The 113067-nt window shown below is 68.9% G+C and carries 115 protein-coding genes and 3 pseudogenes (1 of these 118 cut by a window edge); 74 read left to right on the plus strand and 44 right to left on the minus strand.

The window, feature by feature from the left end; genetic code table 11:
* Positions 1-326: 326 nt before the first annotated feature.
* Genes rpsP through trmD form a run of 4 tightly spaced genes read left to right on the plus strand, consistent with a single transcriptional unit; the run spans position 327 to position 2395 of the window.
* The gene (gene rpsP, locus ACZYVJ_RS22205; RefSeq protein ID WP_463833333.1) at positions 327-884 is read left to right on the plus strand and encodes a 30S ribosomal protein S16; all 558 of its coding nucleotides are present in this window, start codon (positions 327-329) and stop codon (positions 882-884) included.
* Between the two features lie 8 nt (positions 885-892).
* The gene (locus tag ACZYVJ_RS22210) at positions 893-1135 is read left to right on the plus strand and encodes an RNA-binding protein (RefSeq protein ID WP_003878715.1); all 243 of its coding nucleotides are present in this window, start codon (positions 893-895) and stop codon (positions 1133-1135) included.
* A gap of 24 nt (positions 1136-1159) precedes the next feature.
* Positions 1160-1687: a ribosome maturation factor RimM gene (gene rimM / locus ACZYVJ_RS22215; RefSeq protein WP_463833334.1), complete on the plus strand. Its 528-nt coding sequence runs from the start codon at positions 1160-1162 to the stop codon at positions 1685-1687.
* Between the two features lie 9 nt (positions 1688-1696).
* Positions 1697-2395, plus strand: a complete 699-nt coding sequence (gene trmD / locus ACZYVJ_RS22220; RefSeq protein ID WP_463833335.1) for a tRNA (guanosine(37)-N1)-methyltransferase TrmD — start codon at positions 1697-1699, stop codon at positions 2393-2395.
* Positions 2396-2400: 5 nt separating this feature from the next.
* Here trmD and ACZYVJ_RS22225 read toward each other — a convergent pair whose 3' ends face one another.
* Complete coding sequence (locus ACZYVJ_RS22225) at positions 2401-3378, minus strand: serine hydrolase (RefSeq protein ID WP_463833336.1); 978 nt, start codon at positions 3376-3378, stop codon at positions 2401-2403.
* 343 nt (positions 3379-3721) lie between these two features.
* Between ACZYVJ_RS22225 and rplS the strand changes: the two genes are divergently transcribed.
* From rplS to ACZYVJ_RS22245, 4 genes and pseudogenes are all read left to right on the plus strand, one after another.
* Positions 3722-4063, plus strand: a complete 342-nt coding sequence (gene rplS / locus ACZYVJ_RS22230; RefSeq protein WP_064877853.1) for a 50S ribosomal protein L19 — start codon at positions 3722-3724, stop codon at positions 4061-4063.
* A 94-nt stretch (positions 4064-4157) separates the two neighbouring features.
* Positions 4158-5063, plus strand: a complete 906-nt coding sequence (lepB, locus tag ACZYVJ_RS22235; RefSeq protein WP_463833337.1) for a signal peptidase I — start codon at positions 4158-4160, stop codon at positions 5061-5063.
* A gap of 2 nt (positions 5064-5065) precedes the next feature.
* Positions 5066-5813: pseudogene (locus tag ACZYVJ_RS22240) on the plus strand (ribonuclease HII); the annotation flags it as partial.
* Between the two features lie 63 nt (positions 5814-5876).
* On the plus strand, positions 5877-6182 hold the full coding sequence (locus ACZYVJ_RS22245) for a DUF2469 domain-containing protein (RefSeq protein ID WP_003875077.1): 306 nt from the start codon (positions 5877-5879) through the stop codon (positions 6180-6182).
* Positions 6183-6188: 6 nt separating this feature from the next.
* Here the strand turns inward: ACZYVJ_RS22245 and ACZYVJ_RS22250 are convergent, their stop codons facing one another.
* A complete protein-coding gene (locus ACZYVJ_RS22250; protein ID WP_463833338.1) occupies positions 6189-6959 on the minus strand; it encodes a GAF and ANTAR domain-containing protein in 771 nt (256 codons plus the stop codon).
* Between the two features lie 301 nt (positions 6960-7260).
* Here ACZYVJ_RS22250 and ACZYVJ_RS22255 point away from each other — a divergent pair, with 301 nt between their 5' ends.
* The 4 genes from ACZYVJ_RS22255 to ACZYVJ_RS22270 all read left to right on the plus strand — a co-directional run bounded on the left by ACZYVJ_RS22255 (position 7261) and on the right by ACZYVJ_RS22270 (position 11163).
* Positions 7261-8241 (plus strand): NAD-dependent epimerase/dehydratase family protein, encoded by a 981-nt coding sequence (locus tag ACZYVJ_RS22255; protein WP_463833339.1) that lies wholly within the window; start codon positions 7261-7263, stop codon positions 8239-8241.
* 97 nt (positions 8242-8338) lie between these two features.
* Positions 8339-9160, plus strand: coding sequence for a formate dehydrogenase accessory sulfurtransferase FdhD (gene fdhD, locus ACZYVJ_RS22260; protein ID WP_463833340.1), 822 nt, complete (start codon positions 8339-8341; stop codon positions 9158-9160).
* Between the two features lie 114 nt (positions 9161-9274).
* Positions 9275-9652, plus strand: a complete 378-nt coding sequence (locus ACZYVJ_RS22265) for a YraN family protein (RefSeq protein ID WP_463833341.1) — start codon at positions 9275-9277, stop codon at positions 9650-9652.
* Positions 9652-11163: a YifB family Mg chelatase-like AAA ATPase gene (locus ACZYVJ_RS22270; RefSeq protein ID WP_463833342.1), complete on the plus strand. Its 1512-nt coding sequence runs from the start codon at positions 9652-9654 to the stop codon at positions 11161-11163. Before ACZYVJ_RS22265 ends, ACZYVJ_RS22270 begins: the two co-directional genes overlap by 1 nt.
* A 26-nt stretch (positions 11164-11189) precedes the next feature.
* Here ACZYVJ_RS22270 and ACZYVJ_RS22275 read toward each other — a convergent pair whose 3' ends face one another.
* Positions 11190-11465 carry a DUF4190 domain-containing protein gene (locus ACZYVJ_RS22275; RefSeq protein WP_463833343.1) on the minus strand — a complete coding sequence of 92 codons (276 nt, stop codon included), beginning with the start codon at positions 11463-11465 and terminating at the stop codon, positions 11190-11192.
* 110 nt (positions 11466-11575) lie between these two features.
* Here ACZYVJ_RS22275 and dprA point away from each other — a divergent pair, with 110 nt between their 5' ends.
* From dprA to ACZYVJ_RS22295, 4 genes are read left to right on the plus strand one after another with little or no spacing between them, the layout of a single operon-like run.
* Positions 11576-12754: a DNA-processing protein DprA gene (gene dprA / locus ACZYVJ_RS22280; RefSeq protein WP_463833344.1), complete on the plus strand. Its 1179-nt coding sequence runs from the start codon at positions 11576-11578 to the stop codon at positions 12752-12754.
* 34 nt (positions 12755-12788) lie between these two features.
* Positions 12789-13646 (plus strand): siderophore-interacting protein, encoded by an 858-nt coding sequence (locus ACZYVJ_RS22285; RefSeq protein ID WP_463833345.1) that lies wholly within the window; start codon positions 12789-12791, stop codon positions 13644-13646.
* Positions 13647-13670: 24 nt separating this feature from the next.
* The gene (locus ACZYVJ_RS22290) at positions 13671-14831 is read left to right on the plus strand and encodes a lactate 2-monooxygenase (RefSeq protein WP_463833346.1); all 1161 of its coding nucleotides are present in this window, start codon (positions 13671-13673) and stop codon (positions 14829-14831) included.
* Positions 14832-14864: 33 nt separating this feature from the next.
* Positions 14865-15761: a tyrosine recombinase XerC gene (locus ACZYVJ_RS22295; RefSeq protein ID WP_463833347.1), complete on the plus strand. Its 897-nt coding sequence runs from the start codon at positions 14865-14867 to the stop codon at positions 15759-15761.
* A 12-nt stretch (positions 15762-15773) separates the two neighbouring features.
* Here the strand turns inward: ACZYVJ_RS22295 and ACZYVJ_RS22300 are convergent.
* A pseudogene (locus ACZYVJ_RS22300) lies at positions 15774-16259 on the minus strand (M23 family metallopeptidase); the annotation flags it as partial.
* A gap of 295 nt (positions 16260-16554) precedes the next feature.
* Between ACZYVJ_RS22300 and rpsB the strand changes: the two are divergent.
* The 3 genes from rpsB to ACZYVJ_RS22315 all read left to right on the plus strand — a co-directional run bounded on the left by rpsB (position 16555) and on the right by ACZYVJ_RS22315 (position 19728).
* Positions 16555-17388 (plus strand): 30S ribosomal protein S2, encoded by an 834-nt coding sequence (rpsB, locus tag ACZYVJ_RS22305; protein ID WP_463833348.1) that lies wholly within the window; start codon positions 16555-16557, stop codon positions 17386-17388.
* A gap of 12 nt (positions 17389-17400) precedes the next feature.
* Positions 17401-18228 carry a translation elongation factor Ts gene (gene tsf / locus ACZYVJ_RS22310; protein WP_463833349.1) on the plus strand — a complete coding sequence of 276 codons (828 nt, stop codon included), beginning with the start codon at positions 17401-17403 and terminating at the stop codon, positions 18226-18228.
* Positions 18229-18321: 93 nt separating this feature from the next.
* Positions 18322-19728: an amidase gene (locus tag ACZYVJ_RS22315; protein WP_463833350.1), complete on the plus strand. Its 1407-nt coding sequence runs from the start codon at positions 18322-18324 to the stop codon at positions 19726-19728.
* A gap of 37 nt (positions 19729-19765) precedes the next feature.
* Here ACZYVJ_RS22315 and ACZYVJ_RS22320 read toward each other — a convergent pair whose 3' ends face one another.
* The gene (locus ACZYVJ_RS22320) at positions 19766-20185 is read right to left on the minus strand and encodes a MarR family winged helix-turn-helix transcriptional regulator (protein ID WP_463833351.1); all 420 of its coding nucleotides are present in this window, start codon (positions 20183-20185) and stop codon (positions 19766-19768) included.
* Between the two features lie 122 nt (positions 20186-20307).
* Between ACZYVJ_RS22320 and ACZYVJ_RS22325 the strand changes: the two genes are divergently transcribed.
* On the plus strand, positions 20308-20721 hold the full coding sequence (locus ACZYVJ_RS22325; RefSeq protein ID WP_463833352.1) for a ChaB family protein: 414 nt from the start codon (positions 20308-20310) through the stop codon (positions 20719-20721).
* A gap of 138 nt (positions 20722-20859) precedes the next feature.
* Here the strand turns inward: ACZYVJ_RS22325 and ACZYVJ_RS22330 are convergent, their stop codons facing one another.
* A complete protein-coding gene (locus tag ACZYVJ_RS22330; protein ID WP_463833353.1) occupies positions 20860-21699 on the minus strand; it encodes an SDR family oxidoreductase in 840 nt (279 codons plus the stop codon).
* A gap of 480 nt (positions 21700-22179) precedes the next feature.
* Between ACZYVJ_RS22330 and ACZYVJ_RS22335 the strand changes: the two genes are divergently transcribed.
* Positions 22180-22728 (plus strand): MPT63 family protein, encoded by a 549-nt coding sequence (locus ACZYVJ_RS22335; RefSeq protein ID WP_463833354.1) that lies wholly within the window; start codon positions 22180-22182, stop codon positions 22726-22728.
* A 95-nt stretch (positions 22729-22823) separates the two neighbouring features.
* Entirely contained in the window at positions 22824-23762 is a 939-nt protein-coding gene (locus tag ACZYVJ_RS22340) for a lysophospholipid acyltransferase family protein (RefSeq protein WP_463833355.1), read from the plus strand.
* Between the two features lie 31 nt (positions 23763-23793).
* On the opposite strand, the gene ACZYVJ_RS22345 is transcribed toward ACZYVJ_RS22340, so the two are convergent.
* On the minus strand, positions 23794-24546 hold the full coding sequence (locus ACZYVJ_RS22345; RefSeq protein ID WP_463833356.1) for a winged helix-turn-helix domain-containing protein: 753 nt from the start codon (positions 24544-24546) through the stop codon (positions 23794-23796).
* 225 nt (positions 24547-24771) lie between these two features.
* Complete coding sequence (gene mbp1 / locus ACZYVJ_RS22350) at positions 24772-25011, minus strand: microaggregate-binding protein 1 (RefSeq protein WP_463833357.1); 240 nt, start codon at positions 25009-25011, stop codon at positions 24772-24774.
* 343 nt (positions 25012-25354) lie between these two features.
* Here mbp1 and pyrH point away from each other — a divergent pair, with 343 nt between their 5' ends.
* The 6 genes from pyrH to ACZYVJ_RS22380 all read left to right on the plus strand — a co-directional run bounded on the left by pyrH (position 25355) and on the right by ACZYVJ_RS22380 (position 30304).
* Entirely contained in the window at positions 25355-26158 is an 804-nt protein-coding gene (gene pyrH, locus ACZYVJ_RS22355) for a UMP kinase (protein ID WP_463833358.1), read from the plus strand.
* A 65-nt stretch (positions 26159-26223) separates the two neighbouring features.
* Positions 26224-26781, plus strand: a complete 558-nt coding sequence (frr, locus tag ACZYVJ_RS22360; protein WP_007775283.1) for a ribosome recycling factor — start codon at positions 26224-26226, stop codon at positions 26779-26781.
* Positions 26782-26810: 29 nt separating this feature from the next.
* Positions 26811-27740 (plus strand): phosphatidate cytidylyltransferase, encoded by a 930-nt coding sequence (locus ACZYVJ_RS22365; protein WP_463833359.1) that lies wholly within the window; start codon positions 26811-26813, stop codon positions 27738-27740.
* Between the two features lie 33 nt (positions 27741-27773).
* Positions 27774-28868, plus strand: a complete 1095-nt coding sequence (gene rlmN, locus ACZYVJ_RS22370; RefSeq protein WP_463833360.1) for a dual-specificity RNA methyltransferase RlmN — start codon at positions 27774-27776, stop codon at positions 28866-28868.
* Between the two features lie 67 nt (positions 28869-28935).
* Complete coding sequence (locus ACZYVJ_RS22375; protein ID WP_463833361.1) at positions 28936-29442, plus strand: protein disulfide oxidoreductase; 507 nt, start codon at positions 28936-28938, stop codon at positions 29440-29442.
* A gap of 1 nt (position 29443) precedes the next feature.
* The gene (locus tag ACZYVJ_RS22380; RefSeq protein WP_463833362.1) at positions 29444-30304 is read left to right on the plus strand and encodes a cytochrome c biogenesis CcdA family protein; all 861 of its coding nucleotides are present in this window, start codon (positions 29444-29446) and stop codon (positions 30302-30304) included.
* Between the two features lie 17 nt (positions 30305-30321).
* Here ACZYVJ_RS22380 and ACZYVJ_RS22385 read toward each other — a convergent pair whose 3' ends face one another.
* A complete protein-coding gene (locus ACZYVJ_RS22385; RefSeq protein WP_007775274.1) occupies positions 30322-30576 on the minus strand; it encodes a DUF2631 domain-containing protein in 255 nt (84 codons plus the stop codon).
* Between the two features lie 109 nt (positions 30577-30685).
* Here ACZYVJ_RS22385 and dxr point away from each other — a divergent pair, with 109 nt between their 5' ends.
* The 13 genes from dxr to ACZYVJ_RS22450 all read left to right on the plus strand — a co-directional run bounded on the left by dxr (position 30686) and on the right by ACZYVJ_RS22450 (position 45250).
* Positions 30686-31897: a 1-deoxy-D-xylulose-5-phosphate reductoisomerase gene (dxr, locus tag ACZYVJ_RS22390; RefSeq protein ID WP_463833363.1), complete on the plus strand. Its 1212-nt coding sequence runs from the start codon at positions 30686-30688 to the stop codon at positions 31895-31897.
* 19 nt (positions 31898-31916) lie between these two features.
* Positions 31917-33131, plus strand: a complete 1215-nt coding sequence (locus ACZYVJ_RS22395) for a M50 family metallopeptidase (protein WP_463833364.1) — start codon at positions 31917-31919, stop codon at positions 33129-33131.
* 23 nt (positions 33132-33154) lie between these two features.
* The gene (gene ispG / locus ACZYVJ_RS22400; RefSeq protein ID WP_463833365.1) at positions 33155-34321 is read left to right on the plus strand and encodes a flavodoxin-dependent (E)-4-hydroxy-3-methylbut-2-enyl-diphosphate synthase; all 1167 of its coding nucleotides are present in this window, start codon (positions 33155-33157) and stop codon (positions 34319-34321) included.
* A gap of 48 nt (positions 34322-34369) precedes the next feature.
* Positions 34370-35224: a GNAT family N-acetyltransferase gene (locus ACZYVJ_RS22405; RefSeq protein ID WP_463833366.1), complete on the plus strand. Its 855-nt coding sequence runs from the start codon at positions 34370-34372 to the stop codon at positions 35222-35224.
* A 164-nt stretch (positions 35225-35388) separates the two neighbouring features.
* Positions 35389-37203 carry a penicillin-binding transpeptidase domain-containing protein gene (locus ACZYVJ_RS22410; RefSeq protein ID WP_463833367.1) on the plus strand — a complete coding sequence of 605 codons (1815 nt, stop codon included), beginning with the start codon at positions 35389-35391 and terminating at the stop codon, positions 37201-37203.
* Positions 37204-37279: 76 nt separating this feature from the next.
* Entirely contained in the window at positions 37280-37864 is a 585-nt protein-coding gene (locus ACZYVJ_RS22415; RefSeq protein WP_463833368.1) for a DUF1707 SHOCT-like domain-containing protein, read from the plus strand.
* Between the two features lie 32 nt (positions 37865-37896).
* Positions 37897-38754, plus strand: coding sequence for a type I methionyl aminopeptidase (gene map / locus ACZYVJ_RS22420; protein ID WP_463833369.1), 858 nt, complete (start codon positions 37897-37899; stop codon positions 38752-38754).
* Positions 38755-38764: 10 nt separating this feature from the next.
* Positions 38765-40270 (plus strand): cobyric acid synthase, encoded by a 1506-nt coding sequence (locus ACZYVJ_RS22425; protein WP_463833370.1) that lies wholly within the window; start codon positions 38765-38767, stop codon positions 40268-40270.
* 130 nt (positions 40271-40400) lie between these two features.
* A complete protein-coding gene (locus ACZYVJ_RS22430) occupies positions 40401-40952 on the plus strand; it encodes an alpha/beta hydrolase (protein WP_463833829.1) in 552 nt (183 codons plus the stop codon).
* A 20-nt stretch (positions 40953-40972) separates the two neighbouring features.
* A complete protein-coding gene (locus ACZYVJ_RS22435) occupies positions 40973-42367 on the plus strand; it encodes a glutamine synthetase family protein (RefSeq protein WP_463833371.1) in 1395 nt (464 codons plus the stop codon).
* Positions 42348-43106: a gamma-glutamyl-gamma-aminobutyrate hydrolase family protein gene (locus ACZYVJ_RS22440; protein WP_463833372.1), complete on the plus strand. Its 759-nt coding sequence runs from the start codon at positions 42348-42350 to the stop codon at positions 43104-43106. The genes ACZYVJ_RS22435 and ACZYVJ_RS22440 overlap by 20 nt, the downstream gene beginning before the upstream one ends.
* On the plus strand, positions 43103-44467 hold the full coding sequence (locus tag ACZYVJ_RS22445) for an aldehyde dehydrogenase family protein (RefSeq protein WP_463833373.1): 1365 nt from the start codon (positions 43103-43105) through the stop codon (positions 44465-44467). The genes ACZYVJ_RS22440 and ACZYVJ_RS22445 overlap by 4 nt, the downstream gene beginning before the upstream one ends.
* A gap of 3 nt (positions 44468-44470) precedes the next feature.
* The gene (locus ACZYVJ_RS22450; protein ID WP_463833374.1) at positions 44471-45250 is read left to right on the plus strand and encodes a 3-oxoacyl-ACP reductase; all 780 of its coding nucleotides are present in this window, start codon (positions 44471-44473) and stop codon (positions 45248-45250) included.
* Here ACZYVJ_RS22450 and ACZYVJ_RS22455 read toward each other — a convergent pair.
* The 23 genes from ACZYVJ_RS22455 to nicT all read right to left on the minus strand — a co-directional run bounded on the left by ACZYVJ_RS22455 (position 45247) and on the right by nicT (position 66043).
* Complete coding sequence (locus tag ACZYVJ_RS22455; RefSeq protein WP_463833375.1) at positions 45247-46203, minus strand: PPE family protein; 957 nt, start codon at positions 46201-46203, stop codon at positions 45247-45249. The genes ACZYVJ_RS22450 and ACZYVJ_RS22455 overlap by 4 nt on opposite strands.
* A 142-nt stretch (positions 46204-46345) precedes the next feature.
* Positions 46346-46804, minus strand: a complete 459-nt coding sequence (locus tag ACZYVJ_RS22460; RefSeq protein WP_463833376.1) for a hypothetical protein — start codon at positions 46802-46804, stop codon at positions 46346-46348.
* 109 nt (positions 46805-46913) lie between these two features.
* The gene (locus ACZYVJ_RS22465) at positions 46914-47762 is read right to left on the minus strand and encodes an isocitrate lyase/PEP mutase family protein (protein WP_463833377.1); all 849 of its coding nucleotides are present in this window, start codon (positions 47760-47762) and stop codon (positions 46914-46916) included.
* 57 nt (positions 47763-47819) lie between these two features.
* Positions 47820-48953: an alkaline phosphatase family protein gene (locus ACZYVJ_RS22470; protein ID WP_463833378.1), complete on the minus strand. Its 1134-nt coding sequence runs from the start codon at positions 48951-48953 to the stop codon at positions 47820-47822.
* 21 nt (positions 48954-48974) lie between these two features.
* Positions 48975-49709 (minus strand): DUF6390 family protein, encoded by a 735-nt coding sequence (locus ACZYVJ_RS22475; protein ID WP_463833379.1) that lies wholly within the window; start codon positions 49707-49709, stop codon positions 48975-48977.
* Positions 49706-50836, minus strand: a complete 1131-nt coding sequence (hypD, locus tag ACZYVJ_RS22480; protein WP_463833380.1) for a hydrogenase formation protein HypD — start codon at positions 50834-50836, stop codon at positions 49706-49708. Before hypD ends, ACZYVJ_RS22475 begins: the two co-directional genes overlap by 4 nt.
* A 14-nt stretch (positions 50837-50850) precedes the next feature.
* Complete coding sequence (locus tag ACZYVJ_RS22485) at positions 50851-51123, minus strand: HypC/HybG/HupF family hydrogenase formation chaperone (RefSeq protein WP_463833830.1); 273 nt, start codon at positions 51121-51123, stop codon at positions 50851-50853.
* A gap of 21 nt (positions 51124-51144) precedes the next feature.
* Positions 51145-52257: a hydrogenase expression/formation protein HypE gene (gene hypE / locus ACZYVJ_RS22490; RefSeq protein WP_463833831.1), complete on the minus strand. Its 1113-nt coding sequence runs from the start codon at positions 52255-52257 to the stop codon at positions 51145-51147.
* Complete coding sequence (locus ACZYVJ_RS22495; RefSeq protein ID WP_463833381.1) at positions 52257-52931, minus strand: D-sedoheptulose-7-phosphate isomerase; 675 nt, start codon at positions 52929-52931, stop codon at positions 52257-52259. Before ACZYVJ_RS22495 ends, hypE begins: the two co-directional genes overlap by 1 nt.
* Positions 52928-53647 (minus strand): HypC/HybG/HupF family hydrogenase formation chaperone, encoded by a 720-nt coding sequence (locus ACZYVJ_RS22500; protein WP_463833382.1) that lies wholly within the window; start codon positions 53645-53647, stop codon positions 52928-52930. Before ACZYVJ_RS22500 ends, ACZYVJ_RS22495 begins: the two co-directional genes overlap by 4 nt.
* Entirely contained in the window at positions 53644-56013 is a 2370-nt protein-coding gene (gene hypF, locus ACZYVJ_RS22505; RefSeq protein WP_463833383.1) for a carbamoyltransferase HypF, read from the minus strand. Before hypF ends, ACZYVJ_RS22500 begins: the two co-directional genes overlap by 4 nt.
* A 1-nt stretch (position 56014) precedes the next feature.
* On the minus strand, positions 56015-56281 hold the full coding sequence (locus tag ACZYVJ_RS22510; RefSeq protein ID WP_463833384.1) for a HypC/HybG/HupF family hydrogenase formation chaperone: 267 nt from the start codon (positions 56279-56281) through the stop codon (positions 56015-56017).
* 3 nt (positions 56282-56284) lie between these two features.
* Complete coding sequence (locus ACZYVJ_RS22515) at positions 56285-56782, minus strand: hydrogenase maturation protease (protein WP_463833385.1); 498 nt, start codon at positions 56780-56782, stop codon at positions 56285-56287.
* A 17-nt stretch (positions 56783-56799) separates the two neighbouring features.
* The gene (locus tag ACZYVJ_RS22520; protein WP_463833386.1) at positions 56800-56919 is read right to left on the minus strand and encodes a DUF6893 family small protein; all 120 of its coding nucleotides are present in this window, start codon (positions 56917-56919) and stop codon (positions 56800-56802) included.
* Between the two features lie 12 nt (positions 56920-56931).
* Complete coding sequence (locus ACZYVJ_RS22525) at positions 56932-58272, minus strand: hypothetical protein (RefSeq protein ID WP_463833387.1); 1341 nt, start codon at positions 58270-58272, stop codon at positions 56932-56934.
* The gene (locus ACZYVJ_RS22530; protein ID WP_463833388.1) at positions 58269-58928 is read right to left on the minus strand and encodes a DUF6084 family protein; all 660 of its coding nucleotides are present in this window, start codon (positions 58926-58928) and stop codon (positions 58269-58271) included. Before ACZYVJ_RS22530 ends, ACZYVJ_RS22525 begins: the two co-directional genes overlap by 4 nt.
* Entirely contained in the window at positions 58925-59569 is a 645-nt protein-coding gene (locus ACZYVJ_RS22535; RefSeq protein WP_463833389.1) for a DUF5947 family protein, read from the minus strand. Before ACZYVJ_RS22535 ends, ACZYVJ_RS22530 begins: the two co-directional genes overlap by 4 nt.
* Positions 59566-60480, minus strand: a complete 915-nt coding sequence (locus ACZYVJ_RS22540) for a NifU family protein (protein WP_463833390.1) — start codon at positions 60478-60480, stop codon at positions 59566-59568. The genes ACZYVJ_RS22535 and ACZYVJ_RS22540 overlap by 4 nt, the downstream gene beginning before the upstream one ends.
* Before the next feature lie 3 nt (positions 60481-60483).
* Positions 60484-62283 carry a nickel-dependent hydrogenase large subunit gene (locus tag ACZYVJ_RS22545; RefSeq protein WP_463833391.1) on the minus strand — a complete coding sequence of 600 codons (1800 nt, stop codon included), beginning with the start codon at positions 62281-62283 and terminating at the stop codon, positions 60484-60486.
* A 103-nt stretch (positions 62284-62386) separates the two neighbouring features.
* Positions 62387-63442, minus strand: coding sequence for an NADH-quinone oxidoreductase subunit B family protein (locus tag ACZYVJ_RS22550; protein WP_463833392.1), 1056 nt, complete (start codon positions 63440-63442; stop codon positions 62387-62389).
* A gap of 258 nt (positions 63443-63700) precedes the next feature.
* A complete protein-coding gene (hypB, locus tag ACZYVJ_RS22555; RefSeq protein ID WP_463833393.1) occupies positions 63701-64480 on the minus strand; it encodes a hydrogenase nickel incorporation protein HypB in 780 nt (259 codons plus the stop codon).
* 12 nt (positions 64481-64492) lie between these two features.
* A complete protein-coding gene (locus ACZYVJ_RS22560) occupies positions 64493-64828 on the minus strand; it encodes a hydrogenase maturation nickel metallochaperone HypA (RefSeq protein ID WP_463833394.1) in 336 nt (111 codons plus the stop codon).
* 102 nt (positions 64829-64930) lie between these two features.
* Positions 64931-66043 carry a Nickel transporter NicT gene (gene nicT, locus ACZYVJ_RS22565; protein ID WP_463833395.1) on the minus strand — a complete coding sequence of 371 codons (1113 nt, stop codon included), beginning with the start codon at positions 66041-66043 and terminating at the stop codon, positions 64931-64933.
* Between the two features lie 159 nt (positions 66044-66202).
* Between nicT and ACZYVJ_RS22570 the strand changes: the two genes are divergently transcribed.
* Positions 66203-66694, plus strand: coding sequence for a Fur family transcriptional regulator (locus ACZYVJ_RS22570; RefSeq protein WP_463833396.1), 492 nt, complete (start codon positions 66203-66205; stop codon positions 66692-66694).
* Positions 66695-66696: 2 nt separating this feature from the next.
* Here the strand turns inward: ACZYVJ_RS22570 and mtr are convergent, their stop codons facing one another.
* Both mtr and ACZYVJ_RS22580 read right to left on the minus strand, forming a co-directional pair.
* Positions 66697-68076 (minus strand): mycothione reductase, encoded by a 1380-nt coding sequence (gene mtr, locus ACZYVJ_RS22575; RefSeq protein ID WP_463833397.1) that lies wholly within the window; start codon positions 68074-68076, stop codon positions 66697-66699.
* A gap of 4 nt (positions 68077-68080) precedes the next feature.
* On the minus strand, positions 68081-69097 hold the full coding sequence (locus ACZYVJ_RS22580; RefSeq protein WP_463833832.1) for an alpha/beta hydrolase: 1017 nt from the start codon (positions 69095-69097) through the stop codon (positions 68081-68083).
* 147 nt (positions 69098-69244) lie between these two features.
* Between ACZYVJ_RS22580 and mqo the strand changes: the two genes are divergently transcribed.
* From mqo to ACZYVJ_RS22620, 8 genes are all read left to right on the plus strand, one after another.
* Positions 69245-70747 carry a malate dehydrogenase (quinone) gene (gene mqo, locus ACZYVJ_RS22585; RefSeq protein WP_463833398.1) on the plus strand — a complete coding sequence of 501 codons (1503 nt, stop codon included), beginning with the start codon at positions 69245-69247 and terminating at the stop codon, positions 70745-70747.
* The gene (locus ACZYVJ_RS22590) at positions 70744-71214 is read left to right on the plus strand and encodes a GNAT family N-acetyltransferase (protein WP_248606634.1); all 471 of its coding nucleotides are present in this window, start codon (positions 70744-70746) and stop codon (positions 71212-71214) included. Before mqo ends, ACZYVJ_RS22590 begins: the two co-directional genes overlap by 4 nt.
* A complete protein-coding gene (locus ACZYVJ_RS22595) occupies positions 71211-73052 on the plus strand; it encodes a magnesium chelatase subunit D family protein (protein ID WP_463833399.1) in 1842 nt (613 codons plus the stop codon). The genes ACZYVJ_RS22590 and ACZYVJ_RS22595 overlap by 4 nt, the downstream gene beginning before the upstream one ends.
* 19 nt (positions 73053-73071) lie before the next feature.
* On the plus strand, positions 73072-73686 hold the full coding sequence (cobO, locus tag ACZYVJ_RS22600) for a cob(I)yrinic acid a,c-diamide adenosyltransferase (RefSeq protein WP_463833400.1): 615 nt from the start codon (positions 73072-73074) through the stop codon (positions 73684-73686).
* On the plus strand, positions 73683-75107 hold the full coding sequence (locus ACZYVJ_RS22605; protein ID WP_463833401.1) for a cobyrinate a,c-diamide synthase: 1425 nt from the start codon (positions 73683-73685) through the stop codon (positions 75105-75107). Before cobO ends, ACZYVJ_RS22605 begins: the two co-directional genes overlap by 4 nt.
* A 64-nt stretch (positions 75108-75171) precedes the next feature.
* Positions 75172-76377, plus strand: coding sequence for a uroporphyrinogen-III C-methyltransferase (cobA, locus tag ACZYVJ_RS22610; protein WP_463833402.1), 1206 nt, complete (start codon positions 75172-75174; stop codon positions 76375-76377).
* 33 nt (positions 76378-76410) lie between these two features.
* Positions 76411-78027 (plus strand): MFS transporter, encoded by a 1617-nt coding sequence (locus ACZYVJ_RS22615; RefSeq protein WP_463833403.1) that lies wholly within the window; start codon positions 76411-76413, stop codon positions 78025-78027.
* Positions 78028-78141: 114 nt separating this feature from the next.
* Positions 78142-79890, plus strand: a complete 1749-nt coding sequence (locus ACZYVJ_RS22620; protein ID WP_463833404.1) for a proline--tRNA ligase — start codon at positions 78142-78144, stop codon at positions 79888-79890.
* Here the strand turns inward: ACZYVJ_RS22620 and ACZYVJ_RS22625 are convergent.
* Entirely contained in the window at positions 79887-80333 is a 447-nt protein-coding gene (locus tag ACZYVJ_RS22625; RefSeq protein ID WP_463833405.1) for a ferritin-like domain-containing protein, read from the minus strand. The genes ACZYVJ_RS22620 and ACZYVJ_RS22625 overlap by 4 nt on opposite strands.
* Positions 80330-80860, minus strand: coding sequence for a hypothetical protein (locus ACZYVJ_RS22630; RefSeq protein ID WP_463833406.1), 531 nt, complete (start codon positions 80858-80860; stop codon positions 80330-80332). The genes ACZYVJ_RS22625 and ACZYVJ_RS22630 overlap by 4 nt, the downstream gene beginning before the upstream one ends.
* A 228-nt stretch (positions 80861-81088) precedes the next feature.
* Between ACZYVJ_RS22630 and rimP the strand changes: the two genes are divergently transcribed.
* From rimP to ACZYVJ_RS22660, 6 genes are all read left to right on the plus strand, one after another.
* Positions 81089-81622: a ribosome maturation factor RimP gene (gene rimP, locus ACZYVJ_RS22635; protein WP_463833407.1), complete on the plus strand. Its 534-nt coding sequence runs from the start codon at positions 81089-81091 to the stop codon at positions 81620-81622.
* Positions 81622-82677: a transcription termination factor NusA gene (gene nusA / locus ACZYVJ_RS22640; protein WP_463833408.1), complete on the plus strand. Its 1056-nt coding sequence runs from the start codon at positions 81622-81624 to the stop codon at positions 82675-82677. The genes rimP and nusA overlap by 1 nt, the downstream gene beginning before the upstream one ends.
* A 185-nt stretch (positions 82678-82862) precedes the next feature.
* On the plus strand, positions 82863-83108 hold the full coding sequence (locus ACZYVJ_RS22645; RefSeq protein WP_463833833.1) for a YlxR family protein: 246 nt from the start codon (positions 82863-82865) through the stop codon (positions 83106-83108).
* A gap of 85 nt (positions 83109-83193) precedes the next feature.
* Positions 83194-85971, plus strand: coding sequence for a translation initiation factor IF-2 (gene infB, locus ACZYVJ_RS22650; protein WP_463833409.1), 2778 nt, complete (start codon positions 83194-83196; stop codon positions 85969-85971).
* Between the two features lie 51 nt (positions 85972-86022).
* Complete coding sequence (gene rbfA / locus ACZYVJ_RS22655; RefSeq protein ID WP_463833410.1) at positions 86023-86511, plus strand: 30S ribosome-binding factor RbfA; 489 nt, start codon at positions 86023-86025, stop codon at positions 86509-86511.
* Positions 86486-87493, plus strand: coding sequence for a DHH family phosphoesterase (locus tag ACZYVJ_RS22660; protein ID WP_463833411.1), 1008 nt, complete (start codon positions 86486-86488; stop codon positions 87491-87493). Before rbfA ends, ACZYVJ_RS22660 begins: the two co-directional genes overlap by 26 nt.
* Positions 87494-87504: 11 nt before the next feature.
* On the opposite strand, the gene ACZYVJ_RS22665 is transcribed toward ACZYVJ_RS22660, so the two are convergent.
* Together ACZYVJ_RS22665 and ACZYVJ_RS22670 are read right to left on the minus strand one after the other, a co-directional pair.
* Complete coding sequence (locus ACZYVJ_RS22665) at positions 87505-88086, minus strand: hypothetical protein (protein ID WP_463833412.1); 582 nt, start codon at positions 88084-88086, stop codon at positions 87505-87507.
* 58 nt (positions 88087-88144) lie between these two features.
* Positions 88145-88894, minus strand: coding sequence for an enoyl-CoA hydratase (locus tag ACZYVJ_RS22670; RefSeq protein WP_463833413.1), 750 nt, complete (start codon positions 88892-88894; stop codon positions 88145-88147).
* Positions 88895-88996: 102 nt separating this feature from the next.
* On the opposite strand from ACZYVJ_RS22670, the gene ACZYVJ_RS22675 reads away from it, so the two are divergent.
* Complete coding sequence (locus tag ACZYVJ_RS22675) at positions 88997-89266, plus strand: DUF2277 family protein (protein WP_463833414.1); 270 nt, start codon at positions 88997-88999, stop codon at positions 89264-89266.
* Positions 89263-89835 (plus strand): DUF1802 family protein, encoded by a 573-nt coding sequence (locus tag ACZYVJ_RS22680; RefSeq protein ID WP_463833415.1) that lies wholly within the window; start codon positions 89263-89265, stop codon positions 89833-89835. Before ACZYVJ_RS22675 ends, ACZYVJ_RS22680 begins: the two co-directional genes overlap by 4 nt.
* Here the strand turns inward: ACZYVJ_RS22680 and ACZYVJ_RS22685 are convergent.
* Together ACZYVJ_RS22685 and ACZYVJ_RS22690 are read right to left on the minus strand one after the other, a co-directional pair.
* Entirely contained in the window at positions 89794-91521 is a 1728-nt protein-coding gene (locus tag ACZYVJ_RS22685) for a CocE/NonD family hydrolase (RefSeq protein WP_463833416.1), read from the minus strand. The genes ACZYVJ_RS22680 and ACZYVJ_RS22685 overlap by 42 nt on opposite strands.
* A gap of 52 nt (positions 91522-91573) precedes the next feature.
* Positions 91574-92161, minus strand: a complete 588-nt coding sequence (locus ACZYVJ_RS22690; protein ID WP_463833417.1) for a DUF3558 domain-containing protein — start codon at positions 92159-92161, stop codon at positions 91574-91576.
* A gap of 161 nt (positions 92162-92322) precedes the next feature.
* Here ACZYVJ_RS22690 and ACZYVJ_RS22695 point away from each other — a divergent pair, with 161 nt between their 5' ends.
* From ACZYVJ_RS22695 to ACZYVJ_RS22715, 5 genes are all read left to right on the plus strand, one after another.
* Positions 92323-93300 carry a metallophosphoesterase family protein gene (locus ACZYVJ_RS22695; RefSeq protein WP_463833418.1) on the plus strand — a complete coding sequence of 326 codons (978 nt, stop codon included), beginning with the start codon at positions 92323-92325 and terminating at the stop codon, positions 93298-93300.
* Positions 93297-93977 carry a 4'-phosphopantetheinyl transferase PptT gene (gene pptT / locus ACZYVJ_RS22700; RefSeq protein ID WP_463833419.1) on the plus strand — a complete coding sequence of 227 codons (681 nt, stop codon included), beginning with the start codon at positions 93297-93299 and terminating at the stop codon, positions 93975-93977. Before ACZYVJ_RS22695 ends, pptT begins: the two co-directional genes overlap by 4 nt.
* Positions 93974-94870: a tRNA pseudouridine(55) synthase TruB gene (gene truB / locus ACZYVJ_RS22705; protein ID WP_463833420.1), complete on the plus strand. Its 897-nt coding sequence runs from the start codon at positions 93974-93976 to the stop codon at positions 94868-94870. The genes pptT and truB overlap by 4 nt, the downstream gene beginning before the upstream one ends.
* A gap of 78 nt (positions 94871-94948) precedes the next feature.
* Entirely contained in the window at positions 94949-96139 is a 1191-nt protein-coding gene (locus ACZYVJ_RS22710) for a lipid-transfer protein (protein WP_463833421.1), read from the plus strand.
* Between the two features lie 7 nt (positions 96140-96146).
* Positions 96147-97418: an acyl-CoA dehydrogenase family protein gene (locus tag ACZYVJ_RS22715; protein ID WP_463833422.1), complete on the plus strand. Its 1272-nt coding sequence runs from the start codon at positions 96147-96149 to the stop codon at positions 97416-97418.
* 68 nt (positions 97419-97486) lie between these two features.
* Here ACZYVJ_RS22715 and mntR read toward each other — a convergent pair whose 3' ends face one another.
* The gene (gene mntR / locus ACZYVJ_RS22720) at positions 97487-98191 is read right to left on the minus strand and encodes a manganese-binding transcriptional regulator MntR (RefSeq protein WP_463833423.1); all 705 of its coding nucleotides are present in this window, start codon (positions 98189-98191) and stop codon (positions 97487-97489) included.
* A 111-nt stretch (positions 98192-98302) separates the two neighbouring features.
* Between mntR and ACZYVJ_RS22725 the strand changes: the two genes are divergently transcribed.
* The 5 genes from ACZYVJ_RS22725 (at position 98303) to ACZYVJ_RS22745 (ending at position 104934) form a co-directional block, all read left to right on the plus strand.
* A complete protein-coding gene (locus ACZYVJ_RS22725) occupies positions 98303-99274 on the plus strand; it encodes a bifunctional riboflavin kinase/FAD synthetase (RefSeq protein ID WP_463833424.1) in 972 nt (323 codons plus the stop codon).
* A 368-nt stretch (positions 99275-99642) separates the two neighbouring features.
* Positions 99643-99912, plus strand: coding sequence for a 30S ribosomal protein S15 (gene rpsO, locus ACZYVJ_RS22730; RefSeq protein ID WP_064879510.1), 270 nt, complete (start codon positions 99643-99645; stop codon positions 99910-99912).
* Positions 99913-100276: 364 nt separating this feature from the next.
* Positions 100277-102541 carry a polyribonucleotide nucleotidyltransferase gene (locus ACZYVJ_RS22735; protein ID WP_463833425.1) on the plus strand — a complete coding sequence of 755 codons (2265 nt, stop codon included), beginning with the start codon at positions 100277-100279 and terminating at the stop codon, positions 102539-102541.
* A complete protein-coding gene (locus ACZYVJ_RS22740) occupies positions 102519-103904 on the plus strand; it encodes a M16 family metallopeptidase (RefSeq protein WP_463833834.1) in 1386 nt (461 codons plus the stop codon). The genes ACZYVJ_RS22735 and ACZYVJ_RS22740 overlap by 23 nt, the downstream gene beginning before the upstream one ends.
* A gap of 4 nt (positions 103905-103908) precedes the next feature.
* A complete protein-coding gene (locus ACZYVJ_RS22745) occupies positions 103909-104934 on the plus strand; it encodes a nitronate monooxygenase (RefSeq protein WP_463833426.1) in 1026 nt (341 codons plus the stop codon).
* 11 nt (positions 104935-104945) lie between these two features.
* On the opposite strand, the gene ald is transcribed toward ACZYVJ_RS22745, so the two are convergent.
* Positions 104946-106061 (minus strand): alanine dehydrogenase, encoded by a 1116-nt coding sequence (ald, locus tag ACZYVJ_RS22750; protein WP_463833427.1) that lies wholly within the window; start codon positions 106059-106061, stop codon positions 104946-104948.
* Positions 106062-106151: 90 nt separating this feature from the next.
* Between ald and ACZYVJ_RS22755 the strand changes: the two genes are divergently transcribed.
* The 5 genes and pseudogenes from ACZYVJ_RS22755 (at position 106152) to ACZYVJ_RS22775 (ending at position 111621) form a co-directional block, all read left to right on the plus strand.
* Positions 106152-106613: an SRPBCC family protein gene (locus tag ACZYVJ_RS22755; protein ID WP_463833428.1), complete on the plus strand. Its 462-nt coding sequence runs from the start codon at positions 106152-106154 to the stop codon at positions 106611-106613.
* 21 nt (positions 106614-106634) lie between these two features.
* Positions 106635-108098 (plus strand): flavin-containing monooxygenase, encoded by a 1464-nt coding sequence (locus ACZYVJ_RS22760; RefSeq protein WP_463833429.1) that lies wholly within the window; start codon positions 106635-106637, stop codon positions 108096-108098.
* 124 nt (positions 108099-108222) lie between these two features.
* The gene (locus ACZYVJ_RS22765; RefSeq protein WP_463833430.1) at positions 108223-109131 is read left to right on the plus strand and encodes a metal-dependent hydrolase; all 909 of its coding nucleotides are present in this window, start codon (positions 108223-108225) and stop codon (positions 109129-109131) included.
* A complete protein-coding gene (locus ACZYVJ_RS22770) occupies positions 109131-110888 on the plus strand; it encodes an SDR family oxidoreductase (RefSeq protein ID WP_463833431.1) in 1758 nt (585 codons plus the stop codon). The genes ACZYVJ_RS22765 and ACZYVJ_RS22770 overlap by 1 nt, the downstream gene beginning before the upstream one ends.
* Positions 110889-110899: 11 nt before the next feature.
* Positions 110900-111621, plus strand: a pseudogene (locus tag ACZYVJ_RS22775) (flavin reductase family protein).
* Here the strand turns inward: ACZYVJ_RS22775 and ACZYVJ_RS22780 are convergent.
* Positions 111608-112114 carry an N-acetyltransferase family protein gene (locus tag ACZYVJ_RS22780; RefSeq protein WP_463833432.1) on the minus strand — a complete coding sequence of 169 codons (507 nt, stop codon included), beginning with the start codon at positions 112112-112114 and terminating at the stop codon, positions 111608-111610. The pseudogene ACZYVJ_RS22775 and the gene ACZYVJ_RS22780 overlap by 14 nt on opposite strands.
* Positions 112114-112764, minus strand: a complete 651-nt coding sequence (locus ACZYVJ_RS22785; protein ID WP_463833433.1) for a TetR/AcrR family transcriptional regulator — start codon at positions 112762-112764, stop codon at positions 112114-112116. Before ACZYVJ_RS22785 ends, ACZYVJ_RS22780 begins: the two co-directional genes overlap by 1 nt.
* A 120-nt stretch (positions 112765-112884) precedes the next feature.
* Here ACZYVJ_RS22785 and ACZYVJ_RS22790 point away from each other — a divergent pair, with 120 nt between their 5' ends.
* Positions 112885-113067: the start of a Rieske 2Fe-2S domain-containing protein gene (locus tag ACZYVJ_RS22790; protein ID WP_463833434.1), read on the plus strand. The gene runs 825 nt beyond the window's last position; the window shows 183 of its 1008 coding nt (coding positions 1-183); the start codon lies at positions 112885-112887; its stop codon lies beyond the right edge, outside the window.

Here is a 113067-nt window from a genome sequence, read left to right on the forward strand (position 1 = left end):
TGATGGCGGCGACCCGCCGCGCCCGGCTGCGCCGCGCTTGCGATCGCCGCATGGCTGATGGCGGCGACCCGCCGCGCCGGGCTGCGCCGCGCTTGCGATCGCCGCATGGCTGATGGCGGCGACCCGCCGCGCCCGGCTGCACCGCGCTTGCGATCGCCGCATGGCGCGATTTCTGATCGTCGCGGCTGTTCTGGCACAATAGGCGGCTGTCCGCCGAGCGATCACGCATCGCCGACCGGTCAGACACGCGAGGCAAAACCGGATCCGGGCATCCCGCCCCGATCGCTGAATTGCAGCGTGACACACACAGGAGAATTCGCTTAACCATGGCTGTCAAGATCAAGCTCACCCGGCTTGGCAAGATCCGCAACCCGCAGTACCGCATCTCCGTCGCCGACGCGCGCACCCGCCGCGACGGCCGCTCCATCGAGGTCATCGGCCGGTATCACCCGAAGGAAGAGCCGAGCCTGATCGAGATCAACTCCGAGCGCGCGCAGTACTGGCTGTCGGTGGGTGCCCAGCCCACCGAGCCCGTCCGCAAGCTGCTGCAGATCACCGGTGACTGGCAGAAGTTCAAGGGCCTGCCCGGCGCCGAGGGCCGCCTGAAGGTCGCCCCCGCCAAGCCCAGCAAGCTGGAGCTGTTCAACGCCGCGCTGGCCGAGGCCGACGGCGGACCGACCACCGAGGCCGCGAAGCCGAAGAAGAAGGCCCCGGCCAAGAAGGCCGCCAAGGGCGCGGACGAGGCTGCCGAGCCGGAGGCCGCTGCCGAGACCCCCGCGGAGGCCGCTGCCGAGACCCCCGCGGAGACCGCTGCCGAGACCCCCGCTGAGGCCGAGGCGCCCGCCGAGGGCGGCGAGCAGGCCGAGCCGACCACCGAAAGCTGACCGCGGCGATGAGTACGGTAGTCGTTGACGCTGTTGAGCACCTGGTCCGCGGGATTGTCGACAACCCCGACGACGTCCGGGTCGACATGGTGACCAGCCGCCGCGGGCGGACCGTCGAGGTCCACGTCCACCCCGACGACCTGGGCAAGGTGATCGGCCGCGGCGGTCGCACCGCGACCGCGCTGCGCACCTTGGTCGCCGGCATCGGCGGTCGCGGCATCCGCGTCGACGTGGTGGACACCGACCAGTAGGCCAGCGCTGCTCATGGAACTCCCTTGGAGTTGACCGTCGGGCGCGTGGTGAAAGCCCACGGCATCACCGGCGAGGTGGTTGTCGAGGTTCGCACCGACGATCCCGACGCCCGGTTCGCGCCGGGAAACACTTTGCGCGCCAAGCATTCTCGTGCCGGCTGGGAGCGTGAGCTCACCGTCGAGAGCGCACGCGAACACGGCGGGCGGCTGCTGGTGCGGCTGGCCGGCGTCACCGACCGTGAAGCGGCCGACGCGCTGCGCGGCACCCTGTTCGTCGTCGATTCGGGGGACTTGCCCGACATCGACGAGGCGGACACCTACTACGACCATCAGCTCGAAGGCCTGAGCGTGCGCACCACCGCGGGCGAGCAGATCGGTGTCGTGGCCGAGGTGTTGCACACCGTGGCCGGTGAACTGTTGGCGGTGCGGCGGGAGTCCGGCGACGAGAAGCGGGAAGTGTTGGTGCCGTTCGTGACCGCGATCGTCACGTCGGTGTCGCTGGACGACGGCACCGTCGAGATCGACCCGCCCGAAGGCCTGCTGGACCTGTAGGCCTTCGATATGAGAATCGACGTCGTCACGATCTTTCCGGCCTATCTGGATCCGCTGCGGCAATCGTTGCCCGGCAAGGCGATCCAGTCCGGCTTGGTCGATCTGCAGGTGCACGACCTGCGGCGCTGGACGCATGACGTGCACCGCTCTGTTGACGATTCCCCCTACGGCGGCGGCCCCGGGATGGTGATGAAGGCGCCGGTGTGGGGTGAGGCGCTGGATGAAATCGCCTCTGAGGAAACACTTTTGGTTGTCCCCACCCCGGCCGGCCGGTTGTTCACCCAGGCGACAGCCGCGCGCTGGAGCGCCGAGGCCCACCTGGTGTTCGCGTGCGGTCGCTACGAGGGCATCGACCAGCGGGCGATCGAGGACGCCGCCCGGCGGATGCGGGTCGAGGAGGTTTCGATCGGCGACTACGTGCTGCCGGGCGGCGAGTCGGCGGCCGTGGTGATGATCGAGGCCGTGCTGCGGCTGCTCGACGGGGTGCTCGGCAATCCCGCTTCGCACCAAGAGGATTCGCACTCACCGGCGCTGGACCGGCGACTCGAGGGACCCAGCTACACCCGGCCGCCGAGCTGGCGTGGGCTCGACGTCCCCGAGGTGCTGCTGTCGGGTGACCACGCGCGAATCGCCGCCTGGCGCCGGGAGATCTCGCTGCAGCGCACCCGCGAACGCCGGCCCGAACTGCTTGATTCCGAAGGCGATTGAGCCCGTTAGAGCCCGTGCCGGGGCGCCTCGATGCGGCCCTCGGGAAATATCGTCCTGACCGCCCTGGTGATCGTGTCGCGGGCGGTGGCGTCATCGGCGGGCTGCAGGGATTGGACCACCATGATGTAGCGGCGGTCGGCCCCGATCACACCGGTGGACAGATGCATCCAGTCGCTGCCGATGCAGCACATCCAGCCCTGCTTGACCGCGACCGGCTCGGCGTACAGGCCGTCCGGGATGCCGAACCGCTGCGGGTAGCCGTCGAGCCCGTTGGGGGTGGACTGCGCCAGGTCGTTCACGATGATCTTGGCGTCATCGGCGGGCAGGCCTCCCGCGCCGTCCAGCAGCATCTCGTAGTAGCGGATCAGGTCGGTCACCGTGCTCATCGTGTTCCACCACCGGCCGTCGCTGGGCGGGGTGGTCGAGGACAGGCCGTAGCGGGACGCGACCTCCGTGATGATCGCGGCCCCGCCGCCCTGCCCCCAGAACCTCTCGGCCGCGCCGTCGTCGGATGACTGCAGCATGATGTCCAGTGCCTGGCGGTCATCGGCGCTCAGCGGCGCTTTGCCCTCGGACTCGTGCAGCAGCAGATCGTCGGCGATGAACAGCTTGGCCACCGACGCGGTGCCGATTATTTGGCTGTTGCCGTTGGAGATCAGCTGATGGGTGCTGCGGTCGAGGATGGCCACCGAAAGGGCGGCGCCGCTGCCGGCGGCCTCGTCGGCGGCCTGCTGGATGCGGGCCTGTAGCTGGGGAAATCCCGGGTTGGGCAGCGCCTGTGCCGGCTGCGGGGGTGTGGCCGCCTCGAGCATCACCGTGGTGGACTGCGGGGGAGTCGAGGTGGGTGGCGCGGAGATGATCCGGACGGGTGCGGTGACCGGCAGGGTGTACACCTTCGCCTGGACCAGCGCCTCGGAACCGGCGGCAACCACCAACGTCACCGCCGCGGTGGCGGTGAACAGCGTCAGCGGACGTACCCGCATTCGACTCCTCCGGCATCACTGGAACGCAGTGCAAGGGCGGGACCCGTCGCGCCACCTGCACCGGCCATCACGCTCCTGCGCGGGTAGCGCGTTCTGACCCCAGTCATATGTACCATTTACCAGCGCGTTTGGCGCGCTACGAACCGCCGGATCGCTGTGATTTTCGCAGCACGCGCCCCGTCTGGCACAATTGACCAGTTGTCTCCAGCGGTTGCAGGCCAGTTAGGCCGTTTCCCGCCCGCTGCGAGATACGCCAGAAAGCCCGAAACCATCGGCTGGGCGACCGCCTCACACCTGCGTGTGGGTAGCTGCCGTCGGCCGCGACCGCAAGGAAGTGTCTCGCATGAACCGGCTGGACTTCGTCGATCAGGCGTCGCTGCGCGACGATATCCCGGTGTTCGGCCCGGGTGACACCATCAACGTGCACGTCAAGGTCATCGAGGGCGCCAAGGAGCGTATCCAGGTGTTCAAGGGCGTGGTGATCCGTCGTCAGGGCGGCGGCATCCGCGAGACCTTCACCGTGCGCAAGGAAAGCTATGGCGTCGGCGTCGAGCGGACCTTCCCGGTGCACTCGCCCAACATCGACCACATCCAGGTGGTGACCCGCGGTGACGTCCGCCGCGCGAAGCTGTACTACCTGCGGGAACTGCGCGGCAAGAAGGCCAAGATCAAGGAGAAGCGCTGAGCCGGGACGCCTTGGTGGCGCTGCTGATTCGTCCCAGCGTTTCTCCGGTGCGCCGGTTTGGGCGGCCCCTAGGTGCGCTGGCTACGCTGATCTCGTGACCGACACCGCGGATTCATCGAAGCCCGAGCCCCACGCCGGCGAGTCAGATCCGAAGGTCTCTACCCGCAACCCGGAGATGCGCCCCGACGAGGCCGCGACGACTGCCGAGTCCATACCCGAGCCGGGGCCGATGGCGGAAGCGCCCGACGAGGGCCAACCAGAGGACCCCAAGAGTTCGACGTTGCGCGAATTCGCGCTCCTGGCCGTGATCGCCGTCGTCCTCTACTACGTCATGTTGACGTTCGTGGCCCGGCCCTACTTGATCCCGTCCGAATCCATGGAGCCCACGCTGCACGGGTGCACGGGCTGCGTCGGCGACCGGATCATGGTCGACAAGGTCAGCTACCGCTTCAGCGCGCCGCGCCCCGGTGACGTCATCGTCTTCAAGGGTCCGCCGCCGTGGAACCTCGGCTACAAGTCGATCCGGTCCAATAACACCGTGCTGCGCTGGGTGCAGAACGCGCTGTCCTTCGTCGGCTTCGTGCCGCCCGACGAGAACGACCTGGTCAAACGCGTCATCGCGGTGGGCGGGCAGACGGTGCAGTGCCGGGCCGACACCGGGTTGACGGTCGACGGCAAACCGCTGAAGGAGCCCTACCTGGATCGCAACACCATGGCCGCCGACCCGTCGGTGTACCCGTGCCTGGGCAGCGAGTTCGGGCCCGTGCACGTCCCGGACGGACGGCTGTGGGTGATGGGCGACAACCGGACGCACTCCGCGGATTCGCGGGCTCACTGCACCAGCGTGCCGGCCGAGGCCCTCAAGGGTGTGCTGTGCACCGGCGACCCGACGTCGGGAACCGTGCCGGTGGCCAACGTGATCGGAAAAGCCAGGTTCATCGTGTGGCCGCCATCCCGATGGGGCGGCGTGGGATCGGTGAACCCGCAGCAGAACCGGTAGCCATGGCCACGACGTGGCCGCCGCGGACGGTGATCCGTAAATCGTCGGGGTTGCGCACCCTGGAATCCGCGCTGTACCGCAGCGGATTGGGGCCGGTGGCCGGAGTCGACGAGGTGGGCCGCGGCGCCTGCGCCGGGCCGCTGGTGGTGGCGGCCTGCGTTCTCGGCCCGGGGCGAATGGAAAGCCTTGCCGCGCTTGATGATTCCAAGAAGCTCACCGAGGCCGCCCGGGAGAAGCTGTTCCCGCTGATCCGCCGCTACGCGCTGGCCTACCACGTGGTGTTCATCCCGCCGGCCGAGGTGGACCGGCGCGGCGTGCATGTCGCCAACATCGAGGGGATGCGCCGTGCCGTAGCCGGGCTTTCCGTGCGACCCGGCTACGTGCTGAGCGATGGCTTCCGGGTGCCCGGGCTGGCCGTCCCGTCGCTGCCGGTGATCGGGGGCGACGCGGTCGCGGCGTGCATCGCGGCGGCCAGCGTGCTGGCGAAGGTCAGCCGGGACCGGCTGATGGTCGCCATGGAGGCCGACCATCCCGGTTACGGCTTCGCCCTGCACAAGGGCTACAGCACACCCGCGCACGGTACGGCGCTGGCGCGGCTGGGCCCGTGCCCCGAGCATCGTTATTCGTTCATCAACGTGCGGCGCGTGGCCAACGGCGCGGGCGACCGCGTGGTGGCCGAGTGCAAACCGGACCCACCGCTGCAGCGCGACGGATCTCGGTGAGGAAAGATGGGAGCAGGATTCCCACCCCGGCGACGGCGGCCAGCGCCGGGATGCCCGGGGAGAACTGTCGGGGAGAAGGACGTCTGAGCAGATGAGTGCAGAAGATCTCGAAAAGTATGAAACCGAGATGGAGCTCTCCCTGTACCGCGAATACAAGGACATCGTCGGCCAGTTCAGCTACGTCGTGGAGACCGAACGGCGCTTCTACCTGGCCAACAGCGTGGAGATGACGCCGCGCAACGCCGACGGCGAGGTCTACTTCGAGCTGCGGCTGTCCGACGCCTGGGTGTGGGACATGTACCGGCCGGCGCGGTTCGTCAAGCAGGTGCGGGTGGTCACCTTCAAGGACGTCAACATCGAAGAGGTCGAGAAGCCGGAGCTGCGGCTTCCCGAGTAGCCGCCGCTACGTGGTCGGCGGAGGCTGGTCCTCGCCAGGCACCGGCAGCTGACCGCGCCGCTCGATGACCTCGCGGGCGACGTCGGCCAGCTTGATGTTCAGCGCCTGGGAGTGACGACGTAACAGGTCGAACGCGTCGTCCTCGCTCATCTCGTGCAGCATCATCAGCATGCCGACGGCCTTGCCGATCTCACGGTTGCTCATCAGCCCGCGGCGCAGGCTGGCCGAGTCCTCGCCCTTGTGGACGGCGTTGATCGCGACGCTCGCGAACGCGGCCAGCACCGCCGCCCGCCCGGCGGATTCGGCGTCGAACATGTTCGGGGTGTCGCTGAACAGATTCAGCGCGGCGCCTTTGCGTTTGTCGACCAGCAGCCGAAACCCCATCGCGCCGCGCACCGGAGTCTCGTCGACCAGGACGGCCGCCAGCTTGGGCCACAGCGACGGCGTGGTCAGGTCCGGGTCGATCTGCGGTGTCTCTTCCTCGATGGCGTCGATGCACGGGCCGTCGCCGGCGCGTCGTTCGAGCTCGTCGACGGCCTGGGCCAGCCGGTCACTGGCGCCGACGGTGACGTACTTGTCGTTTTCGCGCACCAACAGGCTGGCGTGGTCGCAGCCACGGACAGTCAGCGTGGCGGCGACGCAGATGGCGGCGTACATCTGGTTGGCGTCCGAGCCCTGATAGATGATCTCGGCGAGGGCGGCGAAGACCGTCGCGGGGTCGGCCTTCTCCCCGCCAGTCACGGATACGTCCGCGCCGGTCCTCGAATCGTTGCCCATGCTGTGCCTCGTTTTCTGCGGTGTCGCGGTGTGTGACCGCTTCCGATCGCCGTAAATTATCGTTCGCCGACACCAGCCTTACACCCGGTTTCGTCTGGTTGCGGCTAATCAGCGGCCACCTTGTTGGTCACCGCCGACCGCCAAGCTACCGCTGACGAGCGGAATGCCCGCACCTCCAGCCGCTCGCGAACCGCGAGACGCTGGAAAGATGGTTCTATCATGCGCCGATCGTGCGCGCCCGGGGGCTCGGTGAGGTTTCGCGCCGGGGTTTCGGCAGGCTGCGGGAGGGAAGGACGTTCTGATGGGAGTGACCGTCGCGGTGACCGGACCGACCGGGGAGATCGGTATCTCCGCGGTGACGGCGCTGGAACGCGAACCCGCCGTCGACGCGATCATCGGGATGGGGCGCCGGCCGTTCGACCCGTCGTCACGAGGCTGGCAGAAGACCACCTATCAGCAGGGCGACATCCTGGACCGCGAGGCCGTCGACGCCCTGGTCGCCCAGGCCGACGTGGTGATCCACCTGGCGTTCATCATCATGGGATCGCGCGACGAGAGCGCACGGGTGAATCTGCAAGGCACCCGCAATCTGTTCGAGGCGACGGTGGCAGCCGAGCGGCCCCGGCGCCTGGTGTACACCTCGTCGGTGGCGGCGTACGGCTACCACTCCGACAACCCCGTCCCACTCACCGAGGACGTGCCCGCCCGCGGATCCGCTGAGCACTACTACTCCGAGCAGAAGGCGGCCTGCGAGGCGCTGCTCGCCGAGATCACCAAGGACTCGCCGCTCGAGGTGTTCGTTCTGCGACCGTGCGTCGTCGCCGGTCCCAAAGCCACCGCCCTGGCCGACGCGATGCCGTGGAACCAGCTGCCCGGCCCGATCCGGGCCGTGGTCAAAGCCGTCCCGATCCTGAAGCCGGTGGTGCCGGATCCGGGCTACCCGCTGCAACTGGTCCACCACGACGACGTCGCGACGGCCATCGCGCTGGCGGCCACCGCCCCGGCGCCGCCGGGGGCGTACAACATCGCCGGTGACGGGGTCGTGACGGTGGCCGACGTGGCCAGGGCGCTGGGCGGGCGCCCGGTGCGGGTTCCCGCCGTCGCCGCCACCGCTGCCTCCGCGGCGATCTCGCGGGTCCCGGGGGTGCCGTCCATGCTGGAGTGGCTGCACACCGCGCGGACGTCGATGGTCATGGACACGACCAAGGCCAAGACCCAGCTGGGCTGGCGCCCGCTGCACTCGTCGGCCGAGACGTTGGAAGCGCTGGCCGCGGGGGTGTGAGGGCGTTGTTTCTTCGCGGCGCCGGGTAGTTTGATGCAGTGAGTTTCAACCGTTCCGCCGCGTCTCGCGACGCCTCCGCCGGCGGTGAAATCGCCTAGTGGGGCACGTAACGTCGCGCCGGCGGGTCACGCATCTGACCGCCGAGAAGGCGATCACCCGACCGGAGACCCTGGTCGTCGAGGAGCCGCTGGAGATTCGGGTCGACGGCGCGGCGGTCACCGTGACGATGCGCACGCCGGGTTCGGATTTTGAACTCGCCCAAGGGTTTCTGCTCACCGAAGGCGTCATCGGAGGCCGCGACGACGTGCACAGCATCCGGTACTGCGCCGGGCGCGACGACGAGGGCGCGAACACCTACAACGTGCTGGACGTGACGCTGGCCGCCGGGGTGGAAAAACCCGGACTCGACGTTACCCGCAACTTCTACACCACCTCGTCGTGCGGGGTTTGCGGCAAGGCGTCGCTGGACGCGGTGCGGCTGATCAGCCGCTATGCACCCGGCACCGATCACGCCACCGTCGCGGCGGACACCCTCAAGGCGATGCCTGACCAATTGCGTTCGGCGCAAAAGGTTTTCGACAGCACCGGCGGCCTGCACGCCGCGGCGCTGTTCGGGATGGACGGCACGATGCTGGTGGTGCGCGAGGACGTCGGGCGACACAACGCGGTAGACAAGGTGATCGGCTGGGCGACCGAACACGGGCTGATACCGCTGCGTGCCTCGGTGTTGCTGGTCAGCGGGCGGGCATCGTTCGAGCTGACGCAGAAGGCCGTGATGGCCGGCATTCCGGTGCTGGCGGCGGTGTCCGCGCCGTCGTCGCTGGCGGTGTCGCTGGCCGAGGAGTCCGGCATCACGCTGGTGGCGTTCTTGCGGGAGGATTCGATGAACATATACACCCGGGCCGACCGGATCATCTAGCCTGCGGGCGCCGGCTGTGGATGGGCGCCGCACTGGGGATAACCGGCCGTTGCGCGGGGCCGCGGGTCGCGATGGTGGCCCGCCCCGTCAGAGGTGCCGGGCACCGTGGCCCCCATGACGACCGAAACGACGATGACCCGGATCCAGCTGGGGGCGATGGGCGAGGCGCTCGCCGTGGATCACCTGATCCGGATGGGATTGCGGATCGTGGCGCGCAACTGGCGCTGCCGCTACGGCGAGCTCGACATCATCGCCCGCGACGACGCAACTTCGACGGTGGTGTTCGTCGAGGTGAAGACCCGCACCGGGGACGGATACGGGGGACTGGCCTATGCGGTCACCCCGCGCAAGGTGCTCCGGCTGCGCAGGCTGGCCGGCCTGTGGCTGGCCGGCCAGGACCCGCGCTGCGCGGCGATCCGCATCGACGTGATCGGCGTGCGGGTCGGGCGCCGCCGCACCCCCGAGATCACCCACCTGCAAGGGATCGGCTGATGGCGCTGGGACGCGCGTTCTCCGTCGCGGTGCGCGGCGTGGACGGACAGATCGTGGAGATCGAAGCCGACATCACCTCCGGGCTGCCGGGCGTGCACCTGGTGGGCCTGCCCGACGCGGCCCTGCAGGAGTCCCGCGACCGCGTCCGGGCGGCCGTCGCCAACTGCGGCAACACCTGGCCCATGGCGCGGCTCACCCTCGCGCTGTCACCGGCGACGCTGCCCAAGATGGGCTCGGTCTACGACATCGCCCTGGCCGCCGCGGTGTTGTCGGCGCAGCGCAAGAACCCGTGGGACCGGCTGGAGAAATCGGTGCTGCTGGGTGAGCTGTCCCTGGACGGGCGGGTCCGGCCGGTGCGCGGGGTGCTGCCGGCCGTGCTGGCCGCCAAGCGCGACGGCTGGCCGACCGTGGTGGTGCCGGTGGACAACCTTGCCGAGGCCAGCCTGGTCGACGGCATCGACGTCTGGGGCGTGCGCACGCTGGGGCAGCTGCAGAAGTGGCTCGGCGGCTCCGGTGCGCTGGACGGCAGGATCGACGCCAAACCCACGGACGGGGAGCCCGAGGCGGATCTGGGCGACGTGGTGGGGCAGACGCAGGCGCGGTTCGCGGTGGAAGTGGCCGCCGCCGGGGCGCACCACCTCATGCTCACCGGCCCGCCGGGGGTGGGCAAAACGATGCTCGCACAACGCCTTCCGGGGTTGCTGCCGCCGTTGACGGACGCCGAGTCTCTGGAAGTCACCGCGATCCATTCGGTGGCCGGGTTGCTGTCGGGCGACACGCCCCTGATCACCAGACCGCCGTTCGTGGCGCCCCATCACAGCTCCAGCGTCGCCGCGCTGGTCGGCGGCGGGTCGGGGATGGCGCGGCCCGGGGCCGTCAGCCGGGCGCATCGCGGGGTGCTCTTCCTCGACGAGTGCGCCGAGATCCGGGTCAGCGCGCTGGAAGCCCTACGAACACCGTTAGAGGACGGCGAGATTCGGCTCGCCCGCCGCGACGGGGTGGCGTGCTATCCCGCCCGTTTCCAACTGGTGCTGGCCGCCAACCTGTGCCCGTGCGCGCCGGCCGACCCGCAGGACTGCATGTGCGCGGCGGCGACCAAACGCCGCTACCTGGGCAAGCTGTCCGGTCCGCTGCTGGATCGGGTGGACCTGCGCGTGCAGATGCATCAGGTCAAGGCCGGTGCGTTCGCGGGCCGAGCCGCTGAATCGACGGCGCAGGTGCGTCACCGGGTGGCGCAGGCCCGCGCGGCCGCCGCCGAGCGCTGGTCATCACACGGATTTCGCACCAACGGCGAGGTCAGCGGGACACTGCTGCGCCGAAAGTTCCGTCCCAGCAACGCGGCGATGGAGCCGCTGCAACGGGCGCTGGACGGCGGGCTGCTCAGCATCCGTGGCCTCGACCGCACGTTGCGGGTCGCGTGGAGCCTGGCCGACCTGGCCGGTCGCACCTCGCCCGGAACCGACGAAGTCGCCGCCGCTCTCAGCTTCCGCCAACCCGGGACGCAGCGATGAGCGCCGCGGCCCAACCGCCGGGCGCGCTACCGGCGCGCCATGGTCAGCCAATCAGTGTGCCCGCCCCGCACCGCTATCGCGACGGTCACCAGAATCGCGAACGCGCGAGCGAATTGAGCGAGGGCGCGGCCGCTTTCACCCCGCTGTTCCATCTCGCGCAACCCGATGCAGGCCAGGCCGATGCTGATGATGGGGATGGGAAAACCGATCCAGCTGACCAGGCTGAGCGCGAAGGCCGCGACGGCCCAGGGGTTCTTGGGACGCTCGGACACGCTGTACACCATCGGCAGGTCGAGGATCATGGGTCGTTCCGTTCGTTGCGGGCCGGCGTGCGGCGGGCTGCTGACAACACCACATTCGCGCGCGGGTCTATAAGGATCCTTGGCGGATTCTTCAAGCCGGGGGCACGGCGATGACGACGGAGCTCGACGATCCCGCGCTGCGCGCGTGGGCCTATCTGTCCCGGGTGGCCGAGCCGCCCTGCGCCGAACTCGCCGCCCTGGTGCGGCACGTCGGCCCGGTGGAGGCCGCGGAGCGGGTCCGCCGCGGACAGGTCGATGACGACGTGGCCCGGCGCACCGAGGCACGACGCGAGATTGACTGCGCCGCAGCCGATCTCGAGATGCTCGCGCGGCGTGGCGGGAGGTTGATCACCCCGGACGATGACGAGTGGCCGCTGCTGGCGTTCGCCGCATTCCGCGGTGCGGCACCGCGACCCGGCGGCGGCGCGCCGATGGTTGCGCCGATGGCGTTGTGGGCTCAGGGACCCGTGCGGCTCGATCAGGTCGCGCACCGGGCGGCCGCCGTGGTCGGGACGCGGGCTTCGACCACGTACGGCGAACACGTCGCCGGCGACCTGACGGCCGGGCTGGCCCAGCGCGACGTCGCGGTGGTCTCGGGCGGCGCCTATGGCATCGACGGCGCGGCGCACCGCGCCGCGCTGAATTGCGACGGCGTCACCGTGGCCGTCCTGGCCGGCGGGCTCGACGTTCCCTACCCGAGCGGCCACACTGCGCTGCTGCACCGGATCGGCCAGCACGGGTTGCTGTTCACCGAATACGCACCCGGCATTCGCCCGGCCCGCCACCGCTTTCTGACCCGCAATCGGCTGGTGGCCGCCGTCGTGGGGGCCGCCGTCGTGGTGGAAGCCGGCCTGCGCAGCGGCGCCGCCAACACCGCGGCCTGGGCGCGCGCGTTGGGGCGGGTGGTGGCCGCGGTGCCCGGGCCCGTCACGTCGTCGGCATCGGCCGGCTGCCACGCCCTGCTGCGCAACGGCGCCGAACTGGTCACCCGCGCCGACCATGTCGTCGAGCTCGTCGGCCACATCGGCGAACTGGCCCGCGACGAGCCGCACCCGACGACGCCTCTCGACGGCCTCAGCGACGCCGAACGCCGGATCTACGAGGCCTTGCCGGGTCGCGGCGCCGCCACGGTCGACGAGATCGCCGTCGCATCGGGAATGGTGCCCGAGCTGGCGCTGGGGCCGCTGGCGATGCTCGAGCTGGCCGGATTGGTGCAGCGCGAGGACGGGCGGTGGCGGATTGTCCGGGCCGCCGCGGGCCGAGCTGCGTCAACGCCGCGACTCGTATAGTCGACCGGGGGTCGGGGTTTGGACAGGAGGACAAGTGGCAGGTCGACCACTGCAATGCTTCGAAGTTGTCGGTACCGAACAACTCACACCGCACATGGTGCGGATAGTGCTCGGGAGCAAGGATTTTGACGCTTTCGTGCCCAGCAAGTTCACCGACTCCTACGTCAAGCTGGTGTTCGTCGCCGACGACGTGGACGTGGCCGGCTTGCCCGAGCCACTGACCCTCGACAGCTTCGCCGACCTGCCGCCGGAGAAAAAGCCTTCGGTGCGGACCCTCACCGTCCGCCACGTCGACATCGAGAGACGCCGCATCACGCTGGACATCGTCGTGCACGGCGAGCACGGCATGGCGGGTCAGTGGGCGTCCACCGCCCAACCCGGCCAGCCGATCTACCTGATGGGCCCCGGCGGCGCGTACACACCCGACCCCGCCGCCGACTGGCACCTGCTGGCCGGCGACGAATCAGCGCTGCCGGCCATCGCCGCTGCGCTCGAAGCGCTGCCCCCCAGCGCGATCGGCAAGGCCTTCATCGAGGTTGCGGGCCCAGAGGACGAGATCCCGCTGACCGCGCCCGAAGGCGTCGAGGTGCACTGGGTCTACCGCGGCGGCCGCGCCGACCTGGTTCCCGAAGACCGCGCCGGCGACCACGCGCCGCTGATCGAGGCCGTCACCAGCGCGCCCTGGCTGCCGGGACAGGTGCACGTCTTCATCCACGGCGAGGCCCAGGCCGTCATGCACAACCTGCGGCCCTACATCCGCAAGGAGCGGGGCGTCGACGCCAAATGGGCGTCCTCGATCTCGGGGTACTGGCGCCGCGGCCGCACCGAAGAGACCTTCCGGCAATGGAAGAAAGAACTGGCGCAGGCGGAGTCGGCGAACTCGTCAGCCTGACGGCCGCCTGGCATTGTCTATCGCATGGCATTCGGCGACTACCAGAACGAGATCTACTTCAAGGGCCTGGGCGGGGTTGCGCCCGCCCTGCCGATGGCCTTCGCGGAGCTGGAGGCACGCGCGGAGCGGGCCATGTCGCCGTCGGTGTGGTCCTATGTCACCGGTGGCGCCGGTGACGAACGCACGCAGCGGGCCAACCGGGAGGCCTTCGATCGCTGGGGCCTGATACCGCGCATGTTCGTCGGCGCCACCACCCGCGACCTGTCGGTGGAGATGTTCGGCCTGACCCTGCCGTCGCCGGTGTTCATGGCCCCGATCGGCGTGATCGGCATCTGCGCCCAAGACGGTCACGGGGACCTGGCCACCGCGCGCGCGGCCGCAGCCACCGGCGTCCCTATGGTCGTGTCCACCCTGACCGCCGACCCGATGGAAGACGTGGCCGCGCAGTTCGGTGACACCCCCGGCTTCTTCCAGCTGTACACGCCGAAGGACCGCGACCTGGCCGCCAGCCTCGTCCAGCGGGCCGAGGCCGCCGGCTACCAGGGCATCGTCGTCACCCTCGACACCTGGATTCCCGGGTGGCGCCCGCGCGACCTCACCACGGCCAACTTCCCCCAGCTGCGGGGGCTCTGCCTGAGCAACTACACCAGCGACCCGGTCTTCCGCGCCGGCCTGCAACGCCCGCCGGAAGAGGACCCGCAGGGCACCGTGCTGCAATGGGTAACGACCTTCGGAAATCCTCTGACCTGGGACGACCTGCCCTGGCTGCGGTCGCTGACCGAGCTGCCGCTGATCATCAAGGGGATCTGTCACCCCGACGACGCGCGGCGCGCCAGGGACGGCGGCGTCGACGGCATCTACTGCTCCACCCACGGCGGCCGGCAGGCCAACGGCGGCCTGCCCGCCCTCACGTGCCTGCCCGGCGTGGTCGAGGCTGCCGACGGGCTGCCGGTCCTCTTCGATTCCGGAATCCGCAGCGGCGCCGACGTCGTCAAGGCGCTCGCGCTGGGCGCCACGGCCGTCGGAATCGGTCGGCCGTACGCCTACGGACTGGCGCTCGGCGGCGCCGACGGCATCGTGCACGTGCTGCGCTCGATCCTGGCCGAAGCCGACCTGATCATGGCCGTCGACGGCTACCCGACGCTCAAAGATCTCACCCAGGACACGCTTCGGCGCGTCGACTAGAGCGCCCCCGGCCGCGCCTGCGACCGTGGGGGAGTGCAGGCGATCCTCGACGAGTTCGACGAATACCTGGACCTGCAGTGCGGCCGTTCGGCGCACACCCGTCGCGCCTACCGCGGCGACCTGCGCTCGCTGCTCGCCTTCATCGGGGACCGCGGCGCCGGCCTGAACGGGCTGAGTCTGCCGCTACTGCGTTCCTGGCTGTCCGCGGCGGCCGCGTCGGGCGTCGCCCGTACGACGCTGGCCCGGCGCACCTCGGCGGTCAAGGCCTTCACCGCCTGGGCGGTGCGGCGCGGTCTGCTGACCACCGACCCGGCCGCGCGGCTGCAGGTCCCCAAGGCGCCCCGCACCCTGCCCGCGGTGCTGCGCCAGGACCAGGCCGCCGACGCCATGGCCGCCGCCAAATCCGGTGCGCAGCAAGGTGATCCGCTGGCACTGCGGGACCGGCTGATCGTCGAGATGTTGTATGCCACCGGAATCCGGGTCAGCGAGCTGTGCGGCCTGGACATCGACGACGTCGACACCCATCACCGGCTCGTCAAAGTCCTCGGCAAGGGAAACAAGCAGCGCAGCGTCCCGTTCGGCCGGCCCGCCGCCGAGGCGCTCGACGCGTGGCTGGCCGACGGGCGCCCGGCCCTGGTCAACGCCCAGTCGGGCCCGGCGCTGCTGCTGGGCCCGCGGGGCCGCCGGCTCGACGTCCGCCAGGCGCGCACGGTGGTGCATCAGACCGTCGCCGCGGTGGACGGCGCGCCGGACATGGGGCCACACGGCCTGCGGCACAGCGCGGCCACGCATCTGCTCGAAGGCGGCGCTGACCTGCGCGTTGTCCAGGAGCTGCTCGGGCACTCCAGCCTGGCGACCACCCAGCTCTACACCCACGTCGCGGTGTCCCGGCTGCGCGCGGTGCACGACCAGGCCCACCCGAGGGCCTGAGGCGACTCAGCCGTTCAGCGGTTTGAGCCGGACCGGCGTGGAGTTCAGCAGGCCCAGCGGATCGACATAGCGGGCGCCGGACGCCGGACCCCACATCGCGCCCCAGTGCAGACACGCCGCGGCCGGGCACCCGGCATGCCCGGGCATCAGCTCGCCGACCGCCGTCGCGGCCGTCACGTGCTGGCCGACCCGCACCGCCGCCCGGACCGGCTCATAACTGGTGTGCAACCCGCCCGGATGGGCCAGCGACACCACCGGCCGCCCGGCCAGCAGCCCGGCGAACACCACGGTCCCGGCGCCCGCCGCGTACACCAGCTGACCGGCGGCGCCGGCCAGGTCCACGCCCCGATGTCCGGGATTCCAGTTGGGCGACGGGGCGTCGAATCCCCGGGCGACGGCCGGCGGCGGGCGCAGCGGCCAGTCCAGGCGATCCTCGGCGGCACCCGCCGGCACCGCGCTGACCAGGCCCGCACACAACAGCAGCGCTGTCCACCGCATCCAGACAGTTCAGCGCGCCGGCGCCGGCCCGGCCATCCGGCCGCACCCGGTTCTGTGGACGAGCGGCCCGGTTGGGGAAGCGTGGCAAAACCAGCTGCTGAGTCGGTGTAAACTGCTGGTCGCAGCTCGTTCGCGGGCTGACTTCGCGCGTCTGCATCGCGTCTCTGGTTCCACTAGGAGAACGCAATCGCATGCCGGGCGGTCCCGTCCAACAACGGGTCCGGCAGCGCAGCAGCCGCCAGGGCCCGGCCTCAACCCGATGCCAGGCGACAACCGACACAAGTAAGGCACAACCATGGCTGTTGTAACCATGAAGCAGCTGCTTGACAGCGGCACCCACTTCGGGCACCAGACCCGTCGCTGGAATCCCAAGATGAAGCGGTTCATCTTCACCGACCGCAACGGCATCTACATCATCGACCTGCAGCAGACCCTGACCTTCATCGATCAGGCGTACGAGTTCGTCAAGGAGACCGTCGCCCACGGCGGCAGCGTGCTGTTCGTGGGCACTAAGAAGCAGGCGCAGGAGTCCGTCGCCGCCGAGGCGACCCGCGTCGGCATGCCGTACGTGAACCAGCGCTGGCTGGGCGGCATGCTGACCAACTTCCAAACCGTGCACAAGCGGCTGCAGCGCCTCAAGGAGCTCGAGGCGATGGAGCAGACCGGTGGCTTCGAGGGTCGCACCAAGAAGGAAATCTTGATGCTGACCCGCGAGAAGAACAAGCTGGACCGCAGCCTCGGCGGTATCCGCGACATGGCCAAGGTGCCCTCGGCCATCTGGGTCGTCGACACCAACAAGGAGCACATCGCCGTCGGCGAGGCCCGCAAGCTCGGTATCCCGGTCATCGCGATCCTGGACACCAACTGCGACCCCGACGAGGTCGACTACCCGATCCCGGGCAACGACGACGCGATCCGTTCGGCGGCGCTGCTGACCAAGGTGATCGCCTCGGCGGTCGCCGAGGGCCTGCAGGCCCGCGCCGGCGTCGGCCGCGGCGACGGCAAGCCCGAGGCCGAGGCCGCCGAGCCGCTCGCCGAATGGGAGCAGGAGCTGCTGGCCTCCGCTACCGCCACCGCCCCCACCGAAGCCGCTGCGGGCGCCCCCGAACCAACCACTGAATCCTCATAGGAAGGCTGACCATTGGCGAACTTCACCGCTGCCGATGTCAAGCGGCTTCGGGAACTCACCGGTGCCGGCATGCTCGACTGCAAGAACGCGCTGGCCGAGAACGACGGCGACTTCGACAAGGCCGTTGAGGCGCTCCGCATCAAGGGCGCCAAGGACGTCGGCAAGCGCGCCGAGCGTGCGACGGCCGAGGGTCTGGTCGCGGCCCAGGGCGGCGCGCTGATCGAGCTGAACAGCGAGACCGACTTCGTCGCCAAGAACGCGGAGTTCCAGGCGCTGGCCGACCAGATCGTGGCCGCGGCCGTGTCATCGAAGGCCAAGGACATCGACGAGCTTAAGGCTTCTTCTATCGACCAAACCTCGGGTACTAAGACCGTCGAGCAGGCGATCGCCGAGCTGTCGGCCAAGATCGGCGAGAAGTTGGAGTTGCGCCGCGTCGCGAACTTCGACGGCACCGTCGAGACCTACCTGCACCGGCGGGCGGCCGACCTGCCCCCCGCGGTCGGCGTGTTGGTCGAGTACCAGGGCTCCGACACCGAGGCCGCCCACGCCGTCGCGCTGCAGATCGCCGCGCTCAAGGCCCGCTACTTGTCCCGCGACGACGTGCCCGAGGATGTGGTGGCCAGCGAGCGCCGCATCGCCGAGGAGACCGCCAAGGCGGAGGGCAAGCCGGAGCAGGCCCTGCCCAAGATCGTCGAGGGCCGGCTGAACGGGTTCTTCAAGGACGCGGTGCTGCTCGAGCAGCCGTCGGTGTCCGACAGCAAGAAGACGGTCAAGGCGCTGCTCGACGACGCCGGTGTCACGGTGACGCGGTTCGTCCGGTTCGAGGTGGGTCAGGCCTGAGTCAGGCCTGACCGCCCGGCACCGATCGGTCCGGGCCGCGCATACGCCGGGAAACCTCCCGGTGGCGCGGGTCGGCGGGTTAGCGTCAGTGCCATGCGACACGTGCACGCGTTCGGCGACGATGCCCTTGGCGACCTGGACGCGGTCGGGCTGGCCGACGCCCTGAAGTCCGGCCGGGTCGGCAGGGCCGAGGTGGTCGAGGCCGCGATCGCCCGCACCGAGGCGGTCGACCCGCTGCTAAACGGGTTGGCGTACGCGGCTTTTGAACAAGCGCGAGTGGCCGCAGCGGAAGCTCCCAGCGGTTACTTCGGTGGCGTCCCCACGTTCATCAAGGACAACGTCGATGTCGCCGGGCAGCCCACGATGCACGGCACCGACGCGTGGACGAGCTGGAATGCGGTCGCGGACAGCGTCTTCACCGAGCTGTTCCTGGCCACCGGGCTGACCTCGGTGGGCAAAACGCAGTTGTCCGAGTTCGGATTCAGCGCGTCGGCCGAGCATCCGCGGCTGGGCCCGGTCCGCAACCCGTGGGACACCGACTACACTGCCGGCGCCTCGTCGTCGGGGTCGGGCGCGTTCGTCGCCGCCGGCGTGGTGCCCATGGCGCACGCCAACGACGGCGGCGGTTCGATCCGGATTCCGGCCGCCTGCAACGGGTTGGTCGGGCTCAAACCCTCGCGTGGGCGCCTGCCGCTGGACCCGACGCTGCGCCGGATGCCGGTCGGCGTCGTCGCCAACGGGGTGGTGAGCCGTTCGGTGCGCGACACCGCGGCCTTCTACCGCGAGGCCGAGCGGATCTGGCGCAACCCCAAACTGGCCCCCGTCGGGGACGTCACCGCCCCCGGCCGGCAGCGGTTGCGGATCGCGGTGCTGACCCGGTCGATACAGCGCGAAAGCAGTCCCCAGGTGCGTGAGTTGACACTGAAGTCCGCCGGCCTGCTCGAGGAGCTGGGCCATCGCGTCGAACACGTCGACGAGCCCCCGGTCGCGGCCAGCTTCGTCGACGACTTCGTCATGTACTGGGGATTTTTGGCGCTAGCCCAGGTGCGCGGCGGCCGGCACATGTTCGGCCAGACGTTCGATCGCAGCAAGCTGGACAGCCTGACCCTCGGCCTGCTGCGGCACACCAGCCGCAACCTGCACCGACTCCCCATGGCGATCGTGCGCCTGCGCCGGGCGCGCGCACGCACCGCGCGGTTCTTCCGCACCTACGACGCGGTGCTCACCCCGACCCTCGCCGACGAGACGCCCCGCATCGGATTCCTGGCGCCCACCGATTACCAGCAGGTGATCAGCCGGCTGATCGACTGGGTCTCGTTCACCCCGCTGCACAACGTCACCGGCGAACCCGCGATCTCGTTGCCGCTGGCCCAATCCGCCGACGGCATGCCGGTGGGCATGATGCTGTCGGCCGATGTGGGGCAGGAGGCGCTGCTGCTCGAATTGGCCTATGAGCTCGAAGAAGCCCGGCCGTGGGCGCGCATCCAAGCCCCCGGGTGATCAGAGTGATGGCGGAGGCCACCCCCGGCGGTTGCGGCTAGTCAGAGCCGAGTTTCTCGAGCATCCTTTTGAATTCGCGCTGCTGAGGTTCGGTGAGCTTGGCCAGGATGCGGGCGTCGGCGCCGCGGACCGCCGCTTCGGCGCGCTTGAGCAGGGCGCGGCCCTGCCCGGTCAGGTTGGCCGGGAGCGCGCGCCCGGAGGACACCGACGACGGGCGCGCCACCGCCCCGACCTCTTCGAGCTTGCGCAGCACCGTGTTCATCGCCTGTGGGGTGACGTTGGTGTGGCGGGACAATTCGGCGCTCGACATGCCCGGGAAGATCGAAAGTATGCGCAGGCAAACGAATTCGGGCAGGGTCAGGCCCAGCGGACCCAGCGCGGTGGCAACTTCCGGTCGCAGCACCGCCCCCACCCGGTAGAGCAGGTAACCAAGCGGCGCATCGTCGGCCTGAATCATGTCAACGATATTGACATATTTCCGCCGGACCGTTGCGCACATTGTTCAGACCGCGATTGCGCGTGCCGCAACGGGGTAACCGACCGGTTACCCGCAGCGCTTGCGGCACACGAGGAGGTTCGATGCCGAAGACGACGAAAGGCGGCGCGGCGAAGAAGAGCGAATTGCCCAGCACTCTGCAACGTTCCAGCGCCAAGGCTCAACGCACGTTCGCAAAAGCCCATGACTCGGCCGCCGACGAGTACGGCAGCGAGGAACGCGCCCACCGGGTGGCGTACGCCGCCGTCAAGCACAGTTTCGAGAAGGTCGGCGACCACTGGGAGGCCAAGGACGAGAAGGGCCCATCCGACGAGCGGGCCGAGCGCGGTGGTCTGCGGCCGACCGGGAAGTCGGCCGAGGGCGTCGACGCGAACGCCAGCAAAAAGCACCTGCTCGAGCTGGCCCGCCGCCTCGACATCGCGGGACGGTCCACCATGAGCAAGCCGGAGTTGGTCGACGCGATCATGAAGCACAATCGCCGGGTCCGGGGCCGCTGAGGGCCACATAGCGCGCCCCACCCACCGCCAGCGCGGCCTGGCTGAAAGCGCGAAGGACATCCCCATCCGGAGCCCGATGGTCGACGAGCTGGGCGAGAACCCGGGCTCGTGAGTTTCGCCGCGGGATAACGGCTTTCGTTAGAGGATCGGTCGTCCGCCGGTCACGGCCACTCGCGCCCCGGAGATGTAACTCGCGTCATCGGAGGCCAACAGCACGTAGATCGGCGCGAGTTCGGCGGGCTGGCCGGCGCGCCCCAGCGGCACGTTGTCGCCGAAGGATTCCACGCTGTCCGGCGGCATGGTCGACGGGATCAACGGCGTCCAAATCGGTCCGGGCGCCACACTGTTGACGCGAATCCCCTTGTCGCCCAACAGCTGCGCCAGACTGGCCGAGAAATTGGCGATGGCCGCCTTCGTCGCCGCATAAGGCGCCAGGGTGGGATTGGGTGAATCGGAATTGACCGACGAGCTGCCGATGATCGACGAGCCGGGTCTCATGTGCGGCACGGCCGCCTTCGCGAGGTAGAAGTACGCGCCGATGTTGAGCCGGAACGTGTACTCCCACTCTTCGTCGCTGATCTCGTCGAGGCTCTTGCGCATCATCTGATAGGCGGAGTTGTTGACCAGGATGTCCACTCCGCCCAGTTCCTGCACCGCCCGGTCGACGACCGCGCGGCAGTGCTCTGGCTCGGAAAGATCGCCGGGCACGAGTACGCATTTGCGGCCGGCGTTGGTGACGTAGCGGGCGACCTCGCGCGCGTCGTCGTCCTCGTTGAGGTAGGCGATCAGGACGTCGGCGCCCTCGCGTGCGAACGCGATCGCGACCGCGCGACCGATGCCGCTGTCCCCGCCGGTGATGATCGCCTTTTTGCCCAGCAGTTTGCCCGAGCCTTGGTAACTGTTTTCACCACAGTCCGGAATCGGGTCCATCTGCGCCTGCACGCCGGGGACGGGTTGCTGTTGCGCCACAAAGCCCATGCGATTTCCTTTACGGATTGTTGATGATTGATATTTCGGACGAGCCGCAAGGCGGCCATTCCTCGCTGCGGCTGCAACGGTTACCGCGTACCTTGCCTCCCAGTTCCTCCCTTGAGCGCGTCGTCCTCGCGTGCACCGTGCTTGGAGCTCCCGCGTTCCACCTGGCTGCCCCCATCTGTGCGGCTGTCTCCGGTCTTCCCACCCTGACAAGTCGATTGCCAGGCGTAGGCGTCAGCGCACCGACTACCCGCGAGCGCATCACCTAATCCCGACAGGCCTGCTGTGAGTATTGGTACGGATGTTATCCAGTGGTGCGAAAGGTGTTGTCCAAGAATGCAACGCATTTCCCCGGGCTAACCGGGCGGTTTAGGGCCTTACGCGGTTGCAGATGTTTAAAGCGGTGGTCGGTTGGCTATTTGCCCGGACATATGTGTCATGCCCTTTCTGGGGGGCGATTGTTCTACACGAAAGGAATGAACAATGAAGGTCACCAAGATTGCTGCGACAGCTGCCGCCGCCGGGGGTATAGCCGCGGCCAGCGTTTTCGCGGCGACACCCGCTTCTGCCGCGCCCAACATTCAGGGCTTCGGCACCAGCGAACAGCTCGTCGACGGGCCGCTCATCACCAACTACACGGTGAGCAACCTGCAGCCCAGCAACGTCGCCATCCCCGGCTACACGCCGAAGGGGACGCTGTATCAGGCCGACATCACCGCCAGGTCGGACGGCGGGCTCGTCACCCCGATGGTCAACGACTTCATCGCCCGCGGCCCCAACGGCCAGAACTACCGGGTGATCGACAAGGTGGGAGCCCCGAACGGGCTCAACCCGGCACCCATCGTGCAGGGCAACGAGTCGACCGGCACGCTGTACTTCGACGTGACCGGCGCGCCCCCGAACGGCGTCGTCTACAACGACGGGATGCAGGACATCCTGATGTGGACGTCCAATGAGCAGGGTGGCTCGGCGCCCGCCGCGCCGAACAGCCCGGCACCGGGTGCCCCGCCTGCGCCGGCGGCGCACACCTAAACCGGTTGTGAAATCTCCCCGCGCCACGCCGTGTGGCGCGGGGAGATTTGCGTCGGGGCGAGTCGTGTGCGTTCAAATCGGGTATGCGACAGGGCATGGGTAACCCGGATCACAGGCCCGCGCCGGTACGCGCTCGAGCGCAGCGGCATGCCGAAGAGGCGCGCGAGGCAATGGAGGAACGGCGCAGCAAGCAAAGCGGCGGGCTGAGCGGCTGGGTGGCCGAGCGAGCCGCGAAGTGGGATCTGTCCGGCCAGGACGAGGCTACCCTGCAGCGACAGAAGTATCTGTGGAATGTGCTGGTGGATTACTGGTTTCGGATGGAGATCGACGGCTGGGAGAACATCCCGGAGTCACCACCGGTGCTGCTGGTGGGCATTCACTCCGGGGCTCCGTTCGTCTGGGACGCCTGGACCGTCGGCCTGCAGTGGTGGCGGCGGTTCGGCCAGGAGCGCACCCTGCACGGCACCGCTCACGATGCGCTGATGGCAATTCCCCTGTTCGGGCGGTACTTCCGGTCGATGGGGGTGCTGCCGGCGGCCCCGGACGCGATTGCCACCGCGCTGGCCGAAGGGCGTGACGTAGCGCTGTGGCCCGGCGGGGAGGTGGACTCACTGCGCCCGTGGACGGAGCGCGACCAGGCCAACCTGGCGGGGCGGACCGGCTTCGTCAAGATGGCGATTCGTGCCGGTGTGCCGATCGTGCCCATCGCCACCGTCGGCGGAGCCGACGCGATGCCGGTGTTGATCCGCGGCGACAGGCTGTCGAAAGCGCTACGCCTGGACCGCATCCTGCGGCTCAAGGTGTTTCCGCTGGCCGTCTCGTTGCCGTGGGGGATCGCGCCGGCGGCGCTGCCACAGCTGCCCCTACCGGCCAAGATCAGGACCCGGTTCATGCCCGCGGTAAAACTCGACAACGATCCCGCGCGGGCCGACGACGACCAATACGTGGATCGCAAATACCACGAGGTGCAAGACGCGATCCAGGATGGAATGGATGCGCTCGCGCGCAAGCGCGCCTTCCCGTTCTTCGGCTGACAAGCCACCAAAAACGTTGCAACTGAAGGTGTTAGGACTCTGAGACCCGCGGGTCCGGCCGACCGGGCGCGGGTGCGGTCGTCGAGGTCCAGTTCGGAGTCAGCGCCGAGTCGGCGACCCATTCCGATTGCGGCGGCGTCGCCGCCCGGTAGCCGACGCCCCGAACGGTGTCGACCAGAAACTGATGGCGGACGCCCAGCTTGGCGCGCAGCCGCCGAATGTGCACGTCGACCGTGCGCACCTTGCCGGTGCTGTCGTAGCCCCACGCCTCCTGCATCAATCGGGTCCGGGTGAATGCCTGACCGGCATGCTGCACAAGGAAATTCAGCAATTTGAACTCGGTGAGGGTCAGGCCCAGGTCGTTACCGTCCAACGACGCGGTGAAACTGGCCGGATGCAACAGGAGGTCGCCGAATTTCAATGTGCCTTCAACCGTGCTGCGCCGCCGGCCGATGGCAAGGCGCATCCGTGCCTGCAATTCTTCGGCGCCGGTGCCGGGCAGCATCACGTCATCGAAATTGCAGTCAACATCGACGGCGGCGCAATCGGCCGGGGCAACCAGGGCGACCACCGCGGTACCGGGGTTGTCGGCCGTCAGTCGATGACTGACGGCCTGAGCCACCTCCATGTTGCTGCGCGCATCGATGATCGCGATATCGGCCGCGGCGAAATGTCCGTCTGTATCGGCGTCCAGCGTGATGCGGCGCATCGGCTGCGCGAACGTTGCCAAATCCGGTAGGGCCGATTCGAAATCGTCCTCATCGGTCAGCACCACCACGTCCAACGCCTATCTCCAAACTCGTAACGTCCCGGCTTCCCCCCGGTCCGTAGGCACCTCTGCGGAGATGTCTTACAGCGCTACGCCTGGATACCCGCCCCGCTCAAAACTATTCCCCTGCTCAAAACTATGCAGAGTCTCGCCGCGCGCCGGCGACTCGGCCGTCAGAAACTTGAGAAAAGCAATGGGCCCGCCCCGTTTCCACGGACCGGGCCCATCGGCTAGAGCGTGCTACTGGTTCGACTTCTGGCGCTCTTCGGCCGCCTTGGCGCCGCCGCGCGCGGCTTCCGCTTCGGCTTCCTTCTTTGCCGCGTCGCGCTGCGCCTCGGCCTTGTCCTGCTGCGCCTGGCCCTCGCGGGTGAGGTCATCACGACCGGCCACCGCGCCTACGGCCTCCTTGGCCCTGCCCTTGACGTCCTCGACGACGCCTTTCACAGCTTCGGCAGGTCCCGACTTGTTTTCTTCAGCCATGGAAGTACTCCTCCTCGTTGGCGTACTGCGAGCGATTCACGCTCAACGGCGATCACGAGCGATCGATCCGCTAATACGGCGAGGCTGGTCCTTATTGCTTAAGACCGCGTATTTCTGCCGCGTTGATGCGGGTTCCCATGCCGGCTGTGGCTCAAACGCGAGCGAAGAAAGCGCACCTGTGCCCGCGTATTCCGGTACGGCGAGACTCGAAAATTGGTCCGGCGCGCCAACTATGCGCATAATGCACCCTGCCGACGCCGCATTGTGCTGCGATGAGGCAGGATGTGAAATGCCGTTCCGGGATGGAAATCGCCCGGGATGGCACTCTCATGCGAGGAGTCTGATGACGGAGTCCAGGGAGCCCCAAGTCGCCGGCTCGGCGGCTCCGAGGCCGGAGCCGACAACCACCAGCAACGGCGTATCCGGCCAGCCACCGAGCCGGGCCAGGTATTCGCGAGTGTTGCTCAAGCTCGGCGGCGAGATGTTCGGCGGCGGCGAGGTCGGCCTGGATCCCGATGTCGTGGCGCGGGTGGCTCGGCAGATCGCCGAGGTGGTCCGCGACGGTGTCCAGGTCGCGGTCGTAATCGGCGGGGGCAACTTCTTCCGGGGTGCGCAGCTTCAGCAGCGCGGTATGGAACGCACCCGTTCGGACTACATGGGCATGCTGGGCACCGTCATGAACAGCCTCGCGCTGCAAGACTTTCTGGAGAAGGAAGGGATCGTCACCCGGGTCCAGACCGCGATCACCATGGGCCAGGTGGCCGAGCCCTATCTGCCGTTGCGCGCCGTGCGCCATCTGGAGAAGGGCCGCGTGGTGATCTTCGGGGCCGGCATGGGGCTGCCGTACTTCTCCACCGACACCACGGCCGCTCAGCGCGCCCTGGAGATCGGTGCCGAGGTGGTCTTGATGGCCAAGGCGGTCGACGGCGTGTTCGACGCGGATCCGCGGCACCATCCCGATGCCGAATTGATCGCCGCGATCAGTCACCGTGAGGTGATCGATCGCGGCCTACGAGTGGCCGATGCCACCGCGTTCAGCCTGTGCATGGACAATGGCATGCCGATCCTGGTGTTCAACCTGCTGACCAATGGCAATATCGCCCGGGCGGTCGCTGGTGAGAAGATCGGGACTCTGGTCACCACCTGAGGGCCAAACGCGATGACTTGCGCGTGCGAGGATGCGCAGCGCAGCAATGAGGAGGAGCGGCGCACATGATTGACGAGGCTCTCTTCGACGCGGAAGAGAAAATGGAGAAGGCCGTGGCGGTTGCCCGCGACGACTTGTCGACCATCCGGACCGGGCGCGCCAACCCGGGCATGTTCTCGCGGATCGTGATCGACTACTACGGCACGGCAACCCCCATCACGCAGCTGGCCAGCATCAATGTGCCCGAGGCCCGCCTCGTCGTCATCAAGCCCTACGAAGCAAGCCAGGTGGGTGCGATCGAGACGGCGATCCGCAACTCGGACCTCGGCGTCAACCCCACCAACGACGGCACCCTGATCCGGGTGGCCGTGCCGCAGCTCACCGAGGAACGCCGCCGGGAGCTGGTCAAGCAGGCCAAGAGCAAGGGTGAGGACGCCAAGGTCTCGGTGCGCAACATCCGCCGCAAGGCGATGGAGGAGCTGCATCGCATCCGCAAGGACGGCGAGGCCGGCGAGGACGAGGTCGGCCGGGCCGAAAAGGACCTGGACAAGACGACGCATCAATACACGACTCAGATCGAAGAGCTGGTCAAGCACAAAGAAGGCGAACTGCTCGAGGTCTAGCGACCTCAGCGGCGAAGTTCACCAGGTCAGTGGCTACCCCAGAACCCGGCGCAGGCGATCCGCCCGACGATCCGTCGCGCGCCGCCAAGGAGACGATCGAGCAGCAGGCCAGGAAGACATCGCGGGCCGGACGCGACCTGCGCGCCGCCATCGCGGTGGGCGCCGCTATCGGCGGCGTCCTGGTCGTGACGCTGGTGTTCGCGCCGCGGTTCTGGGTTCCCATCGTCGCCCTGGCCATCGTGGTGGCCACCCATGAAGTGGTCCGGCGGTTGCGCGAAGCCGGCTACGTCATACCCGTCATCCCGCTGCTGGCCGGGGGCCAGCTCACCGTCTGGCTGACCTGGCCGTTCCACGCCGCGGGCGCACTGGCCGGCTTCGGCGTCACCGTGGTGATCTGCAACGTGTGGCGGCTGTTCATGCAGGACAACAGCAAACGGCCCGAGCCGTTCGACGGCTCGCCGCAGGCCAACTACCTCCGGGACGCCTCGGCCACCGTGTTCCTGGCCGCGTGGGTGCCGCTGTTCGCGTCCTTCGGCGTGCTGCTGGTCTACCCGCACGACGGGGCAGGGCGGGTGTTCTGCCTGATGATCACCGTCGTCGCCTCCGACACCGGCGGATATGCCGTGGGGGCGCTCTTCGGCAAGCACCCGATGGTCCCGGCGATCAGCCCCAAGAAGTCCTGGGAGGGACTCGCGGGTTCCCTGGTGTTCGGAATCACCGCGGCGACGCTGACGGCGACGTTCCTGGCCGGCAAACCGCCGTGGATCGGGGTGTTGCTGGGCGTTGTCCTGGTGCTGACCAGCACGCTTGGCGACTTGGTGGAATCACAGGTCAAGCGCGACCTGGGCATCAAGGACATGGGCCGGCTGCTGCCCGGCCACGGCGGTCTGATGGATCGGCTCGATGGCGTCCTGCCGTCGGCGGTCGCCGCCTGGTCGGTGCTGACACTCGTTCCCTAGGCAGGCCCGAACGTGACCGATACTGGACAGGTCATGGTTCAACAATTGGTTTTCTCCGAGCCGCGGCGCGGCAAGCCCCCGCGGCACCTGGCCGACCTCGATGAGGACGGCCGCGCGTCGGCCGTCGCAGAGCTGGGCCTGCCGGCGTTTCGCGCCAAGCAGCTGGCGCATCAGTACTACGGCCGGCTGATCGCCGACCCGCGGCAGATGACCGATCTTCCGGCGGGCTTGCGCGACGCCATCGCCCAGACCATGTTCCCGATCCTGCTCACCGCGGCCTCCGAGGTGACCTGTGATGCGGGCCAGACCCGAAAGACGTTGTGGCGCGCGCTCGATGGGGTCACCGTCGAGTCGGTGCTGATGCGCTATCCGCAACGCAACACCGTGTGCATCTCGTCGCAGGCGGGCTGCGGCATGGCCTGTCCGTTCTGCGCGACGGGCCAGGGCGGGCTGACCCGCAACCTGTCGACGGCCGAGATCCTCGAGCAGGTGCGCGCCGGCGCCGCGGCAGTGCGCGACGACTTCGGAGACCGGCTGTCCAACGTGGTGTTCATGGGCATGGGGGAGCCGCTGGCCAACTACGCCCGGGTGGTGGCCGCGGTGCGGCGCATCATCGCCGCGCCGCCACAGGGTTTCGGCATCTCTGCCCGTTCGGTGACGGTGTCGACGGTGGGCCTGGCCCCGGCCATCCGCAAACTCGCCGACGAACGGCTCGGCGTCACGCTGGCGCTGTCGCTGCACGCGCCCGACGACGAACTGCGCGACACGCTGGTGCCGGTCAACAACCGGTGGAAGATCACCGAGGCCCTCGACGCCGCACGGTATTACGCCGACGTCACCGGGCGGCGGGTATCGGTGGAATACGCGTTGATCCGTGACGTCAACGACCAGCCTTGGCGCGCAGACCTTTTGGGTCAGCTGCTGCATCGCGCGCTCGGGCCGCTGGTGCACGTGAACCTGATTCCGCTCAACCCGACCCCGGGAAGTGAGTGGGACGCCAGCCCTAAGGCGGTCGAACGGGAGTTCGTCCGGCGGGTCCGCGGCAAGGGGGTGTCCTGCACGGTGCGCGACACCCGCGGCCGCGAGATCAGCGCCGCCTGCGGACAGCTGGCCGCCGAAGGCGGGTAGCTGGAGTGAACCCGTGGGGCGGCGAGTACGTCTTTAAGGCATAACGCCAGCAAACGGGGGTTGCGCCATGATTCGCTTGTTCTCTCCACTCAAGTTGTTTGTCGCGGCCGTTGTCGCCGCGGCACTGATTTTCGTGCTGGGCGGTGCACCACGTGCGCTGGCCGCCGACGACCGGCTGCAATTCACCGGCACGACGCTGAGCGGTGCGCCGTTCAACGGCGCCAGCTTGCAGGGCAGGCCCGCGGTGCTGTGGTTCTGGGCGCCGTTCTGCCCGTTCTGCAACGCCGAAGCCCCGGGCGTCAGCCGGGTGGCGGCCGCCAATCCCGGCGTCACCTTCGTCGGGGTCGCCGGGCACTCGGACGTCGGCGCGGAACAGACCTTCGTCTCCAAATACGGCCTGAACTTCACCAACCTCAACGACGCCGACGGCTCCATCTGGGCCCGCTACAACGTCCCGTGGCAGCCCGCCTACGTGTTCTATCGCGCGGACGGCAGCTCGACGTTCGTGAACAACCCGACCTCGGCGATGTCAGAGCAGGAGCTCTCCGACCGGGTCTCCGCCCTGAGGTCCTGACTTGGGGGCCCGGGGCCTGGTCGGGCTGGCCTTCGCCGCCGGATTGGTGGCCGCGCTGAACCCGTGCGGGTTCGCCATGCTGCCCGCCTACCTCCTGCTGGTGGTGCGCGGCCAGCGGGCCGGGGCCTCCTCGGGTGTGGCCGCCGCCGGGCGGGCGCTGGCGGCCACCGCCGGGATGGCGCTTGGCTTCCTGACGGTGTTCGGCGTGTTCGGCGCGCTGACCGTCTCGGCGGCCACGACCGTGCAGCGGTACCTGCCGTACGCCACCGTGGTCGTCGGCGTGGTTCTGATCGGGCTCGGAGTGTGGCTCCTGTCGGGCCGGGCGTTGTCGGCCCTGACCCCGCGGCCGCTGGGGCCACGGTGGGCCCCCACCGCCCGGCTAGGCTCCATGTACGGCTACGGCATCAGCTACGCGATCGCCTCGCTCTCGTGCACCGTCGGGCCGTTTCTGGCCGTCACCGCCGCCGGCCTGCGCGGGGGATCGATCGTCACCGGTGTGGCGATCTACCTCGCCTACAGCGCCGGCCTCACCCTGGTGGTCGGCGTGCTCGCCGTCGCTGCGGCGACGGCGAGCACCGCGGTCGTGGACCGGCTGCGCCGCGCGCTGCCGTTCGTCAACCGGATCGGCGGCGCGCTGCTGGTGCTCGTCGGGCTGTACGTGGCCTATTACGGCAGCTACGAGGTGCGCCTGTTCGGCGCGAACGGCAACCCGCAGGACGCGGCGATCACCGCGGCCGGGCGGCTGCAGGGCGCGGTGGCCGGTTGGGTGCATCAGCACGGGGTGTGGCCGTGGGCGATCGCCGGGGTCGCATTGGCGGTCGTCGTGATCGGGGGCGCCTGGCATCGCCGGGCGCACCGCTAGGGCAGACGGGGTGGCGGTTACCTGATCCAGCCGCGGCGGCGGCCCCACAGGTCGCGGATCAGCGCCACCAGGATCAGCGCCGCAAACCCGATCAGGAACCAGTTCTCGATGTGGCCGACGTGATTGCCGCGCAGCATCGCCAGCAGGAATCCGAAGCCGATCAGGCCGGCGATGTGCCAGGTCCGGTGGTTGATCCTGCTCCAACCCCATGCTGCCGACGGCACCTCGACGGCGTCGACGCCGTTGAAGTGCTCCACCTCGGTACTGGCCACGGCGAATCCCCTTCGGATCGGATTGGCTTGTCGAACCCAAATTCTGGCATACCCGCTACGGGGGTTGCGGGGCATGGCCCGTGTCGGCGCCGAGCGGCACAATGAATGGGTGACCAACCCGACCACCGATGGGCAAACGCGGGACCGCCTGCGCGTGCTGGTGCTGGGCAGCACCGGCTCCATCGGCACCCAGGCGCTGGACGTCATCGCCGCCAATCCGGACCGCTTCGAGGTGGTCGGTCTGGCCGCGGGCGGCGCCAACCTGGACACGCTCCTGCGCCAGCGCGCCGAGACCGGTGTGACCAACATCGCGGTGGCCGACGAGGGCGCGGCGCAGCGGGCCGGCGACATCCCGTTTTCCGGGCCGGAAGCGGCGACCCGGCTGGTGCAGGAGACCGAGGCCGACGTCGTGCTCAACGCGCTGGTGGGGGCGTTGGGGCTGCGGCCCACGCTGGCCGCGCTGGAATCGGGCGCCCGGCTGGCGCTGGCTAACAAGGAATCGCTGATCGCCGGCGGTCCGCTGGTGCTGCGGGCCGCCGCGCCGGGGCAGATCGTCCCGGTGGACTCCGAACACTCCGCGCTGGCACAGTGCCTGCGCGGCGGGAGCCCCGACGAGGTCGCCAAGCTGGTGCTGACCGCCTCCGGCGGCCCGTTCCGCGGCTGGACGGCCGACCGGCTCGAGGACGTCACTCCGGAGCAGGCGGGCGCCCACCCCACGTGGTCGATGGGCCCGATGAACACGCTGAACTCGGCCTCGCTGGTCAACAAGGGCCTGGAGCTCATCGAGACCCACCTGCTGTTCGGCATCCCGTACGACCGCATCGAGGTGGTCGTGCACCCGCAGTCGATTGTTCATTCGATGGTCACGTTCGTCGACGGCTCGACGCTCGCCCAGGCCAGCCCCCCGGACATGAAGCTGCCGATTTCGCTGGCCCTGGGCTGGCCGCAGCGGGTCCCCGGGGCGGCCGCCAGCTGTGACTTCAGCACGGCCTCTAGCTGGGACTTCGAGCCGTTGGACGATGCCGTTTTCCCCGCCGTCGAGCTGGCCCGGCACGCCGGGCAGACCGGGGGCTGCATGACAGCGGTCTACAACGCGGCCAACGAGGAGGCGGCGGAGGCCTTCCTCGCGGGCCGCGTCGGGTTCCCCGCGATTGTCAAAACCATCGCCGACGTGCTGCACGCCGCCGACCAATGGGCCGTTTCACCCGCTAACGTGGATGAGGTACTCGATGCGCAGCGCTGGGCACGTGACCGGGCGCAGCGTGCCGTCGCGCAAGCCCAGCCCGCCAAGGTGTCAGCAAAAGCCTCCGGAGTGGTGTGAGAAAGGTCCTCGCAGCCAAATGATGTTCGTTATCGGCATTGTGCTGTTCGCACTGGCCATCCTGATCTCGGTGGCCCTGCACGAGTGCGGGCACATGTGGGTTGCGCGCGCGACCGGCATGAAGGTGCGGCGCTACTTCGTCGGCTTCGGCCCCACCCTGTGGTCGACCCGGCGCGGTGAAACCGAGTACGGCCTCAAGGCGGTTCCGCTGGGCGGCTTCTGCGACATCGCCGGCATGACCTCGGTGGAGGAGCTGGCGCCCGACGAGACCGACCGCGCCATGTTCAAGCAGAAGGTCTGGAAGCGGGTCGCGGTGCTGTTCGCCGGCCCCGCCGCGAACTTCATCATCTGCCTGGTGCTGCTCTACGGCATCGCGCTGATCTGGGGGCTGCCCAACCTGCATCCGCCGACCCAGGCGGTTGTCGGCGAAACCGCTTGTGTGGCACCGGAAGTGGCTCCCGGCAAGATCGCGGACTGCGCCGGGCCCGGTCCGGCGGCGCTCGCCGGAATCCGCCCCGGCGACGTCATCGTCAAGGTGGGCGACACCCCGGTGTCGACCTTCGAGGACATGGCCGCCGCCATCCGCAAGGCCCACGGCAACGTCCCGATCGTCGCGCAGCGCAACGGCAGCACGATCACCACGTACGTCGACGTCACCACCACCCAGCGCTACCTGACCAACGGGCAGGGCGGACAGCAGCAACCCTCGACGGTCGGCGCCATCGGCGTCGGCGCCGTCAAGGTGGCGCCCACGCAGTACGGGGTGTTCTCCGCGATCCCCGCCACGGTCGGCTTCGCCGGTGACCTCACCGGCGAGGTGGGCAAGGCGCTCGTCGCGATCCCGACGAAGGTCGGTGCGTTGGTACATGCCATCGGCGGCGGGCAGCGCGACCCGCAGACGCCGATGAGCGTCGTCGGCGCCAGCATCATCGGTGGCGACACCGTCGACCACGGGTTGTGGGTGGCCTTCTGGTTCTTCCTGGCGCAGCTGAACCTCATCCTGGGCGCGATCAACCTGGTGCCGCTGCTGCCGTTCGACGGCGGCCACATCGCCATCGCGGTGTTCGAGAAGATCCGCAACCTGGTCCGGTCGGCCCGCGGCATGGTCGCGGCCGCGCCGGTGAACTACCTCAAGCTCATGCCCGCGACGTACGTCGTGCTGGTGTTCGTGGTCGGCTACATGCTGCTGACCGTGACCGCCGATCTGGTCAACCCGATCAGGCTCTTCCAATAAATGAAACCGAAGGAATCAACACCGTGACGATTGGCCTGGGCATGCCGGACGCCCCGGCGCCCACGCTCGCCCCCCGGCGCAAAACGCGGCAATTGATGGTCCGCGACGTCGGGGTCGGCAGCGACTATCCGATATCGGTGCAGTCGATGTGCACCACCAAGACGCATGACGTCAACACGACGCTGCAGCAGATCGCCGAGCTGACCGCGGCCGGCTGCGACATCGTCCGGGTGGCCTGCCCGCGTCAGGAGGACGCCGACGCACTCGCCGAGATCGCCCGGCACAGCCAGATCCCGGTCATCGCCGACATCCACTTCCAGCCCAAGTACATCTTCGCCGCGATCGACGCCGGGTGCGCCGCGGTGCGGGTAAACCCCGGCAACATCAAGGAATTCGACGGCCGGGTGGGCGAGGTCGCCAAAGCGGCTGCAGCGGCGAACATCCCGATTCGCATCGGCGTCAACGCGGGTTCGCTGGACAAGCGGTTCATGGAGAAGTACGGCAAGGCCACCCCCGAGGCGCTGGTCGAGTCCGCGCTGTGGGAGGCCTCGCTGTTCGAGGAGCACGGCTTCGGCGACATCAAGATCAGCGTCAAGCACAACGACCCGGTGGTCATGGTCGCCGCCTACCAGCAGCTGGCCGAGCAGTGCGATTACCCACTGCATCTCGGGGTCACCGAGGCCGGTCCGGCCTTCCAGGGCACCATCAAGTCCGCGGTAGCTTTCGGCGCGCTGCTGTCGCGCGGCATCGGCGACACCATCCGGGTGTCGCTGTCGGCGCCGCCGGTCGAGGAAGTCAAGGTCGGCATCCAGATCCTCGAGTCGCTGAACCTGCGGCCGCGCGGGCTGGAGATCGTGTCGTGCCCGTCGTGCGGTCGCGCCCAGGTCGACGTGTACACGCTCGCCAACGCGGTCAGCGCCGGCCTGGACGGTCTGGACGTGCCGCTGCGCGTCGCGGTGATGGGCTGCGTCGTCAACGGCCCGGGGGAGGCCCGCGAGGCGGACCTGGGCGTCGCGTCGGGAAATGGCAAGGGGCAGATCTTCGTTCGCGGCGAGGTGATCAAGACCGTGCCCGAAGCGCAGATCGTCGAGACGTTGATCGAAGAGGCAATGCGCATCGCCGCTGAGATGAACAGCGATGACGGACCGGAAGCAACATCCAGCGGTTCACCTGTTGTCACCGTAAGCTGATAAACGCCAGCGCCGGTCCGAGAGTCCGCACGACAGAGAGTTCGCCAGATGTCGGCTCCGCCCCTGTTCCGCCTTGTCGGTGAGCGACGGGTGTCCGTGGTGCGCGACGCGGCCGCGGTCTGGCGGGTGCTCGACGACGATCCCGTCGCATCGTGCATGGTCGCGGCCCGGGTGGCCGACCACGGCATCGACCCCAATTCGATCGGCGGCGAACTCTGGACGCTGCGGGGTGCCGAGGAATCGCTGTGCTTCGCCGGCGCCAACCTGATCCCGCTGCGCGGCGCGCCGGCCGACCTGAGCGCGTTCGCCGACGAGGCCATGCGCGGAACGCGACGCTGCTCGTCGCTGGTCGGCAGGGCCGATTTGGTGATGCCGATGTGGGAGCGGCTCGAGGCGGCCTGGGGGCCCGCCCGCGACGTGCGCGACCACCAGCCGCTGCTGGCGTTGTCCAATCACCCCAGCTGCGAGCTGGATACCGGAGTGCGGCAGGTGCGGCCCGAGGAGCTGGACGCCTACCTGGTTGCCGCCGTCGACATGTTCATCGGCGAGGTGGGTGTCGACCCGCGGCTCGGCGACGGCGGCCGCGGCTACCGGCGGCGGGTGGCCAGCCTGATCACGGCCGGGCGCGCCTGGGCGCGGTTCGAACACGGCCAGGTGGTCTTCAAGGCGGAGGTGGGCTCGCAGTCGCCCAGCGTGGGACAGATCCAGGGGGTGTGGGTGCACCCGGAGTGGCGCGGGCTGGGCCTGGGCACCGCCGGCACCGCGACGGTCGCCGCGGTGATCGTCGGAACCGGGCGCACCGCCAGCCTCTACGTCAACGACTTCAACACGGTGGCCCGCGCCGCCTACGCCCGAGTGGGCTTCACCGAGATCGGCACCTTCGCGACCGTGCTGCTCGACTAGCGCCCGGGTCTCATGCCAATGTGCGGTCAGCCGCACACTCGGCGGCGAAGGAGCGCCTGGCCCACACTCGACGGCGGCGCGGATCGCAGTCAATCCAGGCATAACGGTTGGGTCTCGGTGTGTCGGCGCCTCTGTTCAGGTCGCAGTTCTTAACATTTGCATCGATGGCAACTAGAACAACAATGGCCTCATCCGCCTCAGGCTTGCTGCTGGTCGCGGTCATCGTCCTGTCCGGATGCACGCCCCGGCCCGAGGGCCCGGGCCCGGCGGCGGAGAAGTTCTTCCGCGCCCTGGCCATCGGCGACACCGCGACGGCCGCGCAGCTCAGCGACAGCCCCAACGAGGCCCGCGAGGCGCTCAACGCGGCCTGGTCCGGCCTGCAGGCATCCCACCTCGACGCGCAGATCCTCAACGCCAAGTACGCCGAGGACAGCGGCACCGTCGGCTACCGCTTCACCTGGCACCTGCCCAAGAACCGGACCTGGACCTACGACGGCCAGCTGCGGATGGCGCGCGACGAGGGGCACTGGGCCGTGCGATGGACCACCACCGCGCTGCACGCCAAGCTGGGCGAGCACCAGACGTTCGCGCTGCGCGCCGACCGGCCGCACCGCGCCTCGGTGAACGAGCTCGGCGGTAGCGACGTGCTGGTGCCCGGCTACCTGTACCACTACACGCTGGACGCCACCCAGGCCGGACCCGCACTGTCGGGCACGGCCCACGCGATCGTCGACGTGCTGCACCCCTTCAACGGGGCCCTCAACGACCCGCAGCTGCTCGCCGAGCAGGCCAGCTCGACGCCCCACCCGGTCGACCTGGGGGTGACGCTGCACCCCGACGACAACGACAAGGTGTCCCCGCTGGTCGGACATTTGCCCGGGGTCGTGGTCACCCCTCAACCCGAAATGCTGCCCACCGACCCGCATTTCGCGCCGGCGGTCATCTCCGCGGTCAAGAAGGCCGTGGTCGACCAACTCGACGGCCAGGCGGGCTGGCGGGTGGTGAGCGTCAACCAGAACGGTGTCGAGGTCGAGGTGCTGCACGAGGTCGAGGGGTCCCCGGCGCCGTCGGTGTCGATCACCCTGGACCGAGTCGTGCAGAACGCCGCCCAGCGCGCGGTCGACAACAAGGGCGGCAAGGCCATGATCGTGGTGATCAAGCCGTCGACCGGGGAGATCCTCGCGATCGCGCAGAACGGCGGCGCCGACGCGGACGGTTTGCCCGCCACTAACGGCCTGTTCCCACCGGGGTCGACGTTCAAGATGATCACCGCCGGCGCGGCAGTCGACCGCGACATGGCCACGCCCAACTCGATGCTCGGCTGCCCGGGCCACCTCGACATCGGGCATCGCACCGTGCCCAACTACGGCGGCTTCGACCTCGGCGTGGTGTCGCTGTCGCGCGCATTCGCCAGCTCGTGCAACACCACCTTCGCGGAGTTGAGCAGCCGGATGCCGCCGCGCGGTCTGACCCAGACGGCCGCCCAATACGGGATCGGCCTCGACTACACGATGGACGGCGTCACCACCGTGACGGGGTCGGTGCCCCCGACGGTGGACCTGGCCGAACGCACGGAGGACGGCTTCGGCCAGGGCAAGGTGCTGGCCAGCCCGTTCGGCATGGCCCTGGTGGCGGCCACGGTCGCCGCCGGCAAGACACCCGTGCCGCAGCTGATCGTGGGCCGGCAGACGGCGGTCCAGGGGGACACCACGCCGATCAGCCCGAAGATGATCGATGCGCTGCGGCCGATGATGCGTCTGGTGGTGACCAACGGCACCGCCAAGGAGATCGCCGGGTGCGGCGAGATCTACGCAAAGACCGGTGAGGCCGAGTTCCCGGGCGGATCGCACTCCTGGTTCGCCGGATACCGCGGCGACCTGGCCTTCGCCTCGCTGATCGTGGGAGGCGGCAGCTCCGAGTGGGCGGTTCGGATGACGAAGTTCATGTTCGAAGCGCTGCCGCCGAACTTCCTGGCCTAGCGCCGGACGCGGCGGAGCGGCGCCGTCTTGGCCGGCACCGGGTCCTCCCGGGCCGCATCGGCGGTAAATTGCGAACATGACCGATACCGGCGGCGACATGGTGGCCCTGCGGGTCTCCGACGCCGACCGCAACGGCACGATGCGACGACTGCACAACGCCGTCGCACTCGGGCTGATCGATATCGACGAGTTCGAGCAGCGCTCGTCGCAGGTGTCCTACGCACGCACCCGAATCGAGCTGGACGGACTGGTCGGCGACCTGCCGGGACCGGGCGCCATCGTCACCTCCGCGGCCGACCGGGTGGAACTGCGCGGTTGGGCGGGCTCGCTGAAGCGCCACGGCGAATGGATGGTGCCCACCCGCCTGGCCCTGGTCCGCCGCCTGGGCTCGGTGGAACTCGACCTCACCAAGGCCCGGTTCGCGGGCCCGGTGGTCGTCATCGAACTCGACATGAAATTCGGCTCGGTGGAGGTTCGATTGCCCGACGGGGCCAGCGCGTCGATCGACGACGTCGAGGTCTACGTGGGCAGCGCCAGCGACCGGCGCAAAGACCCACCAGGTGAGGGCAGGCCACACGTGGTGCTGACCGGTCGGGTGGTGTGCGGCTCGGTGAACATCCGGGGACCGCGCCGCGCGCTGCTGCGCCGCCAGCGGCCCTAATCCCTTCGCTGGACCACGGTTAAGCTGGTCGCATGCCTGCTCGCACCGCGCTTTCCCCCGGAGAGTTGTCCCCGACCCTGCCGGTGCCCGGCGGTATCCCGCGCCCCGAATACGTCGGCAAGCCCACGGCCCACGAGGGCAGCGAACCGTGGGTGCAGACACCCGAGGTGATCGAGAAGATGCGCGTCGCCGGCCAGATCGCGGCCGCCGCGCTGGTGGAGGCGGGTAAGGCCGTCGCACCCGGGGTGACCACCGACGAACTGGACCGCATCGCCCACGAGTACATGGTCGACCACGGCGCCTACCCCTCCACGCTGGGTTACAAGGGCTACCCGAAGTCGTGCTGCACGTCGCTCAACGAGGTCATCTGCCACGGCATCCCGGACTCGACGGTGATCGAGGACGGCGACATCGTCAACATCGACGTCACCGCCTACATCGACGGCGTGCACGGCGACACCAACGCGACCTTCCTGGCCGGCGACGTCTCCGAGGAACACCGGCTGCTGGTGGAGCGCACCCGGGAGGCGACGATGCGCGCCATCAACGCCGTCAAGCCCGGACGTGCCCTCTCGGTCGTCGGCCGGGTCATCGAGTCGTACGCAAATCGGTTCGGTTACAACGTCGTTCGTGACTTCACCGGGCACGGCATCGGTACCACGTTCCACAACGGCCTGGTCGTCCTGCACTACGACCAGCCGTCGGTGTCCACCGTCATGCAGCCGGGGATGACGTTCACCATCGAACCGATGATCAACCTCGGCGGGCTGGACTACGAGATCTGGGACGACGGCTGGACCGTGGTCACCCGCGACCGCAAGTGGACCGCGCAGTTCGAGCACACCCTGCTGGTCACCGACACCGGCGTCGAAATCCTCACCCTGCCATGACGTTTCCCGGATGACCGGAGCGCTGCTGGTCGCGGGCACCAGCTCCGACGCCGGGAAATCGGTGGTGGTGGCGGGCCTGTGCCGATTGTTGGCCCGCCGCGGGGTCCGGGTCGCCCCGTTCAAGGCGCAGAACATGTCCAACAACTCTGTGGTGACCGTCGAAGGCGGTGAGATCGGCCGCGCCCAGGCGATGCAGGCGCGCGCGGCGGGCCTGGAACCCAGCGTGCGGTTCAACCCGATCCTGCTCAAGCCCGGCAGCGACCGCACCTCGCAACTGGTGATCAAGGGTCAGGTCGCCGACTCGGTCAGCGCCGAAAGCTATGTGCGGCATCGTGATCGGCTGGCCTCCATCGTACTCGACGAATTGACCTGCCTGCGTGACGAATTCGATGTGGTGATCTGCGAGGGGGCCGGTTCACCGGCCGAGATCAACCTGCGCGCCACCGATCTGGCCAACATGGGGCTGGCCCGGGCCGCGGAGTTGCCGGTGCTGCTGGTCGGGGACATCGACCGCGGTGGCCTGCTGGCGCATCTGTTCGGGACGGTCGCGGTGCTCGAACCCGACGACCAGGCCCTGATCGCCGGCTTCATCGTCAACAAATTCCGCGGCGACCCTGCGCTGCTCGAGCCCGGGTTGCGCCAGCTGCACGACATGACGGGCCGCCCGACCTATGGCGTGCTGCCGTACTCCGACGAGCTGTGGCTGGACGCCGAGGACTCGCTGTCGGTGGTTGCGCACCGCGTCGTCGGCACGCCCGCACCCCCGCGCGGCGGCCAGTGGCTGCGGGTGGCCGCCATCCGGCTGCCCCGGATCTCCAACTCCACCGACGTCGAGGCGCTGGCCTGCGAGCCGGGTGTGCTGGTGCGCTGGGTCACCGACCCCGACGACGTCACCGACACCGACCTGATCGTCATCCCCGGCAGCAAAGCCACTGTCTGCGACCTGGCTTGGCTGCGCGAGCGTGGCCTGGCCGACGCGATCATCGCGCATGCCGGCGCAGGCAAGCCGGTGCTGGGAATCTGCGGGGGATTTCAAATGCTGTGCAGTCGCCTAGACGATCCGGTGGAATCCGGGGCCGCGGGCGTGGCCGGCCTGGGCCTGCTCGACGCCGACATCACCTTTGCTCCCGACAAGACCTTGCGCCGCTGGCAGCGGCCCCTTACCGGCTACGAGATCCATCATGGGCGGGTCACCCGCTGTGACGAGCGGGGCTGGTTCGCGGCCGAGGCGGACCAGCGTCCGCAGGGTGTGGTGCGCGGCGCGGTCTTCGGAACCCATTGGCACGGCCTGCTCGACAACGACGATTTCCGGCGCGGGTGGCTGCGCCGGGTCGCCGACGCGGCCGGACGCGGCGGCTTCGTGGTCGGCGACGTCAACGTGGCCGCGCGCCGAGATGCCCAGCTCGATCTCGCCGCCGACCTGCTGGCGTCCCATCTGGACATCGACGGCATTCTCAGCCTGCTTGATGGTCCGCCGCCACGACGACCGCATCTCGCAAGTCGCCTGGGGCCGTAGGACATTCGCGCCGAATGTGGTGTGAACGCCGCCGTTGACGACCCGGTCAAAAAATCGGATCGGCGTAAAAGTTGCTGAAGAAGCGTCGCGCCCGCATGCCGTTTGGTTGTAGCGTGCTTGGGTGTCCTCGATGATGACCACCCTGGACGGATTCCCCGTGCCGGTGGTCGTGGGCGGTCCGGAGACAGGCGTCGTCGTCGTCATATTGGGTGACGAGGACCGCGTCCCGGCGGCCTACGACGCCGTCTGCGAGCGGCTGCACACCGCATCGCTTCGGACGGTGGTGGTCGGCTTCGATCCGCGCCTGACCCCCAAGTCGGTGATCGGCATCCTCGACGCGCTGGGCATCGGGTGGGCCGTGGTGATGGGCGACCGCGCCGGCGGCGAACTCGCCTGGGAACTGACGGCGACCCGGCTGGGCCGGTTCGTCGGGCTGGTGGTGATCGACCGCGGCCATCCGCGGGCCAGCAATTACGAGGGAGCCATCACCGACGGACACTGCCCGCCGGTCGAGATCGGCACCACCGTGTTGGTCAGCTCGCCGGGCGCCCGGGCGGTGGCCCAGGCCAGCCAGCGCTACGTCTACGCCGATTACCGGGTGGTGCACCTGGGGCGGCGCACCGTGCAGGAGTCGACGGCCCAGCTGGCCGCCGAGATCATTTTGCGCACCAGCAGCTGGTAGCGCCTGGTTGACTGACGGTCATGGCCAGTGAAGAAAGTGCCGTGACCGATCCGAACGCCGCCATGTTGTCGTTGGCCGCACTCGAACGACTCGTGGGCGCCGGCGAGGTGGACACCGTCATCGTGGCGTTCGCCGACATGCAGGGCCGGCTGGTCGGGAAGCGGATCGACGCGCGGCTGTTCGTCGACGACGTGGCCGCCCACGGCGCCGAGTGCTGCGGCTACCTGCTCGCCGTCGACGTCGACATGAACACCGTGGGCGGGTACGCGATGTCGAGCTGGGACACCGGTTACGGCGACACGGTGGCCAGGCCGGACCTGTCCACCCTGCGGCGCATTCCCTGGCTGACCGGTACGGCCCTGGTGATCGCGGACGTGGACTGGGCCGACGGCAGCCCGGTCACCGTGTCGCCGCGGGCGATCCTGCGCCGCCAGCTGGACCGGCTCGCCGACCGGGGCCTGGCCGCCGACGTCGCCACCGAGCTGGAATTCATCGTGTTCGACGAGCCCTACCGTCAGGCCTGGGCCAACGGGTACCGCGGGCTGACCCCGGCCAGCGACTACAACATCGACTACGCGATCTCGGCGTCGTCGCGCATGGAGCCGCTGCTGCGCGACATCCGCCTGGGCATGATCGGCGCCGGCCTGCGATTCGAGGCCGTCAAGGGTGAATGCAACAGGGGGCAGCAGGAAATCGGTTTCCGGTATGCCGACGCGCTGGTCACCTGCGACAACCACGTCATCTACAAGAACGGCGCCAAGGAGATCGCGGACCAGCACGGCAAGAGCCTGACGTTCATGGCCAAATACGATGAGCGAGAAGGGAACAGCTGTCACGTCCACCTCTCGCTGCGTGATCCGCAGGGCGGCGCGGTGTTCGCCGACCCCAGCCGCCCGCACGGCATGTCGTCGACGTTCTGCGGTTTCCTGGCCGGCCTGCTGGCCAGCCTGCGCGAGCTCACGCTGTTTTATGCGCCGAACATCAACTCCTACAAGCGATTCGCCGACGGTAGTTTCGCGCCCACCGCGCTGGCGTGGGGTTTGGACAATCGCACCTGCGCGCTGCGGGTGGTCGGCCATGGGCCCAACACCCGGGTCGAGTGCCGCGTTCCCGGCGGCGACGTCAACCCGTATCTGGCGGTGGCGGCGATCGTCGCCGGCGGGCTGTACGGTATCGAACGGGGCCTCGAGCTACCGGAGCCCTGCGCGGGAAACGCCTACCAAGCTCCGGGCGTCGAGCGGCTGCCCGTCACGCTCGCCGAGGCGGCCTCGGTGTTCGAGCGCTCGACGCTCGCGCGGGACGCGTTCGGCGACGACGTTGTCGCCCACTACCTGAACAACGCCCGGGTGGAGCTGGCGGCCTTCAACGCGGCGGTCACCGACTGGGAGAGGACGCGTGGGTTTGAACGCCTCTAGGTCCAGTGGCCAGCCGCCCCGCCCGGTGATCGGCCTGACGACATATCTGGAGCAGGTGCAGACCGGCATCTGGGACATCCGCGCCGGGTACCTGCCCGCCGACTACTTCGAAGGCGTCCTTCTGGCCGGCGGGATCGCGGTGTTGCTGCCGCCGCAGCCGGTGGACGCCGGAATCGTCGACTCGGTCCTGGACGGCCTGCACGCGCTGGTGATCACCGGGGGATACGACCTGGACCCCGCCAGCTACGGCCAGCAACCGCACCCGACCACCGACGCGCCCCGCACCGACCGCGACGCCTGGGAATTCGCGCTGTTGCAGGGCGCGCTGCGGCGGGGCCTGCCGGTGCTGGGCATCTGCCGCGGCGCACAGGTGCTCAACGTCGCGCTGGGCGGCACGCTGCACCAGCACCTGCCCGACGTCCTGGGGCATAGCGGGCATCGGGCGGGCAACGGGGTGTTCACCAGGCTGCCGGTGCGCACGGTGGCGGGCACCCGGCTGGCCGCGCTGGTCGGGGAGTCCGCCGATGCGCCGAGCTATCACCACCAGGCCGTCGACCGGGTGGGGGACGGCCTGGTGGTCAGCGCGCGGGACGCGGATGGCGTCGTCGAGGGGCTGGAGCTGCCCGGCGACAGGTTCGTGCTTGCGGTGCAATGGCATCCGGAACAGTCGCTTCAAGACTTGCGGTTGTTCGCCGCGATCGTCGACGCCGCGCGGTCCTACGCGGGGCGCGCGAGTTGAGCACCGCGCGGCTGATCAATCCGGCGACCGAGGAGGTGCTGCGTTCGATCGAGCAGGCCGATGCCGCCGCGGTCGATGACGCGGTGGATCGGGCGCGGGCGGCCCAGCGGCGGTGGGCGCGGTTGTCCCCGGCCGAGCGGGCCGCCGGCCTGCGGGACTTCGCCGCCGCCGTCGACGCCCATCTCGGCGAGCTGGCCGCACTCGAGGTCGCTAACTCCGGGCATCCCATCGCGTCGGCCGAATGGGAGGCCGGTCACGTCCGCGACGTGTTGAACTTCTACGCGGCCAGCCCGGAACGCTTGTCCGGCAAGCAAATTCCTGTAGCCGGTGGCCTGGACGTCACGTTCAACGAGCCGATGGGCGTGGTCGGCGTGATCACGCCGTGGAACTTCCCGATGCCCATCGCGTCGTGGGGCTTCGCGCCGGCCCTGGCCGCGGGCAACGCCGTGCTGATCAAGCCCGCCGAGGCGACGCCGCTGACCACCATCCGGCTCGGTGAGCTCGCGGTGCAATCCGGACTCGACGCGGACCTGCTGCAGGTGCTGCCGGGTCGGGGTGTGGTGGTCGGGGAGCGATTCGTCACCCACCCGGGCATCCGCAAAATCGTGTTCACCGGGTCCACCGACGTCGGCAAGCAGGTGATGTCCCGTGTGGCCGCTCAGGTGAAGCGGGTGACCCTGGAACTGGGCGGCAAGAGCGCCAACATCGTGTTCGCCGACTGCGACCTCGAGCGCGCCGCCGCGACCGCTCCGGCCGGGGTGTTCGACAACGCGGGGCAGGACTGCTGCGCCCGCAGCCGAATCCTGGTGCAGCGCAGCGTGTATGAGCGGTTCATGGAGCTGCTCGAGCCCGCCGTCACCAACGTCGTGGTGGGCGACCCGGCGTCCCGGGACACCGAGATGGGTCCGCTGGTGTCGGCCGCGCACCGCGACAAGGTGGCGTCGTATGTGCCTGACGACGCCCCCGTCGCATTCCGCGGCACCGCGCCGGCCGGACGCGGATTCTGGTTCCCGCCAACGGTTCTGACTCCACAGCGCACCGACCGCAGCGTCACCGACGAGATCTTCGGTCCGGTGGTCACGGTGCTGGCCTTCGACGACGAACACGACGCCATCACCCTGGCCAACGACACCAGCTACGGGCTGTCGGGATCGATCTGGACCGACGACCTGTCCCGTGCGCTGCGCGTGTCCCGGGCGATCGAATCCGGGAATCTATCGGTGAATTCGCACTCGTCGGTGCGGTACAGCACGCCGTTCGGCGGGTTCAAGCAGTCGGGGCTGGGCCGTGAGCTGGGTCCGGATGCGCCGTTGCACTTCACCGAGACCAAGAACGTGTTCATCGCGATCAGAGAGGACTAGGCGGTGGCGGTCGATCTCACCCAACGATTGGCGGGCCGCGTGGCCGTCGTCACCGGCGCCGGCGGCGGCATCGGACTGGCCGCGGCGCGGCGGATGCATGCCGAGGGCGCCACCGTCGTGATCGGCGACATCGACGCCGACGCGGGCGGCGCCGCAGCCGATGAACTGTCCGGCTTGTTCGTGCCCACCGACGTGTCCGACGAAAACGCGGTCGACGCGCTCTTCGATAGCGCGGTGCGGGCCCACGGGCGCATCGACATCGCGTTCAACAACGCCGGCATCTCGCCGCCCGACGACGACCTGATCGAGAACACCGAACTGCCGGCGTGGCAACGCGTCCAGGACGTCAACCTCAAGTCGGTATACCTGTGCTGCCGGGCCGCGTTGCGGCACATGGTTCCCGCGCAGAAAGGCTCGATCATCAACACCGCGTCGTTCGTCGCCGTCCTGGGGTCGGCGACCTCGCAGATCTCCTACACCGCCTCCAAGGGCGGCGTGCTGGCCATGTCGCGCGAGCTGGGTGTGCAGTTCGCCCGGCAGGGCATCCGGGTGAACGCGCTGTGCCCCGGACCGGTCAACACTCCACTGCTGCAAGAGCTTTTCGCCAAGGACCCCGAGCGGGCCGCGCGCCGGCTGGTGCACGTCCCGGTGGGCCGCTTCGCCAACCCCGACGAAATCGCCTCGGCGGTAGCATTTTTGGCCAGCGATGACGCATCGTTCATCACCGCTTCGACGTTCATGGTCGACGGCGGCATCAGCGCGGCCTACGTCACGCCGCTTTAGCCGCCGTACTTATCGGCCGCATGTGACCCGGGATGCTCGCTGATCGCGACCAGGTGGATGGGCTCGCCGGCCCGCTCCTCGAGCAGCCGCACCATCATGGGGGCGGCGGCCGCCCAGGCGCGCGGCACCGACAGCGCGCCGACCGGCGTCCCGCGGCCCAGGCCCGCGTTCACGCCGCTGGTGACAGCAGGCTTGGGGAACAGCGATTGCAGGGCCGCCGTCTTGTTCATGGAATTGAGGTGGCCGATCGCGAAATCCGACGGCGCGGTCACCGAATTCAGTTTCGACAGCGACGGGGTTACCGCGGCGAGCGACGCTTCGAGTGTGGTCAGCGGCGACGACGACAGCCGGGTGAGGGTGTCGGGTATCACCGACATCAGTTCGCAGCCGGCGGCTATGACATCCGGCGCCGACTGCAGGGCCCAATTGCGTTTCGTCGCAGCGGGATTGCTGGGCGGAGCGGGAAAGGACGCCATCACCACGGCGCCGGCCGCGGCCGCGGCGTAGGCACGCATGGCGTCTGCGTTACGCGCCCACATCGAGTCGTACTCGGCGTCGGCGTTCGCGATCGCCGCGCTCCGCTGGCCCAGGCAATTCGTCGACACCAACGACATTCGTCGCGTCCGATTGCCGGTGATCTCCGGTGGCGGCACCGTCGCCGTGAAGGCCGTCTGATGGGCGCCGGCCGCCGCCGTGAGCTGGGTGGCCGCGTGCTCGCTGCGGGCCGCGACGTCGTCGAGCCAGTCCACGTAGCGTGCTGCGGCTTGGGCGAGCGCCGCGCGCTCGCCGTCCGCCGCCAGCTGTGCGGTCACCACCCGGTAGTCGGCCGCGGCGCTGAAGAGCCGCGCGGCCAACGCTTCCCACGCCGCGGCGGCGCGCGTCATCGATCCCGCGCCGGGACCCGAGTACATCAGCCCGGAGCTGATCTCCGGAGGTAGCGCCGCGAAATTCATTACAACCTCCGCCTGCTTGTGGCGGTACCAGTGGTGCCCGAAAACATGAGGTCTTCTTTCACGAGATAGACACGGGGGTTACAAGCCGCGGGCCGCTCACGTGTCGCGCACACACCGTGCGTCGCCGGCCCGGTTGCAACGGTCAGCGGCGGGCGACGCAGATTCGAGTCAGGATATCTCGGTCGGACGCGATGACCGCGGGCGCGCGGGGTTGGGGGCCGCCGGGCGCAAACCCTATCGGGGCCAACGACAATGGCGCCGGCGTCAGCACCGATTGCGGTGACAAGCGGTTCCACGTCAGGGGCCGTTCCTTGGTCATCCACGCGCTGCGGAACGGCTTCTTGTTGGTCTTGTTCGCCGGTGCCGTAGACCGCGCAGCGGCCAGGGCGGCCCGGCCGAGGGCGACCGGACGGTCATGCGTCAGCCCGCCGTGCGTGTCGACGGTTGCCGCTGACCATGTCGCCGGCTCCGGCGGCGCCGCCGCGGCGAAGTTAGGCCGCAGCCACGAACCCGTGACCAGGGCGATGAACACCCCCAGCGCGGCGGTAACCGCGATGGCCGGCTGCCATCGCCGAGTTACGCCAACGCCCCGGAAAACCACAGTGCACCGAATGTACCGCGCGAAAATCGGTGAATGGTTCCAGCGAGCTGTGAACTCGATCCGAGTCCGATGTGTGTTTGCGCAGGTGGTTCGGCTGTCGCCGCCCTGTTCAGCGATCGGACCCCTGGGGATCGATGAGCTCGTTGAAGTCGGCGACGCTGTGAATTCCGTCGACGTAGCCGAATGAGCCGTGTTCGAGCACTTCGCGTGCGGCGCGGACGACGGCGGTAAGACCGGTGCGGCAAAAGGATGTGCCGATCGACACCCTGCGCACTCCGAACTCCTTGAGCTGCACGAGCGTGAAACGGGCCGGGCCGAACCCGGCGACGTAGTTGAACGGCCGGGTGACGCTGCCACACACCCGGCGCAGCGCCGCCTCGTCGGGCAGGCCGGGTGCGTACAACACATCGGCGCCGGCCGCTTCGAACGCCTGCAGCCGGGACACCGTGTCATCGAGGTCGGGACGGCCGCGGATGAAGTTCTCCGAGCGCGCGGTCAGCATGAAGGGATGCGGCAGCGCCCGCGCGGCCTCGACGGCGGCGTGGATGCGCTCGATCGCCAGCTCGCGGGGGAAGATCGGCGCGTCGGCGTCGTATGTGGCGTCCTCGATCGAGGCCCCGGCCAGGCCGGCCTCGCCCGCCAGCCGCACGGTTTCGGCCACCGTCTCGGGGGCGTCGCCGAACCCGTTCTCCAGATCCGCGGTCACCGGAAGCGGGGTTGCCTCGACGATGGCGCGCGCGTGTTCCAGGGCTTCGTCCCTGCTGACCGCGCCGTCACCGTCGCGCCGGCCCAGCGAAAACGCCAGGCCGGCGCTGGTGGTCGCCAGTGCGCGAAACCCGAGGTTGGCGAACAACCGGGCGGTGCCGATGTCCCAGGGATTGGGGAGCACCAGAATCTCGTCACCGGCGTGCAGGCGGCGGAATTCGTCGCCACGACGGGTCCGTTCGATGTCATCCATGGCCGGTCCGATCTGGGGGCGTCTGCATGCAGGTGTAGCACCGGCCACCGACAAGCGCTACGGCCGGTAGGCGAAGAGCGGAATCGCCATCTCCGCCGCGGTGGCTCCGCCGTGAAAGCCGATCAGGCGAGCCGTTTCCGGGGGTTCGTGTGCGCTGGCCAGCACGGCGGTGTCGCCGGAACAGACGACCACCACGTCGCCCAGCCGCTCGATGTGTGGCGCGGCGACCGGCCCGAACATGCCGGTGGCCACCGCCTGCTCGCGGCTGTATACGGCGGCCCGTCCGTCCAGCAGCTCGCCCCACACGGCCTGCACGTCGGCGGCGGCGCCCGGCTCGGTGTGCAGGTACCGCACCCGCGGCTCGCCGGCCACCACCCGGATCCCCGCGGCCAGCCGGGGGTCGGTGTCGAGGTCGATGCGCGCCTCGGCCGGGACGTTGATGCCGCCATGGTCGGCGGTCACCAGCACCGCCGCATTCGGGGGCAGCGCGTCGAGCAGGCACGACAGCAGCGTGTCGATGTTGGTGGCCGCGGCATGCCACTGCTCGGAGCCGATGCCGAAGACGTGGGCGGCGGTGTCGAGCTCCGCGGTGTAGCCGTAGACCAGCCCCGGCGCCGCGCGCAGCTCATCGGCAACCAGCCGCGCGTAGTCATCGGTGGGGTTGGCCGGGTGCAATTCGGCGCCGCGGTACGCGGCCTCGGTCAGCCCGCTGCCGATGAACGCGGCCGGCAGCACGGCGCGCGCGCTCACGCCCGCATTCTTGAGCCGCTCGAACCAGGTCGGCACCGGCTGCCAGATAGCGGGGGGCGGGTCGTCACGCCACCGGACGTGGTGGACCACCCGATCGCTGCCGGGCACCTTGAGCGTGAACCCCAGGATTCCGTGTTCGCCCGGGAGCGCACCGGTGCCCAGTGACACCAGGCTGGTCGGCGTGGTCGACGGGAACGTGCAGTCCAACCGGGTAAGCCGCCCGGTACGGCCGGCCAGCACGGACGCGAGCAGCGGCGCGCTGCCGGCCAGTTGCGGAAGCAGGTGCCAGCCCAGCCCGTCGACCAGCACCACGAGCACCCGGTCGATCCCTTCGGCGCCGGCCCAGTCCGCCACCCCCAGGTCATCCAATTTGTTCAAGGCATCCGGGACACCGAGCAACGCGGCCGCGGCGGGCAGCACGTCGCACAGAGAACCGGGCACCGGGCCAGTCTGGCGGTGAAGTCAGACGCGCGCCAGTCGGTGGCCGGTCACCAGCAGCTGCCGATTCGTGCTGTCGGTCAGCGCACGGAGCTGCGCCGGCGACAGCCGGCCGCATAACCGGCCCCAGTGCATCGCCACCACATCACCGGCGGCCACGTCGGGCACGGCGCTGTACCCGTCGGCCCACACCTCGAGCACGCGCGCCGACGGTTCGGACAGCGCCAGCGCCCGACCATCCCAGGCCAGTCCTCGGCACAACACCTCGACGCGGTCGCCGTCGCGGGAAAGCACTGTCCCGGAAGTGATTCGGCAGTTGTCCAGCACACTCAGCGGCTGCTCGTCGGTACCCCGGCCCAAAAACCGCGTCCACGGATACACCCCGAACACGTGAAAGCAGTGGTTGCCGGCGGCCTCGCACGCCAGATCCTCTGTCAGGTGCGACCAGTAGTGGCCTGCCTGCGGGCCGATGATCGCGAGCAGCGCGTCGAAGAATTCCTGCGGGTCCAGACCGGCGGCGACGCCGCCGCCGAGCCAATACGATTCGACCAGACGGTAATCCAGCGGGTCGGCGATGCCGGTCAGTTTCGACAGCACCCGCAGATACGGCCACGCGCCGGAGAACTTGGTCGCCGCCCTGCGCACGTCGGCGACCGACCCGTCGCGCAAGGTAGCTCCCAACGGCGGACCGCAATAGCCGAGCGCGTTGGGCGCATAGGCGTAGCGGGCGAACATCTCTGCGCCCCTGTCAGAGGTCAAGTGCGCCCCACCAGCTTGGCGGCGTCGCGGTGCATGCGTCCGAAGTTGTAGTAGGCCGCACAGGCGCCCTCCGGGGACACCATGCAGGTTCCGATCGGCGTCTCCGGTGTGCAGGCGGTGCCGAAAACCTTGCATTCCCAAGGCTTGAGCACACCCTTGAGCACCTCACCGCACTGGCAGGCCTTCGGGTCGGCGACGCGCACGCCGGGCATCGCGAATCGCAGCTCGGCGTCGAACTCGGCGAAATCGTCGTGCAGCCGCAGGGCGCTCTGCGAGATGAAGCCCAGCCCGCGCCATTCGAAGTGCGGACGCAGCGCGAACACCTTGCCCATCAGCGCCAGCGCCGCCGGGTTGCCGTGCTCGGGTACCACGCGCTTGTACTGGTTCTCCACTTCGCAGCGGTCCTCGCGGATCTGGCGCAGCAGCATCGCGACCGAGGCCAGGATGTCCAGTGGCTCGAAGCCAGCCACCACCAACGGCTTTCGATACACCTCCGGGACGAACCGGTAGGGGCGGTTGCCCACCACGGTGGACACGTGGCCGGGGCCGATGAAACCCGACAGCCGCAGGTCCGGTGACTCCAGGATGGCCCTGATCGGCGGCACGATGGTGACGTGGTTGCAGAAGACACTGAAGTTGGGCAGGCCCAATTCGCGCGCCCGCACCAGCGTCACCGCGGTCGAGGGCGCGGTGGTCTCGAAACCGATGGCGAAGAACACCACTTGCTTGCCGGGGTTGTCGACCGCGATCTTCAGCGCGTCCAGCGGCGAGTAAACGAACCGCACGTCGGCTCCGCGGGCCTTGGCGTCCAGCAGGCTGCCGTGCGAGCCCGGCACCCGCATCATGTCTCCGAAGCAGGTGAAGATCACGTCGGGTTGGCCGGCCAGCCACATCGCGTCATCGATGCGGCCCATCGGGATCACGCAGACCGGGCAGCCCGGGCCGTGCACCAGTTCGACGTTGTCGGGAAGCAGGTGCTCGATGCCGTGCCGGTAGATGGTGTGCGTGTGCCCGCCGCACACCTCCATGAACTTGAACTCCTCACCGCCGGCCCCGGCCAGGTGCTCGATGGCCGTCAGCAGCTTGCGCGCCGCGGCCGGGTCGCGGAATTCGTCAACGAATTTCATTGCCGCTCCTTGGGTCAGACGATGGCCGACGAATCGAAGGCTTGCATTTCGACGGCGTAGGTGTCGCCGAGTTTCTTGATGGCGGCCAGGGTCAGCAGCGCCTCGGTTTCGTCGATTTTGGCCATCGCGAACCCGACGTGCACCAGCACCCAGTCGTCCGGTGCGGGCATGTCGTTCTCCAACAGCCGGACGCTGATCGCCCGCTGCACGCCACTGACGTCAACCTTGGCCAAGCAGTTGGCGGGATCGGTGATCTCCACGATCCGGCCCGGAATTCCTAGGCACATGTCGGTGTATCTCCTCATCTATCAGCAGATCCGGGGTAGCGGGTCGCCGACCAGCATGTCGACGATCCGGGTCCCGCCGAATCCGGTGCGCAGCACCACGCTTTCCGCGGGTTCGGTGACGATTTCCCCGACCTCGGCCGCCTGCGCGCCCAACGGGTGCGACCGTAATGCGGCCAGCCCGGCCTCGACCTCCTCCGGTGCGACGACGGCGACGAACTTGCCCTCGTTGGCGACATAGAGCGGGTCGATGCCGAGCAGTTCGCAGGCGCCAGTCACCATGGGCGCCACCGGGAGTCGGTCCTCTTCGAGCAGCACCCCGAGGCCGCAGGCCTGGGCCAACTCGTTGCACACCGTGCCGACCCCGCCGCGCGTCGCGTCACGCATCCATCGGGTGGACGGGGCGGCCGCCATCAGCAACTCCACCAAGGGGCTGACCGAAGCGGTGTCGGAGGCGATGTCGGCCTCGATGGCCAGATCGCCCCTGGCGAGCATCACCGCCATGCCGTGTTCGCCCATCGACCCGGACAGCAGCACCTTGTCTCCGGCGCGGACCGACTGCGCCGACAGCGCGCGGCCCGCGGGGATCACGCCGGTTCCGGCGGTGGTGATGAACAGACCGTCGGCCGCGCCCTTGGGGACCACCTTGGTATCGCCGGTGACGACCTGCACGCCGGCGGCCTCGGCCGCGGCGGCCATGTCGGCGACGATCTCTTTCAATTCGGCGATTCCGAAGCCCTCTTCGAGCACGAACGCCGCCGAGATCCAGGACGGCACGGCGCCGGCCACCGCCAGGTCGTTGCAGGTGCCGTGGATGGCCAGCTCTCCGATGGACCCGCCGGGAAACCGGCGGGGCTGCACCACAAAGGAATCCGTCGACATCGCCACCCGCTCGCCGCTGGGTAGGGTCAAGACGGCGCCGTCGCCCAGCGACTCGAGCAGCGGGTTGCGAAACGCCTCCACGAAGACCGCGTCCACCAGCGCCGCCGACGCCTTGCCGCCCGCCCCGTGCGCCAGGGTCACATGATCGTCGAGCAGCCGGGGGCGACGACGGCGGAACGACTCGATCCGTTCGATCACGTCGCCTTCGCCGAACCGCGGCCCCGACGACAGATAGTCGCCCGCCGACTTGTTCATCATGCCGCACCCCAATCCTGAGCAGTGCCAAGGCAGTCGTGGACGGCCAGCCACAACTGGTAGCCGACCAGCGCCTGCGATTCCTGAATCCGGTGCACGCTCTGCGAACGAACGACTATGCAGGCGTCCACGTTTGGGTTGTTCACGAATGCGCCGCCGTCATAGCCGGCGAAACCGATGGTGTACAGGCCGCGCTTGTGCGCCTCGGCCAGCGCCGCCAGCAGGTTGGGCGAATTGCCGCTGGTCGACATCGCGATCGCGATGTCGCCGTCGCGCGCGCGGGCGATCAGCTGCCGGGCGAACACCAGCTCGAACCCGACGTCGTTGCCCAGTGCGGTCAGGATCGCCTGGTCGGCGGTCAACGACCACGCCGGCAGGGGATTACCGAGCGGTGGCCGCGCGAACAGTCCGGCCAGCGTGGTGCAATCGGTGCAGCTGCCGCCGTTGCCGAAGGTGAACATCCTTCCGCCGGCGGCGAATCGGCGTGCCAGCTCGGCGCTGGCGGCCGCCAGCCGCTCGGCGTTGGCTTCCAGCGTGGAGCGTCGCAGTGCGAGGCTCTCGGACGCCTTGGCCTGCGCGGAGGCGGCGAGGTCGGCGAGCAACGCGGAGGGGTCGTCCTCTTCGGCATCGATGAACGGGTACAAGAAGTTGGTGGGCTCGTCGGTGGGACTCATGAAACTCCCTCCTCATCCACGCGGCTGATCGCGGTGCCGGCGTGCACCAGTACCAACTCACCGGGAGCGACCGGGTCGACGAGCGCGGTGAGCACGTCCTCTACGCCGCGGGCGGTGCGCACCCTGGCCTGTCCGTCGACCGAGGCGCTCACCACTTCGCCGAGCCGGCCCTCGTCGCTGCACGTGACGCAGACCTCGTCGTCGGGTTTGGGTTTGAGCAACCCGGAGTGTTCGAAACACACATGGGTCAGCTCCCACAGCAGGTGGTAGAACAGCACGAAGCCACCGGTGGCGGGCACGCGCGGGTCGGGATCGTCCAGCCACAGCACGTGATCGGCCATGGCGGCCGCGGGCGCCTCGCCGCTGCCGATCCAGATCGTGGTGGCGCCCCAGGCCGGGGAGCGGCGCATCACCGAACGCACGTCCGCGTTGTCCGCACCGGAGATCGCGACCACGATGTCACCGGGGCGCACCGACACCCGCACCAGATCCACCAGATCGGGTCCGGTCAACGCCACGGCCGGCAGGGCCCGCTTGCCCATGATCACCGGATGGACGAATTCGACCGCGATGTGCAGCGCATGCGGTTCCCACGACGGCGCGATCGACCACATGGTGGCGCCCGCGGCGAATCGCTTGGCCAGCGTCAGAGCGGTGGCGGCGAGGTCTTCGGCCAGTTCGGCGCTCAGCCCGCGATCGATGGCGGTGGTGATCATCGCGTCAACCCCTCCTCCCGCGCGGTCAGCACCGAGACCGCGGCCTGTCCCAGGGCCAGCCCGCCGTCGTTCGGCGGCACGATGCGATGCGTGATCACCTCAAACCCGTTCTGCCGCAGCTGCATGCGGCAGGCTTCCAGCAACAGGACGTTCTGGAACACGCCGCCGGTAAGGCCCACCAGCGCGGTGCCGCCCGCCACCTGGGCGACGACCTCGGCGACGGCGATGGCGATGGCCTGGTGAAACGCCGCGGCCAGCACCGCCGGCGGTGTCCCGGCGTACAGCGCCGCGACCATGGTCTGCACCATCGGGGCCGGATCGATCACCCCGTCGGGACCCACCGTCAGGGGCAACGACGGCCGCGTGCAGGTCTCGCCGGCCGACTGCGCCAGCGCCTCGAGTTCGATCGCGGCTTGCCCTTCGTAGTCGATGCGGTGCCGCACCACGAGTAGGGAGGCGACGGCGTCGAACAGGCGGCCCACGCTCGAACAGGGCACGCAGCCCGCCCCGGTCTCCAATTGCGAGCGGGTGAGCCGCAATTCGTCGGCGGTCGCGGCCGCCACCGGCGCCAGGTCGGGGGTCCAGTCGATGTCGGCCGCCCACAGCTGGGACAGCGCCATCCGCCACGGATTGCGCACCGCCGCGTCCCCACCGGGCAGCGGCACCGCCGCCAGGTGGCCGGCCCGGATGAAACGATGGCTTCGGGTGTCGAGGGTGAGAATCTCACCGCCCCAGATGGTTTCGTCGCAGCCGTAACCGGTGCCGTCGAAGGAGACCCCGACGATGGGTTCGCCGAGGCGCCCGTGTTCGGCCAGCAGCGACACCACATGGGCGTGATGGTGCTGGACCAGATCCAGCGGACGCTCGTCCACATGACGCTCCGCCCAGCTCCGCGTGTGATAGCCGGGATGCAGGTCGGCGGCCAAGCGCGCCGGCCGGCCGCGGATTTCGCTGAGCTGGCTCACCGCCCGCTCGAACGCCTGCAGCGTCTCCCAGGTGGCCATGTCGCCGATGTGTCCGGACAGGTAGGCGCGGCGGCCATCGGTGAGGCAGAAGGTGTTCTTCAATTCGCCGCCCACGGCCAGCACGGCGGGACCGTCGAGCTGCAAGTCGATCGGCAGTGGCGCGTAGCCGCGGGACCGGCGGATCGGCAGCTCGTGGGCGCCCTCCTCGTCGTGGACGACGCGCACCACCGAGTCGTCGCACGGTACGTGAATCGGCCGGTCGTGATCGAGCACCGCATCGCACAGCGCCGGAAGTCGTTGTGCGGCATCGCCGTCGGTGTAGCAGATGGGCTCATCGGAGCGGTTGGCACTGGTCAGCACCAGCGCGTCGGGCGCCGGTCCGGAGCTGCCGGGTACCGGCGCCAGCAGCAGGTGATGAATCGGGGAGTACGGCAGCATCAGCCCCAGCAGCGGGCTGCCGGGAGCGACGGCCTCGGCGACCGGGGCGCCGGCGCGCCGGCGCAGCAAGACGATCGGGCGGGCCGGACTGCACAGCACCGCGGCCTCGGTGGCGTCCAGGTGGGCGTAGCGGCGCGCCACGGCGAGGTCACGCACCAGCATGGCAAAGGGCTTGGCGCCGCGCGCTTTCCGGGCCCGTAAGGCTCCGACCGCCGCCTCGTCGTCGACGGCGCAGGCCAGGTGGTAGCCGCCGACTCCCTTGATGGCCACCACCGCGCCGGATGCGAGCATGTCCTGGGTGGCGGTCAGCGCCGCGTCCGATCCGCTCACCCGTCCGGCCGGCGATGCGAACCACAGACTCGGCCCGCAGTTCGGGCAGGCGATCGGCTGCGCGTGGAACCGGCGATCCGCCGGATCATGGTATTCGGTGGCACACCGCGCACACATGGCGAACCCCGACATCGTGGTGGCCGGCCGGTCGTAGGGCAGTTTTGTGATGATGGTGAACCGCGGCCCGCAGTTGGTGCACGTCACGAACGGGTGCCGGTAACGCCGGTCGAGCGGATCGAACAATTCCGCGACGCAGTCGTCGCACACCGCGATGTCGGGCGGGATGGGGGTGGTCGTGCCGACGGCCAATCGGCTTGGCACGATGAGGAATTCGGGCGGGCACGCGGGATCGGCGGCGACGTCGGCAAACCGCACCTCGGCGATCCGGGCCAGGGGCGGCGCCTCGGCGCACAGCCGGCGCCCGAATTCCGCCACCGGTGCGGGCCGGCCCTGCACCTCGAGGAAGACCGCACCCGAGTCGTTACCGACGAATCCGGCCAGGCCCAGCTCGGTTGCGATCCGATGCACGAACGGCCGGAAGCCGACCCCCTGCACCACGCCGGTCACCACGATGCGCTGCCGCACTTGGGTGTCATTCGGGCCGGGCCGCAACAGGAGGGGGGTCTCGGTCATGTCAGCCGCCCTCCGGGTGGGGTGTCAGGTCGGTGCGGCCGCGTCCCATCAACTCCAGGCCGGCCATGGCCCGTTCGGCACCGGCCTGATCCGTCTTCTCGACGACGAAGCCCATGTGGATGATCACCCAGTCGCCGGGCGCGAACGTCTCGTCGGGCAACATGCCGACGTTGACCCTGCGCTGTTCGCCGGTGACGTCGACCAGTGCGAGCTGCCCCTCGAAACCGTCCAGCATTGCGATGACCTGTCCCGGTATGCCCAAACACATGGTTCAGCACCCCTTTTCGGCCGCAGAGGGTGTGACGCCGTGCAACGCCGCGACGATCTCCTCGACCGCCCGCGCCGCCCTCGGGACGGCCTGTGCGACGGGTTCGGTCAGCCCGATGCCCTCCTGCACGCTGCCCGCCTCGCACCCGACCACCACGGTGTAGGGCGGATGACCGCCCAGCGCCCGCAGGCTGGCGAAGACCGCGGCGGGATCCATGCTGTGCCCGTCGAGGCCGTTCGTCTCGGGTGACGAACCGTGGTCGGCCTGAAAGACGTGCAACGTGCCGGGATTGCCCTGGCTTGGCACGGCGTCGACCAGGACCAGCGTGTCCCACTCTTCGAGCAGGTCGTAGGCCAGGTGCATGCCCCGGATTCCGTAGTCGATGACCTGGACCGTCGGATCGTCCTGGGGCAGTTGGGCGTTACGGACCACTTCGGAGCCGAACCCGTCGTCGCCCAGGAAAATGTTGCCGATCCCGGCTACCAGGATGCGCGTCGTCATGGTTGCACTCGCGTCGGTTACATCCGCCTCAACTTGAGATACCGGCGGGCATCGGGCACCGATATCGCGCCGAACACCACCGCGATCGCGGCCACCAGCGCGACGATGGCGATGAAGATCCAACCTAGGATTTCCATGGTGAACTCCCTTCAGGGATTTGTGCTGTGCTGCGATTGCAGCGGTTCGACTTCGTCGGGGGAGAAGTAGAGGTAGCGGCCGTACCAGTCGTGCAGGTCGGCGGCCGGGTCCTCGTCGACGACGACGGCGACGTGCTTGTTGCCCTCGACGTCCTCGTGCACCGACGTGACGCGGGCGGTCTTGCCTGCGACGAAGATGTCCTGCGCGTCGGCGTTGCGCCGCGGCCGCAGCCGGACCATGCTGCCCCGCGCGATGCGGACCCCGTTGACCAGCACCGCGTCGATCTCGGGCCGGACGGCGTTGTCGGCCAGTGGATCCCACCAATCCACGCCGTCGGGGATCTCGGGCACCAGGCCGGCGGGGACATTGAGCGCGTGCGGGTCGCGCAGCACGCCGTGCAGTCGTGCCATGGCCTCGGCCGACATGGCGTCGCATTCGTCGATGATTCGCGCGGCCCGTGGGTCGGTGGCCCGGGCCTGTGCCTTCTCGTCGTCGGTCATGGTCATCACGCGCAGGGTGAGGATCTCGTCGATCTCCGTGCAGTCGTACAGGGCGGTGTCGCTCTGTTCGGCGACTTCGGGATGGTCGTAGAGGATGATCGGTGAGATCAGCAGCATGTCGTCGGTTCCCGGGGGTCCGGCCAGGACCGGGAAGCAGCGGTGCCGTCGGCAGCGGGACACCGCGTCCGTCGCGACCTGAGGTGGCTCGAGCAGCGAGATGAACCGGCCGCCGACCACTTCGGCGATGAGGTGGGTTCCGATCATGGATCGCGCGATCACTGAATTCTTATCGTCATGTGCGTGTACGGCGGCACCGGCGTTGGTGACCTTCACCGAGACGCGCCGCAGGCCGCCGTCGGGCTCGCTGGTGACGGTCAGTTCACCGCGTATCTCGTGTCGTTCGCGAACCAGCCGGCCGCCGTCCAGGGTTTCGATTTCGGTTGCCGCGCCGACCGTCACCGGCAGCGACCAGGGTTGGTCGCCGAACGCCAGGGGGCCGAAGGAGATCTCGCATTCCACGGCTTCGTCCCAGGTCAGCCACGACCCGGCCGGGGTGTGGAGCTCGTCGACGGGAATGAAATCGCCGTCGCCGGTAGCCCGTTCGGCCCGCCGGTGCTGCAACTGCAGGAAGCGCACCACCAGCGTCAGCGCGCGGGCGTCGTCGACCAGGAACTCCGCGGACAGCGTGTCGTCTTCGCCCAGGCCGGCCTCGGCCGCGCCGGGCGGGCCCAAAACACCGAATTGCCACCGTGATTGGTTCTTGCTCGACGTCCCTCGATACGGGTAGAGCAGATAGCCCTCGTAGAGCACCGCGTCGGCGACGGCGCGGGCCCGATCCCAGCTCGATGTCATCGCGTCACCTCGTGATCGACGGTGGCATCCAGCAGCGAGGTGACCGCGTGGTCGAAGTCGAGCATTCCGTGGGCCGACTTGTAGCGGGCCAGTTCCGCGATGGTCTCGTGGCTCAGCCGAATCCACCCGCTGTTGGGATAGTGCTGTGCGATCAGGTCGCGCCAGACGGTGACCGGCATGGAGTAGTTGTCCTCACAGTCCCAGGACACCTGCTGAACCGAGAACCCGCGCTCGGAGTTGACGAAAATCGTTCCGCTGAACAGGAACTGCAGCGGCACCGCCCCGTCGCGCAGCGCGTGCAGGTATTTGGCGGCGGCGACCTCGAAGTCGTAGGTGCAATCCAGGGGCAGGGTCGCGGTCGTGTGCCCAATGAAGCCCGGCACCATCGCGGTGCAATGCTGCCAGAGGAAGGTGCGTTGGGTGCTGGCCCAGCGTTCGCGGCCGCCGAACAAATCCATCAGCCCGGCCGCCTCGTCGTCGGAGTAGGTGCGGCGCAGCGGCTCGATGCGGACCTGGCACCGCAGGGCGATCGCGTGCACCGGGTCGTCGCCGCCGGCAGTGACGCCGACGCGGGCGGTGAGTAGCGGGCTGACGCTGTACGGTTCGGCGGTCACGTCCAGAACCTCGAAGCTCACGTTCATCGGCGGGGCGTTCATCGCGGTGTCTTTATGGCCCGGGTGGCGAGCCGGTCGAAGAAGTCGTCGATGAATTCGCGGGCCTGCTGGCCGCCGTCGAAGCCGCGCCACACCAGGCGCAGGCGTCCGACGAATTCGTAACAGGCGTCGATGGGCACCAGATAGGTTTGTGGCTGCGACAATTCGCCGTCCTGGGCGCTGTCGGCGACCCGGACGAGCAGCGCCTCCACGTCGTCGGCCAGCAGGCTCACCCGCGGATCGGCGCCGCGGATGGCGTCCCAGGCCTCCATGTCCAGTTCGGATTCGCATGCACCGGCCGGTCCCGGGTAGAAGGCGACGGTATGGCCGAGGGCGGAGTTGGTGAAGAAGAAGGCGACCCCGACAGGGATCTGCAGCGCCTCCCACACCAGGCGGTCCAGCGCGAAGTCGGGAAACGACAGATACCGCTCCGGCACCGCACGGTAACGCAGGTCGGCTTCGTCATCGGTGAACAACAGATAGCAGGCGCGGCAGACGCACATGAGCTGGCGGCCGGCCACATTGACCACGTGCTGGTGCTCGTCGGCGATCGATTCCGCGCACATCTCGCACCGCTCACCAGCCGGCTCGGGGGCGCGACGGTCGCTCCTGATGCGGGCAAGTACATCGAACGGGGTGCTCATGCCGGCGCGCCCAACACGTCGGCCCGCATCGCCACCGACAGCACACCGTCGCGGGTCAGCAGCGGAATCGGATCGAGATGGCCGGCCCGACCATCGGGCACCGCGGCTCCCGCACCGACGACGTCGAAATCCGTGCGGCAGCCGGCACAGCGCAGCATTGCACCGTTCAGCTGCGAACCCGCCAGCGAGTCGTCACACACCGGGCAGTGATCCCGGTAGGCGAAGGTCTGGTCGCCGACCCGGCAGGCCAGCACCGTCGCCTGGTCGACCATGAATCCCGCGACTTCGCCCGGTGCCAACTCGGCCAGCTCGGGTGCCGGGTGCCAGGCGGTCGGCCCGTGGCCGTTCGAATGCAGATGCGCCAGCAGCGATTCCGCGGGAATCACGCTCGCCGGAGCGGTCGTCGCCTCGGCCGTCACCACCTCGATCGAGGAGATCTCCGGCGCGGCCGCCCGGACCGCATCCTGCACGGCCAGTTCCAGCGTCACCGCCGACGACGGGCAGCTCTTGCAGCTGCCGGCGAAGGCCAGCCGCACGGTGTCGCCGGCGACCTCGAGCAGGTCGACGTCTCCGCCGTGCGAACCCAGGTAGGGCCGCACCCGGTCCAGCGCGTCGGAAACCCTGCGGTGCACGTCGTGCGGATGCAGGCCGTGGACCAGGAGCAGGCTGGCCACCAGGTCGTCGGTGGCCAGCCGCTCGACCAGCCCCCCATCCGGTTCGGGTTCGCAGGCCATCCGCATGATCCGCTCCAGTCCGGCGCCGTAGAGCCCGACTACCTCGCGAACCAGTTGCTGCGCACGCTCATACGCGGCGGTCCCACTTGCTGCGCAGGAATCCAGCAGTATCTGGATCCGATCGCCCGCCTCACGCCACTGCGCGTCGTTCGCGGACTTCTCCGGGCGATCCGCCATGTGTCACTCCCCGACAGGCGACTGGGTCGGCGTGTGCAGTCTGTCCAGGGATTTGCCCTTCCCCAGGTACATGTGCACGCCACACGGCAGGCACGGATCGAAGCTGCGCACCGTGCGCATGACGTCGATGCCCTTGAAGTTGTCCCGGCCGTTCTCCTCGAAGATCGGCTGGCCCTGCACCGCGTCCTCGTACGGGCCGGGTGTGCCGAAGCTGTCGCGCGGGTTGGCATTCCACGGAGTCGGCGGGTACGGGTGGTAGTTGGCGATCTTGCCGTCCCGGATCACCATGTGGTGGCTGAGCACACCACGCACCGCCTCGGTGAAGCCGCATCCGATGGCCTCGTCGGGCACGTTGAACTTCTCCCACGTCTTGGTGCGCCCGGCGCGAATCTCCTCGAGTGCCTTCTCGGCGAAGTGCAATGCGCACGCCGCCGCGTAGGCCTGGAAGTAGGTGCGTGCCCGGTCGCGTTCGAGCGTGTTGCTGCCGTACGTGGGGATCTTCCACTCCAGCTCGACCGGTCCCTTCAGGGCCGTCTTGGGCAGGTTGATCTTCACGCTCGAACCGGTCGCCTTGACGTAACCGATGTCGACCAAGCCGGCCAGCGCGGTCGACCACAGCCGGGCCAGCGGGCCGCCGCCGGTGTCCAGCGCCAGGTGGTCCTTGCCGTCGAACCAGCGCGGCGACATCACCCAGCTGTACTTGCCGCCCTCTAAGTCCCGCTTCTGCGGGTGCGGGTTGGTGTGCTGGTTCCACGGGTGGCGCCGGTCCACCGCGTTGCCCAGCGGATCGGTCTTGACGAACATCTCCTGGTCGGTCCAGTCGTCGTAATATGAACTGCCCAAAAGGATTCGGATTCCGAGGTTGATGTCCACCAGCGAGTGGGTGACCAGCTTGCCGTCGACCACCACGCCCGGGGTGACGAACATCGCGTTACCCCAGCGCTCCATGTCCTTGTATTCGAAGTTGCACACCTCGGGATCCTGGAAGGAGCCCCAGCAGCCCAGCAGGGTACGGCGCAGCCCGACCTTCTCGTAACCGGGCAGTGCGGTGTAGAAGAAGTCGAACAGGTCGTCGTGCATCGGCACGACCTTCTTCATGAATTCGACGTAGCGCATCAACCGGGTCATGTAGTCGGTCATCAGCTGGATGGTCGCCACCGTGCCGACTCCGCCGGGGTACAGCGTGGAGGGGTGCACGTGGCGTCCCTCCATGAGGCAGAACATCTCTCGCGTCCACCGGCTGACCACGAGCGCCTCGCGGTAGAACTCACCGCTGAACGGGTTGAGCGAGCGCATGATGTCCGCGATCGTCTTGTACCCGTGAGCGTCCGCGTGCGGGGCGGGCGTCTTCTCGGCCAGCGAGAGCACACTCGGGTTGGTCTCGGAGACCATCTTCTCGCAGAAGTCAACGCCGACCAGGTTCTCCTGGAAGATGTTGTGGTCGAACATGTATTCCGCGGCCTCGCCGAGGTTGACGATCCACTCACCGAGATGCGGCGGCTTGACGCCGTAGGCCATATTCTGCGTGTAGCACGAGCAGGTGGCGTGGTTGTCGCCGCATATGCCGCAGATGCGGCTGGTGATGAAGTGGGCGTCGCGGGGATCCTTGCCCTTCATGAAGATCGAGTAACCGCGGAAGATCGACGAGGTGCTGTGGCACTCGACGACCTCTTTGTTCTCGAAGTCGATCTTGGTGTAGATGCCCAGGCTGCCCACGATCCTGGTGATGGGATCCCAGGCCATGTCGACCAACTGGCCGGGTTCCCGCTTGGCTTCGTCGGCTTTGGGGGTGATGGTTGTCATCGCGCTACTTCTTCCCGCTTTGGCTGCTGTCAGCGTTGGCTGATGCGGCGACGGCTCTTCGGCTACGAATGTGAGTGAGGAGCGCGCCGACCCGGTAGGTGACCTACCAGGTGCGGCGGGCTCCGGTGGTGAGTTGGTCGCCGTTGTGGCGCCACCGCGGCTCTTTGTCGACGGTGCGTTCCGTGATACCCCTCAAACTGCGAATCACGGCTCCGTACAAGCCCGACGCGGTGCTCGAGATCTTGCCGCCCGGCGGCTCGTCCATGAACGGCATGAACTTGTCCGGGAACCCCGGCATCGTGCAGCCGATGCAGATCCCACCGACGTTGGGGCAACCCCCGACACCGTTGATCCATCCGCGCTTGGGCACATTGCATTTCACGACAGGGCCCCAACAGCCAAGCTTCACAATGCATTTCGGTGACCCGTACTCGGTGGCGAAGTCGCCCTGCTCGTAGTAGCCGGCCCGGTCGCAACCCTCGTGCACGGTCTTGCCGAACAGCCACTGCGGGCGCAGCGCGTCATCGAGCGGGATCATCGGTGCCTGACCGGTCGCCATGTAGAGCAGGTAGGTCAGCGTCTCCGACAGGTTGTCGGGCTGGATCGGGCAGCCGGGCACGCACACGATCGGAATGCCTGCCTTGCTCGTCCAGTCCCAGCCGAGATAGTCCGGTACGCCCATCGCCCCCGTCGGGTTGCCGGCCATCGCGTGGATTCCACCGTAGGTGGCGCAGGTCCCGACCGCCACGATGGCGGTGGCCTTGGGCGCCAACCGGTCGAGCCACTCGCTGGTGGTCATCGGCTGCCCGGTGGCCGGGTCGTTGCCGAAGCCGCACCAGTAGCCCTCGTCCTTGATCTTCTCGTTCGGAATCGATCCCTCGACCACGAGCACGAAGGGTTCCAACTCGCCGCGGTCGGCCTTGAAGAACCACTCCAAGAAGTCGTCGGCGCCTCCGTTGGGTCCGCATTCGAAGTCGATCAAGGGCCAGTGCACGGCTACCTGGGGGAGTCCGGGCAGGGCTCCCAGGGCGATCTCCTCGACGCTGGGCTGGGTGGCAGCAGTCAACGCCACCGAATCACCGTCACAACTGAGGCCCGCGTTGATCCATAGAACATGGATCAATGTTTGTTCTGCCTTGACTGCTGCTTCTGTTGGCATGCTGCAGCTTTCCGGAGCCGGGCTGGGACTCCTGCGCCACCGGAGTCGACCGTCGGCCCACTTGCGCAGCGCTATTTTTTGGGTCTACTCCCGCTATCGAGCGTTGTCAACGGTCCGATACCGCTGACTAGTAGTCACGTGTCGCATAGTGCCGAAAAGCCATGGCGCGCTTGGGCGATTCGTCGAGTCCGGCCGACCGTTTCGGCGCGGTCGTCCTGCGAATGCCTCGCAGGAGATCGCACTTGCGCCCGCGACGATTCAGGCGCCGTCCGCGGCGAAGCGACGCAGCCAGCCGAACCACGCGGCCATTCCGTCGCCCGTGCGCGCACTGACCGGCAAAATCGTCGCTGCCGCATTGACTTTGCGGACATGGGCGATGTACGTGTCCACGTCCACGTCGAGGTGGGGCACCAGGTCGATCTTGTTGAGCAGCACCACATCGACCGACCGGAACATCACCGGATACTTCAGCGGCTTGTCCTCGCCCTCGGTCACCGAATACACCATGGCCTTGGCGTGCTCGCCGACGTCGAACTCGGCCGGGCAGACTAGATTGCCGACGTTCTCGATGATCACCAGGTCCAGCGCGGCAAGGTCGAGCCCGGGCAGTGCGCGGTTGATCATCGGCGCGTCGAGGTGGCATTCGCCGCCAAATCCGTTGCTGGTATTCAGCAGCGATACCTGGGCGCCGCGGCCGCTGAGCTTGGCCGCGTCCAGGTCGGTGGCGATATCGCCCTCGATGACCCCGAGCCCCAGCTCGCCGGCGAGTTCGTCGAGCGTTGCCTGCAGGATGGTGGTCTTGCCCGATCCCGGCGAGCTCATCAGGTTGAGGGTGCGCACCCCGTTGCTCTCGAAGGCCACCCGGTTGGCGTCGGCGAGCAGGTCGTTCTCGGCGAAGATCGCCTCCAGCACGTCGATGCGCTGGCTGCCGGTCCGATAGCGGCTGTGATCGCCGTGGTCGTGATCGTGATCGTGCGGAAGGTGATCGTGGGGGTGGGTGTGCACGGTTCCGTCGTCGTGCCGATGAAATCTACCCATCGCCAACGCCTTTCATGAGACATCCAATGACGTCACCAAGAATTCGTTGCCGTGCAGCACCTCGACGTCGGAACTGTCGCACTCCGGACACCAGATCGACCACGCCGAGGTGATCTCGGATTGCCCGCCGCACGCACGGCAGCGAACCTCGGCGCCGACGCATTCGAGTTCCAGCTCGGCGTCCGGCATGTCCTCGGCGTCGCGGACGAGCGTCCAGCAGAAGGACAGCGACTCGGGCACCACCTGCCGGAGCGCACCCACCCGCACCCGCACCACGTCCACGTGCCGGCCGTCGGCGTGATCCTTGACCACGTCGGCGATCGCTTCGCACAGCGACAGCTCATGCACCGCCGATCACCGCCGATCCGCGAGCTGGGCGCAGGCCGCAAAGCCCATGAGCACTGTTCTACACCCGAACGGCGGATCGCGGTCAGCCTCGGGCCGCTCGGCTCAGGAGGTCCACTTCTCTTCGATGCGCCCATACCGCCAGACGAGCAGGGCCACCGCCCACGTGACGACGAACATGCCGACGACGACGTAGCCGATCGTGTTCAGGTCCAGCCCGCCGATCCAGCTCCAGAATGCGCCCCGCCAACCTAGTTGGTCGGCGAACAGGACGAGGAGTTCGATACTGCCGATCAGCAGCGCGACCGCGACCGACAGCGCGGTGATGGTGATGTTGTAGTAGATCTTGCGCACCGGGTTGGAAAAGGCCCAGCCGTAGGCGAAATTCATGAACGAGCCGTCGATGGTGTCCAGCAGGCACATGCCGGCGGTGAACAGCACCGGCAGGCACATGATGGCGTACCAGGGCAACCCGGCGGCGGCGCTGGTGCCGGCCAGCACCAGCAGCGCGATCTCGGTGGCGGTGTCGAAGCCGAGTCCGAACAGCAATCCGACGGGATAGCAGTGCCAGGACTTGGTGATCGACTTCGTGACGCGGCCGAGCAACCGGTTCATCAGTCCGCGGTTGTCCAGGTGCCGCTCCAGTTCGGCGGCGTCGGCGTCGGGATCGTATTCGCCCCGGCGCAGCCGAGCGAAGACCCGCAGGATGCCGACCAGGACGATGATGTTGAGCAGTGCGATCGCGTACAGGAAGACACCCGAGACGCTGGTGCCGATCAGGCCGGTGTAGTGGTGCAGCGTCGAGGAGTCGTCTTCGACCGGGCCGACGAGCGCCTTCACGCCGCACGCCAGCAGCAGCGCCAGCCCGAAGACCACCGTGGAGTGGCCCAGCGAGAAGAAGAAGCCGACGGCCAGCGGACGCCGCCCGTCGTTCATCAGCTTGCGGGTGGTGTTGTCGATGGCGGCGATGTGGTCGGCGTCGAAGGCGTGCCGCATGCCCAGGGTGTAGGCCGTCAACCCGATGCCGACACCAAACGCCTTGCCGCCCAAGCTGTATTGGGCCGGCGCCACGATGAGGATCATGGTGAGCCAGCCGAGCAGGTGCAGCGCGACGATCACCGCCAGCATCGCTGCCAGCCGCCACCACTCCGCCTGCGTCAGGGCGCCGAGAAGCCTGCTCGTCCGTGACGGCCGCCGGTCGATCTCGGTGCTGGCCACTGGGGTCCTTCCGGCGCGCGTCCTTGCGGTATCGGCTGAGAACAACCGGCACGACTGTAAGTACCCCGCCTCGCCAGATGCAAGTGAGTCGCAGGAATTAAGGTGTCGTGATCGCGCCGAAGACTGGCGATCCGGCCGCGTGGGGACGACACTGAACCGGTGGCGCCCAAGCCGTCGGTACTGGATGCGTCGGTCACCGAGAGGATCGGCGATCTTCTGCGCGCACGGGGGCTGCGGCGGATGGCCTCACGAATCCAGGTGCTGGCGGTGCTCGAGCCCGTCAACGGTCACCTGCCGGTCGCCGAGATCGACAAGCGGCTGCGGGAATGCTTGCCGCCCGGCACCCACGCGCCCGACGTGGCGACCGTCTATCGCACGGTGACGACGCTGGTCGATCAGGGGGTGTTGCACGCGTTGACGCTCGACGGCGGCGTGACGACCTACGGTCTGGCCACCGCGCCGCACCATCATGCGGTATGTACGAAGTGCGCCACCATCATCGAGGTGCCCGCCCGCCAGCTGAGTTCGGCGCTCGAACACGCGATGGCGGGCAGTTCGTTCACGCTGTCGGAGGCGGCCGGACTGACGCTGCACGGCCTGTGCCCGCAGTGTCAGGGTGACGAGGCCGCCGCGCGGCCGCGCCCGCGCTGAGGTCAGCGCAGGCCCAGTAGCGCGTTCTCCACCACCTCGGGCAGCGCAGGGTGGATCCAGTACTGCCCGCGGGCCATCTGCGCGGCGGTGAGCCCGAAACTCATTGCCTGGATCAACGGCTGGATGATCGACGAGGCCTGATGGCCCATGATGTGCGCACCCAGCAGGCGCCCGGTGCCGCGCTCGGCGATGAGTTTCACGATGCCCGTGGTGTCCTCCATCGCCCAGCCGTAGGCGACGTCGCCGTAATCCTGAATCTTGGTCGATATCTTGAAACCCTGTGCGATGGCTTCGTTTTCGGTCAATCCGACGCTGGCGATCTGCGGATCGGTGAAGACCGCCGACGGCACGTAGCGATGGTCCGTGACGGCCATCGCCTCGGTGTCGTCCCAGTCGCAGAGCAGGTTGTGCTGCACGACGCGGGCCTCGTGGTTGGCGACGTGCTTGAGCTGATACCGCGAGGAGACGTCGCCGAGCGCGAAAACCCCACGCGCGGTGGTCCGCTGGTACTGGTCGACGGCCACCAGGTCGTCCTCGACTGCGACACCGGCCTGCTCGAGGTCGAGTTGATCGGCGTTGGACACCCGCCCGGTCGCCACCAGCAGCGCGTCGGCGTTGATGGTGTGGCCGTTGTCGAGTTGCACCGCGACGCCGGACCCCTGGTTCTCGGCGCCCACGACATTGCAATGGGTGTGCAGTTCCCATTTGTTCGCCGCGATGCGGGTAAAGCGTTCGCCGACAACGTCGTCGAGATGCCGTAACAGCGTGGAGCCCCGAACCACCAGGGTGACCCGCGAGCCCAGCGCGGAGAAGATGTGCGCGAATTCGGCCGCTACGAAACCACCCCCGACGATCACCAGATGCTCTGGTAACTCCGGGATTCGCATGATCGTGTCGCTGGTGTGGTACCGGGCGCCGCACTCCAGGATCGCCGGAGGCACCACGGCCCGGGCCCCCGCGGCGATCACCACCTGATCGGCCGAAAACTCGTCGTCCGCGTCGGTGCGCAGCAGGTAGCGGCCGTCGGACTGGACCGGGCCGAATCGGATGTGCTGCTTGTACACGTCGATATTGGGGGCGGCGCTGCGATAGTCCTCACCGCCGACCCCGATCGGATCGATACGCCCGAAGACGCGTGAGACGATGTCGTCCCAGCGCACCCGGTCGATGTGCGCGTCGATGCCGTAGCGTGCCGCGGTCCGGATCGAATCGGCGACTCCGGCGGCGTAGACAAACATCTTGGTCGGGATGCACCCGACGTTCAGGCAGGTGCCGCCGAAGGTGCCCTGCTCGCAGATCGCCACCCGCTTATCGGCAAAACGGTCGTCGAGAATGCTGTTGCCCGAACCGGTTCCGATGATCGCGATGTCGTAGGTCTCCAAGCCGTCACCCCTTTCGCAACGCTGCCGAGGCGTCATTGGTGGTGCGCAGGTAGCCGTCCAGCCAGAGATCCAGTTCCCGATAGGCGACTTCGCGCGGACCCGGCAGTGATAAGAACACGTCGTGCTTGGCGTCGGCCACCGGAACCACGGCGGTGCGGTTGCCGATGCAACCGGCCCAGCGGGCGATCTGGGTGACGTCGAGAACCGCGTCGCCGTACCGCATGGATGCGGAATCGGCGCTTTCGCGCACGCTGTGATCCGATCGCAGAATCAGATTCGGCACGCCCACGTCGAGACCGCGATGCAGCCGGGCCTGGCCGCGGCGGATGGCGTGCAGCCAGCCGAAGGTGATGGGGAAGCCGCCCACGGGTTTCCACTGCAGGTTGTAGTCGAAGTCGCCGTCGTAGTCGCGGTGCAGGGTGGTGCCGTAGCCGCCCTCTCCCGGCCACCGGGCCACGCCCTTGGACCGCACGCGGGACAGGCCGGCGATCAGCGCCACGGTCACGGAATGCCGCAAGACGGGCGGGCCGGGCAGCTCCAGGAACGGGCTGTTGAGCACCAGGCCGCCAACGCGGGCGTGCGCGGCCGGATTTCGCCGGCGCAACCGGTCCAGCCACAGCGACACGATGAGACCGCCCGCGGAATGGGCGTACAGCAACACCTTGCCGGGTTCCGCGATGCCGGCCAGCGCCTGGTCGAGTTCGGCCTCGTAGTTGGTGAGGTCGGTGATGAAGTGCGGCGTCTGGCCGTCACGCCGCGATCGGCCGCACTTATGGAGGTCCAGCGCGTAGAAGCGCAAGCCGCGCGCCGCGAACCGATCGGCCAGCTCGGTGTGGAAGAAGTAGTCGGTGTAGCCGTGCACCGCCAGCACCGCGTGGCCCGTCTCGCGGCCCGCCTGGCGCGGTTCGGGTCCGCGCCGAATCAGCGTCGCGACGATGTCGCCCTCACCGGCGGGATCGGACCCCAGCGCGATGGTGCGCTGCTGGTAACCGGGGAGGACGTCAGGCACCCAGCCGGTCACTTCGCCGGTCACCCTGCCAGTCACCGCGCCTTTCACCACGCCAGCTTAGAGCTTTTGCTGGGCACCGGGCGGCGCACGTCGTTCGCGGCCACTTTGCCTCGGGATAACCTGAGGATCGGCCCAGTCGAGGGAAGGACCAGCAAGCCGGTGTCATCGCTAGCCAGAACCACGTCGACGGACGTCGTGCTGGTGGGCGCGGGCATCATGAGCGCGACGCTGGGAGCGTTGCTGCGCTGGCTGCAGCCGGACTGGTCGATGACCTTCGTGGAGCGTCTGGACGCCGTCGCCGCCGAGAGCAGCAGCCCCTGGAACAACGCGGGCACCGGCCATTCGGCGCTGTGCGAGCTGAACTACACCCCGCAGCGCGCCGACGGTTCGATCGACATCGGCAAAGCGGTGCGCATCAACGAGCAGTTTCAGGTGACCCGCCAGTTCTGGGCCTACGCCGTCGAGACCGGGATCCTGACCGATCGCCGCTTCCTCACCGCGATCCCGCACGCGAGCTTCGTGCGAGGCGGGCAAGGCGTCGAGTATCTGCGCCGCCGGCAGCGGGCCCTGGCACCCAACCCGCTGTTCGCCCGCATCGAATTGATCGAGGACGCGGGCGAGTTCGCCCGCCGGTTGCCGTTCATGGCGGCCGGGCGCGACTTCTCCGAACCGACCGCGCTCAACTGGGCCGCGCACGGCACGGATGTCGACTTCGGCGCCCTGACGCGACAGCTCGTCGGGTTTTGCGTGCGCGGTGGCGCGACGGCCCTGTTCGGCCACGAGGTGCGCAACCTGTCCCGCAGGTCCGACGGCGGCTGGGCGCTGTCCATCCGCAACCGGCGCACCGGCGAAAAGCGCCGTCTGAACGCCAACTTCGTTTTCGTCGGGGCCGGCGGTGATGCACTGCCGCTGTTGCAGAAGTCCGGCATCGGCGAGGTCAGGGGTTTCGCCGGATTCCCGATCGGCGGCCGGTTCCTGCGCGCCGCCAATCCGGCGCTCACCGCCGGCCACCGTGCCAAGGTCTACGGCGCTCCGGCGCCGGGGGCGCCGCCGCTGGGCGCGCTGCATCTGGACCTGCGCTACGTCAACGGCAAGCCTTGGCTGGTGTTCGGCCCCTACGCCGGCTGGTCACCGAAGTTCTTGAAACACGGCCACGTCACCGATCTGCCCCGCTCGGTGCGGCCGGACAACCTGGCCTCGCTGCTCGGTGTCGGTGTCAGCCAGCTGAGGCTGCTCCGGTATCTGCTGGGCCAGCTGCGGCTCTCCGGCCCGGACCGACTACGGATGCTGCGCGAATTCGCGCCCACCGCAACGGGTTCGGACTGGGAACTGACGGTTGCCGGTCAGCGCGTCCAGGTGATCCGGCGGGACAAGCGCACGGGCGGGGTGCTCGACTTCGACACCACCGTGGTGGGGGCCGCCGATGGCAGCATCGCGGGGCTGCTCGGCGGCTCCCCGGGAGCGTCGACGGCGGTGCCGATCATGCTCGGGGTGCTGGAACGCTGCTTTGCCAACCGCTTTCCATCGTGGCTGCCCGCGCTCAAGGAGATGGTTCCGTCGCTCGGGGCGACGCTGTCGGATGAGCCGGCGCTGTACGACGAGGTTTTTTCCTGGGGAACGAAGGTTTTGGGGTTGAGCAATGAGGAGGGGCGCCGCCAGTGACAGAAGCACTGCGACGTATTTGGGCCAAAGACCTTGACGCCCAGACACTCTACGAGCTACTCAAGCTCAGGGTGGAGGTGTTCGTCGTCGAACAGGCGATTCCGTATCCGGAGCTGGACGGACGCGACCTGCTCGCCGAGACCCGGCACTTCTGGCTGGAAACGGCCGGCGGCGAGGTGATTTCCACGCTGCGGCTGATGGAGGAGCACGCCGGGGGCGAGAAGGTGTTCCGGATCGGGCGGCTGTGCACCAAACGTAATGCGCGCGGCCAGGGGCACACGACCCGTTTGCTGCGCGCGGCGCTGGCCGAGGTGGGTGACTACCCGTGCCGGATCAATGCGCAGACCTATCTGGCGGACATGTACGCCCAGCACGGATTCGTGCGCGACGGCGACGATTTCCTGGACGACGGCGTTCCGCATGTGCCCATGCTGCGGCCCGGGTCGGGTTTGGCGGCGAAGCCGTGAAGCCCTACCCGTTCAGCGCCATCGTCGGGCACGACCAGCTGCGCCTGGCCCTGCTGCTGTGTGCCGTGCGTCCGGAGATCGGCGGCGCGCTGATCCGCGGCGAGAAGGGCACCGCCAAGTCGACGGCCGTGCGCGGCCTTGCGGCGTTGCTCTCCGAGGCCACCGGCAGCGATGCCGGCCTGGTCGAAATGCCGCTCGGGGCAACCGAAGACCGGGTGATCGGCTCGCTGGACCTGCAGCGGGTGTTGCGCGACGGCGAGCACGCGTTCTCGCCGGGCCTGCTGGCCCGCGCGCACGGCGGTGTGCTCTACGTCGACGAGGTCAACCTGCTGCACGATCACCTGGTCGATGTGCTGCTCGACGCCGCGGCAATGGGGCGGGTGCACATCGAACGCGACGGCATCTCGCACTCGCACGAGGCCCGGTTCGTTTTGATCGGCACCATGAATCCCGAAGAGGGCGAACTGCGTCCGCAACTGCTGGACCGGTTCGGGCTCACCGTCGACGTCCACGCGTCGCGCGAGGTGGACGTGCGGGTGCAGGTCATCCGGCAGCGGCTGGCCTACGAGGCGGACCCGGATGGTTTCGCCGAGCGCTATGCCGACGCCGACGCGGAGCTGGCCCGGCGAATCGCCACGGCGCGCGCGCTGGTCGACGATGTGGTGTTGCCCGACAACGAATTACGGCGGATCGCAGCGCTGTGCGCGGCGTTCGACGTCGACGGCATGCGCGCCGATCTGGTGGTGGCCCGCACCGCGGTCGCGCACGCCGCGTGGCGCGGCGCGCACACCGTCGAGGAAGAGGACATCAGGGTGGCCGCCGAACTGGCGCTGCCGCACCGCCGCCGCCGCGATCCGTTCGACGATCCGGGCATCGACCGTGACCAGCTGGACGAGGCCCTGGCGCGAGCCGGCTCGGATCCGGACCCCGATCCCGACCCACCCGGCGGTGGCGAGTCCAGCCAAACGGAACAAGATGCACCGCAACATAATCCATCCGAAAGCGGCACGCCGCAGGCGCCGAAGACCAGGCCCAGCGCGCCGCCGGCGAAGACCTTCCGCACCCGCGCGCTGCGCGTTCCGGGGGTCGGGGAAGGCGCGCCAGGGCGGCGCTCGCGGGCCCGCAACGCCAGCGGCAGCGTCATCGCGGCCGCCGACGCGGACGACGCGGGTTGGGCCGGGCACGGACTGCACCTGTTCGCCACCCTGCTGTCGGCCGCCGAGCGCGCCGGTGCCGGGCCGTTGCGGCCGCAGCCCGAGGACGTGCGCCGCGCCGTGCGCGAGGGGCGCGAGGGCAATCTGGTGATCTTCGTGGTGGACGCGTCGGGTTCGATGGCCGCACGCGATCGCATGTCCGCGGTCAGCGGTGCCGCGCTGTCGCTGCTGCGCGACGCATATCAGCGGCGCGACAAGGTCGCCGTGATCACGTTCCGGCAGCACAAGGCGCGGTTGTTGTTGCCGCCGACGTCGTCGGCGCACATCGCCGGTCGGCGGCTGGCCCGCTTCGACACCGGCGGCAAGACCCCGCTGGCCGAAGGCCTGCTGGCGGCGCGTGAACTCATCGTGCGGGAGAAGGCGCGTGACCGGGCGCGGCGGTCGCTGGTGGTGGTGCTGACCGACGGCCGGGCGACCGCCGGCCCGGATCCGTTGGGCCGCACTCGAACCGCGGCGGCCCGGCTGGTCGCCGAGGGTGCCGCCGCGGTGGTCGTCGACTGCGAAACGTCCTTAGTGCGGCTGGGCCTGGCCGAGCAGCTAGCCCGCCACCTCGGCGCCCCGGCGATCCGGCTCGAGCAGCTGCACGCGGATTCCCTGACGCGTGCGGTGCGCGACGCGGCCTGAGCGGAAAGGGTAAACGCTGATGCCACAAGGCGTTCCACTGCAAGTTCCCGACGACGGCCTGACCACGCGGGCGCGCCGCCACACGCCCGTGCTGGCCGTGCACACCGGCCCCGGCAAGGGGAAGTCCACGGCGGCGTTCGGCATGGCGCTGCGGGCCTGGAATGCCGGAATGTCCGTCGCGGTGTTCCAGTTCGTCAAGAGCGCCAAATGGAAGGTGGGGGAGGAGGCGGTCTTCGCCCAGCTGGGCCGGCTGCACGACCAGGACCAGGTCGGTGGGCCCGTCGAATGGCACAAGATGGGCGCGGGCTGGTCCTGGACCCGCAAGGCGGGCAGCGACGTCGATCACGCGGCGGCCGCGGCCGACGGCTGGGCGGAGATCGCGCACCGGCTGGCCGATCAGCGCCACGACTTCTACGTGCTGGACGAGTTCACCTATCCGCTGAAGTGGGGTTGGGTGGACGTCGACGAGGTGGTGGGGGCGTTGGCCGCCCGGCCCGGGCATCAGCACGTGGTCATCACCGGACGCGACGCGCCGCAGCGCCTGATCGACGCGGCCGACCTGGTGACCGAGATGGCCAAGGTCAAGCACCCGATGGACGCCGGGCGTAAAGGGCAGAAGGGCATCGAGTGGTGAGTGTTCCCGCCGTCGTCGTCGCCGCTCCCGCGTCCGGCAGCGGAAAGACCACGGTAGCAACAGGTTTGATCGGCGCCCTGCGGCAGGCGGGCCACGCCGTGGCGCCGTTCAAGGTCGGCCCGGACTTCATCGATCCCGGCTACCACGGTCTGGCCGCCGCCCGGCCCGGCCGTAACCTCGATCCGGTGTTGGTGGGGGAGAACCTGATCGGCCCGCTGTATGCCCACGGCGCAAGTGGCGCCGACATCGCCGTGGTCGAAGGGGTGATGGGGCTGTTCGACGGGCGGATCGGGCCGGCCGCCTCGACTCCCGCGGCCGGATCGACTGCCCACGTCGCCGGCCTGCTGGGCGCGCCGGTGGTCCTGGTCGTCGACGCGCGCGGGCAGAGCCAGAGCATCGCCGCGCTGCTGCACGGCTTTTCGACGTTCGACACCGCGACCCGCGTCGCCGGTGTGATCCTCAACCGCATCGGGTCGGCGCGGCATGAGCAGGTGCTGCGGCAGGCCTGCGAACACGCCGGCGTCCCGGTGTTGGGCGCCATCCCCAGGGTCGCCGAATTAGAGCTGCCGACAAGGTATTTGGGGCTGGTCACCGCCGTGGAGTACGGGCAGCGTGCGCGGCTGGCGGTGGAGGCGATGACCGAATTGGTTGCGCGCCACGTCGACTTGTCGGCCATCGCCGCGGTCGCCGGCAGCCGGGTCGCGCAGCCGCCGTGGGATCCCGCGGCGGCGGTGGGGGAGACGCCCGGGGGCAGCGCCACCGTCGCGGTGGCGGCCGGCAAGGCATTCAGTTTCGGCTATGCCGAACACGCGGAACTGCTGGCGGCAGCCGGCGCCGACGTCGTCGAATTCGACCCGCTCGTCGACGCCTTGCCCGACGGCACCGACGCGGTGCTGCTGCCCGGCGGGTTTCCCGAACAGTTCACCGCGGAGCTCTCGGCCAATGCGGTCGTGCGCCGGCAGATCAACGGACTGGCCGCCGCCGGGGCGCCGATACACGCCGAGTGCGCCGGGCTGATCTATCTGGTCTCCGAGCTCGACGGCCATCCGATGTGTGGTGTGCTGGCGGGGCAGGCGCGGTTCACGTCGCACCTGACCCTGGCGTACCGCGACGCCGTCGCCGTCGCGGATTCCTCGCTGTATGCCGTCGGCCAGCGCGCGGTGGGGCACGAATTCCACCGCACCACAGTCACATTCACCGAGGACTATCAGCCTGCCTGGATGTATTCGGCCCACGACGGCAACCGGCACGGCGGCCCCGTGCGCGACGGCGTCGTGCACGCCGGTGTGCATGCGTCGTATCTGCACACCCATCCTGCCGCGGCGCCGGAGGCGGTGGCGCGCTTCGTCGCACACGCGCGCGGCGCTAGATCGGTGGCGACCCGCGGCGCCCGGCTTCGCCGCGCTGGCGGTCGCCACTAGATCGATGGTGGCGACCCGCGGCGCCCGGCTTCGCCGCGCTGGCGGTCGCCACTAGGCTTGCCGGGTGACCGAGAGCGCCTACCTCGCTGGGCTGCGATTGACCGGCAAAAAGGTCGTCGTGGTCGGCGGCGGCACCGTCGCCCAGCGCCGGCTGCCGTTGCTCATCGCCAGCGGCGCCGACGTCCACGTCATCTCCCGCAGCGCCACCCGCTCGGTCGAGGCGATGACGGGAATCACCCTGGCACTGCGCGAATACCGCGACGGCGACCTCGACGGAGCCTGGTATGCGATCGCGGCCACCGATGACGCGCAAGTCAACGAGTCGGTGGTCGCCGAGGCCGAAAGCCGCCGCATCTTCTGCGTCCGCGCCGACATCGCCGTCGAGGGGACCGCAGTCACCCCAGCATCTTTCGACTATGCGGGGCTGTCTGTGGGAGTGTTGGCCGGCGGCGACCACCGCCGGTCGGCGGCGATCCGCTCGGCCATCCGCGAGGCGCTGCAGACCGGGCTCATCACGCCCGACAGCCCGGTGAGTTCCGACGTCGTCAAGGGTGGCGTCGCGCTGGTCGGCGGCGGGCCCGGTGACCCCGAACTGATCACCGTGCGCGGCCGGCGCCTGCTGGCCCAGGCCGACGTCGTGGTCGCCGACCGTCTCGCCCCGCCGGAACTCCTCGCCGAGCTGCCCCCGCACGTCGAAGTCATCGATGCCGCCAAGATCCCGTACGGGCGGGCCATGGCCCAGGACGCCATCAACGACGCCATGATCGAACGCGCCCGCGCGGGCAGCTTCGTGGTGCGCCTCAAGGGCGGCGACCCCTTCGTGTTCGCCCGCGGCTACGAAGAGGTGCTGGCGTGCGTCGAGGCCGGGATACCCGTGACGGTGGTGCCGGGTGTGACAAGTGCCATAGGAGTGCCCGCTTTGGCGGGCGTTCCGGTCACGCATCGGGCGATAAATCACGAGTTCGTGGTGGTCAGCGGCCATCTGCCACCCGGTCATCCCGAATCGTTAGTGAATTGGGATGCACTGGCCGCGATGTCGGGCACGATTGTTTTGCTGATGGCGGTCGAACGCATCGAGCTTTTCGCCGAAGCCCTGCTCAAAGGCGGCCGACCTGCAGATACCCCGGTGCTGGTGGTTCAGCATGGAACGACCGCCGCGCAACATACTTTGCGGGCCACCCTGGCCGACACGCCGGAAAAGATTCGCGCCGAGGGTATCCGACCTCCCGCGATCATCGTGATCGGCGCCGTGGCGGCGTTCGGGCTTTAAACGGTTCTTAAGATTACTGTAAGGTAACCCTTTATGACGGCTCTCAACGATGCAGAGCGCGCGGTGCAGAAACTGGCCTCGGCGCGCCCCGATCGTCCGGCCCCGGTGAGTACTGCGCTCCCGGCGGAGACCGCCTCCAAGCCCCCGGCGGAGACCGCCTTAAAGCGCATCAGCAAGTACTACCCGGCGTGGCTGCCCTCCCGCCGCTTCATCGCGGCCGTGATCGCAATCGGCGGTATGCAGTTACTCGCGACGATGGACAGCACCGTCGCCATCGTCGCGCTGCCCAAGATCCAGAACGAGCTCAGCCTGTCCGACGCCGGTCGCAGCTGGGTGATCACCGCCTACGTGCTGACGTTCGGCGGGCTGATGCTGCTGGGCGGTCGCCTCGGCGACACCATCGGGCGCAAGCGCACCTTCATCGTCGGTGTCGCGCTGTTCACCATTTCATCCGTGTTGTGCGCGGTCGCCTGGGACGAGGCGACCATGGTCATCGCGCGGCTGTCACAGGGTGTCGGCTCGGCCATCGCCTCACCGACTGGTCTGGCTCTGGTGGCGACCACCTTCCCCAAGGGCCCGGCCCGTAACTTCGCGACGGCGGTCTTCGCCGCGATGACGGCGATCGGTTCGGTGATGGGCCTCGTGGTGGGCGGCGCGCTCACCGAGGTGTCGTGGCGGCTGGCGTTCCTGGTGAACGTGCCGATCGGCCTGGTGATGATCTACCTGGCCCGCACGGCGCTGCGCGAGACCAACCGCGAGCGGATGAAGCTCGACGCGACCGGGGCCATGCTGGCTACCCTGACCTGCACCGCGGCCGTGTTCGCCTTCTCGATGGGTCCGGAAAAGGGCTGGGTGTCGATCACCACCATCGGGTCGGGCGTGGTGGCGCTGGGTGCCGCCCTCGCCTTCGTCATCGTCGAACGCACGGCCGAAAATCCCGTCGTTCCTTTCGACCTGTTCCGCGACCGCAATCGGTTGGTCACCTTCATCGCCATCTTCCTGGCCGGCGGGCTGATGTTCAGCCTGACCGTGTGCATCGGTCTGTACGTGCAGGACATCCTCGGTTACAGCGCGCTGCGCGCCGGCATCGGCTTCATCCCGTTCGTCATCGCGATGGGAATCGGCCTCGGCGTCTCCTCGCAGCTGGTATCACGGTTCTCGCCGCGAGTGCTGACCATCGGCGGCGGGATCTTGCTGTTCTGGGCGATGCTGTACGGCTGGGCGTTCATGCACCGCGGCGTCGCCTACTTCCCCAACCTGGTGCTGCCCATCGTGGTCGGCGGAATCGGCATCGGCATGGCCGTCGTCCCCCTGACGCTGTCGGCCATCGCCGGCGTGGGTTTCGATCAGATCGGCCCGGTGTCGGCGGTCACGCTGATGCTGCAGAGCCTGGGCGGCCCGCTGGTGCTGGCCGTCATCCAGGCGGTGATCACCTCGCGGACTCTGTATCTGGGCGGCACCACCGGCCCGGTGAAGTTCATGAACGACGCGCAGTTGTCCGCGCTGGACCACGGCTACACCTACGGGCTGCTGTGGGTGGCCGGCGTGGCCGTCCTCGTCGGCGCCGCGGCGCTGTTGATCGGCTACACCCCCGACCAGGTTGCGCACGCGCAAGAGGTCAAGGAAGCGATGGACGCCGGGGAGCTGTAGCTCACCCGCCTTGCGCCCTAGTTCGTTTCGGTGTGCTGGATTGCCTGGCTCCTCAGCGGGCCTGAGTGGCCCGCATCGTCGTCAGGCCCCTAGCCACCGCTAGGCTGGCCCGCTGTGATCACCCGGATGTCCCAGCTGTTTTTGCGCACCTTGCGCGACGATCCCGCCGATGCCGAAGTCGCCAGCCACAAGCTGCTGATCCGAGCCGGCTACATCCGGCCCGTCGCGCCCGGGCTGTACAGCTGGCTGCCGCTGGGATTGCGGGTGCTGCGCCGCATCGAGCGCATCGTCCGCGAGGAGATGAACGCCATTGGCGGGCAAGAGATCTTGTTCCCCGCGTTGCTCCCGCGCGCACCGTACGAGACGACAAACCGGTGGACCGAATACGGCGACTCGGTGTTTCGGCTGCAGGACCGCCGCGGCAACGACTACCTGCTGGGCCCCACCCACGAAGAGTTGTTCACCCTGACCGTGAAAGGCGAATACAGCTCCTACAAGGACTTTCCGGTCCTGCTGTATCAGATCCAGAACAAATACCGTGACGAGGCGCGGCCGCGGGCCGGCATCCTGCGCGTGCGGGAGTTCCTGATGAAGGACTCCTACTCGTTCGACATCGACGACGCCGGACTCAAGGCCGCCTACCACGCGCATCGGGAGGCCTATCAGCGCATCTTCGCGCGCCTGCAGGTGCGCTACGTCATCGTCTCCGCGGTGTCGGGCGCCATGGGTGGCAGCGCTTCGGAGGAGTTCCTGGCCGAGAGCGCGGTCGGGGAGGACACCTTCGTGCGGTGCCTGGAGTCCGGCTACGCGGCCAACGTCGAGGCCGTCGTCACCGCCCGCCCGGAGGCGCAACCTATCGACGGGCTGCCCGAAGCGGTGGTCCACGAGACCGGCAACACCCCGACCATCGCCACCCTGGTGGACTGGGCCAACCAGGCGGATCTGGGCCGCGCCGTCACCGCGGCCGACACGTTGAAGAACGTGCTGCTCAAGGTGCGCCAGCCCGGCGGGGAGTGGGAATTGCTGGCCATCGGGGTGCCGGGGGACCGCGAGGTCGACGACAAACGGCTGGGCGCGGCGCTGGAACCGGCCGAATACGCCCTGCTCGACGACGCCGACTTCGCCAAGTACCCGTTCCTGGTGAAGGGGTATATCGGACCGAAAGCGTTGCAGGGCAACGGTGTTCGCTACCTAGTCGACCCGCGGGTGGTGAACGGCACCAGCTGGATCACCGGGGCCGATGAGCCAGGGCGCCACGTCGTCGGGCTGGTCGCCGGCCGCGACTTCACCGCCGACGGCACCATCGAGGCGGCCGAGGTGCGCGACGGTGACCCCTCACCGGATGGCGCGGGGCCGCTGGTCTCGGCGCGCGGTATCGAGGTCGCGCACATCTTCCAGCTCGGCCGCAAGTACACCGACGCCTTCACCGTCGACGTGCTCGGCGAGGACGGCAAGCCGGTGCGCCTGACCATGGGCTCCTACGGCCTCGGGGTTTCGCGGATGGTTGCCGTCATCGCCGAGCAGCACCACGACGATCTCGGGCTGCGCTGGCCGTCGGCGGTCGCGCCGTTCGACGTCCATCTGGTGATCGCCAACAAAGACGCGGAAGCTCGCACCGGCGCCACGGACCTGGCCGGCGAGCTGGACCGGCTGGGCGTCGAGGTGCTGCTGGACGACCGCCAGGCGTCACCCGGCGTGAAGTTCAAGGACGCCGAACTGCTCGGGGTGCCCTGGATCGTCGTGGTGGGGCGGGGCTGGGCGGACGGCGTGGTGGAACTTCGCGACCGCTTTGGCGGCCGAACGCGAGAACTGGCGACAGGGCCGTCGCTGGCCACCGACATCGCGGCCGCCCTTAACGGCTAGTCGTTGCCGCCGGGGAAGCTCGTCGTGATGGGCCAGGCGCCCAACACCCGGCTCCACCGGGCGCCCATCACCGCGCTCTGAACCAGGGCCGTCGAGGCGAACGCGCGGTCCGCGCCGGTCTCCGCGTGCTCGGCGACGAGGCGCCACGCGCCCGCGCCGTCGTTCTCCATCCGTGCGGCAAGTCGCGCGGCGTCGGCCGGGCCGCCCACCACCAGCGGCAGCTGGTAGCCGGCAGCGGCGATCGGGGCGGTCACCTTGCGGGCGGTCAGCATCGCGATGACGTCGTCACGGCGCTGGCGATGCTGTGCGAGCGCCTCCACCACCATGTCGTTCACGCTGGGCGGCGACAGTGCGGACACGATGCCGTAGCCGTAGATCGTCGAGTGCTCGATCGCCAGCGCGTCGCACAGCGCCTGGTTGTCGGCGTCCTTGCCGGAGGTCATATCGACGGACCCCCGGGCACCAGCGCGACCGTGTACGACGCCGTGCAGGAGGCGGCGATCGAGGCCAACAGCCCGGCCCGGTAGCCCGATTCGGTGCCCACCAGCCGGCTCGCGCTGTCGGCCGACGCGTGCAGCGCGTTGATCACGTCGGACACCGGCGGCGGGGGCGGTGGCGGCCCGGCCGGTGCGGCCTGGCTCGGGCTGGGCGCCTCGCTGGTGGACGACGTGGCGAGCTTGCCGGCCGCCCGCGAGATCTCCGCGGACAGTGCGCGGGCGTGCGCGGCACGCTGGCTGGCCACCACCGTCAGCGCGGCGGCGACCTGAGGGGGGTTTCCGACGGCCGCCGCAGCGGCACCCGCCAGTGTGCTGTCGTGCCGCGCCTGATCCAACGGCCCCAGCAGTTGCTCGACGAGCGGCGGCTTGGGCGCGGATTTGCCACAGGCGGTCGCGACCGCCCCGAGCGCAGCGAAAGCCACACCACCGGCAAGGACATCTCGCCTGTTGACGAACGGAACTGCGCTAGCCACAAGGACATCCTGCCATCGGCGCGCAGGCGGGCACGATGCCAGGACGCGATCGCGCCGTCATAAGCGAATCCTGGCGTATCGTGGATAGCTGGTTCTCGCAGAGGGCAGCCACCGACAGCAACTGTCGGCACGGATGTTTCTCCGCCGGGACACCGGAAGCCGCCTGCGAAGCCATCGGGGCGCCGACATCCGCCAGATGACCGGACAACTCAAGATGAGGAGCTCGCCGTGACCACCGGGCTACCGTCGCAGACGCAGGTGATCGAGCTACTCGGTGCAGAGTTTGCGCGCGCCGGATTCGAGATCGAAGACGTGGTCATCGACGCCCGGACCCGCCCACCGCGAATCCTGGTGATCGCCGACGGCGACGACGGCCTCGATCTGGACACGGCGGCCACGCTGTCCCGCTCGGCATCGGCATTGCTCGACGGCGTGGACACCTTCGACGACCACTACGTGCTCGAAGTCTCCTCGCCCGGCGTCGATCGCCCGCTGACCAGCGCGAAGCACTTCCGTCGGGCCCGCGGCCGCAAGGTCGACGTCGTCCGGTCGGACGGATCGAAGCTGACCGGCCGGGTCGGTGAGACAACCGAGGACACGGTCGCTCTGGTGGTCCGCGCCGGCCGGGACTGGACGGTGCGCGAGATTCCATTCGGTGACATCGCGAAAGCTGTTGTCCAGGTGGAGTTTTCGCCCCCTAACCAAGCGGAGCTGGAACTGGCGGGTATGGGTCAGGTCCTGAAGACGGAGGAGCGGCGCTGATGAACATCGACATGGCCGCACTGCACGCCATCGAGGTGGATCGGGGCATTTCGGTCAACGAGCTGCTCGAGACCATCAAGTCGGCGCTGCTCACCGCCTACCGGCACACCGAAGGCCACCAGAACGACGCGCGGATCGAGATCGACCGCAAGACCGGCGTCGTGCGGGTGATGGCCCGGGAGACCGACGAAGACGACAACGTCATCAGTGAATGGGACGACACTCCCGAGGGTTTTGGTCGCATCGCCGCCACCACCGCGCGCCAGGTCATGCTGCAGCGCTTCCGGGACGCCGAAAACGAGCGGACCTACGGCGAGTTCTCCACCCGCGAGGGGGAGATCGTCGCGGGCGTCATCCAGCGCGACAGCCGGGCCAACGCGCGGGGGCTGGTCGTGGTCCGGATGGGCACCGAGACGAAGGCCTCCGAGGGCGTGATCCCGGCGGCCGAGCAAGTTCCCGGTGAAAGCTACGAGCACGGCAACCGCGTGCGGTGCTACGTGATCGGGGTGAGCCGTGGCGCCCGGGAACCGCTGATCACCCTGTCCAGGACCCACCCCAACCTGGTCCGCAAGTTGTTCTCGCTGGAAGTCCCCGAGATCGCGGACGAATCGGTGGAGATCGTGGCCGTGGCCCGGGAGGCCGGCCATCGCTCCAAGATCGCGGTGAAGTCCAACCTTCCCGGCCTGAACGCCAAAGGCGCCTGCATCGGCCCGATGGGGCAGCGGGTCCGCAACGTGATGAGCGAGCTCTCCGGCGAGAAAATCGACATCATCGACTACGACGAGGACCCGGCGCGCTTCGTCGCCAACGCGCTGTCGCCGGCGAAGGTGGTGTCTGTCTCGATCATCGACCAGGCGGCCCGCGCCGCCCGCGTGGTGGTGCCCGACTTCCAGTTGTCGCTGGCCATCGGCAAGGAGGGCCAGAACGCGCGTCTGGCCGCCCGGCTCACCGGGTGGCGCATCGACATCCGCGGGGACTCACCCGGCGGCTCCGGGGGACATTCGGAGAGCCAGTCCGAACACGGTGCCAGCCACGGAATGGCCCACGACCGCTAGCGGCGCCCGCGCAGCCTCGGGTGGTTCTGACCATCTATTCGGTGACGCTAGACTGAGCCGTGATCCAGCGCGAACTTTCGGATCCCGAAACCAGAGGGTTACACCGTCATGCCGGTGGACCTGTACGGACATGTGTCGGGTGCCGGAAGCGAGAGCTGGCCGTCGAGCTGCTTCGAGTGGTGGCTGTGCCGGACGGGAACGGCGGATTCGCCGTGATCGTCGACACAGGCAATAGCCTGCCGGGGCGGGGTGCATGGCTGCATCCCGGGCCGCAGTGCGCGCAACAGGCAATCCGGCGGCGGGCTTTCACCAAAGCGCTGCGCATCACCGGTTCACCGGACACATCCGCGGTGATCGAGCACATAGAGTCTCTCTGTGCGCCCGAGCGCCCGGCAACAGAACAGGTAGCAAAGAACATGAGCACACCGTGAAGTCCCGATGACTCGCATTCCTATGCGTTACAGCTAATTCCCGAGGCGCGGCCCCACGACTGTCGCCTCATAGACAGGAGATGTAGTGGCAGGTAAGGCCCGCGTACACGAGTTGGCTAAGGAACTCGGTGTTACCAGCAAGGAAGTCCTCGCCCGGCTGAATGATCAGGGCGAATTCGTTAAATCCGCATCGTCGACGGTAGAAGCGCCGGTGGCTCGCCGGCTGCGCGAGTCCTTCGGCGGCGGCAAGGCCGCCGAGAAGGCCCCGGCGAAAGCCTCGGCGCAAGGGGCCAAGGCTCCCGCCGCCAAGGCTCCCGACAAATCGCTCGACAAGGCCCTCGACAACGCCATCGGCAGCGTCGGCGGCAACGGCGAGGCGACGGCGACGCCCGCCAAGCCGGCCGCTCCGCAGGCCTCCTCGGCGGCTCCCGCCGAGGCCCCGGCCCGTCCCGGCCCGGCTCCCGACCGGCCATCCGCGCCGTCTCCCGGCCAGCCGAAACCGCCCGCGGCCGGGCAGCCGCCCGGCCAGGCGCCGCGTCCCGGCATGACGCCCGGCCCGCGTCCGGGCCCGATGCCCAAGCCCCGCGCCCCACGCGTCGGCAACAACCCCTTCTCGTCGGCGCAACCCGTCGACCGGCCCATCCCGCGCCCGCAGGCGCCCCGTCCCGGAGCGCCCCGACCGGGCGCGCCGCGTCCCGGCGGTGCCTCGCCGGGCAACATGCCGCCCCGACCCGCCGGTGCAGGCGGGCCGGGTCGCCCGGCCCGGCCCGGCGCCCCGCGTCCCGGCGGTGGCCGTCCCGGCGGTCCCGGCGGCCGTGACGGCGGCGGCGGCAATTACCGCGGCGGCGGTGGCGGCGGAGTCGGCGCCCCGCCCGGAGGTGGCGGCGGTTTCCGCGGTCGTCCCGGTGGTGGCGGCGGCGGTGGCCGTCCCGGCCAGCGCGGCGGTGCCGCCGGCGCGTTCGGCCGTCCCGGCGGTGCGCCGCGACGTGGTCGCAAGTCGAAGCGGGCGAAACGTGCCGAATACGAGAACATGCAGGCACCCGTCGTCGGTGGCGTGCGGTTGCCGCACGGCAACGGCGAGACGATCCGGCTGGCCCGCGGCGCGTCGCTGAGCGACTTCGCCGACAAGATCAACGCGAACCCGGCCTCGCTGGTGCAGGCGCTGTTCAACCTCGGCGAAATGGTCACGGCCACGCAGTCGGTCGGCGACGAGACGCTCGAGCTGCTGGGCAGCGAGATGAACTACGTCGTCCAGGTCGTCAGCCCCGAGGACGAGGACCGCGAGCTGCTCGAATCCTTCGACCTGAGCTACGGCGAAGACGAGGGTGGCGAGGAAGACCTGCAGACCCGGCCGCCGGTGGTGACCGTGATGGGTCACGTCGACCACGGTAAGACCCGACTGCTGGACACCATCCGGAACGCCAGTGTCCGCGAGGCCGAAGCGGGCGGCATCACCCAGCACATCGGTGCCTACCAGGTGACCGTCGAACACGACGGAGAAGAACGGCCGATCACCTTCATCGACACCCCGGGTCACGAGGCGTTCACCGCCATGCGTGCCCGCGGTGCGAAGGCCACTGACATCGCCATCCTGGTGGTCGCCGCCGACGACGGCGTCATGCCGCAGACGGTGGAGGCCATCAACCACGCCCAGGCGGCCGACGTGCCGATTGTGGTGGCGGTCAACAAGATTGACGTCGAGGGTGCCGACCCGGCCAAGATCCGCGGCCAGCTCACCGAATACGGTTTGGTGGCAGAGGATTTCGGTGGCGACACCATGTTCGTCGACATCTCCGCCAAGCAGGGCACCAACATCGAGCAGCTGCTCGAGGCGGTGCTGCTGACCGCTGACGCGGCATTGGACCTGCGGGCCAACCCCGACATGGAGGCTCAGGGTGTGGCGATCGAGGCGCACCTGGACCGCGGTCGCGGGCCGGTGGCAACGGTCCTGGTGCAGCGCGGCACGCTGCGCGTCGGCGATTCGGTGGTGGCCGGCGACGCGTACGGCCGGGTTCGCCGGATGGTCGACGAGCACGGCGAGGACGTCGAAGAGGCGCTGCCGTCGCGGCCCGTCCAGGTCATCGGGTTCACCTCGGTGCCGGGCGCCGGCGACAACCTGCTGGTCGTCGACGAGGACCGCATCGCCCGCCAGATCGCCGACAAGCGCAGCGCCCGCAAGCGCAACGCGCTGGCGGCGCGTTCCCGCAAGCGGATCAGCCTGGAAGACCTGGACTCGGCGCTGAAGGAAACCAGCCAGCTGAATCTGATCCTCAAGGGCGACAACGCCGGTACGGTCGAGGCCCTCGAAGAGGCCCTGATGGGCATCCAGATCGACGACGAGGTGGCGCTGCGCGTCATCGACCGCGGTGTCGGTGGCATCACCGAGACCAACGTCAACCTGGCGTCGGCCTCGGATGCGGTGATCATCGGCTTCAACGTGCGCGCCGAGGGCAAGGCCACCGAGCTGGCCAACCGCGAGGGTGTGGAGATCCGCTACTACTCGGTGATCTACCAGGCGATCGACGAGATCGAGAAGGCCCTGCGCGGCATGCTCAAGCCGATCTACGAGGAGAACACGCTGGGTCGCGCCGAGATCCGGGCGATCTTCCGGTCCTCCAAGGTCGGCATCATCGCCGGCTGCATGATCAGCAGCGGCATCGTGCGCCGCAACGCCAAGGCGCGGTTGCTGCGGGACAACATCGTGGTCACCGACAACCTCTCGATCACCTCGCTGCGACGGGAGAAGGACGACGTGACCGAGGTCCGCGAGGGCTTCGAGTGCGGTATGACGCTGGGGTACTCCGACCTCAAGGAAGGCGACATAATCGAGTCCTACGAGTTGGTCCAGAAGGAACGGACCTGACCACCGCCGACGATCCAGAACGAACTGACGAGGAGAAGGCGGTGAATCCGAATGCCTGACCCGGCCCGGGCGCGCCGTTTGGCCAAGCGGATCAACACGATCGTCGCCTCGGCGATCGAGTTCGAGATCAAGGATCCCGGGCTGGAGGGGGTCACCATCGTCGATGCGAAGGTGACCGCCGATCTGCACGATGCGACGGTGTTCTACACGGTGATGGGACGCACGCTGGACGACGAGCCGGATTACGGGGCCGCCGCGGCCGCCCTGGAACGGGCCAAGGGCGCGTTGCGCACCATGGTCGGGGCCGGCACGGGCGTGCGTTTCACGCCTACGCTGACGTTCACGCGCGACACCACGTCGGACAACGTGCAGCGGATGGACGAGTTGCTGGCACGGGCGCGCGCAGCGGACGCTGATCTGGCGCGGGTTCGTTCGGGGGCCAAGCCGGCTGGGGAGGCCGATCCATACCGGGATAGCGGATCGGGCGTGGAGCCCGGCCTCGACGGGAGCATCGGTGACGACGACCAACACGAATACTGACCTGGACGGCCCCAGGATAGGGGCACGCGTCGACGCCGCGGGTGCGGTCGATTTGCTGTCGGACGCCGACAGCGTCGCGGTGGTCGCGCACGTGCACCCCGACGCCGACACCATCGGCGCCGGGCTGGCGCTGGGCCTGGTGCTGGACACGTGCGGCAAGCGGGTCGAGGTCAGTTTCGCCGAGCCGGCGGGGTTGCCCGAGTCGCTGGCGTCGCTGCCCGGCTGCCAACTGCTGGTCAGCCCGGATGAGATGCGTCGCGACGTCGATTTGGTTGTCACCGTTGACGTTCCGAGCGTCAAGCGGCTGGGCGCGTTGAGCGACCTGGCGATCGAGGCCGACGAGTTGCTGGTCATCGACCACCACGCCTCCAATGACGTGTTCGGCACCGCGAATTTCGTTGACGTCGAGGCCGATTCGACCACGATGATGGTCGCCGACATTCTCGACGCCTGGGGCAAGCCCATCGATCCCGAAGTCGCGCACTGCATCTACGCGGGCCTGACGACCGACACCGGATCCTTCCGATGGGCCAGCGCGCGCGCTCTGCGGCTGGCGGCCCGGCTGGTCGACTGCGGCGTGGACAACGCGGCGATCAGCCGCACCCTGATGGACAGCCACCCGTTCGGCTGGCTGCCGCTGCTGTCGCGGGTGCTGGCTTCGGCGCGGCTGCTGACGGACGCGGCGGGCGGCCGGGGGCTGGTGTACGCCGTTGTCGACAACCTGGATTGGACCAGTTCACGTCCGGAGGAAGTCGAGAGCATCGTCGACATCGTGCGGACCACGCAGCAGGCCGAGGTGGCTGCGGTGTTCAAGGAGGTCGCGCCGCAGCAGTGGTCGGTGTCGATGCGGGCGAAGACCGCGGTGGACCTGGCGTCGGTCGCGTCTGGGTTCGGCGGCGGCGGGCACCGGCTGGCGGCCGGCTACTCGACCGCCGGAACCATCGACGACGCGGTGGCGTCGCTGCGCACCGCGCTGGACTAGAACGCGCAGGACTAGAACGCCCAGCTTCCGGAACGCTGCACGACGAATCCGTGGTCGCCGCTGGTGGTGTCCAGGCAGGCGACGAGGTTGTCGGTTCCCACCGCGCATGTGACGTTGAGGTAGGTCAGCTTCTGGCCCGACGCCAGCGCTTTGCCGCCGGAGGGCAGCGGGGGCGGGTTGCCGTCGCATCCGCCGTAGGACATCCGGCTCAACTGATAGCCCGGGCCCTTGAAGTCCACCGAACCCACCACGCAGTCGCCGGGCCGCGGGCGGCCGCCGGGGAAGGGCACGTCGTCCATCCCGAGCATGTCGCCTTTGCACTTGATGTCCTGCGACGGCTGCGGCGCGGGCGGTGGGCCGCCGTAGAAATCGCAGACCAGGGCGGACCCGGCGGAGAAACTGACCCGCGGCGGGCTCCCCGGCGGCCCCGGGACCTGGTAGCCGTCGGCCGGGACGGCGGTGAAGGTGTCCAGGTTGGGAAACCCCGGCGGGGGCAGCGCACCGGCGTGCGGCGCGGACACCGCGATCGCCGACACGGCCGCCAGCGCCAGGCCGCCGAGCACCCGCACGATGACTCCGGCGACCGCGTTCATTAGCTGATCGTATGGCGTGGGCCGGACTGGGGGGACCGAACGGGCGCAGATCGCGACGTCAGCGCACCTGCGAGCGGCCGCGTTGCAGCACGGCCTCCCGGTTGGCGGCGATGTCGTCGCCGCTGGTCCGGAACTGCCGCGCCGCCGTCGCCTCCTGCCACAGCCCCGCACTGGTCTGCGCGTCGTCGATGCGGTGATAGGACGCCAGCAGCGCCCGCACCGCGTCCTGGTTGTTCCCGACGATGGAGGCTGCCACCGCCCGGGCGGCGCCCAGCAGCTGGTCGTGCGGCACCACCTCGGTCACCAGGCCGGCGCGCAACGCGTCGGCGGCGGACAGGTAATCCCCGGTCATGCTCATCCGCCGGGCCAGCCCGACCCCCACCTTCTGCGGCAGCCGCACGCTCAGGCCCCAGGTGGGCAGCAGGCCCACCCGGGCGTGCGTGTCGGCGAACCGGGCGTTCTCCGAGGCGATCAGGATGTCGCAGTACAGCGCGAGCTCCAGCCCGCCGGTCACCGCGGCGCCGTTGATCGCGCCGATCACCGGCTTGGTCAGCGCCGGCCAGCGCGGCGAGATGTCCGGGAGCGCCGTGGAGCCGCCCAGCTCCTTGAGGTCCAGTCCTGCGCAGAACACCGGGTCGGCACCCGTGACGATGATGACGTCGACGTCGTCGTCGGTTTCGGCATCGGCCAGCGCGCCGAAGAAGCGGTCCCGCAACGCCGACGACAGCGCATTGCGCGACTGGGGCCGGTTGAGGGTCAGCGTGCGCGCTCGCTCGTCGGTGTCGATCAGCAGGATCTCGTCGGTCATGACATCACCGTAGCCAGTCGCCCGGGACGGGCGGTTGGCCGCCTTGCAGCCGGCCGATCCGTCGGGAAGCGGCGGCGCCGAGCAGCGCTTATCGTGGGAAAGATGTGCCGAAACATCACCGAACTGCGTGGCCTGCAGCCCGCGGCCACCGCCGAGGAGATCGCCGCGGCCGCCCGGCAGTACGTGCGCAAGGTCAGCGGCATCACGCACCCCAGCGCGATCAACGCCGAAGCGTTCGAGGCGGCCGTTGCCGAGGTCACCGAGACGACGACGCGGTTGCTGGGGCAGCTACCGCCGCGGCGCCAGCCACCCAAGACGGTCCCGCCGCTGCGTCGGCCCGAAGTGATCGCGCGGCTGGCGGGCGCGAAATGACCGTCACCACAACGATGCCCGCGCTCAAAGAGTGGAGTGCGGCGGTGCACGCCCTGCTGGACGGCCGCCAGCGGGTGCTGCTGCGCAAGGGCGGGATCGGGGAGAAGCGATTCGAGCTGGCCGCCCGCGAATTCCTGTTGTTCCCGACGGTCGCGCACAGCCACGCCGAGCGGGTGCGTGCCGAGCATCGAGACCTGCTGGCGCCCGCGGCCGCCGACAGCACCGACGACGAGCTGGTGATTCGGGCCGCCGCGAAAGTCGTTGCGGCGGTGCCGGTTGAGCGCCCGGACGGCCTTCCGGCAATCGAGGACCTGCACATCTGGACGTCGGAGTCGGTGCGCGCCGACCGGCTCGACTTTCGTCCCAAGCACAAGCTGGCCGTGCTGGTGGTGTCCGTGTTCCCGCTGATCGAGCCGGTGCGCCTGGACCGGACCTCGGAGTATGGCGGCTGCAAGAGCTGGGTGGAGCTGCCGGTGCGGACGCCGCTGGCGGCGCCGCTACACGATCCCGTTCATGACCAATCGGCGCTAGCTGCGGTCGCCGCCCGGGTCCGCGCCGCCGTTGGCTGACAGCTCGGCTGGCCCGGCCGGCAACAGCAGCCGGGAGCGCCCGTAGCGCACGGTGTGGGTGACCGGCGTCGGCTGCCTGCCGGTCAGCACCGGCTCGCCGGAGCCGAGGTTGTGCGCGTAGCGCGGGGACCAGCTGCCGGTGATCAGCACCCGGATGCGTGAGCCGGCCCGGAAGCGGTGTGCCATGCCGTCGAGATCGAGGCGAACGATCTTCTCCGACTTGAGTTTTGCCGCTTGCAGCCGGCGGTACGCCTCGCTGACGTTGCGCGACCGGCCCTTGGCGTCGACCTCGCTGACCCGCACGAACAGGTCGGCGTGCGGACTGTCCGCGCCATGCGCGAGCTCGACGACCGGGCTGCCGTAGACGTACACATCCTCGGTGAGGGTCGCGCTGGTGAACGCCAGCACGTCGTCACGCGACGCCAGCCGGCTGTCGTCGCGGTAGCCGCCGTCGGCGGACAGCAACGGGCCGCCGGTCGTCGGCGTCGGATTGGCCGGGTCGTGACGAAAGGTGGCCGGAGCCAACCCCTTCAGCGCCGGCGCGGTCTCGCCCAGGTAGCCGCCGGGCCGCAGGTACAGGGCACGTTCGGTGGTGGCGGGCGGCCAGTCGGGCAGGTTGCGCCAGCCGCCGCCCGCGCCGCCGCCTGTGACGTAGATCCGGACCCGGCTGGGCCGGCGCGACGTGGCCGCATCGCCCAGATGGGTGCCCAGCCAATCCAGTGCCTCCCGGGCGCAAGTGGGGAACCCGGTGGTGAGCAGCTGGGTGTGCGTCCAAGGGCCGACCGTGAGCGCGACGTCGACGCCGCGGCGGCGCAAGTGCGTGTACTGCCGCAGCGTCTGCCTGAGGAAGACGTCTTGCCAGCCGCCCACCAACAGCACCGGCACCTGCACGCGGTCCAGCGCGTCGTTGCACCGCAACGCATTCCAGAACGGGTCGTCGGGTTCGCTGTGCTCGACCCAGGATTCGAACCAAGGGGCACCCGTGCCGAGCAGGCCCCGCGCGGCGTCGCCCAGCGGCACCGCGGCGGCCGCCCGCGCCACTCTGCGGCGGGTCTGCAGCTGGCGCAGTGCGGCGCGGACACGCACCGGGTCCTCCTGGTGCGCCACCATGTCGCTCCAGCCCAGAAAATCGTTGACCGCGAATGTTCCTGTACCCCAAGTTGATTCGTTGAAATCGTGTGGGCCCACCATGATGACGGCGGTGGCCAGTTCCGGCGGGGGATCCTGCAGCAGCGCCCACTGGGTGAACCCCACGTACGACATGCCGATGGTGGCGAAGCGGCCGGTGAACCATGGCTGCTCGCGCAGCCAGGCGACGGTGTCGGCGCCGTCGGCCACCTCGTTGGCCATCGGCTCGAACACCCCGCCCGATCCGAACGTGCCGCGCACGCTCTGCAGCACCACGTGGTAGCCGCGCGACGCGTACAAGCCGCCGAAGATCAGGGTGAACGGGAATCCGCGCCCGTAGGGCCCGCGGACCAGCAAGGTGCCCAGGGCCGACGCGGTGGTCGGCGCGTAGTGGTCGGCCACCAGCTGGACCCCGTCGCGCATCGGCACAGCGACGCGCTGCACGGTGTAGTCGGTGGTCGCCGGTGGCAGGCCGAGCAGCCGGCCGGCGGCCTTGCCGCCCAGGTGTCGCAGGGCGTGCAGCGCCGGCTGCGCGGGCTGGATCGAGGTCGTACTCACGGTCCTCACATTAAGACCCGGTCAACCTGCGCCGACTCAGCCCGGGGCGAATTCAGAACTTGTAATACGGCGCAAGGTCGTTGGCGCGCTGAAGATTGGTCTGCATGCAATCGACCTCCGGGTTGGAGTAGACGGTCGAGTAGTACAGCGCCTGCTGCAGCACGCCGTAGCTGGTCTTGAACACGACCATGCAGGAGTAGAACCAGTAGCTGTTGTGGTAGGTCGGCTTGAGCACCCAGTACTGCGCGGCGCGGTGGCCGGCGATCGTCGTCTCGACGGCGTCGGCGGGCAGCGACTGCTCGTAGGTGCGCCAGATGATCGGTTCGACCGCGACCTGATAGTTCCCGGCGTCGAAATGGCAGCGCAGGCCGTCTTCGTGCTCGGGCGGCGTGAAGCCCAAGCCGAGCCCCTGGATGACGTCGAACGGGATGTCCTCGCACGCGTCGAAGGGGCGCGGATCGGTGGTCGCCACGATCGGGCTCTTCATGGTGGTTTCCATCGGCTGGGCGGTCGACCTCAGCTCGACGAACCGGTCGCCGCCACCCGAACCGGCAGGAGCACTCAACAGGCCGACCGTGCCCCCGATGGCCGCTGTGAGCAGCGCACCCAGCGCCCCCATCAGACGAACATTGGCGAACACGACATCCCCCCTGACGCCTCAGCGGTCCTTTCGGGGGAGTGTACAAGTCCCGCGCGCGGCGTCACAGGCAAACCTGAACTTGTTCTAACTCACCCGCTCGCGGGCCGAAACGACGCCCGCGAAAGGGGCTTGCCCGGTTCGGGTCGTTAGGGTGGTTAATCGTGGCTGGGCATTCAGCGGGGCAGGACTCGACCAACGGTGGGCAACCGACGCTGTGGGCGGTGTCCGACCTGCACACCGGTCACCTCGGCAACAAGCCGGTCACCGAATCGCTGCATCCCTCCTCGCCGGATGACTGGCTGATCGTCGCCGGCGACGTCGCCGAACGCACCGACGAGATCCGTTGGGCCCTTGACCTGCTGCGACGGCGCTTCGCCAAGGTGATCTGGGTGCCGGGCAACCACGAGCTGTGGACCACCACCCGAGATCCCGTGCAGATCTTCGGCAAGGCGCGCTATGACTACCTGGTCAACATGTGCGACGAGATGGGTGTGGTCACGCCCGAGCATCCGTTCCCGGTCTGGACCGAGCGTGGCGGCCCGGCCACGATCGTCCCGATGTTCCTGCTCTACGACTACAGCTTCTTGCCCGAGGGGGCGACGAGCAAAGCCGAAGGCCTGACCATCGCACGCGAGCGCAACGTGGTGGCCACCGACGAGTTCCTGCTCTCCCCGGAGCCGTACGCCACCCGCGAGGCGTGGTGCCGCGAGCGCCTGCAGATCACCCGCGCCCGCCTCGAAGAGCTGGACTGGATGACCCCGACCGTCCTGGTGAATCACTTCCCGCTGGTCCGCGACCCCTGCGACGCGCTGTTCTACCCGGAATTCTCGCTGTGGTGCGGAACCACCAAGACCGCCGACTGGCATACCCGCTACAACGCAGTGTGTTCGGTCTACGGCCATCTGCACATCCCCCGGACCACTTGGTATGACGACGTGCGCTTCGAGGAAGTGTCGGTCGGTTATCCGCGGGAGTGGCGGCGCCGTAAGCCGGCCAGCTGGCTGCGCCAGGTGCTGCCGGATCCGCAGTATGCGCCGGGCGACCTCAACGACTTCGGCGGCCACTTCGAGATCACCCCCGAGATGAAGGCGCAGGCCGCCCAGTTCCGGGAACGGTTGCGGCAGCGGCAATCACGATGACCGGGGACATGCTGGTTTCCTCGGTGTTGCCGGCCGCCGACGGCCTGGCCTACTCGGAGGTGTACGCCGACCCGCCCGGTCTCGCGCCGCTGCCCGAAGAGGAGCCGCTGATCGCCAGGTCGGTGCCCAAGCGGCGCAACGAGTTCATCACCGTCCGGCACTGCGCCCGGATCGCGCTGGGCGAGCTCGGCCTGCCGCCGGTGCCGATCCTCAAGGGCGAGAAGGGCGAACCCTGCTGGCCCGACGGCGTGGTGGGCAGCCTGACCCACTGCACGGGCTACCGGGGTGCGGTGGTGGGCCGCAGCGACGCGGTGCGCTCGGTGGGCATCGACGCCGAACCGCACGACGTGCTGCCCGACGGCGTGCTCAACGCGATCAGCCTGCCTGCCGAACGCAGCGAGATCCCCGCCAGCCTGACGGGGGACCTGCATTGGGACCGAATCCTGTTCTGCGCCAAGGAGGCGACGTACAAGGCCTGGTTCCCGCTCACCAAACGGTGGCTGGGCTTCGAGGACGCCCACATCGCGTTCGAGGCCGACGGCCCCGGGGCGGCGACTGGTGGTTTCGTGTCGCGGATCCTGATCGATCCCGAAGCGCTGTCCGGCCCGCCGCTGACCGAGCTGCGCGGCCGGTGGTTGGTCGAGCGCGGGCTGGTGCTGACCGCCATCGTGCTATGAGCCAAAGCCCCACCGGGCCAGGGATAGTCGTCGTCGACAAGCCGCCCGGAATGACCAGTCACGACGTTGTCGGGCGCTGCCGCCGGATCTTTTCCACCCGCAGGGTGGGGCACGCGGGGACGCTGGACCCGATGGCCACCGGCGTGCTGGTGATCGGCGTCGAGCGCGCCACCAAAATCCTCGGCCTGCTGACCGCGACCGCCAAGTCCTACACCGCCACCATCCGCCTGGGCCAGAGCACGTCCACCGACGACGCGGAGGGCGAACTCGTACACAGCGTCGCGGCGCGGCACCTGACCGACGACACGATCGAATCCGCCGTGGGCGCCCTGCGGGGCGACATCGAACAGGTGCCGTCGACGGTCAGTGCCATCAAAGTCGACGGTAAGCGCGCCTACCGGCTGGCGCGCGAGGGCCAGACCGTCGAGCTGAAGGCCCGCCTGGTGCGCATCGACCGGTTCGAGGTGTGCGGCATCCGGCCCGGACCCGGCGACGTCATCGACCTGGACGTCGAGGTCGCTTGCTCGTCCGGAACCTACATCCGCGCCCTGGCCCGCGACCTCGGCGACGCCCTGGGGGTAGGCGGACACCTGACGGCGTTGCGGCGCACCAGCGTCGGGCGGTTCGGGCTCGATCAGGCCTACCCGCTCGACGAGCTGACGAAGCACCCGCGACTCAGCTACAGCCTGGACGAGGCGTGCCTGCTGATCTTTCCCCGCCGCGAGCTGTCCGCCGAGGAGGCCGAGGCGACCCGCAACGGCCGGTCGCTGGAGCCAGCGGGCATCGACGGCATCTACGCGGCCTGCGACCCGGACGGCCGGGTGATGGCGCTGCTGCGCGACGAGGGCTCGCGGACCAAGCCCGTGGTGGTGATCCGCCCGGCGACACTGTAACGGCCCCGGCCGAACGGTTGGTTGGGCTACGTTGCACACTGAATGCCTAGACCGCCCACGGTTCGGAAGGGGACAAAGATGTCCAGCAAGGTGTATGTCGTCGGCGTCGGCATGACGAAATTCGAGAAGCCGGGCCGCCGCGAGGGCTGGGACTATCCGGACATGGCCCGGGAATCGGGGACCAACGCGCTGCGCGACGCCGGCATCGACTACCGCGAGGTCCAGCAGGGCTATGTCGGCTACGTCGCCGGTGATTCGACGTCGGGGCAGCGGGCGCTCTACGAGCTGGGCATGACCGGCATCCCGGTCGTCAACGTCAACAACAACTGCTCCACCGGCTCGACGGCGCTGTTCTTGGCGGCGCAGGCCATCCGCGGCGGCATCGTCGACTGCGCGATCGCGCTCGGCTTCGAGAAGATGCAGCCCGGCTCGCTGGGCGGTGGCGCCCAGGACCGCGAATCGCCGATGGCCAAGCACGTCAAGGCGATGGCCGAGATCGACGAGTTCGCGATGCCCGTCGCGCCGTGGATGTTCGGCGCCGCCGGTCGTGAGCACATGAAGCAATACGGCAGCACCGCAGAGCATTTCGCCAAGATCGGCTACAAGAACCACAAGCACTCGGTCAACAACCCGTTCGCCCAGTTCCAGGAGTCCTACACGCTCGACGATATCCTGGGGGCGCGGATGATCTCCGACCCGCTGACCAAGCTGCAGTGTTCGCCCACCTCGGACGGTTCGGGTGCGGCCATCCTGGCCTCGGAAAGCTTCGTCGACAGCCACGGTCTGGCCGGCCAGGCGGTGGAGATCGTGGGGCAGGCCATGACCACCGACTTCGCGTCGACGTTCGACGGTAGCGCCAAGAACCTCATCGGCTACGACATGAATGTCAAGGCCGCGCAACAGGTTTACGACCAGTCCGGGCTCGGGCCGCAGGACTTCCAGGTGATCGAGCTGCACGACTGCTTCTCGGCCAACGAGCTACTGCTGTATGAGGCCCTCGGCCTGTGCGGTCCGGGCGAGGCGCCGAAGCTGATCGACAACAACGACACCACCTACGGCGGTCGCTGGGTGGTCAACCCGTCCGGCGGCCTGATCTCCAAGGGGCACCCGTTGGGCGCCACCGGCCTGGCGCAGTGCGCTGAACTGACCTGGCAGCTGCGCGGGACCGCCGACAAGCGTCAGGTCGACAACGTCAGCGCCGCACTGCAACACAACATCGGACTGGGCGGCGCCGCCGTCGTCACCGCCTACCAGCGCGCCGAGCGTTAAGGGCGCCATGATCGAGTGGTCCGACACCGACCTGATGGTCCGGGATGCCGTACGGCAGTTCGTCGACAAAGAGATTCGCCCGCACGTGGACGAACTCGAAACCGGCGAAATGTCGCCGTATCCGATCGCGCGCAAGCTGTTCAGCCAGTTCGGCCTCGACGCCATGGCCGCCGAGTCGGTCAAGAAGATGCTGGACCGCGAGCGGGCCAAGCTCGACGGCGCCCCCGCTTCGGAGGAGTGTGACGAAAAGTCAGACGAGTCAGGCGGTTTCGGCGGCGGAGCGCAGGGGTCGATGATCGCGGTGCTGGTGTCCGAAATCGCGAGGGTCAGCATCGGGTTGCTCAGCACCGCGTCGGTGAGCCTCGGCCTGGGCGCGGCGACCATCATGAGCCGCGGGACACTGGCGCAGAAAGAACGCTGGCTGCCCGGGCTGATGACGCTGGAAAAGATTGCGGCATGGGCGATTACCGAGCCGGACTCGGGCTCGGACGCGTTCGGCGGGATGAAGACCTACGTCAAGCGCGACGGCGAGGACTACATCCTCAACGGGCAGAAGACCTTCATCACCAACGGGCCCTGCGCCGACGTCCTGGTGGTGTACGCCAAACTCGACGAGGGCGACGCGAGCCCGGACAAGCAAGACAAGCGCAACCGCCCGGTGCTGGTCTTCGTGCTCGACGCCGGCATGCCGGGCCTCACGCAGGGCAAGCCGTTCAAGAAGATGGGCATGATGTCCTCGCCGACCGGCGAGCTGTTCTTCGACAACGTGCGGCTGAGCCCGGACCGGCTGCTCGGCGAGAGCGAACAGCACACCGACGGCGATGGCCGCGACAGCGCCCGCGCCAACTTCGCCGCCGAGCGGATCGGGATCGCGATGATGGCGCTGGGCATCATCGACGAATGCCACCGGCTCTGCGTGGATTACGCCAAGACCCGGACGTTGTGGGGCAAGAACATCGGGCAGTTCCAGCTGATCCAGCTCAAGCTGGCCAAGATGGAGATCGCCCGAATGAACGTGCAGAACATGGTCTTTCACACCATCGAGCGCCAGCAGGCCGGTAAGCCGCTGACGCTGGCCGAGGCGTCGGCGATCAAGCTGTACTCGTCGGAGGCGGCCACCGATGTCGCGATGGAGGCCGTCCAACTGTTCGGCGGCAACGGATACATGGCCGAGTACCGGGTGGAGCAGTTGGCCCGCGACGCCAAGTCGCTGATGATCTACGCGGGCAGCAACGAGGTTCAGGTCACCCACATCGCCAAGGGCCTGCTGGCCGACTGAGCGCTTAGGCGACTGCGCCGGATGGCGGCGACTCGCTGCGCCCGGCAGCGCCACGCTTGCGATCGCCGCTAGGCCGTCACCCAGATGGCGCGGGCCGCCGGGCTGCCCAGGTCGACCGTCGTCTCGGCGCCGTCGCCGGAGTCGATCGCGACCGAGATCATGCCGGCGAATTCGCGTCGGGTCAGGACCCGCAGCCGGGAGTCGAGGTTGATGCCGACGTCGGTGAAGTAGCGCAGCATCTCGGGGTCGGCGTCGGAAATCCGCGCCACCGTCCCGGTGTCCCCGTCGTCGCAAGCCCACAGCTGGCGGGCCGGCGGAGTGGGCACCTGCCCGTCCGAGGCGGGGATCGGGTCACCGTGCGGGTCGCGCTGCGGGAACCCGAGCTTGGCGTCGATGCGGGCCACCAGCCGATCGGACACCGCGTGCTCGAGCACCTCGGCCTCATCGTGCACTTCGTCCCAGGCGTAGCCCAGCTCGTTGACCAGGAATGTCTCCAGCAGCCGGTGCCGGCGCACCATCTCCAGCGCCGCGCGCCGGCCCGCATCGGTCAGCGTCACCGCACCGTATTTCTCGTGGTCGACGAGGCCCTGCTCGGCGAGCTTGCGGATGGACTCCGAGGCTGTGCTGGCCGACACCCCGATCTTCTCGGCCAGCATCTTGGTGCTGACCTTCTGCGGCGCGTCTTTGGGGGACCACTCCTGGGCATTCCAGATGACCTTGAGGTAGTCCTGGCCGACCGCGGTGATACCGCCGTGCTCTTCGTCAGCCCTCACACCGAGAAAGTTTAGGCAACCCACGCCTAATCCGGCGTGTTCCCCGACACCATGGCGGGGTTTGCCCTCTGGATCTCCCAGCGGACCACTCGGCGCCGTAGGCTTGCGGGCGTGCAGCGGTGGCGCGGCCAAGACGAGATTCCCACGGACTGGGGCAGGTGTGTGCTCACCATCGGTGTGTTCGACGGCGTGCATCGCGGCCACGCCGAGCTGATCGCGCACGCGGTGAAGGCGGCGCGGGCCCGCAATGTCCCGACGGTGCTGATGACGTTCGACCCGCATCCGATGGAAGTCGTCTACCCGGGCAGCCATCCGGCGCAGCTGACGACGCTGACCCGGCGCGCCGAGCTGGTCGAGGAACTGGGTATCGACGTCTTCCTGGTGATGCCGTTCACCACCGACTTCATGAAGCTCACCCCGGAGCGCTACGTGCACGAGCTGCTGGTGGAGAACCTGCACGTCGTCGAAGTCGTGGTGGGGGAGAACTTCACCTTCGGCAAGAAGGCGGCCGGCACCGTCGACACCCTGCGCAAGGCGGGCGACCGGTTCGGATTCTCGGTCGAGTCGATGTCGCTGCTCTCCGAGCACCACAGCAACGAGACCGTGACGTTCTCGTCCACCTACATCCGGTCCTGCGTGGACGCCGGTGACATGGTGGCGGTCACCGAAGCGCTGGGCCGCCCGCACCGCGTCGAGGGTGTGGTGGTCCGCGGTTACGGGCGCGGCATCGAGCTGGGTTACCCGACTGCCAACGTGGCGCCGCCGATGTACTCGGCCATCCCGGCCGACGGCGTGTACGCCGCGTGGTTCACCGTGCTCGGGCATGGACCGGCCACCGGCACCGTCATTCCCGGTGAGCGCTACCAGGCGGCGGTGTCCGTCGGCACCAACCCGACCTTCTCCGGGCGCACCCGCACCGTCGAGGCGTTCGTCCTGGACACCACCGCCGACCTGTACGGCCAGCACGTCGCCCTGGACTTCGTCGCCCGCATCCGCGGCCAGCACAAGTTCGACTCCGTCAAGGAACTCGTCGTCGCGATGGGCAAGGACACCGAGAAGGCGCGCAAGCTGCTCACCGAGTGAGCGATCGCAAGCGCGGCGTAGCCGGGCGCGGCGGGTCGCGACCATCCGATAGTGAGCGATCGCAAGCGCGGTGTAGCCGGGCGCGGCGGGTCGCGACCATTCCGATAGTGAGCGATCGCAAGCGCGGTGTAGCCGGGCGCGGCGGGTCGCGACCATTCCGATAGTGAGCGATCGCAAGCGCGGTGTAGCCGGGCGCGGCGGGTCGCGACCATTCCGATAGTGAGCGACCGGCGTGAGCACCCTGCGACGATTCGAGCAGGGCACCTTCTGGCTGCTAAACTGCCGGACGACATCGGCGCGTGCTGCGGTTCGCGGTGGCCGCGCCCTGAACATTCACCTTTCGCGAACCGATTGATGGAGATAGTTTCGTGGCGCTGACTGCCGAGCAGAAAAAAGAAATCCTGGGCAACTACGGCCTGCATGGCACCGACACCGGTTCCCCCGAGGCGCAGGTCGCGCTTCTGACCAAGCGGATCGCCGACCTGACCGAGCACCTGAAGGTGCACAAGCACGACCACCACTCGCGGCGCGGGCTGCTACTGCTGGTCGGACGCCGGCGCCGGCTGCTCAAGTATGTCGCGCAGATCGATGTCGCGCGGTACCGCTCGCTGGTCGAGCGGCTGGGCCTGCGTCGCTGACGCAAGCATCACCGGGGCGGCAGCGCCCCGCAAATTCCGAGCGATATGGCGGGCAAAGGTCGCCCGTGTAGAGTAAGGACGTTCTGGGCCGGATCGGCCCGAGCAACGGTGCGGTCACGCAGATCCGCGTGTGCCGTTCCAGCGTGTCACTACGCACGTTCGAGGGAGCAGCCAGTCTGCATCGGGCGGTCTTCGGTAGTGGCTGCCGGGCTCTCCGGATCTGGGGCAGGTCGGCCGCTTCGATCGATGGCCGTAGCCGTATTCAGACTCAGCGCCTCCCGCGGGTGACCCGTAGCCGTCAGGCCTGCGGTTCGCGCGTGGTCACGCGAAAAAGCTGAATACAAGAGAGGCCGTACGGACGTCTATGTCTGTCGCTGAAATTGAAGAGGGCGTGTTCGAGGCGACCGCCACCATCAACAACGGGAGCTTCGGCACCCGCACCATCCGTTTCGAGGCCGGCCGGTTGGCCCAGCAGGCAGCTGGCGCCGTGGTCGCGTACCTCGACGACGAAAACATGCTGTTGTCGGCGACCACCGCCAGCAAGAGCCCCAAGGAGCACTTCGACTTCTTCCCGCTGACCGTCGATGTCGAGGAGCGGATGTATGCCGCCGGTCGCATCCCCGGTTCGTTCTTCCGTCGCGAGGGCCGTCCCTCCACCGACGCGATCCTGACCTGCCGGCTCATCGACCGGCCGCTGCGCCCGTCGTTCGTCTCCGGGCTGCGTAACGAGATCCAGGTCGTGGTCACGGTCATGAGCCTGGACCCCAACGACCTGTACGACGTGCTGGCGATCAACGCCGCGTCGGCCTCCACCCAGCTGAGCGGGCTGCCGTTCTCGGGTCCGATCGGGGGCGTGCGGGTCGCGCTCATCGACGGTCAGTGGGTGGCGTTCCCGACCGTCGAGCAGCTCGAGCGCGCCGTGTTCGACATGGTCGTCGCCGGCCGCAAGGTCGAAGGTGACGTCGCGATCATGATGGTTGAGGCCGAGGCCACCGAGAAGGTCATCGAGCTCGTCGAGGGCGGCGCCCAGGCGCCGACGGAAACCGTTGTGGCCGAAGGACTCGAGGCCGCCAAGCCGTTCATCGCCGCGCTGTGTACCGCACAGGAGGAGCTGGCCGGGGCCGCCGCCAAGCCGGTCGGCGAGTTCCCGACGTTCCCGGACTACCAGGAAGACGTCTACTACGCGGTCGCCTCGGTGGCCACCGACGAGCTGGCCAAGGCGCTGACCATCGGCGGCAAGGCCGAGCGCGACGCGCGCACCGACGAGCTCAAGGCCGAGGTGCTCGCGCGGCTCACTGGGGACTCTGCGACCTACGAGGGCCGCGAGAAGGAGGTCAGCGCTGCGTACCGGTCGCTGACCAAGAAGCTGGTGCGCCAGCGCATCCTGACCGACCACTTCCGCATCGACGGCCGCGGCATCACCGATATCCGCGCGTTGTCGGCCGAGGTCGCCGTGGTGCCGCGGGCGCACGGCAGCGCGTTGTTCCAGCGCGGTGAGACCCAGATCCTGGGTGTCACAACCCTGGACATGGTCAAGATGGCCCAGCAGATCGACTCGCTGGGACCGGAAACCTCCAAGCGCTACATGCACCACTACAACTTCCCGCCGTACTCCACCGGCGAGACCGGCCGCGTGGGCTCGCCCAAGCGGCGCGAGATAGGACACGGCGCGCTCGCCGAGCGCGCCCTGATCCCGGTGCTGCCCGGCGTCGAGGAGTTCCCGTACGCCATCCGTCAGGTGTCCGAGGCGCTGAGCTCCAACGGCTCCACGTCGATGGGCTCGGTTTGTGCCTCGACCCTGTCGCTGCTGAACGCCGGTGTGCCGCTCAAGGCCCCGGTCGCCGGTATCGCGATGGGCCTGGTGTCGGACGACGTCGAGGTCGACGGCAAGACCGAGCGTCGCTTCGTCACGCTGACCGACATCCTCGGCGCCGAAGACGCTTTCGGCGACATGGACTTCAAGTGCGCCGGCACCAAGGACATCGTCACCGCGCTGCAGCTCGACACCAAGCTCGACGGCATCCCGTCGCAGGTGCTGGCCGGAGCGCTGGCGCAGGCCAAGGACGCGCGTCTGACCATCCTCGAGGTGATGGCCGAGGCCATCGACGAGCCCGACGAGATGAGCCCGTACGCGCCCCGGGTCACCACCATCAAGGTTCCGGTGGACAAGATCGGTGAGGTGATCGGGCCCAAGGGCAAGGTCATCAACGCGATCACCGAGGAGACCGGCGCGCAGATCTCCATCGAGGACGATGGCACCGTGTTCGTCGGCGCCACCGACGGGCCCTCGGCGCAGGCCGCGATCGACCGGATCAACGCCATCGCCAACCCGCAGCTGCCGACCGTCGGCGAGCGGTTCCTCGGAACCGTGGTCAAGACAACGGACTTCGGTGCGTTCGTGTCGCTGCTGCCCGGCCGTGACGGCCTGGTGCACATCTCCAAGCTCGGCAAGGGCAAGCGGATCGCGAAGGTCGAGGACGTGGTGAACGTCGGTGACAAGCTGCGCGTCGAGATCGCCGACATCGACAAGCGGGGCAAGATCTCGCTGGTTCTGGTGGAGGAAGACAACTCGGCTCCTGCCGATGCCCCGGCGGCCGCCCCTGCCGATGCCGCGACGGCGAGCAGCTGACTCACCGACCGGGACGCGTCCCGGTCGGGCCGGCGCCCTGCGCCGGGGCAAAGCCGCTGAGGCGGAGACGACGGCACCCCAAGCCACGCTGCGGCGCACCACGCTGCCCGGTGGCTTGCGGGTGGTCACCGAGTACCTGCCCGCGGTGCGTTCGGCCTCGGTCGGGGTCTGGGTCGGGGTCGGCTCGCGCGACGAGGGTGCGACCGTGGCCGGCGCCGCTCACTTCCTCGAGCATCTGCTGTTCAAGTCGACTCCCAGCCGCACGGCGGTGGATATCGCGCAGGCGATGGACGCCGTCGGTGGAGAGCTGAACGCGTTCACCGCGAAGGAGCACACCTGCTACTACGCGCACGTGCTCGACAGCGATCTGGCGCTGGCCGTCGACCTGGTCGCCGACGTCGTGCTCAACGGGTGCTGCGCGGCCAACGACGTCGAGCTGGAACGCGACGTGGTCCTCGAAGAGATCGCCATGCGCGACGACGACCCCGAGGACTCGCTCGGCGACATGTTCCTGAGCGCGCTGTTCGGTGACCACCCGGTCGGCCGCCCGGTCATCGGTACCGCGCGCTCGGTGACGTCGATGACGCGCAACCAGCTGCACTCGTTTCATGTCCGGCGCTACACGCCGGAGCGGATGGTGGTGGCGGTGGCCGGCAATGTCGACCACGACGAGGTGGTCGCGTTGGTACGCCAGCACTTCGGGCCGCATCTGGTCCGCGGCCGCGAACCGATCGCGCCGCGCAAGGGTGCCGGACGGGTAAGCGGCCGGCCCGGTCTGCTGCTGGGCAGCCGGGATGCCGAGCAGGCTCACGTGTCGCTGGGTGTCCGCACGCCCGGGCGTGGCTGGGAACATCGCTGGGCGCTGTCCGTGCTCAACACCGCGCTGGGCGGCGGCCTGAGCTCCCGGTTGTTCCAGGAGGTTCGGGAGCTGCGCGGGCTGGCCTACTCCGTGTACTCGACGGTGGACGTCTTCGCCGACAGCGGCGCGCTGTCGGTGTATGCCGCCTGTCAGCCCGAACGCTTCGCCGAGGTGATGGCGGTGACCAGCCGCGTGCTCGAGTCGGTGGCTCGCGACGGCATCACCGAATCGGAATGCCGCATCGCCAAGGGATCGTTGCGCGGCGGTCTGGTGCTCGGGCTGGAGGATTCCAGCTCGCGGATGAGCCGGCTGGGCCGCAGCGAGCTCAACTACGGCAAGCACCGCAGCATCGAGCACACCCTGCAGCAGATCGATCGGGTGACCGTCGACGAGGTCAACGCCGTGGCCCACCAACTGCTCGGGCAGCGGTACGGCGCCGCGGTTCTGGGCCCCTACGCCGCCAAACGGTCACTGCCCCAACAACTTCGGGCGATGGTAAATTAACCCAATGGTACTGGGCTTTTGGGACATCATGGTGCCCATCGTGGGCGCACCCATGGCCGGCGGGCCCGGGACTCCCGCGTTGGCCGCGGCGGTGTCCAATGCGGGTGGGCTCGGTTTCGTCCCCGGCGGGCACCGCAGCGCCGAGCAGTTCGCCGACGACATCGCCGCGGCACGCAAGGCCACCACCGGCCCGCTCGGGGTGAACTTATTTGTGCCCCAACCCAGCGTCGCCGACTGGGTGGCCCTGCACTACTACGCGGCCGAACTCGAAGAGATCGCCGAGCATTACCAGGTGGAGGTCGGTCACCCGCAGCACGGCGACGACGACGAGTGGGAGCGCAAGCTCGAGGTGGTGGCCGACGTCCGTCCCGAGCTGGTGTCCTTCACCTTCGGCGTGCCGCCGCCCGACGTGATCCGACGGCTGGGCGCGCTGGGCCTGCTGGTGATGGTCACCGTCACCTCGGCCTACGAGGCCGGAATCGCCGTCGCGGCCGGCGCGGACAGCCTGGTGGCCCAGGGGCCCGCCGCCGGCGGGCACCGCGGCACCTTCGCGCCGGACATGGAACCCGCCAACGAGTCGCTGCACCAGCTCATCGACCGCATCCGCCACGCGCATGACGTGCCGATCATCGCGGCGGGTGGGCTGGGCACCGCCGACGAGGTCGGGGCCGTGCTGCGCAGGGGAGCGGTGGCGGCCCAGGTCGGCACCGCGCTGCTGCTCGCCGACGAGGCGGGCACCAACTCCGCGCACCGCGTCGCACTGAAGAACCCGCTGTTCGCCACCACCGTTGTGACGCGGGCATTCTCGGGCCGCTACGCGCGCGGGCTGGAGAACGACTTCACCCGCATGCTCGACCACGTCGCGCCGCTGGGCTACCCCGAGGTCAACCAGATGACCTCGCCGATCCGCGAAGCCGCCGCCGCGATCGAAGATCCCAACGGCATGCCGCTGTGGGCCGGGACGTCATTCAAAAACGCGTGCGCCGGCCCCGCGGCCGACATCATCGCCAGTCTCGCGGCCACCAGTTAGCCACGCACCGGTCAGCTCAGAACGGTGGCCGGGTCGGTGAACGGCAGACCCAGGTCGGTGGCTACCTGTTCGGACAGCAGCCCGCCGTCGTGCGTCGAAAGGCCTTTGGCCAGAGCATGATCCGAGCGGCACGCCGCTCGCCAGCCGCGGTCGGCGAGCGCTAGCACGTACGGCATGGTCGCGTTGGTCAGCGCCACCGTCGATGTCTTGGGCACCGCACTGGGCATGTTCGCCACGCAGTAAAACACCGTGTCGTGCACCGCGAAGGTGGGGTCGTCATGCGTGGTGGGCCGCGAGTCCTCGAAACAACCGCCCTGGTCTATGGAGATGTCCACCAGCACCGCACCCGATTTCATCTGCGACACAAGGGCATTCGAGATCAGGTTGGGCGCCTTCGCGCCGGGCAGCAGCACCGCGCCGATCACCAGGTCGGCGCGCTTGACGGTGCCCTCCAGGTCGTAGGCCGACGAGTAGCGGGTGCGGACCCGGCCGCCGAACTCCGCGTCGAGCAGCCGAAGCTTGTTGATGTTGACGTCGAGCACCGTGACCGACGCCCCCATGCCGCCGGCGACGCGCGCCGCGTTGTAGCCGGCCGTCCCCGCACCCACCACCACGACGTCGGCGGGTTTGACGCCCGGTACCCCGCCCATCAACACGCCGCGCCCACCGTGGGTGCGCATCAGGTGGTAGGCCCCCACCTGAGCGGACAGCCGCCCGGCCACCTCGCTCATCGGGGCCAGCAACGGCAGTGTGCCGTCGGCGCTCTGGACCGTCTCGTACGCGATCGCCGTCGTTCCGGACGCCAGCAGCGCCTCGGTGCACGTACGCGAGGCGGCCAGATGCAGATAGGTGAACAGGATCTGGTTGCGCCGCAACAGGTCGTACTCGGCCGGCACCGGTTCTTTGACCTTGAGCAGCAGGTCCGCGTCGGCCCAGACCTGGTCGGCCGTGTCGGCCAACTGGGCGCCCGCCGCCTTGAACTCCGAATCGGTGATCGCCGACCCTTCCCCGGCGCCGGCCTGCACCAACACGTCGTGGCCGCGGCGGGTCAACTCGGCGACGCCGGCCGGAGTGATGGCAACCCGGAACTCGTTGGTCTTGGTCTCGGTCGGTACGCCGACTCGCATGATCGCCCCTTGATTGCCTGTTCGCCTTCAAGTGTGAAGAAAGTTCGCGGGGGCCGCAAAAGCTCGGTGTTTGCTGGCTATGATCGGCGGATGACCGACCCGTGCGTGCAGGCCACCGTGCAGATCGACGCCCGGCCCGACGTGGTGTACCGGCTCATCACCGACCTGCCCACGCTGGCCGAACTCGCCGAGGAGGCGGTGGCGATGCAGTGGCGCAAGGGTGAGGCGCTGAGCCCGGGTGCGGTATTCACCGGCCACAACCGCAGCGGCAGCCGGCGCTGGAGCACCAAGTGCACAGTCACCGACGCCGAACCGGGCAGCCGCTTCGCGTTCGACGTCAGCCACACCATGATTCCGGTCGCCCGCTGGCAATACGACATCGCCGCGGCCGACGGCGGGTGCGAGGTCACAGAGAGCACCTGGGACCGCAGGCCCGGCTGGTTCCGCAGGGTCGCGGGCAAGGCCACCGGCGTCAGCGATCGGGCGACCGCCAACGCCGAGCACATCCGGCTCACCCTGCGGCGCCTCAAGCAGCGCGCCGAGACCGAGTAGACGAAGAACCCGGGGGTTCCGATGACGCGACGCGATCCCGCCGTAGCCGTCATTGGAGCCGGCATGTCGGGGCTGTGCGTCGCAATTGCCTTGCTGCGCACCGGAATCACCGATGTGACCGTGTACGAGAAGGCTGACGAGGTGGGCGGCACCTGGCGGGACAACACCTATCCCGGCCTGGTCTGCGACATCCCCTCGCGCATCTACCAGTACAGCTTCGCCAGGAACCCCGACTGGTCGCACCTGTTCTCACCCGGCGGCGAAATCCAGGCCTACTTCCGAGACGTCGCCGACCGCTACGCGCTACGTGACCGGATCCGCTTCGGCACCGAAATCTCCCATGCGCGTTTCGAGGACGGCCGCTGGGTGCTGCGCACCGCTGCCGGGGACGAAACGACGGTCGACTTCTTGATCTCGGCCACCGGGGTGCTGCATCACCCGCGACTGCCATCGATCCCGGGCCTGGATGACTTCGGCGGCAACGTTTTTCATTCGGCGCGCTGGGATCACGGCGTCGACGTGCGGGGGCGGCGCGTGGCGGTCGTCGGCAACGGCTCGACGGGCGTACAGCTGGTGTGCGGCCTGGCCGGGGTGGCCGGCCACGTCGCGCTGTTCCAGCGCACCGCGCAATGGGTGCTGCGCATGGCGAATCCGCGCTACAGCGGCTTCACCGGGATCACCCGGCGCAAGATGCCGTGGCTGGACGGGCTGGCGTATCGCATCTACAGCCTGGGATACGACTACTTCGCGGTCGGGCTGACCAAGCCGGGTCTGCGCCGCAAGATCATGGCAGCTCTGTGCCGCGCCAGCCTCTGGGAGATCCGCGATCCCGAGCTGCGGCGGTCCCTGACCCCCGACTACACGCCGGCGTGCAAACGCCTGGTGATGTCGAACGGTTTCTACCGGGCGATGCAGCGCGACGACGTCGAGCTGGTGACGGCGAGCATCGACCATGTGGAACGGCGCGGCATCGTCACCGCCGACGGCGTGCTGCACGACGTGGACATCATCGTGCTCGCCACCGGATTCGACACGCACGCGTTCTTCCGGCCGATGGAACTGATCGGCCGCGACGGCGTCCGTGCCAACGACGTCTGGCGCGACGGGCCCCGGGCCTACCAAACCGTCGCGCTGTCCGGCTTTCCCAATTTCTTCATGATGTTGGGGCCACACAGCCCGGTGGGAAACCTGGCGCTGACCACGGTGGCCGAATCGCAGGCCGACCACATCGTGGGCTGGATCGAGCGCTGGCGACGCCGCGAATTCGACACGGTGGAGCCGACGGCCGCGGCGACCGAGCGTTTCAACGCGAAGCTGCGCGCCGCGATGCCGGACACCGTGTGGACCACCGGCTGTAACAGCTGGTACCTCAACAAGGACGGCGTGCCCGAGGTGTGGCCCCTCACGCCGGTCGAACACCGCCGGATGCTGGCCAACCCCGATCTCGGCCAGTACGACCTGCGCCCGCGCGTCGCCGCCGGCTGACCGCGACGACGCAAGAACCCAGTACCGGCGGTTTCGCATATCTGGGTGACGTACCTATACTTGGGACGCGCGAGGCCGACCCCAACACAATGATCGAGGGCTGAACGCAGAGGTAGGGGGCATAATGCTGACCGTCGACAACCAGGCAGCGGGTCCACACGACGCCTCGCTGGACCACGAGCGATTGGTGCTCGAGGCCCGCGATGTGGACTTCGACTGGGCGCAGCTGCCGTTCCACTACGTGCCCGGTGAGCCGTTTGCCACCCACGTCCTCAACGTGCTGCACCTGCTGCTGCCCGCCGGGGAGGAGTTCTTCGTCGAGGTGTTCAAGCAGGCGCTGCCGCTGATCAAGGACGACCAGTTGCGGCTGGACGTGCAGGGGTTCATCGGCCAGGAGGCCGTGCATTCGCAGGCGCACGCGAACGTACTTGCCCACTTCGCCGCGCGCGACATCGACCTGACCCCCTACACCGGCCAGATCAAGTGGCTGTTCGACAAACTGCCCGGGCCCCGGCCAGATTGGAGCCGGCGCCGCCAGCAGGGCTGGCTCCTCGAGCAGGTTTCGATCGTCTCGGCGATCGAGCACTACACCGCCATCTTGGGCGAATGGATTCTCGACTCGCCGGCCCACGACAAGATCGGCACCGATCCGGTGATGCTGGACATGCTGCGCTGGCACGGCGCGGAAGAGGTCGAACACAAGGCGGTGGCCTTCGACACCATGAAGCATCTGCAAGCCGGCTACTGGCGGCAGGTGCGCGCCCAACTCGTGGTGACGCCCGCCATGCTGCTGTTGTGGATCCGCGGCGTGCGGTTCATGTACTCGCTCGATCCGCAGCTGCCGCCGCGCACCAAGCCCCGCTGGCGTGACTACTTCTCCGCGGCGCGCCGCGGCCTGGTGCCCGGGCCGCTGCGCTTCATCCGGGCGATCGGCGATTACTACCGGCCGGGCTTTCACCCCTCGCAGCTCGGTGGGCTGGAACAAGCCGTCGACTACCTGGCCATCTCACCCGCCGCGCGCGCCCCGCACTGATGACCGTGACGTCGACCATCACCGCCAGCGACGGCGTCACGCTGGCCGTGCACCGGTACACCGAGTTGGACCCGGCACGCCCGACCATCTTGGCAATTCACGGTTTTCCGGATAATCACCACGTCTGGGACGGTGTGGTCTACGAGCTGACCGGCAAGCCCTACAACGTCGTGGCCTACGACGTGCGCGGGGCCGGTGAATCCACCCGTCCCGCAAAGAGATCCGGATACCTCTTTGCACAGCTGGTCTCCGATATCGGTGCGGTGATCGACAGCTTGGGCGTCGGGCGGGTGCACCTGCTGGCCCACGACTGGGGGTCGATCCAGGCATGGGCGGCGGTCACCGACCACTCGGTGATGAACAAGGTCGCGTCCTTCACCTCGATCTCGGGCCCGCACCTGAACTACGCCGGCGCGTTTCTGCGGTCGGCTCGCACGCCGCGGGCCGTGGCGCAGGTCATCAGACAACTGATCTCGTCGGGCTACATCGGCTTCTTCTTGTGCCCGGGCGTGCCGGAACTGTCTTTTCGCTCCCGGGTCGGCGTGAAAGTCGTTGAGGCGCTTGAGCGCATCGGCCGGTCGAGCACGCGCAGCCAGCACCACGACACCCTGCGCTCGGTAACCGACTATGTGTACGGGCTCAACCTGTACCGGCAGAACATGCCCGCGCCGATGCTGGCGCCGGGACGCCAACTTCCCGAGACCACGGTCGCCGTGCAGACCCTGGTGCCACGCCGCGACATCTTCGTCACGCCCGCGCTGCAACGGTTCACCGGCGCAATTCCCAACGGCGGCCGGGTGATCGAGATCGAGGGTGGCCACTGGGTGGTGACATCGCGTCCGGACGTCATCGCCCGGCTGACCGCCGAGTGGGTCGACCGCAACGTCGCCGGCGCGCCCCCCGCCGGGCCGGCCGAGGTGCCCGGCGAGCGTCGCTCGGTGCGCGGCAAACTCGCCCTGGTCACCGGCGCCGGCGCCGGAATCGGCCGGGCCACCGCGGTGGAGCTGGCCCGGCACGGCGCCCGCAAGATCGTGCTGGTCGATCGTGACCTGGCCGCCGCCAACGACACCGCCGACGCAGTGCGCGCCGCGTGCGCCGAGGCCGCGGCCTACCAGGTCGACGTCAGCGACGAGGCCGCCATGAACGAGCTTGCGGCGCAGGTGCGCAACGAGCACGGCGTGGTGGACATCCTGGTGAACAACGCCGGCATCGGGATGGCGGGCCGATTCCTGGAGACCAGCTCGGCGAACTGGGAAGACATCATGGGCGTCAACGTCGGCGGCGTCATCTCGGGCAGCAGGGCGTTCGGGGCGCAGATGGTCGAGCGCGGCGAGGGCGGAACGATCATCAACGTGGCGTCGGCATCGGCGTACCTGCCGTCGAAATCCATGGTCGCCTACAGCACCACCAAGGCAGCCGTCCTGGCGCTCAGCGAATCGCTGCGGGCCGACTTCGCCGACGAGGGCATCGGCGTCACGGCGGTGTGTCCCGGCTTCGTCAACACCAACATCGCGAAGAACACGATCTACGCCGGGATGAGCGCGGACCAGCAGGAGCGGGCGCGGGGCAAGGCCGACGCCGCCTACCGGCGCCGCAACTTCACCCCCGAAGCCACCGCCAAGGCGATCGTCAAGGCCGTCAAGACCGGTCCGGCCGTGTTGCCGATCGCCGCGGAGTCGCGGATCGGCTATGCGATGCGGCGCATCAGCCCGGGGGCGATTCGGCTGTTCGCGCGCTTGGACATTCGGCAGAAGTAGGCGCGGATTCGATGCCGGAGAGCATTTGGGCCAGCAGACCCGCCGACCTGTACGGACGGCGCGACCACGTCCGCTTCGGATCGTTGCTGTGGGGCGTGCGGGCGGTGTTCGAGGGCTTCGCTACGGTGTCACGGTGGTCGCCGGAGCGGGTGGAGCCGGTGCAGCGCAAGCTGACCGCGGTGGTGACCAAGCGCGAGCTCGTAGCGCCTACACCGGCCGCAGCCGGGAATACATGCCGCTGCTCGACGAGGTCGTGTCGCTGGGGCCGGACCGCGTGACGGTGTGGGCGGACGACGAGCGCGGTCGCTTCGCCACCGTGGCTGAACTGCTGGACGGAGCGGGACCGGCAACCGCCGTCTACGTGTGCGGGCCGAGCTCGATGCTGGAGGCCGTCCGCATTGCCCGCAACGAGCACGCCGGTGCGCCACTGCATTACGAGCGGTTCAGCCCGGCGCCCGTCGTCGACGGGGTGCCGTTCGAGTTGGAGCTCGCGCGATCACGGCAGGTGCTCGCGGTGCCGGCGAATCGGACCGCACTCGAGGTCATGCTCGATCGGGACCCGACCACCCCGTACTCGTGCCGGCAGGGATTCTGCGGGACATGCCGGGTGAAAGTGCTTGCCGGACAAGTGGATCACCGCGGCCGCGCCGTGCCGGGCTCGAAAGATATGCAGGACGGCATGCTGGTGTGTGTCTCGCGCGCCGACGGCGAGCGAGTCGTCATCGACGCCTGAGGCGGTAGCCCAGGTGGGGCACCTTCACGCCGGGCACCGGCTCCCAATCCAGGGTGCGCCCGTCGAGGCGAAAGTCGTTCTTCTCGTAGAAGCGTCGCGCCACACCATTGGCCTCCGCGCACCACAACACGATGTCACCGCGCGGGTCGGAGTTCAGGGCCTTCGCGAGCAGCAGTCCGCCGACGCCGTGCCGTTGGCTCGCCGGCGAGATGTAGAGCGCATCGAGTTCGAGTTGCTCGGGGTCGTCCGGGTCAGGCCCGAAGATGCTCATGCCGAGCAGCTGCCCGCCGGCCTCGGCGACCCACATCCGCCAGCCGGGCCGGCTGAGGTCTCGCGGGTAAAGCAGCACGGCCCAGCGTTTCGGCGACGTGAGCGTGTCGAGTACCGAATCCGACAGCACGCCGGACCAGGACTGCCGCCAGACCGGATAGTGCATCGCGGCCACATCGGCGAAATCGATGGGCGTGGCCTCGCGGATTGCGATGTCGGCCATTACGGCCGGGACTGCTCGAGGTAGGCGGCCAGGGCGTTGGTCAGACCGCGGCGCGCCATGTCCAGGTCGGCATAGGAACCCAGCTGGCGCTCCGACACCAGGCCGCGCATCGCGCCGGGGATCAGGGCCGCGACCTCGCGGACCCGGTCCGGGTCGACGGCCAGCCCGGCGAACGCGTGCTGGCAGGTCTCCAGCCAGCTTTTGCCCCAGGAGAACAGCTCGGCCGCCGTGCGCGGGTAGAGCCGCTCGAGCTCGCCGGGATCGCGCGGCAGCGCGGCCCGCAGGTTTTCGATCGCCCGCGAATCCGGGGACGCCAGGCCGCGGTAGAGGGTATCGATGATCGCGCCGACCCGCTCGCGCAGCGGCGCGTCCGGCGAGATGGGTGCCGACAGCGTGGAGAACGTCGCGGCGCGCCGCTCGGCGGTGCGGTGCAGCACCGCCGCCCAGAACCCATCGGTGTCACCGAACTGGTACTGCACGGCGCCCCACGTGGCGCCGATGTCCTTGGCGATGCGGTTGGCCGATACCGAGCCCGGCTCGCCGGAGGCCAGCGAGCGCAACGCCGCCTCGAGCATGCTTTCGCGAGTCGCGTGGCCCCGCCGATTCGGGCGCCGGCCCGTGACGCCGGCCGCGCTGCTCTGAGGGGTCATTCGCCGATCTTATCCACTGGCACCGGTTCCAACGAAGAGTTTCATAGAGGGTACTTTGATTTAATCGCGGCGCGGCCTATCATTCGTACGCGAGGGAGGCAGCTCACATGGCAGGGCTCGATGGCTAAGCCACCGTTGTCGATGAAACCGACCGGCTGGTTCCAGGTCGCCTGGTCCGACGAGATCGGCGTCGGCGACGTGCACAAGATGAAGTACTTCGACGAGGAGCTGGTCGCCTGGCGCGCCGAATCCGGCGAGCTCACGGTGATGAACGCCTACTGCGAGCACCTGGGTGCGCACCTG

The organism is Mycobacterium sp. IDUB_3, assembly GCF_055419585.1.

Coding starts and splice junctions, on each gene's coding strand:
- truB (WP_463833420.1), top strand. CDS start 93,974: ATGAGCCAAAGCCCCACCGGGCCAGGGATAGTCGTCGTCGACAAGCCG.
- ACZYVJ_RS22455 (WP_463833375.1), bottom strand. CDS start 46,203: ATGAATTTCGCGGCGCTACCTCCGGAGATCAGCTCCGGGCTGATGTAC.
- ACZYVJ_RS22375 (WP_463833361.1), top strand. CDS start 28,936: ATGATTCGCTTGTTCTCTCCACTCAAGTTGTTTGTCGCGGCCGTTGTC.
- ACZYVJ_RS22255 (WP_463833339.1), top strand. CDS start 7,261: ATGGGAGTGACCGTCGCGGTGACCGGACCGACCGGGGAGATCGGTATC.
- ald (WP_463833427.1), bottom strand. CDS start 106,061: ATGCGAGTCGGCGTACCGACCGAGACCAAGACCAACGAGTTCCGGGTT.
- ACZYVJ_RS22550 (WP_463833392.1), bottom strand. CDS start 63,442: ATGCCAACAGAAGCAGCAGTCAAGGCAGAACAAACATTGATCCATGTT.
- ACZYVJ_RS22405 (WP_463833366.1), top strand. CDS start 34,370: ATGTCGGCTCCGCCCCTGTTCCGCCTTGTCGGTGAGCGACGGGTGTCC.
- ACZYVJ_RS22270 (WP_463833342.1), top strand. CDS start 9,652: ATGGCGCTGGGACGCGCGTTCTCCGTCGCGGTGCGCGGCGTGGACGGA.
- ACZYVJ_RS22275 (WP_463833343.1), bottom strand. CDS start 11,465: ATGATCCTCGACCTGCCGATGGTGTACAGCGTGTCCGAGCGTCCCAAG.
- ACZYVJ_RS22315 (WP_463833350.1), top strand. CDS start 18,322: ATGCGACACGTGCACGCGTTCGGCGACGATGCCCTTGGCGACCTGGAC.
- ACZYVJ_RS22625 (WP_463833405.1), bottom strand. CDS start 80,333: ATGACCTCCGGCAAGGACGCCGACAACCAGGCGCTGTGCGACGCGCTG.
- ACZYVJ_RS22265 (WP_463833341.1), top strand. CDS start 9,275: ATGACGACCGAAACGACGATGACCCGGATCCAGCTGGGGGCGATGGGC.
- trmD (WP_463833335.1), top strand. CDS start 1,697: ATGAGAATCGACGTCGTCACGATCTTTCCGGCCTATCTGGATCCGCTG.
- ACZYVJ_RS22530 (WP_463833388.1), bottom strand. CDS start 58,928: ATGAACGCCCCGCCGATGAACGTGAGCTTCGAGGTTCTGGACGTGACC.
- ACZYVJ_RS22335 (WP_463833354.1), top strand. CDS start 22,180: ATGAAGGTCACCAAGATTGCTGCGACAGCTGCCGCCGCCGGGGGTATA.
- ACZYVJ_RS22425 (WP_463833370.1), top strand. CDS start 38,765: ATGACCGGAGCGCTGCTGGTCGCGGGCACCAGCTCCGACGCCGGGAAA.
- hypB (WP_463833393.1), bottom strand. CDS start 64,480: ATGGGTAGATTTCATCGGCACGACGACGGAACCGTGCACACCCACCCC.
- ACZYVJ_RS22715 (WP_463833422.1), top strand. CDS start 96,147: ATGATCGAGTGGTCCGACACCGACCTGATGGTCCGGGATGCCGTACGG.
- rpsP (WP_463833333.1), top strand. CDS start 327: ATGGCTGTCAAGATCAAGCTCACCCGGCTTGGCAAGATCCGCAACCCG.
- ACZYVJ_RS22225 (WP_463833336.1), bottom strand. CDS start 3,378: ATGCGGGTACGTCCGCTGACGCTGTTCACCGCCACCGCGGCGGTGACG.
- ACZYVJ_RS22615 (WP_463833403.1), top strand. CDS start 76,411: ATGACGGCTCTCAACGATGCAGAGCGCGCGGTGCAGAAACTGGCCTCG.
- nusA (WP_463833408.1), top strand. CDS start 81,622: ATGAACATCGACATGGCCGCACTGCACGCCATCGAGGTGGATCGGGGC.
- ACZYVJ_RS22515 (WP_463833385.1), bottom strand. CDS start 56,782: ATGACGACGCGCATCCTGGTAGCCGGGATCGGCAACATTTTCCTGGGC.
- mbp1 (WP_463833357.1), bottom strand. CDS start 25,011: ATGGCTGAAGAAAACAAGTCGGGACCTGCCGAAGCTGTGAAAGGCGTC.
- ACZYVJ_RS22665 (WP_463833412.1), bottom strand. CDS start 88,086: ATGAACGCGGTCGCCGGAGTCATCGTGCGGGTGCTCGGCGGCCTGGCG.
- pptT (WP_463833419.1), top strand. CDS start 93,297: ATGACCGGGGACATGCTGGTTTCCTCGGTGTTGCCGGCCGCCGACGGC.
- ACZYVJ_RS22210 (WP_003878715.1), top strand. CDS start 893: ATGAGTACGGTAGTCGTTGACGCTGTTGAGCACCTGGTCCGCGGGATT.
- ACZYVJ_RS22500 (WP_463833382.1), bottom strand. CDS start 53,647: ATGATCACCACCGCCATCGATCGCGGGCTGAGCGCCGAACTGGCCGAA.
- ACZYVJ_RS22495 (WP_463833381.1), bottom strand. CDS start 52,931: ATGAGTCCCACCGACGAGCCCACCAACTTCTTGTACCCGTTCATCGAT.
- ACZYVJ_RS22320 (WP_463833351.1), bottom strand. CDS start 20,185: ATGATTCAGGCCGACGATGCGCCGCTTGGTTACCTGCTCTACCGGGTG.
- ACZYVJ_RS22735 (WP_463833425.1), top strand. CDS start 100,277: ATGTCTGTCGCTGAAATTGAAGAGGGCGTGTTCGAGGCGACCGCCACC.
- hypD (WP_463833380.1), bottom strand. CDS start 50,836: ATGAAATTCGTTGACGAATTCCGCGACCCGGCCGCGGCGCGCAAGCTG.
- ACZYVJ_RS22520 (WP_463833386.1), bottom strand. CDS start 56,919: ATGGAAATCCTAGGTTGGATCTTCATCGCCATCGTCGCGCTGGTGGCC.
- dprA (WP_463833344.1), top strand. CDS start 11,576: ATGACGACGGAGCTCGACGATCCCGCGCTGCGCGCGTGGGCCTATCTG.
- ACZYVJ_RS22765 (WP_463833430.1), top strand. CDS start 108,223: ATGCTGACCGTCGACAACCAGGCAGCGGGTCCACACGACGCCTCGCTG.
- rlmN (WP_463833360.1), top strand. CDS start 27,774: ATGGTTCAACAATTGGTTTTCTCCGAGCCGCGGCGCGGCAAGCCCCCG.
- frr (WP_007775283.1), top strand. CDS start 26,224: ATGATTGACGAGGCTCTCTTCGACGCGGAAGAGAAAATGGAGAAGGCC.
- ACZYVJ_RS22290 (WP_463833346.1), top strand. CDS start 13,671: ATGGCATTCGGCGACTACCAGAACGAGATCTACTTCAAGGGCCTGGGC.
- ACZYVJ_RS22545 (WP_463833391.1), bottom strand. CDS start 62,283: ATGACAACCATCACCCCCAAAGCCGACGAAGCCAAGCGGGAACCCGGC.
- ACZYVJ_RS22485 (WP_463833830.1), bottom strand. CDS start 51,123: ATGTGCCTAGGAATTCCGGGCCGGATCGTGGAGATCACCGATCCCGCC.
- ACZYVJ_RS22740 (WP_463833834.1), top strand. CDS start 102,519: ATGCCGCGACGGCGAGCAGCTGACTCACCGACCGGGACGCGTCCCGGT.
- ACZYVJ_RS22710 (WP_463833421.1), top strand. CDS start 94,949: ATGTCCAGCAAGGTGTATGTCGTCGGCGTCGGCATGACGAAATTCGAG.
- ACZYVJ_RS22510 (WP_463833384.1), bottom strand. CDS start 56,281: ATGTGTTTGGGCATACCGGGACAGGTCATCGCAATGCTGGACGGTTTC.
- ACZYVJ_RS22325 (WP_463833352.1), top strand. CDS start 20,308: ATGCCGAAGACGACGAAAGGCGGCGCGGCGAAGAAGAGCGAATTGCCC.
- ACZYVJ_RS22755 (WP_463833428.1), top strand. CDS start 106,152: ATGACCGACCCGTGCGTGCAGGCCACCGTGCAGATCGACGCCCGGCCC.
- hypE (WP_463833831.1), bottom strand. CDS start 52,257: ATGAACAAGTCGGCGGGCGACTATCTGTCGTCGGGGCCGCGGTTCGGC.
- ACZYVJ_RS22770 (WP_463833431.1), top strand. CDS start 109,131: ATGACCGTGACGTCGACCATCACCGCCAGCGACGGCGTCACGCTGGCC.
- rpsB (WP_463833348.1), top strand. CDS start 16,555: ATGGCTGTTGTAACCATGAAGCAGCTGCTTGACAGCGGCACCCACTTC.
- ACZYVJ_RS22395 (WP_463833364.1), top strand. CDS start 31,917: ATGATGTTCGTTATCGGCATTGTGCTGTTCGCACTGGCCATCCTGATC.
- ACZYVJ_RS22525 (WP_463833387.1), bottom strand. CDS start 58,272: ATGACATCGAGCTGGGATCGGGCCCGCGCCGTCGCCGACGCGGTGCTC.
- ACZYVJ_RS22680 (WP_463833415.1), top strand. CDS start 89,263: ATGACCGTCACCACAACGATGCCCGCGCTCAAAGAGTGGAGTGCGGCG.
- ACZYVJ_RS22785 (WP_463833433.1), bottom strand. CDS start 112,764: ATGACCCCTCAGAGCAGCGCGGCCGGCGTCACGGGCCGGCGCCCGAAT.
- ACZYVJ_RS22435 (WP_463833371.1), top strand. CDS start 40,973: ATGGCCAGTGAAGAAAGTGCCGTGACCGATCCGAACGCCGCCATGTTG.
- ACZYVJ_RS22780 (WP_463833432.1), bottom strand. CDS start 112,114: ATGGCCGACATCGCAATCCGCGAGGCCACGCCCATCGATTTCGCCGAT.
- ACZYVJ_RS22340 (WP_463833355.1), top strand. CDS start 22,824: ATGGGTAACCCGGATCACAGGCCCGCGCCGGTACGCGCTCGAGCGCAG.
- ACZYVJ_RS22245 (WP_003875077.1), top strand. CDS start 5,877: ATGAGTGCAGAAGATCTCGAAAAGTATGAAACCGAGATGGAGCTCTCC.
- rplS (WP_064877853.1), top strand. CDS start 3,722: ATGAACCGGCTGGACTTCGTCGATCAGGCGTCGCTGCGCGACGATATC.
- ACZYVJ_RS22465 (WP_463833377.1), bottom strand. CDS start 47,762: ATGGATGACATCGAACGGACCCGTCGTGGCGACGAATTCCGCCGCCTG.
- hypF (WP_463833383.1), bottom strand. CDS start 56,013: ATGACCGAGACCCCCCTCCTGTTGCGGCCCGGCCCGAATGACACCCAA.
- ACZYVJ_RS22330 (WP_463833353.1), bottom strand. CDS start 21,699: ATGGGCTTTGTGGCGCAACAGCAACCCGTCCCCGGCGTGCAGGCGCAG.
- ACZYVJ_RS22535 (WP_463833389.1), bottom strand. CDS start 59,569: ATGAGCACCCCGTTCGATGTACTTGCCCGCATCAGGAGCGACCGTCGC.
- pyrH (WP_463833358.1), top strand. CDS start 25,355: ATGACGGAGTCCAGGGAGCCCCAAGTCGCCGGCTCGGCGGCTCCGAGG.
- ACZYVJ_RS22430 (WP_463833829.1), top strand. CDS start 40,401: ATGATGACCACCCTGGACGGATTCCCCGTGCCGGTGGTCGTGGGCGGT.
- map (WP_463833369.1), top strand. CDS start 37,897: ATGCCTGCTCGCACCGCGCTTTCCCCCGGAGAGTTGTCCCCGACCCTG.
- ACZYVJ_RS22670 (WP_463833413.1), bottom strand. CDS start 88,894: ATGACCGACGAGATCCTGCTGATCGACACCGACGAGCGAGCGCGCACG.
- ACZYVJ_RS22415 (WP_463833368.1), top strand. CDS start 37,280: ATGACCGATACCGGCGGCGACATGGTGGCCCTGCGGGTCTCCGACGCC.
- ACZYVJ_RS22250 (WP_463833338.1), bottom strand. CDS start 6,959: ATGGGCAACGATTCGAGGACCGGCGCGGACGTATCCGTGACTGGCGGG.
- ACZYVJ_RS22675 (WP_463833414.1), top strand. CDS start 88,997: ATGTGCCGAAACATCACCGAACTGCGTGGCCTGCAGCCCGCGGCCACC.
- ACZYVJ_RS22410 (WP_463833367.1), top strand. CDS start 35,389: ATGGCAACTAGAACAACAATGGCCTCATCCGCCTCAGGCTTGCTGCTG.
- rbfA (WP_463833410.1), top strand. CDS start 86,023: ATGCCTGACCCGGCCCGGGCGCGCCGTTTGGCCAAGCGGATCAACACG.
- ACZYVJ_RS22745 (WP_463833426.1), top strand. CDS start 103,909: ATGGTACTGGGCTTTTGGGACATCATGGTGCCCATCGTGGGCGCACCC.
- ACZYVJ_RS22760 (WP_463833429.1), top strand. CDS start 106,635: ATGACGCGACGCGATCCCGCCGTAGCCGTCATTGGAGCCGGCATGTCG.
- ACZYVJ_RS22540 (WP_463833390.1), bottom strand. CDS start 60,480: ATGGCGGATCGCCCGGAGAAGTCCGCGAACGACGCGCAGTGGCGTGAG.
- cobO (WP_463833400.1), top strand. CDS start 73,072: ATGCCACAAGGCGTTCCACTGCAAGTTCCCGACGACGGCCTGACCACG.